The organism is uncultured Roseobacter sp. (assembly GCF_947491795.1).
Lineage (GTDB): Bacteria > Pseudomonadota > Alphaproteobacteria > Rhodobacterales > Rhodobacteraceae > Roseobacter.
This window is the reverse complement of record NZ_CANLKW010000002.1, coordinates 275,590-386,452: the sequence shown is the minus strand read 5'-3', so window position 1 is coordinate 386,452 and position 110,863 is coordinate 275,590. Positions and strand designations below refer to the sequence as shown.

Here is a 110,863-nt window from a genome sequence, read left to right as displayed (position 1 = left end):
CCGAATGGATGGCGTCAGAGGCCGACCGCTCGGCCTGGCATGTGGCGCTGGACGCGCACGAAGAGGTTGTGGGCTTCCAGTGGATCGCCCCGCACGACCAGCTCCCACCCGAGGCGGTGGATATCGCCACCTTTGTGCAGGTCGGGCGCACCGGTCTGGGCATCGGCTCGGCGCTTTTTACCGCGACGGCAGCGGCGGCAAAGCGGCTGGGTTATGTCTGGATCAATGCCACCATCCGCGCCGATAACACCGGCGGGCTGACCTATTACCAGAGCCGCGGTTTCCGCGACTGGGCCTTTGACGCGGACGTTCGGCTGGACAGCGGCCAGGTGGTGGACAAGATCAGCAAACGCTACGACGTCTGAGACGATTAAAGCCCCCGGCCTTTAACCTGAGACATCCAACCGTTCTGCAAATGCGCCGCCTCCGTGGGGGCGGACCGGCGCGGCGCAACAGTGCCTGTTGCGCGGGTGTTTTGATCTGCGCGGTGTATTTCAGGTCAAAGGCCGGGGGCTTTAACTTGTATTAACGCGGCGTGGTCCCACCGTCCGCCGCGCACCGACGTTTTACCGACGTGATACCGATGCCGCACGGACGCCGGAAATCAGCGCGGCGAACGTTTGGCCAGAATGCGCTGCAGGGTGCGTCTGTGCATGTTCAGACGACGCGCCGTTTCGCTCACATTCCGGTCGCACAGTTCGAACACGCGCTGGATATGTTCCCACCGCACACGGTCCGCACTCATCGGGTTTTCCGGGGGTGGGGGCAGGTCGTCGCCCCGCGCCAGCAGGGCATTGACAATGTCCGCTGCATCCGCCGGTTTCGACAGGTAATCCACCGCACCGATCTTGACCGCCGCGACGGCCGTCGCAATGGCGCCATACCCGGTCAGAACGACCACGCGGGCATCGGGGCGTTTGTCCTGCAGCACCTCGACCACGTCGAGCCCGTTGCCATCTTCCAGCCGCAGATCAACCACGGCAAAAGCCGGGGGCCGGGCTGTCGCAATGGCACGTCCCGCCGCAACAGAGCCCGCCGTCTCGACCTCAAAGCCACGCTTTTCCATGGCCTTGGCAAGACGACGCAGAAAGGGCTCGTCATCATCCAGCAGCAGAATGCTGCGGTCCGCCCCGGGTTCAAGATCAATCATGTCTGGCATATGCGGCGCGCTCCCTGATTTTTATTATTGCGCAATTATATGAAGCGCTCCGCACCTCAGGTCAAATGCCACTGCGCAATTATGCAAAAAAATCAGGCGTTTTCGACAAAGCAGGCAACGGTATCTGCCATCTGCTCCGGCGTTGTTTCACGGCGGAAAAACTCCACAAAACCCTGCTCGGGCAGGACCAGATAGCTGAAGGTCGAATGGTCCACCAGATAGTATTCATCGCCGCTGTCGTGGGCTTTGTAATAGGTTCTGTAGGCTTCGCTGGCGGCTTTGATCTGCGCCTCCGAGCCGGTCAGACCGATCATGCGTTCATGCAGGTTAAAGGCAAAATCGCCCACCACCTCCGGCGTATCCCGGGCGGGGTCCACGGTGATAAAAACAGGCGTCGTGCTGATCCCGCGTCCGGCCAGAACATCGACGGCTTCGGCATTGCGCGCAGTGTCCAGCGGGCAGACATCCGGGCAGAAGGTATAGCCGAAATAGATGATCGAAGGTTCGGTAATCACGTCCTTGTCGGTCACCGTCTCGCCCGCCGCATTCACCAGTTCAAACGGTCCGCCGATCGAGCCCGCACCACCCGCAATCTGGCTGGCCCGGCACTGCGCAAACTGGTCCCCGTTCGGTTCAGGCTGTGATACAAACCAGAATACACCGGCGAAAACGGCGATGCCAAGAACAGCAAGCGGGGCAATCAGACGCGGGTTCATCACACTCTCCGAAACGGTTGACGGGTTGATCCTATCAGGGTGCAGTCCTAACGTCCTGCGACACTTGTGCAACTCAAGAAGAGGTGATTTCGATGCCCGCTTCCGACGTCAGACCTCTGAGCGGTCAGTTCCGCGCAAACTGGATCAGACTGCGCACAATGATCCTGCTGCGCTGGTTCGCCATTGCCGGTCAGCTGACCGCAATCACCGTGGCGCAGAATGTCTATGGGCTGCAGCTGAACCTGGGGCTGTGCTACATGGTGATCGGCACCTCGGTGATCGCAAATCTGGTCGCGATGTTCGTCTTTCCGGAAAACAAGCGCCTGACCGAAACCGAGAACATGCTAATGGTGCTCTTTGATCTGTTGCAGCTGAGCATCCTGCTGTTTCTGACGGGCGGTCTGCACAACCCCTTTGCGCTGCTGGTGCTGGGGCCGGTGACGGTATCGGCGGCTGTGCTTGGTTTCCGGTCGACTGTGCTGCTGGGGGCGACGGCCATTTTTGCGGTGTCGCTGCTCTCTGTCTTTCACTTTCCGCTGCGCACGCACCAGGGCTTTATCCTTGAGATTCCAGACGTTTTTGTCTTTGGCAACTGGACGGCGCTGATCATCGCCATTGTCTTTATCAGTGCCTATTCCATGCGGGTCACCTCGGAAATTCATTCGATGTCCGATGCTCTTTCTGCGACGCAGATGGCCCTGTCGCGCGAGCAGAAACTGACGGACCTTGGCGGCGTGGTCGCGGCAGCAGCGCATGAGCTGGGCACGCCACTGGCAACAATCAAACTGGCCAGCGGAGAGCTGCGCGATGAGCTGTCCGACAGGCCGGACCTGCAGGAAGACGCAGCCCTGATCCGCGAACAGGCGGACCGCTGCCGCGATATCCTGCGGGATATGGGCCGTGCAGGCAAAGACGATCTGCATCTGCGCCAGGCACCACTGATGGCGGTACTCGAAGAAGCCGCAGAACCGCACGCGGATCGCGGCAAACGGGTTCATTTTGAGGTGGCCGGCGTCGCCACGGAACAGCCCTCCATTCTGCGCAAGCCCGAGATTATCCACGGTGTGCGGAACCTCATTCAGAATGCTGTGGATTTTGCACATTCCGAGGTCTGGATCGAAGCGCGCTGGACCGATGATCTGATTGCCCTGCGCATCATCGACAATGGCCCCGGGTTCCCTGCCCAGCTGATCGGGCGTATCGGGGATCCGTATATGCGGCAGCGGCGGACAGGATCTGACCGCAAAGTACGGCCGGAATACGAAGGCATGGGGCTGGGTCTTTTTATCGCCAAAACGCTGCTGGAGCGGTCCGGTGCGGAACTGAGCTTTGCCAACGGGCGCGACCCGTCCTCCAGTGCGGCCCGGACCGCCGACAGTATCGGTGCTGTGGTCGAGGTGTCATGGCGCCGGAAACTGATCGACGCGCGCACGGGCGACACCCCGGTGCCGACCGGTCTGAACACCCGGATTTCGGTCTGAAAGAGCCCCGGCGTTAAGACTCTGCGCAGGCTGTGTTAACACGTCGTTAACCACGTTGTTGTTAAGTGAACAGGCGCTGATGCAACAACAGGGTTCGGACACCATGACGGTCTGGGACATTGCGGTGATCGCGAGTGCCGCAATTGTGAGCACTCTGGCCGGGCTTGCCTGGGTTATTTCTCCGCGCGCTCAAACCCTGATGAAACGCCGGAACATGACGCAAAAGCTGTCTGAGGGCGTGTCATTTCTGTTTGACGGCGACCGCCTGCACCACGCGTCAGATGCCGCATTGCAGGTCTATCATCCCGTCCCGGGAGAGGATGACTGGAGCGCCTGGCGTGCGCGTATGGCCGGACGCTTTCCCGATCTGCCGCTGAACCCGGACGATTCCAACAGCGCAAACCTGACCGTCCAGGCCCGCAACCCGGAGGACAAGGCAACGCTCTGTGTATCGCGCAAGGGGCGCTTTACCCAGGTTCAGATGATCGAAAACGGAATGCCTGCCGCCATTCAGTCGCAGCAGCTGCGCGCGCTCAGCCAGGAGCTGGAAAACCTGCGCCGCGCCAGTGACACGACCCCCCACGCAATCTGGCAGATAAACCACGAAGGGCGCGTGACGTGGTACAACGCAGCCTATGAACGGCTGTATTCGCGCCTGCACAACGAAAAACCGCGCGAGGATCAGCCGGTGTTCGAGGTCAGCGCCGTGGGTGCCACGGGAAACCCGCAACGGGTCTCCACGAAATCCTCCCAAAACGGCACGCCGGACTGGTATGACGTCAGCACCGCCCGGGTGGGCGACACCAGCATTTATCATGCCGTAAACATCAACGCTGTCGTCCGCTCCGAGGCGGCCCAGCGCAATTTTGTACAGACCCTGGCGAAAACCTTCGCACAGCTTTCCATCGGGCTGGCGATATTTGACCGGAACGGGCAGCTGGCCCTTTTCAACCCCGCGCTCATTGACCTGACCGGCTTGCCTGCCGATTTTCTCAGCGGTCGCCCGACACTGTTATCATTCTTCGACCGGATGCGCGAAAACCGCCGCATGCCGGAACCCAAGGACTATGGCACCTGGCGTCAGCAGATTGCCGAGGTGATCGCCGCTGCCACGGACGGGCGTTACCAGGAAACCTGGACGCTGGAGACCGGGCAGACCTACCGCGTGCGCGGGCGTCCCCATCCGGACGGTGCCATTGCCTTTCTGATCGAGGATATCAGCGCCGAAGTGTCCCTGACGCGGAACTTTCGTGCCGAGCTGGAACTGGGCCAGTCCCTTATGGACACCTTTGAGGAAGCGCTGGTTGTGTTCTCTTCCACCGGGGTTCTGACGTTCTGCAATGTCGCATATCGTACGCTCTGGGGTCTTGATCCCGACAGCTCATTTGCGGATGTGACCATCGCCGATTCTGTCCGCGAGTGGAAAACACTCACTGAAAGCGGTGCGCGCTGGGCGGCGCTGACCGACTTTGTCCTGGAATTCGGAGACCGCGAATCCTGGGAGATGCCCGTCACGCTGACCTCGGGCGACAGGCTCACCTGCACCGTTTCGCGTATCGCGTCGGGTGCAACGGTGATCCGTTTCATCGCCGCAGAGAAAAAAGCGCCCCGCCGCCGGTTGCCCGCCAAGACGGAAAATTTCTCCACGCCCGACCCTTAACCACTTGCAGCCCGCGCCGGTGAACGCCACCATAAGCGCATGAATCCACGGTCACTGTCAGCTGAACTCCCCACGCCCGAAGCCACCGGCGCGCTGGCCGCAAAGCTGGCCGTTTCGCTTGTGCCAGGCGATGTGCTGCTGCTGGATGGTGACGTCGGTGCCGGCAAAACGCATTTCGCCCGTCACCTGATCCAGGCGATCCTGACACATCCCGAAGACGTGCCCTCGCCCACGTTTACCCTGGTTCAGGAATATGAAACCACGCGCGGCGCGCTGTGGCACAGTGATCTTTATCGCCTGTCCTCGGTCACGGAAATCGAGGAGCTGGGGCTTACCGGGGCTTTTGACACCGCCATTTGTCTGGTCGAATGGCCCGACCGGCTGGGCGATCTCCGGCCCGGCAACGCGCTTGAGCTGAACCTCAAGCCTGGTGCCGCAGAGGAACACAGAAAACTGACGGTCACCTGGACCGATCCGCGCTGGACTGACAGGGTAACACCATGGCTGAGCTGAACCCGCGCGACGCGGCCAAACTGACCTTTCTGGAGAGCTGCGGCTGGAGGGACGCAACCATCCGCCCGCTCGCAGGCGATGCGTCCAACCGGACCTATGACCGCCTGACGGATGCGAGCGGGCACCCGGCGGTATTGATGGATGCACCACCCGACAAGGGAGAAGACGTGCGCACCTTTGTGGCCATCGCAGAGTGGCTCACAGGGGCGGGTCTGAGCGCGCCGGAAATCCTGGCCACAGACGCGGACCATGGCTTTCTGCTGCTCGAGGATCTGGGCGACGATCTCTTTGCCCGCTGCCTGTCGCGTGATCCTGAATTGTCCGGGCGGCTGTACGGCGCCGCAACTGACGTTTTGACCCATCTGCACCGTCAGGACCCGCCGCCGGACCTGGCACCCTATGATGCTGATACCACGCTGCCCCTCGCGGCACTGGCGTTTGACTGGTACCAGACCGGTATCACAGGGTCCTCAGACGAGAGCCAGCGTGAAGCATTCACAGCAACCTTTGACCCCCTTCTGCGGTCCTTTGACGACGATCTGACCGTGCTGATACAGCGCGATTATCACGCGGAAAACCTGCTCTGGCTGCCGGACCGGACCGGTGTCAGACGGGTCGGGTTACTGGATTTTCAGACCGCAATGAGAGGTCATCCGGTCTATGATCTGGTCTCAGTGCTTCAGGACGCGCGCAGGGACGTACCGCGCGCGATTGAGGCAGAGATGAAAGAGCGTTTTCTGGCCGATAACCCCATGAACAGAGACACATTTGAGCGCGCATATGCTGTTTTCGGGTTGCAGCGAAACCTGCGGATACTCGGCGTCTTTGCGCGGCTGTGCATGCGCAACGGCAAGGCGCATTATGTCGGTCTCATGCCGCGGGTCTGGGGGCACATACAGACCTGTCTCAAGCACCCCGATCTGCAGGCGACCGGCAGAATACTGAACAACGCTCTGCCCGAGCCCGACGCCAGGGCCCTTGGAACGCTCAGATCAAAGGTTGCCGCGTGACCCCGTCTGTCATGCTTTTTGCTGCCGGTTTTGGCACGCGCATGCGGCCGCTGACCGATTACATGCCTAAACCCATGATACCGGTGTCCGGCAGATGTCTGATTGACTATGCAATCGACATCGCGACCGGGGTATCGCCGGAAAATATCGTGGCAAACCTGCACTATATGCCCCGGCAGCTGGCCGCTCATCTGACCCCACGCGGCGTGCAGACGATTGTCGAAAAACCCGACATTCTGGACACTGGTGGCGGATTACGGAACGCGCTGCCGCTGCTTGGCTCCGGTCCGGTCATGACACTGAACACCGATGCGGTCTGGACCGGCCCCAATCCGCTGTCGGCCCTGTTGCGCGCCTGGGACCCGCATCAGATGGACGGCCTGCTGATGTGCGTGCCGCCCGCCCGGGCAGTCGGTCGCCTCGGCGCTGGCGATTTTGTCCCGGACAATGCGGGGCGGCTGAGCAGGGGGCCCGGCGACATCTACGGCGGCGCCCAGATCATCAAAACAGAACTGCTTCATGAAATTACGGACAGTGTCTTTTCGCTGAACCGCGTGTGGGACATGATGCTGACGCACGGCCGCCTTTTTGGTATTCACCACACCGGTCAATGGTGTGACGTGGGCCACCCCGAAGGTATTGGCCTTGCAGAAACCATGCTGAGCCGCGCGAATGTTTAGCGCCTCTGATCAGCCGCGGGTCTTTGGTGTGGCCCCCGGGATTGATTTCCCGCGCGCGCTCGTGGACGGGATATGCACCCGTCTGAACGACCAGCCGCCTGACGCCATGGCCCGCGTCACGCTGATCGTGAACACCGCGCGGATGCAACGGCGCATCCGGGAGCTCTTTCACAGAAAACAGGCTCTGTTACTGCCAAAAATCCTGCTTTTGTCTGATCTCGATCTGCTGCAGCCGGGGCTTTGTGTGCCACCGGCTGTCCCTGCACTGCGCCGCCGGCTTGAGCTGAGTTCACTGGTGTCCCGGCTGCTGGACCGCCAGCCGGAACTTGCGCCGCGCGGCTCGCTTTATGCGCTGACGGACAGTCTCGCGGCGCTGATGGACGAAATGCAGGGCGAAGGGGTGCTGCCCGAAAAACTGGCCGAACTGGATGTGACGGACCAGTCAGGGCACTGGCAGCGGGCACAGCAGTTTATCGGCATCGCGCAGACCTATCTGGAAACGATCGGAACCGCCGCCGACAAGGAAGGCCGCCAGCGCGCGCTGATCAGCGGGATTGCGGAAAGGTGGTCAGAGACCCCGCCACAGGGCCCGGTCATCGTCGCGGGGTCGACCGGATCGCGTGGTACAACCGCACTGCTGATGCATGCAGTGGCGCGCCTGCCGCAGGGCGCGCTGATCCTGCCCGGGTTTGATTTTGGCATGTCTTCCCGGGTATGGGCGCAGCTGGAAGATGCGATGCTGTCCGAGGATCATCCGCAGTATCGTTTCTACCGCCTGATGAAAGACCTTGGCCTGAACCGGGAGGGTATCGCCCCCTGGACGGATGCGCTGCCACCGTCGGCCGCGCGCAATGCGCTGGTGTCTTTGTCGTTACGGCCCGCCCCGGTGACGGACGCCTGGCTGAGCGAGGGCCCGGCGCTGGAACATATTGCCGATGCCACACGCGACATCACCCTGGTGCGCGCGCCCACGCCACGGCTCGAGGCGCTGACCATTGCGATGCGGCTGCGCAAAGCAGCAGAGGAGGGGCAGACGGCTGCCCTGATCACGCCCGACAGGATGCTGACCCGCCAGGTTACGGCAGCCCTCGACCGCTGGGATATTCTGCCTGACGATTCCGCAGGCGCGCCCTTGCATCTGTCTCCACCAGGGCGGTTTCTGCGGCACACCGCCCGGCTTTTTCACAGGCGTCCGGACACCGAAACTCTGATCACCCTGTTGCGGCATCCGCTGACGCATTCCGCCGCCGGGCGGAACCGGCACATCCTGAACACGCAGCGTCTGGAGCTGCGGATCCGCGAGCGCGGCCTGGCCTGGCCGGACACAGACGCGTTGCTCATACTGATGCAGAACAGCTTTGAAGACCGTGCACAACAGGACGCCCTCGACACCTGGGTGCGTTGGGTCGGGGACACCCTGACGGGACACAGCGAGGGACATAAAACCCTGAGCCTTTCCGAGCGTACAGAGACACATATTGCCTTGTCAGAGACGATTTCCAGGGGGCCAGAGGGCGCGGACCCGGGTGAGCTCTGGCTCAAAAAAGCGGGGCAACAGGCGCGTGACGTCATGCAGAAACTGCGCCAGAACGCGGGCTTTGGCGGGTCTCTGAATGCCGCAGATTACGCCGATCTGGTCGGCGCGCTGCTGGCCGAGGGCGAAGTGCGGGACCGCGACGCGCCGCATCCCGGGATCATGATCTGGGGCACGCTCGAGGCACGGGTCCACGGTGCTGATCTGGTCATTCTGGCCGGGCTTAATGATGGTACATGGCCCGAGGCCCCGAAACCCGACCCCTGGCTGAACCGCCGCCTGCGCCATGACGCCGGGCTGCTGCTGCCCGAGAGGCGCATCGGTCTGTCCGCGCACGACTATCAGCAGGCAATCGGCGCGCCCGAAGTCTGGCTGACGCGCTCTGTTCGGTCGGATGATGCTGAAACCGTGGCATCCCGCTGGCTGAACCGCCTGGGCAATCTGCTGGAGGGTTTGCGCACCAATGGCGGCCCCGAGGCCCTGCGGGCGATGACAGATCGCGGGGATGAATGGCTGCGGCTGGCACAGAAGTCCGAAGCGGTCACATCCGTACCCCCTGCGCCGCGCCCGTCGCCGCGCCCGCCTGCCGCCGCGCGGCCCGGCCATCTGTCGGTGACAGAGATCAAGCGCCTGATCCGCGATCCATATGCCGTTTATGCGCGGCACGTGTTGCGCCTGCGGCCTCTGGGGCCGCTGGTCCAGACGCCCGATGCACTTTTGCGCGGGATCGTTCTGCACGACATTCTGGAACGCTTTGTGCGCGACAGTCTTGATAATCCTGACCTGATATCAGCCGGGCATCTGACGCGCACAGCCGCCGGTATTCTGGAACCAAACGTCCCCTGGCCCGCCGCACGCAGTCTCTGGCAGGCGCGTATCGAACGGATCGCCGACCGGTTTGTCACAGCCGAGAAAGCGCGTCGGAAAATCGCCTCGCCCGTCGCGATGGAACGTCAGGCGCGTGCCATACTGAAATGGCCTGATATCGGGTTTGAGCTTTCTGCCCGCGCGGACAGGATCGATGAAACCGACGCGGGCGACGTGCTGCTCTATGACTACAAAACCGGCACGCCACCGACCACAAAACAGCAGGCCACCTTTGACAAGCAACTGCTGATCGAAGCCGCGATGATCGAGCAGGGTGCGTTTGAAGCCTTGGGGCCGCGCCCTGTCAGACGGGCGGTTTTCCTTGGGTTAGGCTCTGATCTCAAGGAAGAAGAAGCGCCCCTGGACAAAGAACCGCCCGCCGAGGTTCTGCAAAACCTGCGCCGGCTGATCGAAGCCTACCTGGATCCCGGCCAGGGGTTCTCTTCCCGTCGTATGATGCTGACAGAGACGTTTGCCGGTGACTATGACCTGCTGGCGCGGTTCGGCGAATGGGATGCCACGGACGAAGTCGCGCCGGAGGATCTGACATGATCGCGAGGGATGATGCGACAGAAGCTCAGGTCCGCGCCGCGCGACCCGATGCATCGACCTGGCTGGCCGCAAATGCCGGTTCGGGCAAGACACGTGTGCTCACAGACAGAGTGGCGCGGCTGTTGCTCGAAGGGGTTCAGCCGCAACACATTCTGTGTCTGACCTATACCAAAGCCGCCGCGTCAGAGATGCAGAACAGACTTTTCCGGCGTCTGGGTGAATGGGCCATGCTGGAGGACGACGCGCTGCGGGCCTCGCTCACTGACCTGGGAGCGAAAGGGGTGGTGGATGCAGATCGTCTGCGCGACGCCCGGACACTTTTTGCCCGCGCGATTGAAACCCCGGGCGGGTTGAAAATCCAGACCATCCACTCCTTTTGTGCGTCTCTGTTGCGGCGCTTTCCGCTCGAAGCACAGGTCAGCCCGCAGTTTACCGAGATCGAGGACAGGGCCGCCGAACTGCTGCGCACAGAGATTGTGGATGAAATGGCCGACGGCCCCGATGCGCCTCTGGTGGCTGGCCTGGCGCGGCACTATACGGGCGAGGATTTCGCCGGGCTGACCGGCGCAATGGTGCGGTTCCGCGACCGGCTCCGCCAGCCCTGCACACCGGCAGAGGCCCTGACGCTTTTCGGGGCAGAGCCGGGGCTGTCGCAGCAAGCGATTGAGGATGCCGTCTTTACCGGCGATGAGCAGGACCTGATTGATGCTGTTCTGCCCGTGGCGCGCGCATCGGGATCAACCGATCAGAAACTGGCGGACCGGCTGGCAGCGATCCACCCACTGGACTTCACCGCGCTGCCGCAGCTGGAACAGGTCTTTCTTTATGCATCCGGTGCATCTGCGTTTGCGGCCAAAGTTGCAGGCACATCGCGCCCGGCGCTGACCAAAGGGGCCCGTGAAAAACTCAGCGCTGTTGAGGCAGATATCGACGCCTTTATGGAGCGCGTCGCCGACGCACGGCAGGCACGGCTGGTGCTGATAGCTGCGGAAAAGACGCTGGCCCTGCACCGCTTTGCCGCGCGGTTTCTTGCCCTCTACGAAGAGCAGAAGATGCTGCGCGGCTGGCTGGACTTTGATGATCTGATCCTCAAGGCACGGCAGTTGCTCACCGATCCCGCGGTGGCGGCCTGGGTGCTTTACAGGATTGACGGCGGCATCGATCACATCCTCGTGGACGAGGCGCAGGACACCAGCCCGGCGCAATGGGATGTGATCCGCAAACTGGCAGCGGAGTTTTCCAGCGGGGAGGGCGCGCGCGCGGACACAGCGCGCACCCTGTTTGTGGTGGGAGACAAAAAACAGTCGATCTATTCCTTTCAGGGGGCGGACCCGCGTGAATTTGACCGGATGGAGCGCGAATTCCGGGACAAGCTGGAGGCCGCCGACCATGACTTTCAGAGCCTGACACTGGAATATTCGTTCCGCTCCTCAGATGCGATCCTGCGGCTCGTCGACGGAACCTTTGCGGATGAGGCGGCCGCAGGCTTTGGCACAGATGGCCGGCATCTGGCGTTCAGGAGAGAGTTGCCCGGGCGCGTGGATCTGTGGCCACTGACGGAAACACAAAAGGACGAGGACGACCGCGCATGGTTCGACCCGCTCGACCGGCGCAGCACGACGCACCATTCGGTGCTGCTGGCCGAACAGATCGCGGGCAATATCCGAGACATGATCGCGACCGGCCAGACCATCCCGGCGGATGAATCAACAGGCGGGCAGGCCGCGCGCCGCCCCGTGACACCCGGCGACTTTCTGATCCTCGTCCAGCGGCGGTCTGATCTCTTTTCCGAAATTATCCGGGCGTGCAAAAAGGCGGGTCTGCCGATTGCCGGGGCGGACCGCCTCAAGGTCGGGGCGGAACTGGCCGTGCGGGATCTGGCGGCACTGTTGTCTTTTCTGGCTGTTGCCGAGGACAGTCTGTCGCTGGCGGCAGCCCTGAAATCGCCGCTCTTTGGCTGGACGGAGCAGGACCTTTTCACGCTGGCCCACCGGCGTACGGAAAAGCATCTGTGGCAGGCGCTGCGCGACAAGGAAGACCTCTATCCCGAAACGCTCGCCATATTGCACGACCTGCGGGCGCAGACGGATTTCCTGCGGCCCTATGATCTGATCGAGCGGATTCTGACGCGGCATGGTGGCCGCCGCAAACTGCTCGCACGGCTGGGCTCTGAGGCAGAGGACGGGATCAATGCGCTGCTGTCCCAGGCGCTGGCCTATGAACGCACCAGCATCCCCGGTCTGACAGGTTTTCTGGTGTGGATGCAGACGGACGACCTGGAGATCAAACGCCAGACGGACAATGCCTCTGACCAGATCCGCGTGATGACAGTGCATGGCTCCAAAGGGCTGGAAGCACCGATTGTCATCCTGCCCGACACCGCAAAGCGCGACATTACCATCCGCGATGACATCCTGAACATCGATGGCACGCCGGTCTGGAAATCGGCCAGCGCGGATATGCCGGCAGCCATGGCTGACCGTGTTCAGGAGATGAAGGAGGCGCAGCGCGAAGAGCGCCTGCGTCTGCTGTATGTGGCTCTGACACGGGCGGAAAAGTGGCTGATCGTGGCGGCTGCAGGCGAGTTGTCGAAAAACAACGACAGCTGGTATCAGCTGGTCAGTGCGGCAATGGACGATGCCGGTGCCGGGGACGCGGATTTTCTGGGCCGGACCGTCCGGCGGCTGGCGCATGGGGACTGGGAAGCTTTGCCGGTGATCCGGCCAGAGCGGTCAGTGCCCGGGGAGGTGGCCGTACCCGCGTTCTACGACAGTCCGGCACCGCCGCCCGCTGCAGCACAAAAGGTGATCACGCCCTCTGAGCTGGGCGGGGCCAAGGCGCTGCCCGGGACCGAAGGGCGTGATGAGGACGAAGCCAAAGCATACGGCTCGCTCGTGCATGTCATGCTGGAGCATATGTCCGCAGCCCCGCAATCTGACTGGTCTGCGATCTGCGCCGGACTGGGCGGGCCGGACACACCAACCGGTGATCTGGCGGAAGCTGAAAGTGAGGCAAGACAGGTTCTCACAAACCCGGCGCTGCAGCATCTTTTTGCGCCCGATACCCTGGCAGAGGTTTCGGTGTCCGCGCCATGGGGAGAGGACAGGGTGTTTGGCGTCATTGACCGGTTGATTGTCTCGGACAGTGCCGTTCTGGCCGTTGATTTCAAAACCAACCGCGCCGTGCCCGACCGGCCAGAGGCCTGTCCGGAGGGGATTTTGCGTCAGATGGGTGCCTATGCCCGCGCGCTGGCCTCTGTGTACCCGCACAGGGATATCCAGACGGCGGTTTTGTGGACAAACCGGGCGACGCTCATGCATCTGCCGCACGAAATCGTGACGCAGTCGTTACAAAGCGCGCAATATCTTGACGAGAGCGGGCAGCGTACCTAGGTTCACGCTCCAAGCACTTGCCTGTCAGGAGAGCATCATGGCCACGGTCGCAGTAACAGACGACACATTCGACGCCGAAGTGAAAAATTCCGAAATCCCCGTTGTGGTGGATTTCTGGGCGCCCTGGTGCGGCCCCTGTAAACAGATCGGCCCCTCGCTGGAGGAGCTGTCTGCCGAAATGGACGGCAAGATCAAAATCGTCAAAGTGAACGTTGACGAGAACCCGAATGCCCCGGCCCAGATGGGTGTGCGCGGTATCCCGGCGCTGTTCATTTTCAAGGACGGTCAGGTCGTGTCCAACATGGCGGGCGCAAAACCCAAAGCCGCGCTGCAAAGCTGGATCGAAGACGCGATCTGATCCTTTCAGACACCCAGAATTCAGGGCGTTCCGGTTGGAGCGCCCTTTTTTGTTGGGCGGCGGCCTCCCGATCAGAGCCTTGTACCTGTCCTGCACCCACGCCATATAGTCGGGCAGGTGACGAGAGGAGACCATCATGGCGCGCGAAGAATTCCCCGGCTGGCACGGCACGACGATCATTGGTGTCAAAAAGGACGGTGAGGTCGTGATCGCAGGTGATGGTCAGGTCTCTCTTGGTCAGACGGTGATCAAAGGTTCCGCGCGCAAGGTGCGTCGTCTCAGCCCGGGCGGATACGACGTGGTCTGCGGCTTTGCCGGATCAACGGCGGATGCCTTTACGCTTCTGGAACGGTTAGAAACCAAGCTGGAAGCCACGCCGGGGCAGCTGGCACGCGCCAGTGTCGAGCTGGCCAAGGACTGGCGCACCGATAAATACCTGCAAAAGCTCGAAGCAATGCTCATTGTGTCCGACGGGTCGGATATTTTTGTCATTACCGGCGCTGGTGATGTGCTGGAGCCGGAACATGACGTCACCGCCATCGGGTCGGGCGGCAATTATGCGCTCGCGGCGGCGCGCGGTATGATGGACAGCGACCGGGATGCCGAGGCGGTGGCGCGCGACGCCATGGCCATCGCTGCAGACATCTGCGTCTACACGAACGGCAATCTGACGGTCGAAAAGATCACCAAATGATCGACAAGGATGATCTGCGCGCCTCTGTCGGGGCCGGTATTCTGACCGAAGCCCAGGCGGCATCGCTCAAGGCGCTGGCAGACAGCAGACGCGGAGCCCGCGAAAACCTGGAGCCGGGCGACGAACCCTTTGAGCTTTTTCGCGGGTTCAACGAGATCTTTATCGTGCTGGGCCTGGCCATTCTGACCAGTGGCTGGATCGGGGTTGTGACCTTTTACACAATCGACAGCGGCGATATCCGTAACGCGCTGATACTGTCCGGCCTGGTGGGTGGCGCAATCATCTGGCTGCTGTCAGAGTATTTTATCCGCCGCCGCCGCATGGTTGCACCCGCCATTGCCCTGTCACTGATGTTTGCAGCCAATGCAGGCTATGGGTTTGCCGGGGGTCTGGCCGAAGTATTCATGGTCGCCCAGGGCGACAACAGCAGCCTGGTGGTGCCTTTCGTCCTGGCGACAGGCGCGATGCTGATCTACTGGTTTCGCTTTCGCGTGCCCTTCGCGCTGGCGATCATCGCCGTGATGGCGTTTGCGGTGTCGATCCTGATTGCGGGCACCCGCAACGGCGCACCGGAAGACACGCGTGATCTGTTTTTGCTGTCTGCAGACGGGCCCTTTGCCCTGATTACCCTGGGCATTGGCTGCGTTGTCTTTGCGATTGCGATGATGTTCGACATGTCGGACCCCCACAGGGTGACGCGGCGCGCGGCCAACGGCTTCTGGCTGCATGTGGTCGCAGCACCGGCGCTGGTGAATACCCTGGCGCTGACACTGCTCGATTCTGAAAGCGCCTGGTCCAACTCGATGCTCATCGCGGTCATGGTACTCTTTGCGGTCATCGCCATTGTGATTGACCGGCGGTCCTTTCTGATCGCCGCGATCAGTTACATCGTTGTGTTGTCAGCTACTGTTTTTGACGGTGAGGGTGCGGTGTTCACCGTACTTCTGCTTGGCGCCTTTCTGGTGTTTCTGGGCGCCCGCTGGGAACGCATCCGCGCAGGGCTTTTGCAGATGCTGCCCGGCTTTATTCCAAAACACCGGTTGCCGCCCTCTGTTTAGGGCGACAACCGGCTCCCCGGAATCCGATCAGAACTGCGCAACCGCGAGGGGCACGTTGTACTGTTCGCACCAGATCCAGACTTCGTTGTAATCGTCCGGATTGATCCCGGCAGGCACCTCGTAGGAAGACGCGCCTTTGTTGGATTTCAGCAGACCCATCAGTGTGGATTTGTCATAGCCGTTCTTGCCCAGCGCGATTTTGGGGTCGGGCGCGCCGGCAAAGGTAAAGTCGTCGAGCAGATTGATGACATAGCCGTCACCCTTCTTTGCGATCTCGGCGCGGCCACCAACGGCATAGCTGTTTTTCTTTTTGAACGCGGCAACGCGACCATGGCCACCGGCCAGAACAGGTTGCGCGAGCGTCGCGGCCGCAGCAGCAATTGACAGGTTCAGAAAATGACGGCGGTCCATGGGGTGTTCCTTTCGGGTGTGTGTGATGGCCCCAACATACGTGCGCGGAAAAATAACAACAGTAACCTCACCGCGACGTGACAGGCCGGGATCATTTCGTGTATCAGGTTGCGTTTCCGGCCCTGATCCTTACATCCGTTGTAACAAACAGACTTCAGGACAGGCCTTTGACCGATCTTACCCCCCGCGAAATTGTTTCAGAACTCGACCGATTCATCATTGGTCAGAAGGATGCCAAACGTGCAGTGGCCGTTGCTCTGCGGAATCGCTGGCGTCGCAAACAGCTGAGCGATGACCTGCGGGACGAGGTGTACCCGAAAAACATTCTGATGATCGGCCCCACCGGTGTCGGCAAAACAGAGATCAGCCGCCGTCTGGCAAAACTGGCCCGGGCTCCCTTTCTCAAGGTCGAGGCCACCAAATTCACCGAAGTCGGTTATGTCGGCCGTGATGTGGAACAGATCATCCGCGACCTGGTCGACAGTGCCATCAGCATGGTGCGCGACCACATGCGCGATGACGTCAAAGCGAACGCACATAAGGCGGCAGAGGAGCGCGTGATCGAGGCCATTGCAGGCACCGATGCGCGCGAAAGCACGCGCGAGATGTTTCGCAAAAAGCTCAAAAACGGCGAGCTTGATGACACAGAGATCGAACTGGACCTTGCCGACACCTCAAACCCTTTTGGTGGAATGATGGATATTCCGGGCCAGCCTGCGATGGGCGGCGGGATGATGAACCTGGGCGATATCTTTGGCAAAGCCATGGGCGGACGCACGACGCGCAAGAAAATGACCGTCGCGCAGAGCTATGAGATTCTGATCGGCGAAGAAGCGGACAAGCTGCTGGACGACGAAACCGTCACCCGTGCCGCCATCGAAGCGGTGGAGCAGAACGGTATCGTTTTCCTTGATGAAATCGACAAGGTCTGTGCACGGTCTGACGCGCGCGGTGGCGATGTCAGCCGCGAAGGCGTGCAGCGTGATCTGCTGCCCCTGATCGAAGGCACGACCGTCAGCACCAAACACGGGCCGGTGAAAACAGACCACGTGCTTTTCATTGCGTCAGGCGCTTTCCACATCGCCAAACCCTCTGATCTGCTGCCGGAACTGCAGGGCCGTCTGCCCATCCGGGTCGAGCTGCGCGCCCTGACCGAAGAGGATTTTGTGCGCATCCTGACCGAAACCGACAATGCGCTGACCCTGCAATACACCGCGTTGATGGGCACGGAGCAGGTCAACGTCAGCTTTGAGCCGGACGGGATCGCCGCCCTTGCGAAAATCGCGGCAGATGTGAACCAGTCGGTCGAGAATATCGGCGCGCGGCGCCTTTATACGGTGATGGAGCGGGTGTTCGAAGAGCTGTCCTTTACCGCGCCGGACCGTGGTGGCGAGGACATTGTCGTCAACGCCGCCTTTGTCGACAAAAACCTGGGCGAGCTTACGAAATCCACGGATATCAGCCGCTACGTGCTTTAAGGCTTTTCATCGGCGCGGATGCCTGCAAAACCGGAGCGCATGGGATACCTGCGCTTTCTGATCGACAACCGGCTGTTTCTGCTGGCGGGCTTCCTGCTCTGTTTTACCTCGTCGTTCGGCCAGACATATTTCATTTCGCTCTTTGCCGGAGAGATCAAAACCGCCTTTGACCTGACAGACGGGCAATGGGGCGGCATCTACACCATTGGCACAACGCTTTCTGCCTTTACCATGATCTGGGCAGGCGCGCTGACCGACCGGTTTCGCGTGCGGCAGTTGTCGCTGGGCGTGATGATCCTGCTGGCGCTGGCCTGCGTGGCACTGGCGATGGTGCAGACGGCAGTTGTCCTGATTTTTGTTATCTTTGCCCTGCGCCTGATGGGCCAGGGGATGATGTCGCAACTGGGTGCTGTTGCCATGTCGCGGTGGTTTGTTGCCGCCAGGGGCCGTGCCATATCACTGGCGTCGATGGGGTTTGCGGCGGGCCAGGCCCTGTTGCCGATCCTTTTTGTCGGGCTGATGATCAGCATCGACTGGCGTCATCTGTGGATCATTGCCGCTCTGTGCGTTGTCGCAACCATCCCGGTGATGCAATACCTTTTGCGCCAGGAACGTACGCCGCAGTCCATGGCCGAAGACACGCAAAGCCTCGGCATGGGGGGCCGGCACTGGACACGCGCCGAACTGCTGCGCCATCCGCTCTTTTACATTCTTTTCCCGCTGATCCTCGGGCCATCCGCCTGGGGCACGGCGCTGTTTTTCCAGCAGGTGCACCTGACAGAGGTCAAAGGCTGGAGCCTTGGGTCCTATGTTGCACTGATGCCTTTTTATACGCTGTCATCAATTGCCTTCACCTTTATCACGGGCTGGGCAGTGGACCGGTTTGGTGTGAAATGGATTATGCCGTTTCAGATGGTGCCTTTTGGTTTGTCGTTCCTGATCCTTGCCGCTGCGGACACGATTTTCATGGCTGGCGTGGGGCTGGTGATTTTTGGGATCGGGCAGGGGATGCAGGGCACGGCGACCACCGCCTTCTGGGCTGTGTTTTATGGCACACGTCATCTCGGCGCGATCAAGGCGGCGGCAGCAGCACTGATGGTTTTCGGTTCTGCCATCGGTCCGGGGATAACCGGTCTGCTGATTGACTGGGGCGTGGATTTCCCCGGGCAGATGGTGCCGATTGCGTTTTTCTATTTTGGCGGGGCTGTGCTCGCCGGGCTGGGGATTCTGCGGTATCAGCGCGATCTGCCGCTCAGCGCATCCGCCTGAGATAGACATAGTAGGCGCCGCCACCGCCATGGCTGATATGCGCCTCGCTGACCTGAAGCACCATTGATGCCAGCGGCGCCGACGACAGCCATTGCGGCACCTGATGCCGCAGCACACCGAAACGCACGGGGATGGGGCCGCCGTCATCGCGGTTTTTACCCTTGCCCGTTATGACGAGCACCAGCCTTTTGCCGGACCCGTGGGACGACATGATAAACCGGCTCAGGGCTGAATGGGCCCGGTCCAGCGTCATGCCGTGCAGGTCAATCCGCCCTTCGGGCTTCAGCTTGCCGCGGGCCATGCGCGCAAAAGTCTTCTGATCCATCTGAACCGGCGTTTTGCGGATACGCTCGGGCATGGATGGCACCAGATCATAGCTGACCCGGCGCGCGGACGGTTTGGGGGGATGTCCCGGACGGCCCTGCGGCAGAGAGGTCAGCACGGGCTTTGGATCCGGGTGCGGTGCGGGCGCAAGGGCATCGGGGTCAAAAGTTTCCCGGGTATGCAAACGCTCGGTTCTGTCCGCCACCTTCTGCCAGAGTGCAACCTCGTCAGGGGCCAGTTTCCTGCGACGGCTCACAACCCGTTCTCCGGCGCCATGGCCCAGGCACGCTGGGTCGGCAACAGGACAACCATGCGACCCGGGTCTTTCAACTGGCCCGCCGCACGACCCGCCGCATCCCCGGTGCCAAAGAAGACATCGGCACGCTGCGCACCTTTGATAGCCGATCCGGTATCCTGCGCGATCATCAGACGCCGCAGCGGATCAGCGCCGTCTTTCTCGACCCAGACCGGGGCGCCGAGCGGGACAAAAGCAGGGTCCACCGCAATGGAGCGCATCGGGGTTACAGAGCGGTTCATCGCCCCAAGCGGGCCTTTGTGCGCCGGGACTTTGCTGACTTCGCGGAAAAACACATAGGACGGGTTGTGAAACAGCAGCTCTTTGCCCGCAACCGGGTTGTCCCGCACCCAGTTCCGGATCACCGTCGCGCTGACCTGATGCGGCTGAAAGGTACCGCGCCGCACAAGCTCTGCACCGATGGACCGGTAGGGATGTCCGTTTGCGCCGCCATATCCAACCCGAAGTTTACCACCATCGGGCAGACTGATCCGCCCAGAGCCCTGGATTTGCAGAAAAAACAGCTCGACCGGGTCGTCGACCCAGGCAATTTCAAGGCCGCGCCCCGCCAACTTGCCTGTCTCCAGGAGTTCGCGGCGGGAATACCACTGATCTACGGCACGCGCTTCAGGCGGCATGGCATAGACCGGATAGCGGTAAGCGCCAGACTGTTGCCGGGCACCACGCAGTTCCGGTTCAAAATAGCCGGTAAACAACGGGTCAGCACCATCTGTGATCAGCACCGGGCGGAACAGTAACTCGAAAAACTGCCTGGGGTCTGGCTCACTGGTGGCAAATGCGCAAACGGCCTGCCAGTCGGGGTCTTTCATGTCAGCGCAGGTCGAACGGAAGACATCAAAGGCCGCCGCGTGATCGTCATCCGCCCAGCCATCGAGTTCTGCAAAAGTCAGGACTTCTGTCTGCACCTCAGCAGCCACAGGCACGGCCAGCGCGCAAACGCCCAGCCAGACCCCTGCAGCTGCAGACGTCAGGCGTCTGTGGATACGAGCTGCCAATTCGGATCATCCGCGCCCATCACCCGGGCAAAAGACCATGTATCTTTCTGCCGCTTCACTTCAGAGGTGCTGCCCTCGATGATCTCACCTTCGGCATTGCGCACGGCAGATGTCAGCTCACCGGTAAAGCGGATGGTCAATTCGGCCTCGTTTGTATCCGGGTCCAGGGTGGCATCCACCAGTTTCAGTTCACGCACGCCGATAAAGTTCGCCTCGATGGTCAGACCCTGATCTTCGCGGGCGGCAACACCTTCCACAAAGGAATCGTAGATGTCCTCGGCGATAAAGGGCTGGATCGCATCCAGATCACCGTTTTCGTACCCCATGACGATCATCTCATAGGCACCGCGCGCGCCGCCCAGGAATTCTGTCACGCTGAACGACGGCTCAATACGTTTCATGTCGGCCAGTGCCTGCGCTGCCGGGCTGTCTTCCTCAACGTGGTCTGTGATGTCCAGATCCGGACCGCCCTCGATCACTTCGAAATCGCGCGACGGTTCACTGCGCCCCGAAACAGGGGACTGGGCCGGGGGTTGCTCAAATCCCTCGCGGGTTCCCAGCACGTTTTTCAGCCGTAAGATCAGAAAAACAGCGATGCCGGCAAGAACCAGAAGCTGTATCAGGGGCGAATTCATAGGTACCTCATGCGGGGAACGTGTGGAAACAACTGTGCACAGCCCTTATGTAGGTGCGGGGCACGGTCAAGTCCACCGTCGGCCCCACGAAAGGATGGGTGAAAATGTGGCTGTTTGTAGCCTTTCTGGCAGTACCGCTGATTGAAATCACGCTTTTTATCCAGATCGGGGGCGCGATCGGTCTCGGCTGGACGCTGGTGACTGTGGTCCTGACAGCTGTGCTGGGCACATTTCTGGTCAGAAACCAGGGTCTTCTAGCCATGTCACAGCTGCGGTCGTCATTTTCTGAACTGCAGGATCCCACAGAACCCCTGGTCCACGGTGCAATGATCCTGTTTTCGGGCGCTTTATTGCTGACGCCGGGGTTTTTCACGGACGCTGTCGGTTTTCTGCTGCTTGTTCCGGCTTTCCGGACATCTGTGTTTCACGCGGTGCGCAAGCGGATCAATGTGCAGACATTCCAGACCGGCGCGCATCCGGGACACCACCCTCAGAGTCCGGGCCGGAACCGCCCCGCGGCCGGTGATGTCATTGACGGCGAATATTCTGAGGTGGAACGGGACCCTGAAACCATCCGTAAACCCTCTGGGTGGACCGACCATTGAGGTCAAAGGTCCAAGCTGTTAAGCCAGCGCAGATTTTCTATTCTCTTCAGGAGTAACAAATGGCAGACGAAGAAGCACAAGCACAGCCGAACGGGCAGCAGCAGGTGCAGGCACCGCAGATGCGGGTTCTGGGACAGTTCATCCGTGACCTGTCTTTCGAGAACATCATGGCACAAAAAGGCGCGCCCGCCGATACAACCCCGGACGTTCAGGTCCAGGTCAATCTGGATGGCAAAAAGCGCTCTGCCGAGAACCAGTATGAATCAGTCATCAAGCTGAACATCACCTCTAAGGCGAAAGAGGGCGACGTCACGCTTTTTGTGCTGGAAATCGAATATTCCGGTATTTTCCACATCGAGAACGTGCCGGATGACCAGCTGCATCCTTTCCTGCTGATCGAATGCCCGCGCATGATTTTCCCGTTCCTGCGTCGTGTGGTCAGCGACATCACGCGCGACGGTGGCTTCCCGCCGCTGAACCTGGAAAACATCGATTTCCTGTCGCTTTACCGGAACGAGCTGGCGCGTCGACAGTCCGAAGAAGCGCCAAAGGCAGACGCCTGATCTCAGGCTTTTCCCCACAAAGCGTCGTCGCCCAGTTTCGCCACAAATTCGGCATGGGCGGCGGCCTCGCTCTGTGTCAGACGTGACGGCAAAGGTGTCGGGCGCGGGCGCGGCGACCAGTCCGGCGTGGTATCGCCATCCGCTTTCTGTGCAGAGGTCGACAGTCCGAAATCCGGCTGCCGCCCGCCGATAAGCTCCAGATAGACCTCGGCCAGAATTTCACTGTCCAGCAGCGCGCCGTGCAACGTGCGCGACGAATTGTCGATATTGAACCGGCGGCACAGCGCATCCAGTGAAGCGGGCGAGCCGGGAAACCGTTTGCGTGCTATGGCCAGGGTATCGATGGCCTGCTCCCATGGGATCTGGGGCAGACCCATCCACTTCAGCTCTGCGTTCAGGAATTTAATGTCGAACGCCGCGTTGTGAATGACCAGTTTCGCGTCGCCGATAAAATCCAGAAAAGCCTGACCGACCTCGGCAAACTTTGGTTTGTCGCGCAAAAAGTCATCGCCCAGACCGTGCACCTGAAAGGCTTCTTCGGGCATCGCGCGTTCAGGGTTGATGTACTGGTGATAGGTCCGGCCCGTGGCCATATGACCCTGCAGTTCCACGGCACCGATTTCCACAATCCGATCACCGGATTCCGGATCAAAGCCGGTGGTTTCTGTATCGAGAACGACTTCACGCATCGGCTGCCCGGCCCCTGATCTGTTTCACCACATTCTGCACCTGGGCGCGGGCGTGTTCAACCGTATCCGTTACGATCACAAAATCTGAACGCGCGCATTTTTCATCGTTCGGCATCTGTTTATTGCGGATCTGGTGGAACTGTTCGGCAGTCATTGTTCCCCGGTCCAAAACGCGTTTTTCCTGTATTTTGTGCGGAACAGTGACACATGCGACAGCATCCGCGATGCGCTCACCACCGGTTTCAAACAGCAGCGGGATATCCAGCACGACGATATCTGCCGTGGTGTTTTCCAGAAAGCTTTGTCTGTCCGCAGCGACCAGGGGGTGCACGATCTCTTCGATCTGTTTCAGCACTGTCGGGTCCGCGCTGATGATGTTACGCAGCCTGTCGCGTGAAACTGCGCCCGCCACAACAGCATCGGGAAAGACCGCCGCGACAGGATCAACAGCCGCACCGCCCGCAGCATAGAGCCGGTGCACGGCGGCATCCGCATCCCAGAGCGCGCAGCCTTCATCGGCAAACATCTGCGCGGTTGTGGATTTTCCCATCCCGATTGACCCGGTCAGCGCCAGCACGAAACTCATCCCAGAACGGCCCGGCGTAATGCATCATCGACAACGGGCTCTGCCCCAAACCAGCGCGCAAAACCGGGGGCGCCCTGGTGCAGCAGCATGCCAAGCCCGTCAACCGTGGTGCAGCCCCGCGCGGCGGCCTGTTGCAACAGACCCGTCTGCAATGGTGTGTACACCAGATCGGTTACAACCGCCTGGGCGTTCAGCATGTTCAGGTCCATGTCCAGCGGCGGCTTGCCCGTCATGCCCAGCGACGTGGTGTTCACCAGCAGGGCCGCCGCCGGAAAGCTGTCTGTGATCGTATCCCAGGGCTGAACCGTTATTCTGTCCCCGAATTCTGTCTGTAACTGTTCGGCCCGTGCCTGCGTTCTGTTGCTCAGCGTAATCTTTGGCACGCCGGCCTCCAGCAACGACACAAGGACCGCGCGCGCAGCACCCCCGGCACCCAGAACAACTGCCGGGCCTGATGCGGGTTCCCATTCGGGAGCACCGGCCCGCAGATTGGTCAGAAAACCATAACCATCGGTATTGTCGGCGTGGATACGACCGTCGGGCAGAAAGGTCAGCGTGTTCGCAGCACCGATCAGCCGCGCCCGTTCAGACACCTCATCGGCGATCTGCAATGCCGCCTCTTTGTGCGGGATCGTCACGTTTACTCCGACAAACCCGGCTTTGGGCAGCGCCCGCAACATGGTTTCCAGATCATCCGGCGCAATATCCATGGGCACATAGAAACCGGCCACGTTATTCGCACTCAGCCAGTGGCCATGAAGCTGCGGAGACCGTGAATGCGCAATCGGGCACCCGATCACCCCGGCCAGTGGAATTTTGTTTTGGCTCATCTTTCCAGATCCCCACGCAGTGTCAGCCAGGACAGGAGTTCCAGAAGAGGCAGTCCCAGAACGTTAAAATAGTCGCCCTCGATCCTGGTGAACAGGCGCACGCCTTCTTCCTCGAGTTTGTAGGCTCCAACGGAATGGCGGATGCTGTCCCAGTTGCGCGCGACATATCCGTCGATAAATTCATCCGACGCGTCGCGCATATAAAGCCGGACCTGGCCCACATGCCGCCAGATCGGTTTGCCATCTTCGCAGACCACAGCAGCTGACAGAAGTATGTGCCGCCCGGACCGCATCGCACGTAACTGGGCCACTGCCGCGTCGGGCGTTTGTGGTTTGCTCAGAATCCCTCCCTCGTGATCCAGGACCTGGTCACAGCCCAGCACCAGAGCACCGGGAGACTTTTCGCTGACTTTACGCGCTTTGAGTTCCGCCAGGGTATCCGCCACATCACGCGGCGATGCGTCCTCGGCCTGCAGTGACTGTCGTACCATGTCCTCGTCTACCCGGGCGGGCAGAACGGTATGACGGACACCGGCCTGAGACAGCAGCTGAGCCCTGATTTCCGATCCGGAGGCGAGGATAAGAGGCTGGGACATGTGGATAAGCCTGTGTGCAGTGTTAAGGATTTGTTAAGGGTTGTTTCGCGAAAAAACGCAGCCTGGTTGGCCCCGTTCATAAACCATCATTCGCCACGGATTTACCAGGGATTTGATACAGGTCTGACAAGGATAAATCAGCGCCTGTGCAAAAAAGAGTTTCCACTCAACTATCCACAGGTTTCACCGGATTTTGTCGAAGTCTGTTCCGCACAACATATTGCAATAATTGTGTAATTTCAGAAACACGAATTCTGTGCGTATTTTCGTAATGTTTTTTCCACCTGTTCAGAACACATCGGACAACACCATAATCCACAGAAGATCGTCCCCCTACAAAATCATCATCCTTTTCTCTTTCTTTATTAATTATTAAGAGAGGACCAGACCGGAGAAAGCCATGTCAGACCTTCTTGTTCAGGGTTATCCCTGGATCAAAGCATTTCATATCATGTCTGTCATCGCGTGGATGGCTGGTCTGTTTTATCTGCCCCGTCTGTATGTTTATCACACAGAACAGGTCGGACAAAGCGGTGAGACCCACGAGATGTTCCAGACAATGGAACGCCGACTGCTCAGGGCAATCATGAACCCCGCGATGGTCGCAACATGGGTCTTTGGTCTGTGCCTTGTCTTCACGCCGGGAATCGTCAGCTGGGAAGAGATCTGGCCCTGGACCAAAGCGGCCAGTGTGCTGGGGATGACCTGGTTTCATCACTGGCTGGGTAAACGCCGGAAGGACTTCATGCGCGCAGAAAATGAGCTGACCGGCCGCCAGTACCGCATGATGAACGAAGTACCGACCATTCTGATGGTTGTTATCGTACTCTCTGTGGTCGTGCGGTTCTGACCAGATTGACTCGGGCGCCCGGGCTGATTACACAGCGCTTACCACCCCGTCCGGGGATGGCGCAGACCTCACATTCAGAATAACGGCCGGCTCCCTTTGTTGCGGGACGCTGCCTGCGGGTATCTCATGACATCTGACACCACCGACACACCTGGCCAGGACGGACCTGTTGAAACGCTGAACCTGGCGGACCTGAAGCGCAAGAGCCCCAAGGATCTTCTGGCGATGGCCGAGGACCTGGAGATCGAAAACGCCTCCACCATGCGCAAGGGGGAGATGATGTTTCAGATCCTCCGCGAACGCGCGGATGAGGGCTGGGAGATATCCGGTGACGGTGTGCTGGAAGTGCTGCAGGACGGTTTTGGGTTTCTGCGCTCGCCCGAGGCAAACTATCTGCCGGGCCCCGATGACATCTACGTCTCGCCGGAAATGATCCGCAAATACTCTCTGCGGACCGGTGACACCATTGAGGGCGTGATCAAGGCGCCGGACGACACAGAACGCTATTTCGGTCTGGTGGATGTCACACAGATTAATTTCGAGGACCCGGAGAAAGCCCGTCACAAGGTGGCCTTTGAAAACCTTACGCCGCTCTACCCGGATGAGCGTCTGACGATGGAAACGGATGATCCCACGATCAAGGACCGTTCTTCGCGGATCATCGATCTGGTGGCACCCATCGGCAAGGGCCAGCGGTCTCTGATCGTGGCCCCGCCGCGGACCGGTAAAACAGTTCTGCTGCAGAACATCGCCAATTCAATCGAGCGCAACCATCCGGAGTGCTATCTGATCGTTCTGCTGATTGATGAGCGTCCCGAAGAGGTGACGGACATGCAGCGTTCGGTCAAAGGAGAGGTTGTGTCCTCAACTTTTGACGAACCGGCAACGCGCCACGTGGCCGTCTCTGACATGGTGATCGAAAAAGCCAAACGCCTGGTCGAACACAAGCGGGATGTTGTGATCCTGCTCGATTCCATCACCCGTCTGGGCCGTGCGTTCAACACCGTTGTGCCGTCTTCGGGCAAGGTTCTGACCGGTGGTGTTGATGCCAACGCCCTGCAGCGGCCCAAACGTTTCTTTGGCGCCGCGCGGAATATCGAAGAGGGCGGGTCGCTGACCATTATCGCCACAGCGCTGATCGATACCGGCAGCCGGATGGACGAGGTGATATTTGAAGAATTCAAAGGCACGGGTAACTCTGAGATTGTTCTGGACCGTAAGGTTGCGGACAAACGTGTCTTCCCGGCGATGGACATTCTCAAATCCGGTACCCGGAAAGAGGATCTTCTGGTCGACAAGATCGATCTGCAGAAAACCTTTGTGCTGCGCCGTATCCTCAACCCGATGGGGACGACGGATGCGATCGAGTTCCTGCTGTCGAAACTGAAGCAGACCAAGAGCAATTCAGAGTTTTTCGATTCGATGAATACATAACTTATTGTTTTAAAACAGTGGGTTAGATTGATGGATACGATATTTGCCCAGGCAACAGCGCAGGGTCGTGCGGGTGTTTCTGTCATTCGCATTTCCGGCCCGCATGCCTGGGACATTGCCCGCACAGTAGCCGGTGATTTGCCCGCCGCGCGTCAGAGTGCCCTGCGTCATCTGCGCGACGGCGACGGTGTTCTGCTGGACCAGGCGCTCGTGCTGACCTTTAAAGCGCCGAACAGCTTTACCGGGGAGGACGTTGTCGAGCTGCATGTGCATGGAAGTACTGCAGTTGTTCAGGCCGTTCTGCGCACTCTTTCCGCGTTGGATCAGGCGCGGATTGCAGAGCCCGGTGAGTTTACCCGCCGCGCGCTGGAAAACGGCAGGCTGGATCTGGCGCAGGTCGAGGGACTGGCAGACCTGATTGACGCGGAAACCGAAGCACAGCGCCGGCAGGCCTTGCGGGTTCTCAGCGGTGATCTGGGAGACAGGGTCGAGCAGTGGCGTTCATCGCTTATCCGTGCGGCGTCGCTGCTGGAAGCAACCATCGATTTCGCGGATGAGGAAGTGCCGGTTGATGTGACGCCAGAAGTTCAGGAATTGATCCACTCGGTTCAGGATGATCTGCGGACGGAGATTTCCGGCTCCTTTGTTGCAGAACGGATACGGACAGGCTTTGAGGTGGCAATCGTTGGCCCACCCAATGCAGGGAAGTCCACGCTGCTGAACCGCCTGGCGGGTCGGGATGCCGCCATTACTTCCGAAATCGCAGGGACCACGCGCGATGTGATTGAGGTCAGGATGGACCTTGGAGGGCTGCCAGTAACATTTCTGGACACAGCCGGTCTGCGCGAGAGCGATGACGTTGTCGAGTCCATCGGTGTTCAGCGCGCGATGGAGCGCGCGGAAGCTGCTGATCTGCGGGTTTTTCTGGTGGAAACGGACAGTGATCTGATGATGAGGCCGTCTGAAACGGATATCGTGCTTTCGCCAAAAGCAGATCTGACAGGTGAAACGATGGGTGCGATATCGGGCGCTACCGGCGCAGGTGTCACCGAACTCGTCAGTCAAATTCAGGAAATCCTGACAGAACGCAGCGCAGATGCCGGGCTGGCGACGCATGAACGGCATCGCAGTGCGATGGAGCGGACGTCCCTTGCTTTGGAAACGGTGCGCGGCGTTCTTGCGCAGGGGTCAGAGCGCTATGATATAGCAGCGGAAGAGCTCAGATCGGCGATTCGTGCTTTGGAAGCGCTGATCGGGCGTATTGATGTAGAAAATCTGCTGGATGAGATATTTGCCAGTTTCTGCCTCGGAAAGTAATGGAGTGTTTCACGTGAAACAATTCGATGTTCTTGTCGTTGGTGGTGGACACGCCGGTGCAGAAGCCGCCCATGCTGCGGCACGCGTTGGTGCGGATACAGCGCTTGTCACCATGAGCGAGGCAGGCATTGGTGTGATGTCCTGCAATCCCGCCATCGGAGGTTTGGGAAAAGGGCACCTGGTACGGGAAATCGATGCGCTGGATGGTGTCATGGGGCGCGTTGCGGACAAGGCGGGTATCCAGTTTCGCCTTCTGAACCGCAGAAAAGGGCCGGCTGTTCAGGGTCCGCGCGCGCAATCGGACCGACAGATCTACCAGTCGGAGATGCTCCGGGAAACAAAACAGCAGGAAAACTTGCAGATCGTTGTGGGCGAAGTTGTCGACTTTCTGATGGTCGGAGATCGTGTCTCGGGCGTTATTCTGCAGGATGGATCAGAGGTCCGTGCAACTTCGGTGGTGCTGACCACGGGCACGTTTCTGCGCGGTGTTATCCATATTGGGGATTTATCCCGCTCTGGTGGGCGGATGGGCGACAAAGCATCGGTAAAGCTCGCGGAGAGGATTGATTCATTCGGGTTACCTCTGGGGCGTCTCAAGACTGGCACGCCGCCACGCCTTGATGGCACAACAATCCGCTGGGACTTGCTGGAAGATCAGCCGGGAGATGATGAACCCACGCTTTTCTCCTTCCTTTCAAAGGGGGTATCTGCGCGCCAGGTGTCCTGTGGGATTACCCATACAAACAGCCAGACACATGACATCATTCGCGAAAACCTGGAGCGTTCAGCGATGTATGGCGGCCATATCGATGGGATTGGTCCCCGGTACTGCCCCTCTATCGAAGATAAAATCGTCCGGTTCGCAGATAAGGAATCGCACCAGATTTTCCTCGAACCTGAAGGGCTCACCACGAACACGGTGTATCCCAATGGTATTTCCACGTCTTTACCCGAGGATGTGCAAAACGATTACGTCCGATCGATTTACGGGTTAGAGGATGCCACAATCCTCCAGCCGGGCTACGCAATCGAGTACGACTATGTCGACCCGCGGGCGCTGGACGCCACTCTGGCGCTCAGAAATGTTCCTGGTCTTTATCTTGCCGGACAGATCAACGGGACCACCGGGTATGAAGAGGCGGCGGCTCAGGGGATGGTGGCGGGGCTCAACGCGGCGCAGGCTGCGCGCGAGTTGGATCCCGTCCTCTTTTCACGGTCGGAGAGCTATATCGGTGTCATGGTCGATGACCTGACAACGCGGGGTGTTTCTGAGCCCTATCGCATGTTTACATCCAGAGCGGAGTTCCGGTTGTCCCTGCGGGCCGACAATGCCGACCAGAGGTTGACAACCAAAGGGATAGAGCTGGGATGTGTTGGAGAGGAAAGAAAAGCTGCTTTCCTCGATAAGCTTGATCGTCTGGAGGGCGCGCGTTCCGTTCTGACCGATACGACTTTTACGCCGACGCAGGCGTCTCAGGTGGGCATCCGTGTCAATCAGGATGGGTCAAAGCGTACTGCGATGCAGTTATTGGCGTTTCCAGATGTGGATTATGACGTATTGGTTGGTCTGGATACGAGGTTTGAAGAGGTGGATTCGGAAACGCGTCGCCAGATGGAATGCGAAGCTCTGTACGCGAATTACATCCAGCGTCAGCAAAAAGACATTGATTTGCTGCGAAAAGACGAGGCGCTGCAAATCCCCAAAGGTTTCGATTACAGAGAACTGGAGGGGCTTTCGAACGAGTTGCAATCTAAACTGACCACAGCTCAGCCAGAAACGCTTGCGCAGGCCGGGCGTGTCGATGGGATCACGCCTGCTGCCCTGACGCTGATCCTTGCGCGTCTCCGCCAGAACAAAAAGCGCAAGTCTGCATGAGCGTGATTGGAACGCCACCCTTCGATGTTTCACGTGAAACATCTGATCGGCTGCAAGGCTTTCATGATCTGGTGCTCAAGTGGACGCCGAAGATCAATCTTATATCTAAATCCAGTATTCCTTTCCTTTGGGATCGCCATATATGGGACTCCGCCCAGGTGGTGCCCATGGTTCCTGCCGGGGATACCTGGGTCGATATTGGCAGCGGTGGTGGCTTTCCTGCTGTTGTTGTCGCCATTTTTGCGCGGGAAACGCATCCAGCCCGCCAGGTTCGGATGATCGAAAGTGACCAGCGGAAATCGGCGTTTTTGCGAACGGCCATCCGCGAGCTTGATCTGAATGCCAGCGTTAACGTGGCCCGGATTGAGGCGGTTGAACCACAGCAGGCGGATGTCGTATCGGCCCGTGCCCTTGCAGATTTGTCCCAGTTGCTGGGCTACGCGGAAAGGCATCTGAAACCGCAGGGCACCGCGCTTTTTTTCAAAGGCGAAACCTGGCAAAAAGAGGTCGAGGCCGCACAGGAATCCTGGTCATTTTCGCTGGTATCCCATACAAGTATCTCAAACCCCGCTGCTGCTGTTCTTGAGATAAAGGAAATCAAGCGTGTCTGATCTGTCGCGTCCTCAAGGCCCGAAAATCATTGCAATAGCAAACCAGAAAGGTGGCGTGGGCAAGACAACAACGACGATCAATCTGGCGGCCGCCCTGGCAGAGGCGGGGTCACGTGTTCTGGTGATAGATCTGGATCCGCAGGGCAATGCATCAACCGGTCTCGGCATTGATGTAGAAGACCGCAAATACACAACATATGACCTGTTGCTGGATGATGTACCACTGCATGATGTGGTGATGCCTACGGTGACACCCAACCTCATGATTGTTCCGGCCACGGTTGATCTGAGCTCGGCTGACATAGAGCTGATGTCGAATGAAAAGCGCAGTTTCCTGCTGCACGATTCGCTCCGGCAGACGCAGATGGATGATTTCCGGCTGGATTATATCCTGATTGACTGCCCGCCGTCGCTGAACCTGCTGACGGTGAACGCGATGATTGCGGCACATTCCGTACTGGTGCCTTTGCAAAGCGAGTTCTTCGCGCTCGAAGGTCTGTCGCAGCTTATGCTGACGATCCGGGAAGTGCGCCAGACGGGCAACAAGGATCTGCGGATCGAGGGCATTGTGCTGACCATGTTTGATCAGCGCAACAATCTGTCCGGCGCCGTTGAACAGGATGCCCGCGATAATCTGGGCGATCTGGTGTTCCAGACGCGCATTCCGCGAAACGTGCGGGTCAGCGAAGCGCCATCCTATGCGATGCCGGTTCTGACCTATGATACAACGTCCAAAGGTGCGCAGGCCTATCGCGCGCTGGCACGCGAAGTGCTGAACAAAAACCGGGTACAGGCAGCCTAGAGGGAGCGGGTCATGGCGGGTGGAACCGAACGAAAAAGAGGTCTGGGGCGTGGATTGTCAGCCCTGATGTCCGATGTGGCAGAGACAGAACAGCGCGCGGGCACCGGTCCGTCGTCCGCGGATAAAAAGGTGCCGATTGAGCGGATTACGCCCAATCCTGACCAGCCGCGGAAACGGTTTGCCGAAGGCGATCTGGACGATCTTTCGGCCTCGATCCGCGAAAAAGGCGTGATCCAGCCGCTGATCGTCCGGGCCATGGCTGACGGTCGGTATGAGATTGTTGCAGGCGAACGGCGGTGGCGGGCGGCGCAGATGGCGCAGCTGCATGAGCTGCCGGTGATTGTACGCGAGTTTTCAGATGTTGAGGTCCTTGAGGTCGCCATCATTGAAAACATTCAGCGCGCTGATCTGAATGCGATCGAGGAGGCCGCGGGCTATCGCCGCCTGATGGATCAGTTTGGCCATACGCAGGAAAAGATGGCCGAGGCGCTGGGCAAGAGCCGGAGCCATATCGCCAACCTGCTGCGCCTGCTGAACCTGCCGGAGCCGATCCTGGAGATGGTGCGCACAAACGAGATGAGCGCGGGCCATGCGCGGGCTCTGCTGGGTGCTGATGATCCGCTGAGCCTCGCCCGTCAGGTGATCAAAGGCGGGTTGTCGGTGCGTGCAACCGAAGCGCTGGTCAGGAAAGAGCAGTCCGGGGATGCCAGCGCCGCGCCAAAAGCGCCGCGCCCTGTCCAGGAAAAAGACGCAGACACCAAAGCGCTGGAGGGCGATCTGTCGGCGACGCTGGGCATGAAGGTCGAACTGAACCACAAAGCCGGTGGCGAAACGGGTCAGGTGACGCTGCATTACAAGACGCTGGAACAACTTGATGAGCTGTGCCGGATTCTCAGCGGCAACTAGTCGCTGAGAAGCCTAGAAATGACAGCATTCAGCACCATAAATCCTTGATCTGAAACGATAATCCTATCCTGCGCCATGCGCAACATGCCGATTTCGGTCAGCTCTGCTATTGCAGCCTGGGATAACTCCTGACCCGCCAGCGCCGCATAGCGGGAAAGACTGACGCCTTCCCTGAGCCGCAGCCCCATCAACAATAACTCGCTGGCCTGATCGGACCTGGTCAGAACCTGTCTGGGTTTTTCCGATGTCCCGGGTGCCACGGCATTCAGCCATTTGTCAGGATTTGACCAGCATTCGGTTGCCAGCCGGTCTGGCCCCCGGGTCAGCCTGCCATGCGCGCCGGGACCGATCCCGGCGTAATCGCCATAGCGCCAGTAGACCAGATTGTGCCGCGACTGCGCACCGTCGCGGGCGTGGTTGGACACCTCATAGGCGGGCATACCGTTTTCACCACAGATATCCCGGGTCATGGCATACAGGTCGGCGCTCAGATCATCGTCTGGCAGGCCCTTCAGTTTCCCGGCGTTGTAGCGGTCGCCAAAGGCGGTGCCCTGTTCAATGGTCAGCTGATAGAGAGACAGGTGATCGACAGCCATATCAAGCGCGCGGGTCAGTTCACTGCGCCAGTCTGCCAGGTTCTGACCCTGGCGCGCATAGATCAGATCAAAACTGACCCGTTCAAAGGTGCTGCGCGCAATGTCAAAGGCCTTCATGGCTTCGGACGCGGTGTGAATACGCCCCAGGCGCCGCAGATCATCGTCGTTCAGGGCCTGGATGCCCATCGAAATCCGGTTGACGCCGCCATCGCGGTAGGCTCTGAAACGGGCGGCCTCGACAGAGCCCGGATTTGCTTCCAGCGTGATCTCCAGATCATTGGCAGCGGGCCAGAAACGTCCGATCTCCGCAATAACCTCGGCCACGGTATCAGGGTCCATCAGGCTGGGCGTGCCGCCGCCAAAAAAAACCGAATGCAATACGCGCCCGGATGTTTCTGCTGCCAGCCGCCGGAGTTCAGACAGATAGGCCATGCGCCAGGCCTGCTGATCTATGCGGCGCGAGACATGGCTGTTGAAATCACAGTAGGGGCATTTGGCCTCGCAATAGGGCCAGTGAATATAGAGGCCAAAGCCACCGTTTTCCCAATCCTCAGCCAAAACAACCGGCGATCAGTTTTTGGAAAGCATCGGCGCGGTGGCTGACGCGGTTCTTTTCTGCTGGATCCATTTCGGCAAAAGTGATGTCATAGCCGTCGGGCATGAACATCGGATCATAGCCATGCCCGGTTTGTCCGCGGATGGGCCAGACCAGCGTGCCGTTCACCTTGCCCTCAAAGACCTCATCATGCCCATCGGGCCAGGCGAGTACAAAGGTCGCCCGGAACCGCGCCCGCCGCGGGTGTGGGGCACCGGCCTCTTCCAGCAGGGTGTGAGTTTTAGTCATGGCCATGAGGAAATCACGCCCATCCGGTGTTTCGGCCCAGTCAGCGGTGTAAACACCGGGCTGATTGTTCAGGGCCTCGACTTCGATCCCGGAATCGTCAGCCAGTGCGGGCAGGCCCGTGGCGGCCACGGCGGCGCGCGCTTTGATCCGGGCGTTGCCGATAAAGGTGTTTTCCGTTTCTTCAGGCTCTGCCAGTTTCATTTCGGCGGCACCCACAACGCTCACCCCGTGCGGCCCAAAGAGCTGTTCCATCTCTTCAAGTTTTCCGGCGTTATGCGTCGCAATCAGAATGCGGGTGCCGTCGAATTTGCGGGTCATGCAGTGGCAGCTTTCTGTGCGGCAACCAGTTCGCCCACACCTTTTTCTGCCAGATCCATCAGTGCGTTCATCTGATCACGCGAGAAAACAGAACCTTCGGCACTCATCTGCACTTCGATCAGCTGTTTGCTGCCGGTCATGATGAAATTGCCATCGACGCCGGCCTCTGAATCTTCCGGGTAGTCCAGATCCAGCACGGGCTGGCCCGCGTAGATGCCACAGCTGATGGCGGCAACCGGATCCGTCAGCGGATCACTGATCACGTCACCGGCCTTCATCAGTTTGTTGACGGCCAGTTTCAGCGCGACCCAACCGCCTGTGATCGAGGCGCAGCGCGTCCCGCCATCGGCCTGCAGAACATCACAGTCGATGGTGATCTGACGTTCGCCCAGGGCCACGCGGTCAACACCTGCGCGCAGGGACCGGCCGATCAGCCGCTGGATTTCCACGGTCCGGCCACCCTGTTTGCCCGATGCGGCCTCGCGGCGCATTCGGGTATTCGTGGCGCGGGGCAGCATGCCGTATTCCGCCGTGACCCAGCCCAGGCCTGATCCCTTGATAAAGGGCGGCACCCTGTCTTCGATCGTGGCGGTGCACAGAACATGTGTGTCGCCCATTTTGATCAGGGCGGAGCCTTCCGCATGTTTCGTAAAGCCGGTTTCAATCGAAACGGCGCGCATTTCGTTCAGTTCACGACCAGAGGGGCGCATGGCATATCCTTTTAATGTGCACCTCCCGATACAGGTCCGCATGCCCGGGATGCAACCCCGATTGAATTTCCGCTGCGTTGTGCTTTTATAGCGCTTCAGCCAGGGAAGCCGTGATGAGTGATACGCCGAATATTCTGGGAGAGATGAACGAGCGCTCGCGGGAAGTCTTCCGGCGCGTGGTCGAAGGGTATCTGGAAGATGGCTCGCCCGTCGGTTCGCGCACGCTGACACGGGATTTCAGCGAAAAGGTCAGCGCTGCAACAATCCGCAATGTGATGCAGGATCTGGAATATCTGGGCCTGCTGGACAGCCCCCATGTCAGCGCAGGTCGAATCCCCACGCAGATGGGTCTGCGCATGTTTGTTGATGGTTTGCTGGAAATCGGTGATCCCGATGCGACGGACCGTGAAAAGATTGACGCCACAGCGGCCTCGAATTCAGAGGATGTCAGCGGGCTGCTGGACCGGGTGGGATCGGCCCTGTCGGGTGTGACCCATGGGGCATCGCTGGTGATGACGCCCAAACGCGAGGCGCCGATCAAACACATCGAATTTGTTTCCCTGTCGCCGGACCGGGCGCTTGTCGTTCTGGTTTTCGCCGACGGTCATGTGGAAAACCGGCTTTTTTCCCCACCGCCGGGGCAGACGCCCAGTTCCATGCGCGAGGCTGCGAATTTTCTGAATGCGCTGATCGAGGGCAAAACGCTGAGCGAGCTGCACGGGGTCATGAAGACCGAGATTTCGACCCGCCGTCAGGAAATTGATTCGCTGGCGCAGGAGCTTGTGGAATCCGGGCTGGCCGTCTGGGAGGGCGAGGGCGATCAGATTGAACGTCTGATCGTGCGCGGCAGATCGAATCTGCTCAGCGATGATGGGGAGGGCGAGGATCTGGAGCGCATCCGGAGGCTGTTTGACGACCTGGAACGCAAGCGTGATATCGCCGAGTTCCTCGAACTTGCCGAAGAAGGCGACGGTGTGCGCATTTTTATTGGATCAGAAAACAAACTTTTTTCACTTTCGGGTTCCTCTCTGGTGGTTTCCCCATATATGAACGCTGATCGAAAGATCATTGGCGCGGTTGGTGTCATTGGTCCCACGCGACTGAACTATGGACGTATTGTGCCGATTGTGAATTACACGGCGCAGCTGGTTGGAAAACTGATCTCCGACCGGAGTTAGAGGTAAGATCATGGCAGAGCCCAAAAACGAAGATTTTCTGGATGATATCGACGACGCAGAGGCCGAAGCCTATGCGGAAGAAATGTCAGAGATTGATGAGGAAGCGCTGGAGCTGGAACAGGTCAAGGCCGAGCGTGACGAGTACAAAGACCGTTTCATGCGGGCACTGGCAGATGCAGAAAACTCGCGTAAACGGTCCGACCGGGATCGCCGGGAGGCAGAGAATTACGGCGGGTCCAAACTGTCGCGCGATATTCTGCCCGTCTATGACAACATGAAGCGCGCCATCGAGACAGTGACCGACGAACAGAAAGAGGCGAATGCCGCTCTGATCGAGGGGATCGAACTGACCATGCGCGAGTTGCTGAGTGTCTTTAAGAAGCACGGTATTGAGGTCATTGCCCCGGAAGTCGGGGACCGTTTTGATCCGAAGCTGCACCAGGCGATGTTTGAGGCACCTCTGCCCGGCACCAAAGCGGGGGATATCATTCAGGTCGCGGCAGAAGGTTTCATGCTGCACGACCGCCTGCTGCGCCCGGCACAGGTGGGCGTGTCCTCGACGCCGGCGGGCTGACACCTGCGCCCTGTCTGATCAGGCCGGGGCGGGAGTGTCGGAACACGGGATCTGGATATTTAAAGCCAGAAGAAGGGGCTGTCAGGATCTGGCGGCCTCTTTCAGTTTGTAGAGCAGATCGAGAGCCTGGCGGGGGGTCAGCTCATCGGGGTGGATATCTGCAATCGCCTCGTCGAGCTTTGAGGATTTTTGGGCTGCCGGGGGTGGCGGAGCCGGCGTCGCCGCAAACAGCGGCAGGTCATCGATCAGGGTTTTCTGGGTCGCGCCGCCTTCGCGTTCGCCCTTTTCCAGCGCTTCCAGCACCACGCGGGCGCGGGCGATTACCGCAGGTGGCAGGCCTGCCAGCTGGGCGACCTGTACGCCGTAAGATCTGTCAGCTGCACCTTTGCGCACTTCGTGCAGAAAGATCACTTCGCCTTCCCATTCTTTGACGGCCACTGTTGCATTGTCCACGCCGGGCAGTTTTGCGGCCAGGGCGGTCATTTCGTGGTAATGTGTGGCAAAGAGCGCGCGGCTTTTGTTGACATCGTGCAGGTGTTCCAGCGTGGCCCAGGCGATGGACAGCCCGTCATAGGTTGCAGTGCCGCGCCCGATCTCATCAAGAATGACAAGTGCGCGGTCATCGGCCTGGTTGAGGATCGCGGCGGTTTCTACCATTTCGACCATGAAGGTCGATCGCCCGCGCGCCAGATCATCTGATGCGCCGACGCGGCTGAACAGCTGGCTGATCGTTCCGATATGCGCGCTCCTGGCAGGGACGAAACTGCCCATCTGTGCCAGGATGGCGATAAGCGCGTTCTGGCGCAGAAACGTTGATTTACCAGCCATGTTGGGGCCGGTGAGTAACCAGACGTTTGCCGCGTCCTTGTCCGCCGTCAGGTCACAGTCATTGGCGATGAACGGAGCACCGGATTGCTGGCGCAGCGATGCCTCGACAACCGGATGGCGCCCGCCGGTAATGTCAAAGGCGCGGCTGTCGTCCACTTTGGGCCGGGTCCAGTTTTCTGATGTGGCAAGTTCTGCGAGACCGGCCGAGACGTCGATCTCTGCCAGGGCGGCGGCAGTCAGGGAAACACGCGCCGCGGTTTTGAGGGTTTCGGCACACAGGGCGTCATACAGGCGCTTTTCAATTTCCAGCGCGCGGGACCCGGCGTTGAGGATTCTGGTCTCCATCTCCGACAGGGCGACAGTGGTAAAGCGTACCTGATTTGCGGTGGTCTGCCGGTGGATAAAGGTCTCGGACAGCGGGGGTGACAGCATCTTGTCCGCGTGGGTTGATGGTGTCTCGATAAAGTAGCCCAGCACATTGTTGTGTTTGATTTTCAGGGACGAAATGCCCGTATCAGAGACGAATTCCTTTTGCATCTGCGCGATCACACCGCGGCCTTCGTCGCGCAGGGTGCGGGCTTCGTCCAGCGCGTCGTTGTGGCCCGGTGCGATGAAGCCGCCGTCGCGGGCGAGAAGCGGGGGTTCGGCCACAAGAGCGGCATCCAGCATGTCGATGAGGTCGCTGTGCCCGGTCAGTGTTTCGATGTTTTCGAGCAACAGATCGGGCAGCGGTTCGGTACCAAGCGTTTCCCTCAGCGTTTCGGAACAGGTGAGCCCGTTTCGGATTGCGGCGAGATCACGGGGGCCACCACGGTCAAGTGCGATGCGGGACATGGCCCGGTCCAGATCGGGCACACGGCGCAGATGCTCCCGCACCTTGTGCCGCAATGCGGTCCTTTCCTGCAGAAAGGCGACGGTGTCGAGCCTGCGCAAAATGGTGTCGCGGTCCCGCGACGGGCTCGACAGCCGTTGCTCCAGCAAACGCCCGCCGCCTGCGGTCTGAGTACGGTCAACGACAGACAAAAGCGAACCTGCGCGCCCGCCGGACAGCGCATGGGTCAGCTCCAGGTTTCGGCGTGTGGCCGCATCAATCTGGACGGTGCCGGAAACAGCCTCTTTCTGTGGGGGTCGCAGCAGGGGCAGCTGGCCCTTTTGCGTGATGTCCAGATACTGGATGACTGCGCCCATGGCAGAGACCTCGGCGCGGGTGAAACAGCCAAAGCCGTCGAGTGTCTCGACACCAAAGAGGGTGCAAAGCGATTTTTCGCCCCCCGTGCTGTCAAAGGCGGACCGGGCCAGACCCGTCAGGGCGATCCCGAAATCATCCGCGGTTTCGCGCAGATCATTCTCGGTGGTTTCTGACACGATCAGCTCGGAAGGTGCGAGCCTTGCCAGCTCCGGTCCAAGCCGCAGGGCGGTCAGCGGCATCACATGGAACGACCCGGTAGAGATGTCGACCCAGGCGAGCGCCTGGCTGTCGCGCACTTCTGCAAAGGCGGCCAGATAGTTGTGGCGCCGCGCCTCCAGAAGGCTTTCCTCGGTCAGAGTGCCCGGGGTGACAAGGCGCACGACATCGCGCTTAACCACCGATTTAGAGCCTCTTTTCTTTGCTTCTGCCGGGCTTTCCAGCTGTTCACAGACGGCTACGCGGAAGCCCTTGCGGATCAGTGTCAGCAGGTAGCCTTCGGCAGAATGAACGGGCACACCGCACATGGGGATATCGGCCCCGTCGTGTTTGCCGCGTTTTGTCAGCGCGATATCCAGCGCCTGCGCCGCCGCGACGGCGTCGTCAAAAAACATCTCGTAGAAATCGCCCATCCGGTAAAAGAGCAGGGCGTCCGGATACCCGGATTTGATTTCGAGATACTGCGCCATCATCGGCGTGACGGTCATAGAGCCCCCCGGCGGTTTCCCGCGACCTTACAAACGCTGATGCCCGGGTAAAACCCACAAATCGCATGCGCTTGAGGCGACCCGGCGCGTCGGGTATAGCCTGAGAGCCCCGGAACCACATCAAAGGCAGGAATACATGTCAAAAACCCGCGTCACCGCCGAAGAGGCGCTTGCCTTTCACCTCGAACCCACTCCGGGAAAATTTGAGATTACCGCCACGGTTCCGATGACGACGCAGCGCGATCTGAGCCTTGCCTATTCGCCGGGCGTTGCGGTGCCCTGCGAGGCGATCGCCGCGAACCCGGAAACGGCCTATGACTATACCAACAAGGGCAACCTTGTGGCTGTTATCTCGAATGGTACCGCTGTTCTGGGTCTGGGCAATCTCGGGGCGCTGGGCTCCAAACCGGTGATGGAAGGCAAGGCTGTTCTGTTCAAACGGTTTGCAGACGTGAACAGTATCGACATTGAGCTGGATACCGAAGACACGGACGCCTTTGTCGACGCGGTGCGCCTGATGGGGCCGACCTTTGGCGGGATCAACCTGGAAGACATCAAAGCGCCCGAGTGTTTCATCATTGAGCAGAGGCTCAAGGAAGAGATGGACATTCCGGTGTTCCACGATGACCAGCACGGCACGGCCGTGATCTGTGCTGCGGGTCTGTTGAATGCATTGCAGTTGTCGGGCAAGAAAATCGAGGACGTGCGCATCGTTCTGAACGGGGCGGGGGCTGCGGGGATCGCCTGTCTTGAACTGCTCAAAGCCATGGGCGCGCGGCATCAGAACTGTATCATGTGTGACACGAAAGGTGTGATTTATCAGGGCCGTACCGAGGGGATGAACCAGTGGAAATCTGGTCATGCGGTGGCCACGGATCTGCGCACCCTCGAAGAAGCGATGCAGGGTGCGGATGTGTTCCTGGGCGTTTCGGTCAAAGGCGCTGTTACCCAGGCGATGGTTCAGAGCATGGCGGAAAACCCGGTGATCTTTGCGATGGCCAACCCGGACCCGGAAATCACACCCGAAGAGGCGCATGAAGTTCGCCCGGACGCGATTATCGCCACGGGTCGCAGTGACTATCCCAACCAGGTGAACAACGTTCTGGGCTTTCCGTATCTCTTCCGGGGTGCGCTCGACATTCATGCGCGGGCGATCAACGATGAGATGAAAATCGCCTGTGCCCATGCGCTGGCCAACCTCGCGCGCGAAGATGTGCCGGACGAAGTGGCGCTGGCCTATGGGAAAAACCTGTCCTTTGGACGCGACTACATCATTCCGACGCCTTTTGACCCGCGTCTCATTCACCGCATACCTCCGGCCGTTGCCAAAGCCGGGATGAACACCGGTGCTGCCCGCCGCCCGATCATCGATATGGAAGCCTATGAGCTGTCGCTGAAAACGCGGATGGATCCAACGGCGAGCATTCTGCGGGGGATCAACGCCCGGGCGCGGGCCAATCAGGCGCGTATGATCTTTGCCGAAGGGGACGATCCAAGGGTGCTGCGTGCTGCGGTGATGTACCAACGGTCGGGTCTGGGTAAAGCGCTGGTTGTCGGACGTCATGAAGACGTCAAGGCCAAGCTCGACAAGGCAGGCATGGTGGATGCGGTCCGCGAGATCGAAGTGGTCAATGCGGCCAACACCACCCATCTCGATACCTATAAGGATTTTCTCTATAACAGGCTCAAACGCGGGGGTTTTGATGCCCAGGACATCCACCGTCTGGCCGCCCGCGACCGTCATGTCTTTTCTGCGCTGATGCTTGCACATGGTCACGGCGACGGGCTGGTGACGGGGGCAACGCGGAAATCAGCGCATATTCTGGACCGTATCAACCACGTCTATGACGCGTCCAAATATGACGGTGCTGTGGGGATCACGGCGCTGCTGCACAAAGGGCGGATCATTTTCATTGCCGACACGCTGGTGCATGAATGGCCTGACGAGGAGGACCTGGCGACGATTGCCGAACGTGCCGCCACCGTGGCGCAGAACATGGGGCTGGAGCCGCGCGTCGCCTTTGTCAGCTTTTCCACCTTTGGCTATCCGGTTTCAGAGCGGGCCGAGAAGATGGCCCGTGCGCCTGCGGTTCTGGATGCACGTGGCGTCAGCTTCGAGTACGAGGGCGAGATGACCGTGGACGTGGCGCTGAATGCCAAGGCGCAGTCGGCTTATCCTTTCTCGCGCCTGACCGGCCCTGCGAACATCCTGGTTGTTCCGGCGCGGCATTCGGCCAGCATTTCGGTGAAACTGATGCAGGAAATGGCGGGTGCCACGGTTATCGGGCCCATCCTCGCAGGGATCGACGGATCCATTCAGATCTGTTCCACAGTTTCCACTGCCAATGACATTCTGAATATGGCTGTTCTGGCGGCCTGCAAGGTCGGCTGATGGCGGTTTATAATCTGGGATCCATCAACGCAGACAATGTTTACCGGGTCACGCACCAGCCGGTGGCGGGTGAGACGCTGGCCGCCGAAAGCCTGACGCGCGGTCTGGGCGGCAAGGGGGCCAACATGTCTGTCGCCGCCGCGCGGGCAGCGGCCAGGGTCGTGCATATCGGTGCTGTCGGAACGGATGGCCAGTGGGCCCGCGAGCGGCTGCTCGAATACGGTGTCGATACGCGGTTCATCGCCGTTTCTGACCTGCCGACGGGCCATGCCAACATCTGCGTTGATCCGGAGGGCGAGAACACCATCGTGCTTTTGTCCGGCGCCAATGGCGGGATCACAGATGACATGATCGGTGCGGCCCTCAGCGATGCGGGCACGGGCGATATCTTTGTCACGCAGAACGAAACCAACGGTCAGCGCGAAGCGGTTGCCATGGCCGCGCGTCTGGGTCTGCGCGTGGTCTACGCCGCGGCCCCCTTTGACGCCAAAGCCGTGCGCGCGGTGATCGACAGGGTTGATCTGCTGGTTCTGAATGCGGTCGAGGCTTCGCAACTGGCGCAGGAAACAGGCTCTGAACCGGGGGATTTGCCGTGCAGCGACGTGGTGGTGACCATGGGTGGCGACGGGTGCATCTGGTACAGCAAGGGCCAGGAAGCGCAGCGGTTTCCGGCAATTCCTGTAACGCCGGTCGATACAACAGGCGCGGGGGATACGTTCACCGGCTATCTGATTGCGGGCCTTGATCGCGGGATGCCGATGGCCCAGGCGATCGGGCTGGCCACCAAAGCCGGTGCTCTGATGGTCATGCGCGAAGGGACCGCAGATGTGATCCCCGATCTGAAAGAGATCGAGGATTACACCTTTGGCTGATCAGCTCTGAACAAAGGGCGCGTCGCTGCCCCAGAGCTGCTGGATGCGCTGATCGCGTCCGCAGGCATTCCGGTAGGCCTTGTAGGCAGATGATTTGCGTTTCGGTCCGAACCGGGTGAGCACAATATCATCTGACTTGTAATAGTCCTGGTGGTAGTCCTCGGCTTCATAAAACGGGGCTTCGGCCAGGACAGGTGTGACGATTGTCTGACCCAGAGCTGCCGCCGCCGCCTTTTTGGCCGCTGCCGCATCGCGCTGGGCCTCTGGTGTATCCACAAAAACGGCTGTTCTGTAGCTCTCGCCTCTGTCGCAGAACTGGCCCCCTGCATCTGTCGGATCGACAGAGCGGAAAAACATATCCAGAAGCGAGGCCCGGGAGACAACTGACGGATCATAGGTGATCCGGACCGCTTCATAATGTCCGGTGCCGCCACGGGTGACCTGTTTGTATGTCGGGTTTTCCACAGTACCGCCGGTATATCCGGAGACCGCCTCTTTCACGCCCCGGACCCGCTCAAAGTCAGCCTCGACACACCAGAAACATCCCCCCGCAACGGTCAGGGTTTCGAGATCATCCGCCAGGGCCGTACGTGTCTGAGCAAAAAACCCAAGGGCGATCATCCCGGCAAGTGCATAAGTTTTGACAGAAGAAATGTTCAGCATTTTCGGTCTCCTTTGTGGTTAATGTGCCGGGCCCGGGCCTCACGGGCAATTCACCAGCCCGGGAGGTCACGCGCTGGTGAAGACTGTTTACGATCCGGGCTGATGACGTGCCGTAATTTGGGTTTTACTGAAACAGAATCCTGTGATCATAGAAGGCACTGAAACAATTCGGTGTAACGGAGGCGTTAAAATGCGCATCGCGATGTGGTCAGGGCCGCGCAATCTTTCAACGGCCATGATGTACAGCTTTCTGGCACGGGGCGATTTCACCGTTATGGACGAGCCGTTTTATGCGCCTTATCTGGCGACAACCGGGCGGCAGCATCCCATGGCGGCAGAGATTATCGCAGCACATGAGACGGATCCGGACACTGTGGCGCGGACATGCCTCGCGCCGGTTGCAACGCCGCATGTCTATATGAAACATATGCCGCACCACATGCTGCCGGGTTTTCCGATGGACTGGGCGCGGAACTGTGTGAACGTGCATCTGATCCGCCATCCGGCACGGGTGATCGCCAGCTATGCGGCCAAACACGATGACATCACGCTGGATGACATCGGGTTCGAGCGCCAGATGGAAGTCTTTGACCAGCTGGGCGGTATTGTGATCGATGGCACCGACGTCCGTGCCGATCCGGAGAGGATGCTGACCCGTTTGTGTAATGCGATTGGTCTGCCGTTTCATCCTGCGATGCTGCACTGGCAGGCCGGACCGCGTGCAGCAGATGGTGTCTGGGCCGCGCACTGGTATGGCGCTGTTCACCGCAGCACCGGGTTCGCCGGAGCAGAGGGGCCGCTGCCTGAACTGACCGGAGAGCTGAAAGATCTGTGTGACCAGGCCATGCCGGCCTATGAACAGCTGGCGCAGGCCGGGCAAAAATTATCGCTCTGATCCGAAACTCCAGAGGACCTGTGTGCGTGCATGGAGGCGTACACAATGAAACCGGGAGATGATTAATGATACGCACAGCACTTTTCGCCACAGGCCTTTTTCTGGCCACGACCCCTGCTTTTGCTGCCGGGCACGCGACGCCCGGGGTTGTGGCCTCGGATCAGGATGTCTCGAACGGCGTTGTCAGCGCCGAAAAGATCACAGCCGGTGAAAACGGCTGGATGGTCGTGCACCGTACGGACGCCGACATGAAACCTGGCCCGGTCGTAGGCTATGCGCCGCTGCGTGCAGGCGAAAACCTGGATGTTGCGGCCATTCTGCAGGAGCCGGTCGCGTCTGGTGACATGCTGATGCTGATGGTCCATTCCGAAGCGGGTGGCACAGCCACCGGCGTGTTTGAATACACGCTGGGCGCCAAAGAAGACGGACCGATCAAGCCGGATGGAAAACTGGTGATGCAGGTAATCTCGGCGAAGTAACCGCCGGATCACCAGAGCAGCGAAAAGGCCCGGTGTCCCCTTCCGGGCCTTTTTGTTACTTCAGCCGTTTGTCCCGCGCGGCCAGCAGCTTCAGGCGCAGCGCGTTGAGCTGGATAAACCCGGCCGCGTCTTTCTGGTCATAGGCACCGGCGTCGTCCTCAAAGGTCACATGCGCTTCGGAATACAGGCTGTGATCTGACCAGCGCCCGACCGTGCGCACATGCCCCTTATAAAGCTTGAGACGAACCGTGCCTGTCACATGGGTCTGGCTGGCGTCAATTGCGGCCTGCAGCATTGTCCGTTCAGGCGAGAACCAGAAACCGTTGTAAATCAGTTCGGCATAGCGCGGCATCAGCTCGTCCTTGAGGTGCATGGCCCCCCGGTCGAGCGTGATGGATTCGATGGCCCGGTGTGCTTCCAGCAGCAGCGTGCCGCCAGGGGTTTCGTAGATTCCGCGGGACTTCATGCCGACAAAACGGCCCTCGACCAGGTCAAGCCGGCCACAGCCGTGTTTACCGCCCAGCTCATTAAGTCTGGTGAGGATCGTCGCAGGCGACATCGGCGTGCCGTTGATGCTGACTGCGTCGCCTTTTTCGAACCCGATTTCCACATATTCCGGCGTTTCGGGCGCATCCTCGGGGTGCACGGTACGCTGATAGACGTAATCGGGCGCGTCCACGGCCGGGTCTTCCAGCACTTTGCCCTCAGAGGAGGTGTGCAGCAGATTGGCGTCCACGCTGAACGGCGCTTCGCCGCGCTTGTCTTTGGCAATCGGGATCTGGTTCTTTTCGGCGAAATCGATCAGTTTTGTCCGGCTCGACAGGTCCCACTCGCGCCAGGGCGCAATCACTTTGATATCCGGGTTCAGCGCATAGGCCGCCAGTTCAAACCGCACCTGATCGTTGCCTTTGCCGGTCGCGCCGTGAGCGACAGCATCTGCGCCTGTTTCTGCGGCAATTTCTACCAGCCGTTTGGAAATCAGCGGGCGTGCGATGGAGGTGCCCAGCAGATACAGGCCTTCGTAAACCGCATTGGCGCGGAACATCGGAAAGACAAAGTCGCGCACAAATTCTTCGCGCAGGTCCTCGATATAGATGGCGCTTGCGCCCATCATCTCGGCCTTGGCGCGCGCGGGTTCAAGCTCCTCTCCCTGACCAAGATCGGCGGTAAAGGTGACAACCTCGCAGCCGTATTCGGTCTGCAGCCATTTCAGGATGATCGAGGTATCGAGACCGCCGGAATAGGCGAGCACAACTTTTTTGGGCGCGGACATGAAATCTTCCTTTTCGGTTTAAAACGCGCCCTACCGGTTTTTGAAAGGCTGAGCAAGATATCAAGCCGCCGTTGACGCCTGCGCAGGCGGCGCTTATCGACAGGGAACGCCAGCAGAAAGGCTTTCGATGACACAGACATTCCGCGAACGGGCCGTGGCAGCAAAAGAAGCGATGCGGGATGTTTTTCCCGCGACCCCGCTGATGCGCAACGATCTGCTGAGCGCGAAATACGGTGCGGATATCTGGCTCAAGCGCGAGGATCTCAGCCCGGTCCGCTCCTATAAACTGCGCGGCGCGTTCAATGCCATGCGCAAGGTCATTCCGCAGCAGGAAATGTTTGTCTGCGCCAGCGCCGGCAATCACGCACAGGGCGTCGCCTTTATGTGCCGGCATTTTGCTGTGCGGGGCGTGGTCTTCATGCCAGTCACGACACCGGAACAGAAGGTCATGAAAACCCGGATGTTCGGTGGTGATTTCGTTGAGGTGCGTCTGGTCGGTGACTATTTCGATCAGACCCTGGCGCAGGCCCAGGAATTCTGTGCCGGGGCGGGCGCGCATTTTCTGTCCCCCTTTGACGATGAGGACGTGATCGAGGGTCAGGCCTCGGTCGCTGCGGAAATCCTGGAACAACTGGGCCGCGTGCCGGACCGGATCGTACTGCCGGTTGGCGGGGGCGGTTTGTCTGCCGGAACGCGCAGTTTCTTTGGTTCAGAGACGGAATTCACCTTTGTCGAACCCGCTGGCGCACAAAGCCTGGCGGCAGCAATCGAGGCGGGCGCACCTGTCGATGTCTCGCCCATCAACAGTTTCGTGGACGGGGCCGCTGTTGCAAAAATCGGGGAGCGTACCTTTGACCGGCTCCGCCAAACCAGCCTCGACGATATCGTGCATCTGTCCGAGGACAGGATCTGTGGCACGATTGTCGAGATGCTAAACGTGGAAGGCATCGTTCTGGAACCGGCGGGTGCGCTGGCAGTGGAGGCCTTGAGCGAAATCCGGCCCCTGACAGCGGGTAAAACTGTTGTCTGTGTCGCGTCTGGCGGAAACTTTGATTTCGAGCGTTTGCCGGAGGTCAAGGAAAGGGCCCAGCGGTATGCTGGCCTCAAAAAGTATTTCATCCTGCGCCTGCCCCAGCGGCCCGGCGCGCTCAGGGATTTTTTGCAGACGCTTGGCGCCCACGACAACATCACCCGGTTTGAATATATGAAAAAGTCGGCCCGCAACTTTGGGTCGGTTCTGATCGGTATCGAGACGGATCAGCCGAGGAATTTCGCCGAGATGTTTCAGCGGATCGATGATGCCGGATTTACCTATACCGACATCACAAACGATGAAACGCTGGCGCAGTTTGTGATCTGACGGATGGTCGGGATCGCAGGCAAATCCGTTGTGATTACCGGTGGTGCGGGTGGCATCGGTGCTGCGCTGGCGGCACGCATGTTATCGCTTGGAGCGCGGGTCACCATTGCAGATCTGGATCCGGACAGGGTCGCGGCTGCGGCGGATCAGCTTGGCTGTGATGGCCATGTCTGTGATGTGACCTCCGAACAGCAGATCCGTGCGCTCTGCGAGGTTGCTGCGCGGCGACACGGGGGCCCGGACATTTTTGTCTCTAACGCTGGGTATATGTCGCCCCAGCCCGGTCATGCAGCATCGGCGTCTGATGCCGTCTGGGAACGCAGTTTGGCGGTTCATCTGATGGCGTATGTCTATGCGGCGCGGGCGGTTCTGCCGGGAATGCTGGAGCGCGGGTCGGGGTGTCTGGTCAATATTGCCTCGGCTGCGGGACTGCTGAACCAGATCGGGGATGCCGCATATTCCGCCAGCAAACAGGCAGCCGTCAGTTTTTCGGAATCCCTGGCGATCAGCCATGGCGCAGACGGGCTGACCGTTTGTCTGGTGTGTCCGCAGTATGTCGCCACGCCGATGATCGGGCTGTCGGATGCGGATGCAGATGGCTCCCGCGGTCTGTTGTCAGCAGATGACGTCGCAGCGCTGATCTGCGAGGGCGTACTTGCAGATCGTTTCCTGATATTGCCCCATCCGGAAGTGCGGGACTATGCCATGCGGCGCGCAGAGGACCATGACAGGTGGATTTCCGGGATGCAGAAGCTGCGCACAAAAGCGGAAAAAACCCTCAGGACAGATGGGGCAGGCGGCCTTTACAAGCTGCTTTAACCGCCGGTCTCGGAGCCGAGGTTTTCCAGAAAATCGTTGCGTGAAGCCTGATAGCAGGCGTGCAATGCAGAGACATCAATCTCTGTGCCACTGCCCTGTGCCAGGCCTGATTCACCCTGTTGGCACAGGCTTGAAAACTGCCGGAAACCAAGGCTCAGAGCGCTCCCCTTGAGGAAGTGGAGTTTCTCTCCGAAGTTTGGTGCTTTGTCATCAAGTTCGCTGATTTCGGAATCCACCTCTTCGAGGAAAAGTTCGACAACTTCCTCAAAGTCCTCTGGTCCGACCTCATCGCGCAGCGCGCGTACACGGTTCCAGTCAATCACGTCAGCCTCCGACACAGGTGCGCGCAGGCTGGCAGGACTTTCCTAATCATCGGTTATCAGGCTGATTGTTTCGGGTACAATTTTAACTTTTACCAGCCGTTAACGCAGGACACCTACTCAGAGAGCTGAACACATGTGAACAGAGACTCGAATGCAGGCTTTTGCGCCACACGGTCCACATACTGCGACGTGCAGCGACGAGGCGGAAGAGCGCGTCGTTCTCGTTGTCGACGACAGCAGGCTTCAGCGTAAGATACTGACCAGCCTGCTGAAGCGCTGGGGGTTTCGCGTGATCGAAGCAGCCTCGGGCAACGAGGCGCTGGAACAATGCAAAGAGCATCAGCCGGAACTTGTTATCAGCGACTGGGTCATGCCGGGAATGTCCGGTATTGAATTCTGCAGCAAATTCAGAGAGATGACGCAGGATCACTATGGGTACTTTATCCTTCTGACCTCCAAGAGCGAGAAGAATGAAATTGCCGAGGGTCTGGATTCCGGCGCTGACGATTTCCTGACAAAGCCTGTCGACAGCAACGAGCTGCGCGCGCGCATCACTGCGGGTGAGCGTATCCTTGCGATGCAGGGCGAGCTGACCATGAAGAACCGCGTGATCAGCGAAACACTGGACGAGTTGCAGCGCCTGTACGATTCTCTCGACGGCGATCTGCTCGAAGCGAAAAAACTGCAGGAATCGCTGATCCGGGAGACCAACCGTTCCTTTGATGGCGGTGATCTGTCGTTGTTTCTGCGCTCCAGCGGCCACGTGGGCGGTGATCTGGTCGGCTTTTATCCTGCCGCGCCGGGGCACCTGGGCCTATATGCCATTGATGTGTCCGGGCATGGTATCAGCTCCGCTCTGATGACAGCGCGGCTTGCGGGGTATCTCTCGGGCAGCGCGCCCGACCAGAATGTGGCCCTGGAAAAACTGGAGGATGGCAGTTACCAGTCGCGGCCACCCGCCGAAGCTATCGAGTCGCTCAACGAGCTTGTTCTCGATGAGATGGAAACAGAGCACTATTTTACGCTGATTATTGCGGATATTGAGCTTGCCACCGGCAAGGTTGTGATGGCGCAGGCCGGGCATCCGCATCCGCTTGTCCTGCGCAGTGATGGCAGCATGGATCAGGACGGTACAGGCGGTTTTCCTGTGGGTCTGATGTCCGGGGTTACGTTCACCCAGTTTGAAATTCAGCTCAATCCGGGGGACAGGCTGCTGATCCTCTCGGACGGGGTGACGGAATGCCCTGCTCAGGATGGCAGTATGCTGGGCGAAGACGGGTTGGAAAACATTATCGCAGGTATCGCCGAAACCGGTGGCAATGCCTTTCTCGAAGCGCTTGTCTGGCGTCTGTCTGAATTCGCGGGTCTGGAAGAATTCCCGGACGACGTATCAGGTATCCTGTTCGAATTTACGGGCCAGGATCAGGCGTAGTACCGGCCGACAAACATCCTGTCGCCATCATTTCCAAGCACTTCCAGGGCGTCCTGCGGGGACAGGACCACAGTGACATGATCCGGCTCTGTCGGCTCAGCCACCTGCCGGACAGGCCGGGCGACGTAGATGTGGCAAACCTTTTCCGCCCACATGTCATATTCCGGCATAAACACAAAACGACGAAAGGCACCAACGCGCCGGGGGCCTGCAATCCGCCAGCCGGTTTCTTCCATCACTTCGCGGTGCAACGCGTGAAGAGGGCTTTCACCAGGGTCGATCCCGCCGCCCGGCAGCTGAATATCTGCCACATCCGACAGCTGACAGGTCAGCAGAATTCTGTTTTTGAGCGGCAGAATGGCATAGGCGCCGGGTCGCAGGACATAGCGCTGGTTTGCGTCTGGTGCATGGCCGACCCGTCGCATCATTCTGGCTTACCCTCTTTTCAACCGGTCACGGACCCATATATGGACGCGGGTATGCCAGGCAAATGGCGATAAGGAAACCCCAATGACACATGGACAGCAAATCGCGTGGGACGACACGGTCCTGCCATTTCAACTCGATGCAAGCGACATGCGCGGCCGCGTTGCGCGGCTGGACGGTGCGTTGAACGGTATCCTGAAACAGCATGATTACCCCCCACAGGTCGAAGCACTGGTGGCGGAGATGGCATTGCTTACGGCTCTGATCGGGCAGACGATCAAGCTGCGCTGGAAACTGCAGTTGCAGGTCCAGACCAAGGGTGCTGTGCGCATGATCGCAACAGATTACTACGGTCCGGAGAATGAGGGCGATCCTGCGCGGATCCGTGCCTATGCCAGCTATGATGCAGACCGGCTGACGGACGCACCGGCGTTCGAGCAGGTAGGTGAGGGCTATTTCGCCATCATGATTGATCAGGGCAAGGGCATGACCCCGTACCAGGGTATCACACCGCTGGACGGCAAATCGCTGTCGGACTGTGCAGAAGCCTATTTCGCGCAGTCCGAACAGCTGCCGACGCGGTTTTCGCTGAGTTTTGGCAAATCAACGGAACCTGGTGTCGATGAGCACTGGCGGGCGGGGGGTATCATGCTTCAGCACATGCCCAAAGCATCGCCTTTTGTGGCCAGCGGCGAGGGGTCGGGCACCGTTCTGACAGCCGGTGATCTGGTGCAGAATGAAGAGGCTGAGAACTGGAACCGGGTCAATGTTCTGCTCGATACCGTCGAGGACCTTGAGCTGATCGGCCCGACGCTGCCGCCCAATGACCTGTTGTTACGGCTTTTCCACGAGGAAGCGCCGCGGGTCTATGACGCGCAGACGGTCCGGTTTGGCTGTACCTGCTCTGAGGACCGCGTGCGGCAGAGCCTGTCGATCTATTCTGCGCGGGACATCGAAAAGATGACCACCGATGCGGGACGTGTAACCGCAGACTGCCAGTTTTGCGGTGCGCATTACGACCTTGATCCGGCGTCGGTGGGCTTTGAAGCAGAGCAGACCGGTAATGACACCTGATCCTGAACTGATCCGGGCGGCACTGCGTCGTCCGGGTCGGCCATCTTCTGACTTTGATCTGAACCCGGATACGGTTCTGGCTGAGGACCGCCGTTTGCGCCCTGCAGGGGTTCTGGCTGCCGTAACAGAGACGAAATCAGGTTTTGAGCTGTTGCTCACCAAGCGTTCTTCGGCGCTGAAACATCACCCGGGTCAGATCGCCTTTCCCGGCGGAAAACAGGATGAGGGCGATGCCGATGTGATCGCAGCCGCCCTGCGCGAGGCAGATGAGGAAATCGGGCTTCCGGCAGATGCGGTAGAGGTCCTGGGAACACTGCCGTCTCACGAGACGGTCACCGGGTTTCAGGTCACGCCGGTCATTGGTCTGGTGACCCGTGATTTTGATATCCGTGCCGAGCCAGGCGAGGTAGATGAGGTTTTCTCTGTCCCTCTGGCGCACGTTCTGAATCCACAGAATTTTTATGTCGAGGGACGCCGCTGGCGTGGTCAGCGCAGGCTGTATTACACCGTGCCCTACGGACCCTATTACATCTGGGGCGCGACTGCGCGTATGTTGCGGGCATGGACCGAACAGATGAAATCCTGATCCCGCCCGACACGGACTGGCTGCAGAACACTGATGCGCGCCGGGTGTGCGATGCGGTCAGCGCAGAGGGCGGCTCTGTCTTTTTTGTCGGGGGCTGTGTGCGCGATGCCTTGCTGGGCCTGCCCGGCGCCGATGTGGACCTATCAACGAACGTGTTGCCACAGGATGTTGTCCGGCTTGCCGGGGCGGCGGGTCTCAAAGCCGTTCCGACCGGTATCGACCACGGAACGGTTACGGTTGTGTCCGGCGGCAGAGGTTTTGAAATCACGACCTTTCGCAGGGATGTCCAGACGGACGGGCGCAGGGCTGTCGTCGCCTTTTCTGACGATATCACCGAGGATGCCCGCCGGCGGGATTTCACAATGAACGCGATCTATGCAACTCCGGCAGGTCAGATTGTTGATCCGCTGGGGGGCGTGCAGGATTGTCTGAACCGTCGTGTCAGGTTCATCGAGGACGCCGACCGCCGTATTCGGGAGGACTATCTGCGCATTCTGCGGTTCTTTCGCTTTCACGCCTGGTATGCACCCGCCGACCAGGGCTTTGACCCTGATGCACTGGACGCAATTGCACGCAATACGTCCGGATTAGAGACACTTTCAGGTGAGCGTACCGGCCATGAGATGATGCGCCTGCTGTCGGCGTCTGATCCTGCGCCAGCCGTGGCGGCGATGCGACAGACCGGGTGTCTGTCCCACATTCTGCCGGCAGCCGATGATCGCTTTCTGGGCCCGGTGGTGCATCTCGAAGAGACACTCGGTCTGTCCCCGGACCGGATTTTGCGACTGGCAGCGCTGGGCGGCACGGATGTCGCTGACCGCCTGCGCCTGAGCAAAAAGCAGACAGCGCGCCTGGAGCTGATCGGGACGGCGGCTTTTGGGGGCAAAACTCTGCCGGAACTGGCCTGGCGTCATGATGCGGATATTGCTTTGGCGGCTCTGATCCTGCGGGCGGCCTGTGCGGATCAGCCTGTGGATGCCGCAGAACTATCACGCCTCGAACAGGCGGCGACTGCAGTTTTCCCTGTCACGGCACAGGATCTGATGCCAGGCTTGCAGGGGAAGGCGCTGGGCGAGGCGCTGAAACAGATGGAGGCACGCTGGATTGCTTCTGATTTCACCCTCTCGCGTAAAGATCTGATGACACCGGAATGAAGTCCTCGACAGGTTGCATATTTTTTTGCTACACACGGCTCACAAGATTGGAGGAATACGAAATGTATCGCGGGATCTGGAACAGCTGAGGCTGGCATAACCTTCCCCTTCGGGCCCTGACACCAGCGCCTGAGCATTTCCGATATTCTTCCAGGACTTCCCCCATGTTCCGTTATTTTGAACGACTCGTCGACCCGTATGTCAGCTATACTGAAACGGATCACCCGCCCACAAAACTCTGGCCCTTTCTCTGGGCATATTCCCAGCCGTTTAAACGGGTGTTTTTCTGGGCGGGCGTCATGTCGATCATTGTTGCCGCGATCGAAGTTGCGCTCATTTTCTATATGGGCCGCGTCGTCGATCTTCTGGAAGGCAACCCGTCGCGGGTGTGGGAGATTTACGGCACAGAGCTTGTTCTTGTCGCGCTGGCCATCGTTTTCATTCGCCCGCTGGTGCAGTACCTGGATATCGGTCTGCTGAACAATGCGATCCTGCCGAACTTTGGCACGCTGATCCGGTGGCGCGCACATCGTCAGGTGCTGCGGCAGTCGGTAGGCTGGTTCGAGAACGATTTTGCCGGGCGGATCGCCAACCGGATCATGCAGACACCCCCCGCTGCCGGCGAAGTGGTGTTTCAGGTGTTCGATGCGATTTCCTTTTCTCTGGCCTATCTGCTGGGTGCCGCCATTTTGCTGAGCACATCCGATCCGCGGTTGTTGCTGCCGCTGCTGATCTGGTTTGGGCTATATGGCTGGCTGGTTCACTGGACGGTGAAACGGGTGGGCCCGGCCTCGCAGGAGGCATCCAATGCGCGCTCCGAAGTCACGGGCCGGGTGGTGGATGCCTATACCAATATCCACTCCGTCAAGATGTTTGCGCACCACGAGCAGGAACTGGACTATGCGAAAGAGGCGATCGAGTACTCGCGCGAGACCTTCCAGAAAGAGATGCGGATCTTCACGATCATGGATGGCACGCTGGTGGCGCTCAACGGTCTGCTGATCGTGGGTGTTGTCGGCTGGGCCATCGCGCTCTGGACCCAGGGCGAGGCCAGTGTGGGTGTTGTCGCAGCGGCCACGGCGCTGACGCTGCGGCTGAATGCGATGACCGGCTGGATCATGTGGGCGCTGACGACGTTCTTCCGGCAGCTTGGGGTCGTCGCCGAAGGTATGGAGACCATTGCCCAGCCGGTAACGCTGGTTGATGACGCGAACGCAAAACCGCTGAACCTGACCCGGGGCGAGGTTGTTCTGAAAGATGTCAGCCATCACTACGGGCGCGAAAGCGGTGGCCTGGACAGCATCAGCCTGACCATCCGGCGGGGCGAAAAGGTGGGGCTGGTGGGCCGGTCCGGGGCTGGTAAATCGACCCTCGTAAAGCTGCTTTTGCGGTTTTATGACCCTGAAAGCGGCACCATCATGGTGGATGGACAGGACATCACCAGGGTGACGCAGGACAGTCTGCGGCTGGCCATTGGCATGGTCCAGCAGGACAGTTCGCTGCTGCATCGTTCCGTGCGGGACAATATTCTCTATGGCCGCGCGGATGCGACGGAAGAGGAAGTCTGTGCCGCGGCGCGTCAGGCGCAGGCGCATGAGTTCATCCTCGATCTGACGGACCCCGAGGGGCGCACAGGTTATGACGCCCAGGTGGGCGAACGGGGTGTCAAACTGTCGGGCGGTCAGCGGCAGCGGGTGACACTGGCGCGTGTGATCCTAAAGAACGCGCCGATCCTGCTGCTGGACGAGGCGACAAGTGCGCTTGACAGTGAAGTGGAGGCCGCCATTCAGGATACGCTTTATGGGATGATGGAGGGCAAAACCGTGATCGCGATTGCCCACCGTCTGTCCACGATTGCTGAAATGGATCGCATTCTGGTGCTCGATCAGGGACGTATCGTCGAAGATGGTTCGCATGACGCGCTTTTGGCGCAGGGCGGGCTATATGCAGACTTCTGGGCCCGGCAGTCGGGCGGATTTCTGAGCACCGGGGACGACGCGTGAGAATTGAGAACTGGATCGATGCGTTCCGTCAGGCCGAGGGGCCGCCGCCGCAGACACTGGGCGCTTTCATGCGCTGGTGTCTCAGCGGTTCCTGGCCCGCGCTCTGGCTGGCGGCGTTCTTTTCCGCCGCAGCGGGCGCGATGGAGGCAGGCACCGCACTGATCCTGGGCATGGTGATCGATGCCACGTCCAGCGCAGGGCCGGAGGCGTTTTTTGATGGCGGCAACATCGCACTGATCACCGGTGCTGTTGCGTTTTTTCTGATTGCGCGGCCGTTGCTCTTTGGTCTGTCCGCCTCGACCAATGCGATCATCGTACAGCCCAATGTGAACCCCCTTGTCTTGTCGCGGCTTCACCGCTGGACACTGGGCCAGACCGTTGGGTTCTTTGACGACGATTTCGCAGGGCGTATCGCACAGAAACAGATGCAGGCGGCCCGTGCTGTCACAGATGTCGTCTCCGAGGTGATCAATGTTGTGGCCTTTGCGCTGGCATCGCTGATCGGATCGGTTCTGCTTTTACTGGCCATCGACTGGCGCGTGGCGCTGGGGTTCGGTGTCTGGCTGGTGATCTATTTCGCCATGATCAACTGGTTTTTGCCGCGTGTCCGGAAACGCTCTGCCGGGCGGGCTGGCGCGCGCGCAATGGTTTCTGGTCAGGTGGTGGACACCATCACCAACATCAAAACAGTCAAGCTGTTTGCCCACGCCGATCACGAGGATCGCGCGGCCCTGGGGGCGATGCAGACCTTTCGCACCCGCGCGATCGAGTTCGGATACCTGGCTGCGGGTTTCCGTTTTGCGCTGATGACGCTGGCCGGTCTGTTGCCGGTGCTGTTGCTGGGCGGCACAATCATTCTGTGGCAAGCCGGTCAGGCCACGCAGGGTGATATCGTGGCCGCCGGTGCCGTCGCGATCCGGATTGCACAGATGACCGGCTGGGTCAGTTTCACCCTGATGGCCATCTATTCCAACATCGGCGAGATCGAGGACGGTATCCGCACGCTGACACCGCGCAACCGGGTCGAGGATGCACCCGACGCCCCGGGGCTGGAAGTGAGCGAGGGTGCGATTACCCTGAGCGGTCTGGGTTTTGCATACGGGCGGGACAAAGGCGGCGTGCAGGGCGTGGATCTCCGGATCAGACCCGGGGAAAAACTGGGCATCGTTGGTGCTTCGGGGGCTGGCAAATCCACGCTCGTTGCCCTGCTTTTGCGTCTTTATGATGCCGAGGAAGGCTCCATTGAAATTGACGGGCAGGACGTGACAGCGGTGACCCAGGAAAGCCTGCGTCGCAATATTGGAATGGTGACCCAGGAAACGGCGATGTTTAACCGCTCGGCGCGCGACAATATTCTGTACGGACGTCCGGATGCCTCTGACGAGGAGATCATCGCAGCGGCCAGAAAGGCCGAGGCAGATGATTTCATTGCCGATCTTCAGGATCATGCGGGCCGGACGGGATATAATGCGCATCTGGGTGAGCGGGGCGTGAAACTCTCCGGCGGCCAGCGGCAGCGGATCGCACTGGCGCGCGCCATTCTCAAGGACGCCCCGATCCTGGTTCTGGACGAGGCCACAAGTGCGCTGGACAGCGAGGTCGAGGCCTCTATCCAGACGGCGCTGGAACGCGTCATGGAGGGCAAGACCGTGCTTGCCATCGCGCATCGCCTGTCCACCCTGACAGAGATGGACAGGATCGTGGTCATGGACGACGGCCATATTGTCGAGAACGGAACGCATGATGAATTGCTGGCGCGCGGAAAACTTTACGCGCAGTACTGGAACCGGCAGTCCGGTGGGTTTATCCGGACCGAAGCGGCGGAGTAACCGCCAGATATTCGGGGCAGCACCATGACAGAATTCACAGTGACGCGGTTGGGGCTGCAGGGTGACGGCATTGCCGAAGGGCCCGTCTTTTTGCCGCTGACCCTGCCTGGTGAACTGGTTGAGGCCAGCATTGTGGACGGCCGGGCCGGGGATGTGAAAATCATCCGCCCTTCCGAGCGCCGCGTGGCGGCCCCGTGCCGGCATTTCCGGTCCTGCGGGGGATGTCAGTTGCAGCATGCCGATGATGCCTTTGTCGCGGACTGGAAAGTGGAGATCGTGCACACTGCGCTGTCTGCACATGGAACAGAGACTGAATTTCGTCCGATTGTGACGTCTCCTGCCCGGTCCCGGCGACGTGCGGGGTTTGCGGCGCGGCGCACCAAAAAGGGTGCCATGTGCGGTTTTCATGGCAGGGCATCCGGCACCATCATTGATATTCCGGAGTGTCAGCTTCTTGATCCGGCGGTGCTCAAAGGCCGCCAGATCGCCGAGGCACTGGCGCTTGCAGGGGCCAGCAGAAAGACCGCATTGTCCGTGATGGTCACACGGATGGATAACGGGCTGGATGTGGCTGTTGAAAACGGTAAGCCGCTGGATGGCCCGTTGCGCCAGCAACTGGCTGCCATCTGCGAGGCACAGGGGCTTGTGCGGCTGGCCTGGGCAGATGAGGTGATCGCCATGCGCGCCCCGCCCGAACACCGCCTGGGACGGGCCGTGGTTTCGCCGCCCCCCGGCGCGTTTTTACAGGCGACCGATCACGGTGAACAGGCTCTGACACAAGGCGTTCTGGAGATAACCCAAGGTGCGGGCAGAGTGATCGACCTCTTTGCCGGATGCGGTACCTTTACGCTGCCGCTGTCGGAAACCGCCGAGGTTCACGCGGTCGAGGGCGAGGCATCCATGCTGGCCGCACTGGATGCCGGCTGGCGGCATGCCAGCGGCCTGCGCCCCGTCACAACCGAAACGCGTGACCTTTTCCGCCGTCCGCTGTTGCCGGATGAACTGGCGCGGACAGATGCCGTTGTTCTCGATCCGCCGCGCGCGGGGGCAGAGGCGCAGATCGCCGAGCTTGTTAAGACAAAAGTGCCGAAAATCGCCTATGTATCCTGCAATCCTGTGACCTTTGCCCGGGATGCCGCCACACTTGTTGCGGCGGGCTGGCATCTGGATCATGTGCAGGTTGTTGACCAGTTCCGCTGGTCAGCGCATGTGGAGCTTGTAGCCGGGTTCACGGCAGCACATATGCGGGCAGAAAGCTGAGGAGTGACAGATGGAATTTCGGCAGGCCCTGGATAAATGGCTGAACCAGACATGGGTGACCAACCTTGTCGTTGCGGTCATTTTGCTGAACGCCGTGGTGCTGGGCATGGAAACGTCGTCCGTGCTCATGGCCTCTGCCGGACCGCTCATTCTGTTGCTGGACAAGGCCTGTCTTGCATTTTTCATTGTCGAGATCGTGCTGAAACTGGTCGCGCGCGGGGGGCGGTTCTTTAAAAGCGGCTGGAATGTTTTTGACCTGATCATTGTCGGCGTGGCGCTGCTGCCGGCCTCGCAGGGTCTGTCGGTTCTGCGGGCACTGCGCATATTGCGGGTCCTGCGGGTGATTTCCGTGGCACCCAGTCTGCGCCGCGTGGTCGAGGGGTTCATTACCGCCCTGCCTGGCATGGGCAGCGTGTTTCTGCTGATGGCCATCATTTTCTATATAGGCGCCGTGATGGCGACCAAGCTTTTCGCCGGCAGTTTTCCGCAGTGGTTCGGGTCGCTGCCCCAGAGCGGGTATACTCTCTTTCAGATCATGACGCTGGAAAGCTGGTCGATGGGGATCGTGCGTCCGGTCATGGAGGTCTATCCCTATGCCTGGGCATTCTTTGTGCCCTTTATCATGGTGACAACCTTTGCCGTTGTGAACCTGCTGGTGGGTCTGATCGTGAACTCGATGCAGGATGCCCATCAGGAAGAGGCCGGGGCTGTGACCGATGCCTACCGCGATGAGGTTCTGCAGCGGCTTGCGGCGATCGAGGAAAAACTGGAGCGGAAACCGCCGTCCTGACGGTTTTGTTATATTGATTAACCAGTTTCTCATGGTACCTGTGGGAAAAGAGCAGGGCGTCGCAAAGACGCAGAGAAAACGGGACAGCAGGCAAATGCGCCGAAGAGAGTTATTGTTGGGCACCGCGACGGTTTTGTCGCTGGGGGCCTGCGCCACAGATCCGAAATTCAAACGCTATAACGGGCCCGAGGTCACATTTGTGGTCGTGAACAAAGGCGCGCGGCGGATGCATTTGTTGCACAATGACACGGTGTTGCGCAGCTATAACATACATCTGGGTTTTGCTCCCACCGGACACAAACAGTTCGAAGGTGACGGCAAAACGCCGGAAGGCACCTATCGCATCGACCGGCGCAATCCTAACAGCCAGTTCCACCTGTCGCTGGGTATTTCATATCCCAACGTCAATGATGTGGCCGCAGCCCGCGCGGCGGGGAAATCAGCCGGTGGCGATATCTTTATCCACGGGCAGAAGAACCCGTTCAGACGGGATGATCCCGACTGGACATGGGGGTGCATTGCGGTCACCAATGAAGAGATCGAAGAGATCTATGCCATGGTCGCCGATAATACGCTGGTGGTGCTGACGGCCTGAGCTTCAGAAGGCTGCAGGCTGTGGCGTCAGGGCCGTGCCATCGCGGCCCATGACCAGCGTCCACCAGATTTTGCCGTTGCTTTCCTGAAACCAGGCGAAACCCATGTCGGTGGCTTCGGGCGACAGCAATATGCGCTGGGTGTCCGGTTTCTCCATCCACGCCGCCAGGGTTTCCAGCTCTGATTCGTAGGTTTCGGAAATGGTCTCACCAACCAGAGTGCCCTGATAGCCGACACGCCGGATGCGGTCGATGGGAGAGGACCCGTCAGACCCGAAATGCCACGGGCGGTTCTGGATCGACATATCCCGCGAGTGTGTGGCCGCCGCTGCATTAAGCGCCGCGTCCATCTCAACAACGGGCTGGGCCGATGCGCCGCGCAGCGCGTTGACAGCATCCAGCATTCTGAACTGCAGTTTGGCGGTATCCCGCTCTTTGATTCTGTAGAGCGAGGGCAGCGGCTTGCCATCAGACCCAAGCGTCGGGGCCGTCTGCACGGGTGCACAGGCGGCTGCAACGAGAACAAGCGCAAAAAAAGCAGAAATCAGACGGATCATAATACACTCCAACGGCGTTAACCCCGCACATACCGCGCAATGCGTGGTAATTCAAACGCACATCCGCGCGAGACCGCGTGATGACATCTCTTTGATTTGCGGGTGCGGCTTCCACGCCATAAAGTGCCCGCGACTTATCGTTTTTTTTGTTCTGGAGGCATTTCATGTCCGACAATCGTTTTCTGCGTCCCGGCCGCCGCTCGTTTCTGGCTGGCTCGGCCGCAATGCTGGCAACGCCCGCAATTGCACAGGACCCATCGGCAGTGAACTCGGCGGCCACGACCGTGGGCGAACGGGACCTGACGGAATCCGTGCGGCGGAATATTTCCAGTTTCCGCAGACTCGACTGGCAGCCCTATTTCTCGAACCTGAAAAACGGCGCTGTTCTGGTGGATATTGACAGCCGCGCGCTGCATTTCTGGGGGGAAGAGGGAGATTTCTACAAACTTTACCCCTCGAGCGTTCCACTGACAGAAGATCTGACCCGCCGGGGCCGGACGAAAATTATCCGCAAAGTCGAAGGGCCGGACTGGCGCCCGACGCCGTCAATGCTCGAGCGGAACCCGGAATGGCCGGAATACATCGGCCCCGGACCGGATAACCCTATGGGAACACACGCTCTTTATCTGACGTGGACCTATTACCGTATTCACGGCACCCATGATACGCGCAAAATCGGGCGGCAATCGTCCAACGGCTGCATCGGGCTTTACAACGAGCATATTGCCGAACTGTTCAGCCTGACAAAAGTCGGTACGCAGGTGTTGCTTATTTGACGACATTATGCCGATTTTGGCTGGTTCGTTCCTAAACCGGTTTGCAAACAGCGCTCTATGCTGTTTAGACATAATCACGAGGTAAGTCTTGGGCGCGTGCTCTCAATAATTGGAGCACGCCTTAATGGAGGTTATTGATATGAAAAAACTCGTTCTCGCAGCTGCACTGACAGCCGCCGCGTCGACAGCATACGCAGGTTCGCTTGCAGAGCCCGTCGTTGAAGCACCTGTCGTTGTAGAAGAAGCAGAAGGTTCGTCCTCGGGCGCACTGCTGCCGATCCTGCTCCTGGTTATCGTTGCTGCTGCTCTCGCCTGAGCCAGTTACGTTCCAAACAAAAAGGCGGCACGTCAGTGCCGCCTTTTTTTGTGCCCGATCGTCAGGGGGAGGATCAGTCGATCCAGCCCCTGAGATTGTCGGCAATCACATTCCCCAGTGCGTCAATATGCGCGTCATCGTCGTTGAGGCAGGGAATGTAGGTAAAAGTCTCACCGCCTGCTTCCTCAAAGCTTTCTTTGATCTCTTCGTTGATCTCTTCAAGCGTCTCGATGCAGTCCGCTGAGAAGGCCGGCGCGCAGACAGCGATGTTCTTTTTGCCGCTTTCCGCCAGGCGCGCGACTTCTTCGACCGTATAGGGTTGCAGCCATTCCTCGGGTCCGAATTTCGATTGGAATGTCGTGGTGATTTCTGTGTCCTGCCAGCCCAGACGCTCTTTGAGCAGACGCGTGGTTTTCTGGCACTGGCAGTGGTACGGGTCGCCCTCCATCAGATAGCGGATGGGCACACCGTGATAGGAACAGACCAGGATATCGGGCTTCTTCTCCATCCCGGCGTAGGCCCGTTCGATGGATTGCGCCAGCGCGTCAATATAGTCAGAGCGGTCATAGTATGGCTCGACCGTACGCGTCACGGGCTGCCATTTTTCATAGGTCAGCGCGCGAAAGAATTCGTCGTTTGCAGTGGCCGAAGTGGCACCTGCATAGTGTGGATAAAGCGGGAAAAACAGTATCTTACGGCATCCTGCCGCCGTCATTTCCGCAACCTTTGAGCGGGTCGACGGATTGCCATAGCGCATGCAGAAATCGACCATCACCTCGTCGCCATAGCGGGCATGCATCGCCGCTTTGACCTTGGCTGTCTGTGCTTTGGTGATCGTCATCAGAGGGCTTTCGCCTTCTTCCTCGTTCCAGATCGATTTGTACGCCGCGCCGCTGGAAAACGGGCGTTTGCTGAGGATGATCAGCTGCAGCAGCGGTTGCCAGATCCAGGGGCTGTAATCGATGACCCGGCGGTCGGACAGAAATTCGTTCAGATACCGGCGCATGGACCAGTAATCGTAGTTGTCCGGTGTGCCAAGATTTGCCAGCAGGATGCCGATCCGCGGGCGCGCAACTTCCGGATGGTCGGGCTCTGCGTGGGCCGGGCGCGCCATCGGTGGTTTGGCGGAACTGCTGTCCAGCATGTGATCTTCCTTGCTCATCGGGTACTGCCGCTCAGATAGAGGCTTTTCAGGCAGCGTCAATCGGGCAGTTCCTGTTCGGGGACCTGAAGGGCATCCGCCAGCCGCTGTTTTGCTGATCCGGGTCTTAAGGGTTTTTGCTGGCTGTCATCGGGGGCCCAGCCGGTCAGAAAGACAATCTCAAAGGTTGCCCGGACACGGTCAGCCTCTGTCGGGAAGTTCGCCTGGTAAAGCTGCGCGGTCTGCCGGAAAAGAGCGCGGGGCGGGGTGTGGCGCAAGCGCTGACTGAGGGCGTTCGTTTCGCCCATGGCACGCAGATCATGCATCAGATGCCAGGCGTCGCGGTACTCTGCATTCAAGGTGACACTGTCTGCCACAGGCAGCGCCAGGCCCGCGCGTTGCAGCAAAGCGCCAAGATCGCGGATTTCGCCCATCGGCGCGACGCGTGGCGACAACCCGCCCGACACGGCAATTTCCGCCTCTCCCAGACAGGCGCGCAGTTCTTCCAGTGTGCGTCCGCCCAGCGAAGCAGCTATCAGCAGACCGTCTGACATCAGGGCGCGGCGGCACTGGATCAGCTGACCCACCGGATCATTTGCCCAGTGCAGCGACAGGGCGTGTATCACCAGATCGTACTGACCCGGCTCCAGATCCAGGGTGTCGTCATCCGGCACAATGCGGGCACCGGGCAGCCTGTCAGCCCAGACCTCTGCAAAAGGCGTGACAACCGCAATCCTGGTAAACGTCCTGTTAACCAGACTCAGTCGATCCTGCACTTCGTCCGCTGCCTGGTCCTGCAAAAACAGATCGGCCCGCGCCGCCCGTGCGCGGTGCAGAGCCAGCGCTCTGGTACTGGTCAGTTCGTTCGCTGTCGTCATGAAAAGGAGTAATAGGGTGGCCCAGTCTGGTTTACAAACAGCAGTTTCGCTGGTTTATCCGCCGCGCTGCCTGGCCTGTGGTGGCACGGTGGACGATGATTTTGGCCTGTGCGGGTCCTGCTGGCGCGACACGGCATTTATCGGCGGGTCCATCTGTGACACCTGCGGCACCCCGCTGCCGGGCGAGGAAACAGAAGACACACTGAAATGTGATGACTGTATGCGCACCCCGCGTCCCTGGGCACAGGGGCGTGCTGCGCTGATCTACCGCGATGGTGGCAAGCGTCTGGTTCTGGCGCTGAAACACGGTGACCGGCAGGAGATTGCAAAACCGGCTGCGCGCTGGATGGCCCGCGTGATCGAGGACCTGCCGCAGCAGAACATGATCATCGCGCCGATACCGCTGCACTGGACCCGCCTGCTCAAGCGGCGTTACAACCAGTCTGCCCTTTTGGCACAGGCGCTTGCGCGTCATACAGGCCTGCCGGTTTGCCAGGATCTGCTGGTCCGGCAAAAGCGCACCCAGCCGATGGAAGGCATGACGCGGGAAGTCCGCTTTACCTCTGTCAAAGGGGTCATCAGTGCCCATGCTAAACGGCGGCACCGTCTGATCGGGCGCCCGGTTCTGCTGGTTGATGATGTGATGACTTCAGGCGCAACTTTGTCCGCTGCAACAGACGCCTGTATTGCAGCAGGATCAGGGCCGGTATACGTGGTGGCACTGGCACGGGTGGCGCGGGATACCTAGATACCTGTCCGAGACCTGTCACGGAAGGGACCGGAAATGAAAAATGTAGAGATTTATACGTCACCGCTCTGCGGTTTTTGCCATGCGGCCAAGCGTCTGCTCAGCCAGAAAGGCGTCGCGTTTGCCGAAGTCGACGTGCTGGCAAACCCGGATCGCAAACCGGAGATGATCCAGCGCGCCAACGGTGGTCGCACAGTGCCCCAGATTTTTGTCGGCGATACGCATGTTGGCGGGTGCGACGAACTCTATGCACTGGAGCGTGCGGGCAAGCTTGACGGTCTGCTGGCCGCCTGATGAAAACCGCTCTGCTGCAGCTGAACGTGTCGGATCAGCCGGCGGAGAACCTTGTGGTGACCCGCCGGTATCTGGCCGAAGCTGCGGCAGAGGACGCAGCGTTTGTCCTGACGCCCGAGGTCACCAACTGCGTTTCAAACAGCCGCAGGCACCAGCAATCGGTTCTGCAGCATCAGGACGCGGATTTCACGCTGGCTGCTTTGCGCGAAGATGCAGCGAAATATGGCATCTGGCTGCTCATCGGCTCGCTGGCTTTGAAAACGAATGATACCGACGGACGTTTTGCCAACCGGTCTTTTCTGATCAGTCCCGCTGGTGAAATTGTCGCCTGGTACGACAAAATACATATGTTCGACGTGCAGGTCACGCCCGAGGAGACATACCGCGAATCGGAAGGGTACCGGCCGGGCGCACGGGCCGTGACGGCCAGAACCGCCTTTGGCACCGTTGGCATGACGGTTTGCTATGACGTGCGTTTTCCCGCGTTGCACCGGGTACTCGCAGGCGCCGGTGCTGATATCCTGACGGTGCCTGCTGCCTTTTCGCCGGTGACCGGGGCGGCGCACTGGCATACGCTGCTGCGGGCGCGTGCAATCGAGACCGGGTGTTATGTTCTGGCTCCTGCGCAAACGGGCGAACATGCCAGTGCGGCACATAAAACGCGGCGCACCTATGGCCATTCGCTGGTCGTCACCCCCTGGGGAGAGGTCCAAATGGACGCAGGTGATGCCCCGGGCGTTTACATGACAGACCTCGATATGGGACTAGTGTCAGAGGCACGGGGAAAAGTCCCCAGCCTGACCAACGCAAGGCCATTTGACGGACCCTGATGAACGATGACCGGAACTCACTCGCGATTGCGCTGTTCAGCGAGGTGCTGACAGCCGACCAGATGGTGCGCGCGCGTCTGAGCAAGGTGTTGCCCAAGGGCATGGAGATTTCCCATTTTTCGGTGCTGAACCATCTTGCTGGTAACGTTGGCGAACGCACGCCCGCTCAGCTGGCCGAAACGTTCCATGTGACCCGGGGGGCCATGACGAACACGCTGTCGAAACTGGAATGGGCGGGATACATCCACATCCGGCCCGACTGGGACGATGCGCGCCGCAAGATGGTCGCGATCAGCCCGGCAGGCCGTCAGGCGCGGGATCAGGCCGTGGGATCGATCACGCCGCTGATCAACCAGGTTGTCGAAAAACTGGGTGACGAACGGGTCCGCGAAGCACTGCCTATCCTGCGGGAACTGCGGCGTCAGCTGGGATCCTGAGCCGGTTTCAGACTGGCCGTCACGTAGTTCACGCTCAGGTCTCTGTCTGACAGCCGCCACGTCCAGGCCACCGGGTTGAACACAAACCCCTTGCGGTCCACCGGGTCCAGACCGGCCTGGGTCATCAGATCAAACAGCTCGTCAGGCGTGATGAATTTCGACCACTCATGGGTGCCTTTCGGCAGCCAGCGCATGACGTGTTCGGCCCCGATGATTGCCATCAGATAAGACTTCGGATTTCGGTTCAGGGTCGAACAGATATGCAGCCCGCCGGGTTTCAGCAGACGCTGGCACGCCGTCAGATAATCGATGGGCGAGGCAACATGCTCGACCACTTCCATGTTCAGCACGACGTCAAACTGCTCTCCGTCTTCTGCAAGCGCCTCTGCGGTGGTGTGGCGGTAATCAATGTCCAGACCTGACTGTTCGGCATGAATCTGCGCCACCGGAATGTTACGTTCGGCGGCATCGGCACCCACCACATCGGCGCCCAGACGGGCCATGGGTTCAGACAGCAACCCACCGCCGCAGCCGATGTCCAGAATGCGCAGCCCGGTGAATGGTTTGTCTGCCTTGAGGTCACGGTCGAACTCACCCGCGATCTGTGTGGTGATATAGTCCAGGCGGCACGGGTTGAGCATGTGAAGCGGTTTGAATTTGCCGTTTGCATCCCACCACTCGGCGGCCATCGCCTCGAATTTTGCCACTTCGGCAGGATCTACAGTTGTCTGAAGCGCTTGCATTCCTGTCTCCATATGATCATTTGCGGTTTCGTATTATATAGGCCTGATATGGACAAGTTCCCGGATCAAAAGCGCGCAGTTCAGTATCTGTACCCGCCGATCGACCCTTTCGATCAGCGGATGATGGACGTAGGCCAGGGCCACCGGATCTATGTCGAGCAGTGCGGCAACCCAAACGGCATACCTGTTGTGGTGCTGCACGGCGGTCCTGGTGGCGGATGCAGCCCCGCGATGCGCCGTTATTTTGACCCCGAGATTTACCGCGTCGTTCTGTTTGACCAGCGGGGATGCGGACGCTCACGCCCCCATGCCAGTGTCACAAACAACACCACTTGGCACCTGGTGGATGATATCGAATTCATTCGCCGGGAACTGGAAATTGATCAGTGGATCGTTTTTGGCGGCAGCTGGGGCGCGACCCTGGCGCTGATCTATGCGGAAACACATCCGGACCGGGTGCAGAATCTGGTGCTCAGGGGTGTATTCCTGATGACGCAGCGCGAGCTCGACTGGTTTTATGGCGGCGGTGCCGGGCGTTTCTGGCCCGAGGTCTGGGAACGGTTCACGCGCCTTATTCCCAGAGACGAGCATGGTGATTTCATCGAAGCCTACCGCCGTCGTCTGTTTTCCGGTGATCTGACAATAGAGACACGCTATGCCCGCGCATGGTCTGCCTGGGAAAATGCGCTCGCGTCTATCTATTCATCCGGTTCGACCGGAGAAAGCCCCGGAGAATACGCCCGGGCCTTTGCGCGGCTCGAGAATCACTACTTTTCAAATGCCGGGTTTCTTGAATTTGATGGTCAGATTCTGGCCCAGGTGGGCCGTATCTCGCATATTCCGGGCGTGATCGTGCAGGGACGGTATGACATGATCTGCCCGCCGGACAGCGCATGGGCGCTGTCTGAAGCCTGGGACAACTGCGAGCTGAAACTGGTGCGCAATGCAGGTCATGCTTTGTCTGAACCGGGAATCAGTGCAGAACTGGTCCGCACGATGGACAGGATAGCCGGACGATGACCCACAAAGGCCATATCGACCGACGGGCGCTTTTTGCGTCCGGTGCCGCGGCTGCTTTGCTGGCCGCGACCGGTGTCAGTGCCGCCTCGCTCCCGGAACGGCGGGGTCGGTTCCGCGTGGCTCTGTCCGGGGGGCGGCGGGATGATTCTTTTGACCCGCGCCTGCTGGGCGGACACCGCCAGCCGGATCCTTCGGGTCTGTTTTTGCAGGTCGCGATGGTCGGAACGCTGTTTGAGACACTGACCGAAGTTGCAGCGGATGGCACATTGCGCGGAGAGCTCGCGACAGCCTGGCGCAGCAACCCGGATTTCACGGCCTGGGAATTTGATCTGCGCACGGATGTGGCATTTCACAATGGCGCCGCGTTTTCTGCGAACGACGTTATGCCGTTCAGCGCATATGCAACGCCCGCCGGTGTGCTGGAAACGGTTGCGCGCGTCGTACCTGTCGATCAGCACCTGGTCCGGTTCGAGCTGAACAGTCCGGACCCTGATCTGCCATTCCGGCTGGCTGATCCGGGGCTGTGCGTGCTGCCTGCGGGGCATATGGCCGAAGCAATGGAACAGGGCATCGGCACCGGCCCTTATAAACTGCGAAAATTTGATCCCGGCAGGCACCTGATCGCGGATCGTCTGGACAGGCATCATAAAGACGGTCGCGCGGCCTGGTTTGATACGGTCGAACTGGTCGGTATCGATTCTGACGGAGTTCGTGCAGAGGCCCTGTTTACGCATATGGTTGATGCAGCAGACCTGACCCACGCGGCGGATCTGGCGGATACCGGTGATCTGACGCTGCTGCCGCGCGAGGGGTTTATGTCCTGTGCCGTGGACCGTTGCATTGGCCTGCCTGCACAGATCGGTGCGCAGGGTCCGCTGGACAATCTGCGCGCACCACAGCGCTGGTGGATGGCCTGACGCGATCAGGGGTTGCAGAAGCCGGGGCTGGGGCGTATATCGTCTGCAACAGCGGCGCTTCCGGGTCCAAACCGAAAGCCCACCGAATTTCAAAACGGGCCGCGCGCCCGTTTTTTTGTGCCTGAAAGACTGATGACAAACGATCTGATCGCAAAAGCAGCTATTGACCGCCGCATGGCCGAGATCATCACACCGGTGATTGAGGATATGGGGTTTGAGCTGGTGCGTGTGCGTCTGATGTCGGGCAAAAGCACGACCCTGCAGATCATGGCCGACAAGCCGGATGGCGGTATCGAAGTGGATGACTGTGCCGAGATCAGCCAGGCGATTGGCGCGGTGCTGGATGTCGAAGACCCGATCCTCGACGAATATACGCTTGAAGTCTCCAGCCCCGGTATTGACCGCCCGCTGACCCGTCTCAAAGACTTTGAGATGTTCGAGGGCTACGAGGCCAAGATCGAGACCGGCGAGATGATCGACGGCCGCCGCCGCTTCAAGGGCGAGCTTGCGGGCGTTGAGGAAGACGAGGTTCTGATCAATGTTGCCGAGGGCACAATCGGTCTGAAATTCGACTGGCTGACAGAAGCCAAACTGGTCCTGACCGATGACCTGATCAAAGAGATGCTGCGCCAGCGCAAAGCCGCGGGCGAGATAGACGAAACAAAGTTTGACGAGATTTCCGATGAGGTATCATCGGACGATTCCGCTTAAGGGAGACCTGAGACATGGCCATTACATCTGCCAACCAGCTTGAGCTGCTGCAAACCGCCGAGGCGGTGGCCCGCGAGAAAATGATTGACCCAGGACTGGTGGTCGAGGCGATGGAAGAATCACTCGCCCGTGCAGCCAAGTCCCGTTACGGCGCAGAAATGGACATCCGCGTGTCCATCGATCGCAAGACGGGCAAGGCGACGTTCACCCGCGTGCGCACCGTGGTCGAGGACGAAGAGCTGGAGAACTACCAGGCGGAGTTCACTGTCGAGCAGGCTAAGCAGTACATGGAAAACCCCGAGGTCGGCCAGCAGCTGATCGAAGAGGTCCCTCCGGTCGAGATGGGCCGGATTGCTGCACAATCCGCCAAGCAGGTCATTCTGCAAAAGGTGCGCGAAGCCGAGCGTGACCGCCAGTTCGAGGAATTCAAAGACCGCGCAGGGACGATCATCAACGGTCTGGTCAAGCGCGAGGAATACGGCAACGTTATTGTTGATGTCGGTGCCGGCGAGGCGATCCTGCGCCGCAACGAAAAGATCGGCCGCGAGAGCTATCGCCCGAATGACCGGATCCGCGTCTATATCAAGGATGTGCGCCGCGAACAGCGTGGCCCGCAGATTTTCCTGAGCCGCACGGCGCCGGAATTCATGGCGGAGCTGTTCAAAATGGAAGTGCCGGAGATTTACGACGGCATCATCGAGATCAAGGCCGTGGCCCGGGACCCGGGCAGCCGCGCCAAGATCGCTGTGATTTCATATGACAACTCGATTGACCCGGTGGGTGCCTGTGTTGGTATGCGCGGATCGCGCGTGCAGGCCGTTGTGAACGAACTGCAGGGCGAAAAGATCGACATCATCCCGTGGAACGAAGACCAGCCGACCTTCCTGGTGAACGCGCTGCAACCTGCCGAAGTGTCCAAGGTGGTTCTGGACGAGGAAGCCGGCAAGATCGAGGTCGTCGTCCCCGAAGAGCAGCTGAGCCTTGCGATTGGCCGCCGGGGTCAGAACGTGCGTCTGGCGTCGCAGCTGACGGGTCTCGACATTGACATCATGACCGAAGAGCAGGAAAGCGCGCGCCGTCAGGCCGAGTTCGAGCTGCGCACCAAACTGTTCGTCGACAACCTGGATCTCGACGAATTCTTTGCGCAACTGCTTGTTTCCGAAGGGTTCTCGAACCTGGAAGAAGTTGCATACGTCGAGCTGGACGAACTGCTGGTTATCGACGGTGTGGACGAAGACACCGCCAACGAACTGCAGGCGCGTGCCCGCGACGTCCTGGAAGCGCAGAACAAAGCAGCGCTTGAGAACGCCCGCAGCATGGGTGTCGAGGACAGCCTGGTTGAATTTGAGGGCCTGACACCCCAGATGATTGAAGCGCTGGCCAAGGACGACGTGAAAACGCTTGAAGACTTTGCAACCTGCGCTGACTGGGAACTGGCCGGCGGCTGGACAACGGTCGATGGCGAACGGGTCAAAGACGATGGCGTGCTGGAGCCCTTTGATGTGTCGCTTGAGGAAGCACAACAGCTGATCATGACCGCCCGTGTCCTGCTGGGATGGGTGGACCCTGCGGATCTCGAAGCCAACGCAGAAGAAGCTGACGCCGAAGAAGAAGCGGAGGGATCCGAGGTCTGATCTCAGGCCTCGGGGTCACCTGATGGGTCGCGGTGGCGCTCCAAAAGACCGGTCCGACGGTCCTGATCGCAAGTGCATTGCCACGGGTGAGGTGCAGCCAAAGCACGGGCTGATCCGGTTTGTGGTGGGCCCGGACAACCAGATCGTGCCGGATATCCTGGGCAAACTGCCCGGGCGCGGTATCTGGGTTGCAGCCGATCGTGATGCGCTTGAAACGGCGGCCAGAAAGCGGCTGTTTTCGCGCGGCGCAAAAGCACAGGTCACCGTGCCGGATACGCTGGTCCAGGAAGTTGAGCGGCAGCTGGCGCACCGCGTGGTGGAGCTTATTTCGCTTCAACGCAAAGCCGGTAAGGCCGTGGCCGGATATGAAAAGGTCAAAAGCTGGCTGCAGATGGAAGAGGCCGAGGTGCTGATCCAGGCCAGTGACGGATCGGGACGCGGAAAATCGAAACTGAGTACGCCTCATTTCGGGACGTACATCGGCTGGCTGACAGCTGACGAATTGGGTTTGGCATTCGGACGCCAAACTGTGATACATGGGGCGCTCGCCTCTGGTGGACTCACGCAACGTGTTGTAGAGGAAGCCCAGCGACTAAAAGGCGTGCGCAAAAACGAGGGTGGCAACGGCCGCCCGAAAGGATAGACGAGCTTCATGAGCGATACTGACGGCAAGAAAACATTGGGTCTGCGCGGCGGTGGCGCGCGTCCGGGCAACGTAAAGCAAAGCTTTAGCCACGGACGGACCAAGAACGTCGTGGTTGAGACCAAACGCAAACGCGTTGTGGTGCCCAAAGCGGGTGCCGCGAAAACAGGTGGCGGTGCAACTGCGGCACTGGGCGATCCGTCCAGGCGCCCTGCCGGCATCAGCGATGCGGAAATGGAACGCCGTCTGAAGGCGGTGCAGGCTGCCAAAGCGCGCGAGGTCGAAGAGGCCGCTGCACGCGAAGCAGAAGAAAAAGCACGCGCCGAAGACCGTGAACGCCGCCGGGCCGAGCAGGAAGCCCGCGAGCGCGAAGAGCGTGAACGCGAGGAGAACCTCAAGGCCAAGGCCGAAGAAGACAAGCGTCGTCAGGAAGAGGCCGAAGCCGCCGCGAAAGCAGCAGCCGCACCCGCGCCCGAACCGGTTGTGCAGCGCCCGACCAGCACCAAGGCGCCCGACCCGGCACCGCGCAAGCAGGAACGCGAGCGTGACAATAAACGCGGCAACAAAGGCGGGGACGACAACCGTCGCTCTGGCAAGCTGACCCTGAACCAGGCGCTTTCGGGCGGCGAGGGTGGTCGTCAGCGCTCGATGGCCGCGATGAAGCGCAAGCAGGAACGTGCACGGCAAAAAGCCATGGGCGGTCAGGTCGAGCGTGAAAAGGTTGTGCGTGATGTTCAGGTACCCGAGGCGATTGTCGTTTCCGAACTGGCAAACCGTATGTCCGAAAAAGTTGGTGCGGTCGTCAAAGCGCTGATGAACAACGGTATGATGGTTACGCAGAACCAGACCATCGACCAGGACACGGCGGAACTGATCGTCGAGGAATTCGGCCACAAGGTGGTGCGTGTTTCTGATTCGGATGTTGAGGACGTGATCAAGGAGATCGAGGACGACGACAAAGACCTCAGCGCCCGTCCTCCGGTCATCACGATCATGGGCCACGTGGACCATGGTAAGACCTCGCTTCTGGATGCGATCCGGAATGCCAAGGTTGTTGCGGGCGAAGCGGGCGGGATCACCCAGCACATCGGCGCTTATCAGGTGAAAACCGATGGTGGTCAGCTGCTGAGCTTCCTCGACACGCCGGGCCACGCTGCCTTTACCTCGATGCGGTCCCGCGGTGCGCAGGTGACGGATATCGTTGTTCTGGTGGTTGCCGCGGATGACGCGGTCATGCCGCAGACAATCGAGGCGATCAACCACGCCAAGGCGGCAGAAGTGCCGATGATTGTGGCGATCAACAAGATCGACCGTCCCGCTGCTGATCCGGACAAAGTACGTACCGATCTTCTGCAGCACGAGGTCATCGTTGAAAAGATGTCCGGTGACGTGCAGGACGTTGAGGTTTCGGCCATCACAGGCCAGGGCCTTGATGAGCTGCTCGAGGCGATTGCGCTGCAGGCAGAAATCCTGGAGCTGAAAGCCAATGCAAACCGGGCGGCTGTCGGTGCGGTGATCGAGGCGCAGCTTGACGTGGGTCGCGGACCTGTTGCGACGGTTCTTGTTCAGAACGGTACGCTGCGTCAGGGCGATATCTTTGTTGTGGGTGAGCAGTACGGTAAGGTCCGTGCGCTGATCAACGACAAGGGCGAACGCGTCAAGGAAGCCGGTCCATCGGTTCCTGTCGAGGTTCTGGGTCTGAATGGCACACCGGAAGCGGGTGATGTGCTGAATGTCACCGAGACTGAAGCCCAGGCGCGCGAGATTGCCGAATACCGTGAGCAGGCTGCAAAAGACAAACGCGCCGCTGCCGGTGCCGCAACGACGCTTGAGCAGCTGATGGCGAATGCCAAGGCCGACGAAAACGTGTCTGAGCTGCCGATCCTGGTGAAGGCCGACGTTCAGGGCTCTGCTGAAGCGATCGTTCAGGCGATGGAGAAGATCGGAAACGACGAGGTGCGCGTGCGCGTACTGCACTCCGGCGTCGGTGCGATCACCGAGACGGACGTAGGCCTGGCGGAAGCATCGAATGCGCCGATCATGGGTTTCAACGTCCGTGCCAATGCGTCTGCCCGGAACACGGCGAACCAGAAAAGCGTGGAGATCCGTTATTACTCGGTAATCTACGACCTGGTCGACGATGTGAAGGCGGCGGCTTCTGGTCTCCTGAGTGCTGAAATCCGCGAGAACTTCATCGGTTATGCGACAATCAAGGAAGTGTTCAAGGTCACAGGTGTTGGCAAAGTTGCCGGTTGTCTTGTAACCGAAGGTGTTGCCCGCCGTTCGGCAGGTGTGCGTCTGCTGCGTGACAACGTAGTGATCCACGAAGGTACGCTGAAAACACTGAAACGCTTCAAGGACGAAGTGGCGGAAGTTCAGTCAGGCCAGGAATGCGGTATGGCGTTCGAGAACTATGACGATATCCGCGCCGATGACGTGATCGAGATTTTCGAGCGCGAGGAAGTCACGCGTACGCTGACCTGATAGCAGCCGAAAATGTGGACAAAATAAAAGGGACGGTCAAAACCGTCCCTTTTTCTTTATTGCTGGTGCGCCTTAGTGCAGTTTGTCTGCGGCTCTCGCGACCGGAGTACCGGTATAGATCTCATCGTCCACTTTCACAGCGATGCGGCCATCAGGAAAATCCCTGACGTAAATGCCCTGTACCGATACTGCGCTCCCGATAGTGATGGTGCGAAGCATAATTTTTCTCCCCAGAAAAACTTCCCCTTAAGGTAGAGAAAATTTGTTAACAATCCATGAAGAATTTTAACCATGTTAAGAAAGTGATCGGGACCAGGTGGATTTCCGCCTATCAGAGCCAGTCGCGCAGGATGGGGATCAGTGGAATATCGGCTGCCGGCATAGGATATTGCCGCATTTCGTCAGGCCGTACCCATTTCAGGGTCTGATTTTCCCGGGACACCGGGATGCCTTCCCATTTGCGGCAGGCAAACAGCGGCATCAGCAGATGGAAGTCATCATAACTGTGACTGGCAAAAGTAAGCGGTGCGAGGCACGACGCCCATGTATTGATGCCCAGTTCCTCTTCCAATTCACGGATCAGCGCCGCCTCCGGCGTTTCGCCTTGCTCGACTTTGCCGCCCGGAAACTCCCAGAGACCAGCCATTGATTTCCCCTCGGGACGCTGCGCGATAAGGACCCTGCCTTCGGGATCAATCAGCGCCACGGCCGAAACCAGTACAACTTTCATCTTGTTTCCTTTGGGCAGAAGTCAGGACCGGTAGTCAGCATTGATCGCGATGTACCCATGCGTCAGATCGCAGGTCCAGACTGTGGCCGCACCCTGACCCATGCCGATATCAACCGAAATCCTCAGATCCTGGCCTTTCATATGCGCGGCTGCCTCGGCTTCGTCATAACCGGGGCTGACCCACCCGCTCTCTGCGACGGTCACATCGCCAAAACGGATCGACAGGCGATCCCGGTCAGCAGGGGCACCGGATTTTCCGATGGCCATCACGACGCGCCCCCAGTTCGGGTCCTCACCAGCAATCGCCGTTTTCACCAGCGGAGAATTTGCAACCGACAGAGCGTGGATACGCGCGTCGGTGTCCGTTTCGGCACCTGTGACGGTGATTTCCACGAACTTTGTCGCGCCTTCACCATCCCGTACAACCTGATGCGCCAGATCCAGCATCACCCCGTGCAGCGCATCCGAAAAAGCGCTGTTACCGGTGACATCCGTACCCGATTTGCCGGTCGCTGCCACGAGCAGCGTGTCAGAGGTAGAGGTGTCGCTGTCCACAGTGATGCTGTTGAATGTCACTTCGTTGTGGGCGGATACCAGTTTTTGCAGATCAACCTGCGAAATGACGGCATCTGTAAAGATATAGACCAGCATCGTGGCCATATCAGGCGCGATCATACCTGACCCCTTGGCAATGCCCACGATCCGGACCGGTTGCCCGTCAATGTTGACCGTGGTGCCCGCACCCTTTGCAAATGTGTCCGTGGTCATGATTGCGCGGGCCGCGGCCTCTATACTGTCTGCGCTGACTGTGTCTGCCAGGGTTTCCAGATGCGCCGTGATCCGGTCAAACGGCAGCGGCTCGCCGATCACGCCCGTTGACGAGGTGAAAACGCGCTCTTCCGGCACATTGCAGGCACTGGCCGTGGCCCGGGTAATCGCGCGCACAGCCTCGGTGCCATTGCGCCCGGTGAAAGCATTGGAGTTGCCGGAATTCACAAGAATCGCTGCACCGGGACCAGACGCGCCACCCAGCTTTTCCTGACAGTCCAGCACAGGTGCTGACCGGGTGGCCGACCGGGTAAAGACCCCGGCAATAACAGCGCCGGGATCGAGCAGAGCCAGCATGACATCTGTTCTGCCGGTGTATTTCACACCCGCAGCAACGGTCGAGAACCGGACGCCTTCAATGCGGGGAAGGTCCGGGAAAGAGGCCGGTGCAAGCGGCGAAACAGGCATCTCGGTCGCCATCTGCCTCAGTTCTCCAGCAGATCCTGACGCCGGATCCACGAGCGGTCTATCGTGTCACCCGGACCTGTTGTGACGCTTGCTTCGTCCGTGATTCTATCAACATAGTCGTAGGCAATTTCCTCGCTCAGCTTAGCTTCAATATCTGGACGGGCGTCTTCAAGCGTGGGGATGTTCTTGGAGCGTGTGTCATTCAGACGGATTACATGCCAGCCAAACTGTGTTTCCACCGGGCCAGAGACCTCTTCAACGGCCAGGGCGATGGTTGCGGCCTCGAACTGAGGAACCATCATGCCGGCGCCGAACCAGCCAAGGCTGCCGCCGTTCGGACCAGAGGGGCCCGTGGAGAATTCCCGGGCGGTTTCCGCAAAATCTGCACCATTATTAATCGCTTCAATCACCTTCAGCGCCTCTTCTTCGGTTTCCACCAGGATATGAGAGGCATTGTATTCGGGCTCTGGCTGGATGTTGCCGAATGTTTCGTCATAGCGCGCCGCGATGCGTTCCTCGGTCAGCCGGCTGGAAACTGCATCGTCGACAACCTCGCGTGCAACCAGTGCGCGTTTTTCGTTTTCCAGCTGCATGACGAGCCGTGTTGGCAGCTCCTCCTCGAAGCTCTGGGCCAGAACGGACTGCTGGATCAGCTGCGCCAGCAGGCCATCATAGAGTTGCTCATCGCTGAGTTGATGATACTCGGGTGGCAGCAGCGCGAGAGCCGCGATCACATGCCCCAGGGTGATGTCCTCGTTCCCGACGGTGGCCAGGACTGTGAACGCGTCAGGATCAGGCGCTGTTTCTGTTGTCGTTGTGGTGTCCTGCGCCTGGGCGGGCAGGGCGAGCAATGCCACAAGCGCTGCTGAAGTGATAAACCTGCGATGATAAAACATGTTTTGATCCTATAAACGGGTCACGGTGGGGCGCGACATTGACACGGTTTGGCGTGACCCTTACATCGCCCTATGGGCGCCACAAGAGACCGGCGTTCACATTATCTCTATGGGCTGCGCCGCGGACGAGCAAGCAGATCAGCGCCTGACACTAAAACTTCGGCTGGAGAACGCATGCTGGGTATCGGAACGATAACAAAAAAAATCTTTGGCACGCCGAACGACCGAAAGATTAAAGCAACCCGACCGCTGATCGCGCAGATCAACGACCTGGAGCCGGAGTTCGAAAAGCTCACGGACGAGGGCATCGTTTCCAGGACAGAGGAACTGCGTCAGCGCGCAAAAGATGGCGAAAGCCTGGATGCGCTTTTGCCCGAAGCCTTTGCCAACTGCCGCGAGGCTGCACGGCGTTCGCTGGGGCTGCGGGCGTTTGACACACAGCTTATTGGTGCCGTGTTCCTGCACCGGGGTAACATTGCCGAGCAGAAGACGGGCGAAGGCAAGACACTGACCGCGACGTTTGCGGCCTACCTTAATGCGCTGACGGGCGATGGCGTGCATATCGTTACCGTGAACGAATACCTGGCCAAACGCGATGCGGCCTGGATGGGCAATGTTTTCGGCGCGCTTGGGATGACCACCGGCGTCGCCTATTCCAACATGCCCGAAGACGAAAAACGCGCCGCATATGACAGCGACATTACATATGCGACGAACAACGAGCTTGGTTTTGATTATCTGCGCGACAACATGCGCTCGGAGCTGAACCAGATTTTCCAGAAAAAGCACAACTTTGCGATTGTGGACGAAGTTGACAGCATTCTGATTGATGAGGCACGGACGCCTCTCATCATTTCCGGCCCTTCCCAGGACCGGTCGGACATGTACAAGACAATTGATGCGGTTATCCCGTCTCTGTCTGACGAGCACTTTGAGCTCGACGAAAAGACCCGCAATGTGACCTTTACGGATGAGGGGAACGAGTTCCTTGAGGACCTGCTGCGCAAGAACGAGCTGCTGGAAGAAGAGCAGTCGCTCTATGATCCGGAAAGCACGACTGTGGTGCACCACATCAACCAGGGTCTGCGCGCGCACAAGCTGTTCATGCGGGACAAAGACTATATTGTCCGCGACGGCGAAGTGGTTCTGATTGACGAATTCACCGGCCGTATGATGCCCGGACGCCGTTTGTCGGACGGGCTGCATCAGGCGATCGAGGCGAAAGAGAACGTTTCCATCAAACCCGAAAACGTCACTCTGGCCTCTGTGACCTTCCAGAATTATTTCCGCCTTTATAACAAGCTGGCGGGTATGACCGGCACTGCGCTGACCGAGGCCGAGGAGTTCATGGAGATCTACGGGCTCGGCGTGGTCGAGATTCCGACGAATAAACCCATCGCCCGTGTGGACGAGGATGATCAGGTCTACAGCACCGCGCGCGAGAAATACGAGGCGATGATCGAACAGATCAAGATAAGCCACGCCAAGGGCCAGCCGGTTCTGGTCGGCACCACGTCCATCGAAAAATCCGAGATGCTCAGCAACATGCTGACCCAGGCCGGGATCGAGCATAATGTTCTGAACGCGCGCCAGCACGAGCAGGAAGCGCAGATCGTGGCCGACGCTGGGAAACTGGCTGCTGTGACGATCGCGACCAACATGGCCGGCCGCGGTACGGACATTCAGCTGGGCGGTAATGTGGACCTGCAGGTCATGGAGGCTGTGACCGCAGATCCCGAGGCGGATCCCGAAGCACTCCGCGTCAGGATCGAAGCCTCGCATGCCGATGAAAAGAAAAAAGTGCTGGAGGCCGGTGGGCTTTATGTTCTGGCCTCTGAACGCCACGAGAGCCGCCGCATCGACAACCAGCTGCGCGGCCGGTCGGGCCGCCAGGGTGACCCGGGCCGTTCGTCGTTCTATCTGAGCCTCGAAGATGACCTGATGCGAATCTTTGGGTCAGAGCGTCTGGAAAAAGTTCTCAAAACGCTCGGCCTGAAAGAAGGCGAGGCGATTGTTCATCCCTGGGTCAACAAGTCTCTGGAACGCGCGCAGGCCAAGGTCGAAGGCCGCAACTTTGATATCCGCAAGCAGCTTCTCAAATTCGACGACGTGATGAACGAGCAGCGTAAAGTCGTGTTTGGACAGCGCCGCGAGATTATGGAGGCAGCGGATCTTTCAGAGATCACGACGGATATGCGCCATCAGGTCATTGATGATCTGATTGATACCTATCTGCCGCCCAATACATATGCGGATCAGTGGGATTCCGATGGTCTCAACCTGGCGGTCGGAGAGCAGCTGAACATTGACGTACCCGTGACAGACTGGACCGAAGAAGAGGGCGCAGATGACGATGTGATCCGCGAACGGCTGGTCGAGGCCTCAGACGCCTATATGGCGGAAAAGGCGTCGCAGTTCGGCCCCGAGAACATGCGCAACATTGAAAAGCAGCTCCTGCTCCAGGCGATTGATGCAAAATGGCGCGAACATCTGCTGACGCTGGAGCATCTGCGATCGGTTGTTGGTTTCAGGGGCTATGCGCAGCGCGACCCACTGAACGAATACAAGAATGAATCATTCCAGCTCTTTGAAAGCATGCTCGACAGTCTCCGGGAAGAAGTGACGCAGAAGCTTTCTCAGATCCGTCCGCTGTCCGAGGAAGAACAACAGCAGATGGTTGAACAGATCCGCGCGCAGCAGGCCGCTGCAACGGCTGCAGCTGCCGCTGCGGGTGCCGTGGCAGACGAAGCAGTGGCCGATCCCGGAAATGCGGCAGAGGGGTTTGTGGAAAATGACCCTTCTACCTGGGGCAATCCTGGCAGAAATGAGGCATGCCCCTGCGGATCTGGTAAGAAATTCAAGCACTGTCATGGTCGTCTGACCTGACAGGCCTGCCTTATTTTTGACAAAATGAAAGCCAATACACGTCATACGTGAGCCCCGTTTACGATTTATTAACCTTTATTAAGAAGTGAAGAAGGATCGTAAAATGTCTCATCGGACTGAGATCATGACAGCAGCGGGCACACTGGCCTGCGCGTTGGGTATCGGTTTCGTTATGCAAAGCGGCGATGCCGCTCAGCAGCGATACGGGGATCAGGTGCAGGTCGCACACAGTGGTATTGTCAGTGTGGGGCAACCCGCGGATCTCAGAAAAGATCAGGTACCGGAAAGTTCGGTGCTGGATGTGCACGATATCACGCTTACGTCTGCCGGTATTCCGCAGGCAGAAGCAGCGGTCGCTGCCGATCCTGAGCCTCCGGCTACGAAAACTGACACCGCCCAGTATACGATCCGATCCGCGTGCCCCACATCAGCCCGTGCCGAGACCCAGCCCGGTGCCATGGTGATGTTGCACCTGAAAGCTGCGTGCCTTGCCGGTCAGACCGTCACGATTACCCATCAGAATATCGTTTTTGACGAAATAATCGGTGCAGAAGGCACACTTTCCATCGCGGTGCCCGCACTGACCAGCGATGCTGTGTTTTCCTTCTCTTTTGAAAACGGCAAGAGCATTGAAGCTGCTGGTTCCGTTCCGACCGTCGGCCTGTATGACCGGGTGCTTGTCCAGGGCGTCGGTGACACGGGGGTGCAGATCCACGCGCGTGAATATGGTGCAGACTATGGTGACGCTGGCCATGTCTGGCAGGGCTCCCCCCGCCACGTATCTGCGCTGACAGACGGAAACGGCGGTTTTGTGACTGTGCTGGGCGACGCCCGGAACAAAGATCGCCTGATGACAGAGGTCTATACATATCCGGCCGAGACCTCGCGCGCTGTGGATGCGGTTGCACTCAGCATCGAGACCGAGGTCACCCTGTCCAACTGTGGCACCCATGTGGATGCCACGGCGGTACGCGTTTCCCGCGGCGGATTGCCAGTGGTGCGTGATCTGAGCATTGATGTGCCGTCCTGTGATGCGGTCGGTGACTTTCTGGTGTTGAAAAACCCGCTCGGAGACCTGAAACTCGCCAGCAACTGATCTGCGGCGAGGCGCTGTCTCTATGAAAATCCTGCATGCAGCGTTCAGCGCTGCATTTTTTCTGTCGGCGCTCTGCGGTCCGGTACAGGCCGGGGACGTAACGCTGATGTCGCGCGATGGGCAAGTGCAGGTTTCCGGCACACTGCTGGGCTTTGACGGCGAATTCTACCGGCTTGAGACCATCTACGGTGAGCTGACAGTCGATGGTTCCGGTGTCACCTGCGAAGGCCCGGCCTGCCCCAGCCTCGACGACTACGTGGCAGAAATCCGCATTTCGGGTGCGGCTTCGATGGGCGCTGTGATGATGCCAGCGCTGATCGACAGTTTCGCGCAGCGCAACGGATACACGGTTGCGCGTCTCAAACAGGATGCATCTCACGAAGACTACACTCTGACCGATGACCAGACCGGCAAAACGGTTGCCCGCTTTTTCTTTCGCCTGACGAACACGGATGAAGGCTTTGCGGACCTTCTGGCCAATGAGGCCGATATAGTCATGGCCCTGCGCGAAATACGCCGGGATGAACAGCAAAGGGCGGTGGAGGCCGGAATGGGTGACATTACCGGCCCGCGCCGCGCAAGGGTCATTGCGCTGGATGGATTGGTTCCGGTTGTCTCGCCCCAGAACCCGGTGCGGTCTGTCTCGGTGGAAAACCTGGCGCTGGCCTATGCCGGGCGGCTGACAAACTGGGCTGAACTTGGCGGTCCGGACGCGCCGGTCACGCTTTATGCGCCGGGGGCGGATACGGGGCTCGCGCAGGCCTTCGAAGACCGGGTTATGCGCCCGTCAGGCCTTGAAACCACCGCTGATGTGCGCCGCTATCTCTATGGCACGGACGTGGCACAGGCAGTGGCCGCAGATCCGTTTGCACTGGGGTTCGCAAGCTATGCTGAGACAGACCGGGCGCAGGTGTTGTCGTTGCGCGGTGACTGTGGCCGCAATCTCGTGGCGGCGCGTCAGACGATCAAGACAGAGGATTACCCGCTTACCGCACCGATGTTTCTCTATGTCCCGGCACGCAGGCTGCCCAGAACAGGCCGTGAATTCATTTCCTATGCGACGTCTTCAGCGGCGCAGCTGGTGATCAGACGGTCCGGATTTGTCGACCAGACGCCGGAACTGGTGGCCCTGGATGCCCAGGGGGACCGGCTGGCCAATGCGATAGAGGCCGCCGGGACAGAGATTACACTGGAAGATCTGAAGAGAATGATTTCTGTGCTGGGGCCGCGCAAACGCCTGACGACATCCTTCAGGTTCGAAGCAGGTTCGGCACGTCTGGATGCCCAGTCGCGCTCCAACGTCATCCGTCTGGCTGAAACGCTGGAACGCGGACGCTACGATTCAGCAGAGCTGACATTTGTGGGATTCAGTGACGGCGATGGGCCGGCCCTCGCAAATCAGTCCATCGCGTTGCGGCGGGCAGAGGCCGTGCGCCGTGCGGTGCTGGACGCGGCCGAGGCTTTTGACCCGGATCGCGCAATTCTGAAAACCGACGCTTTTGGCGAGGCGATGCCAGTTGCCTGTGACAGCAGCGCCTGGGGCAGGCTGACCAACCGCCGTGTCGAGGTGTGGTTGAAGTAACGCGGTCCGGTTGGCGCTTCTGGCGAAACGGTTTTGACAAAAAAGCCGGGCAGTCTGCACCGCCCGGCTTTCCGGTCTGATATGACTTTTGGACAGGTTCAGCCCTTCATGGAATCCCAGAAACTTTTGACGGACGAAAAGAATGAGGAAGATTCCGGATTGTTGTTCTCTGACAGGTCATCGAACTCCTGCAGGATTTCCTTTTGCCGGGATGTCAGATTGACCGGTGTCTCCACCGCGAGCTCGATAAACATGTCACCGGTTCCTGCGCCGCGCAGCGCTGGCATACCTTTGGACCGCAGCCGCATCTGGCGACCGGACTGGCTGCCAGCGGGGATCTGAACACGGCCGCGACCGCCATCAATGGTTGGTACTTCGATCGATCCACCCAGAGCGGCCTTGGCCATCGAGACAGGCACGCGGCAATAGAGGTTTGTGCCTTCGCGCTGGAAGAGTTCGTGCTCTGCCACATCAATAAAGATGTAGAGATCGCCCGCCGGGCCACCGCGCATCCCTGCCTCGCCTTCGCCGCCAAGACGAATGCGTGTTCCGGTTTCGACACCGGCGGGAATATTCACATTCAGCGCGCGCTCTTTTTCGATCCGACCGGCACCCTGACAGGATTTACAGGGATTTTTGATGATCTGACCCAGGCCAGAGCAGGTCGGACAGGTGCGTTCGACAGTAAAGAAGCCCTGTTGCGCGCGCACTTTACCCATTCCCGAACAGGTCGGGCAGGATGCGGGCTCGGAGCCCCCTTCGGAGCCCGAACCGCTGCAACTGGTGCAGCTTACAGAAGTGGGTACGTTGATTGTTTTCTGGCTGCCGGCAAAGGCCTCTTCCAGATCGATGCGCATGTTGTAGCGCAGGTCAGAGCCGCGTGAAGCGCGCCGCCCACCGCCGCCGCCGCCACCGCGCTGGCCGCCCATGAAATCGCCAAACAAATCATCAAAAACATCGGAAAAGGCCGAAGAAAAGTCGCCCTGGCCGCCACCAAATCCGCCGCCGGGGCGGCCACCGCCGCCCATGCCGCCTTCGAATGCAGCATGTCCGTAACGGTCATAGGCCGCCTTTTTTTCGGCGTCCTTCAGAACCTCATAGGCCTCGTTGGCTTCTTTAAACTGGGCCTCGGCTTCCGGATTGTCGGCATTCCGGTCCGGGTGCAGCTCTTTGGCTTTGCGGCGATACCCTTTTTTGATTTCGTCCGCAGAGGCACCCTTGGACAGCCCGAGCACGTCGTAATAGTCACGTTTTGCCATGGTTGTGTCCCCTTTCCGGAACGTGAGAGGCCGACCCCGTGGGTCGGCCTGTGCAGGGGTTCCGGATCACGCGCCGCTTACGCGCGCTTGTCGTCGTCAAGGTCCTCGAACTCGGCATCGACGATATCGTCGTCGCCACCGTGCGGCTCATCTGCGGCTTCAGGCGAATCTTCGCCCTCTTCCTGAGCTGCTTTGTAGATGGCCTCGCCAAGTTTCATAGCCGCCTCGGTCACGTTCTGGATGCCGGACTTGATCTTGTCGGCATTATCCGTTTCCAGCTCGTCCTTGAGTGCTGCAATCGCAAGCTCAATGGCTTCAACCGTGGTCGGGTCAACCTTGTCGGCATGCTCTTCAACCGACTTTTCAGTCGAGTGAATGAGGCTCTCCGCCTGGTTTTTCGCTTCGATCAGTTCGCGGCGTTCCTTATCGGCTTCCGCGTTCTCTTCGGCGTCCTTGACCATTTTCTCGATGTCGTCATCCGACAGACCACCAGAGGCCTGGATCGTGATCTTCTGCTCTTTGCCGGTGCCTTTGTCCATCGCGCCAACGGACACGATACCGTTTGCGTCGATGTCAAAGGTGACTTCGATCTGGGGCATACCGCGCGGTGCGGGCGGGATGTTTTCCAGGTTGAAGGCACCGAGGATTTTGTTGTCGGACGCCATTTCACGCTCACCCTGGAAGACCCGGATGGTCACGGCATTCTGGTTGTCCTCGGCTGTCGAGAAGATCTGGCTCTTTTTGGTCGGGATCGTTGTGTTGCGGTCGATCAGACGGGTGAACACGCCACCCAGCGTTTCGATGCCAAGCGACAGCGGTGTGACGTCGAGCAGAACCACGTCTTTGACGTCGCCTTGCAGAACACCGGCCTGAATGGCGGCACCCATGGCGACAACCTCGTCCGGGTTCACACCCTTGTGCGGCTCCTTGCCAAAGAATTTGGTCACTTCCTCGACCACTTTGGGCATCCGCGTCATGCCGCCGACCAGAACAACCTCGTCGATGTCAGACGGGGATAGGCCCGCGTCTTTCAGTGCAGCCTGGCATGGCTTCATCGAGGCCTTGATCAGGTCACCCACCAGGCTTTCCAGCTTGGAGCGGGTCAGTTTCATGACCATGTGCAGCGGCTGACCGTTGGCGCCCATCGAAATGAACGGCTGGTTGATCTCTGTCTGGCTGGAGCTGCTGAGTTCGATCTTGGCTTTTTCAGCGGCTTCTTTCAGACGCTGCAGGGCCATCTTGTCCTGTGTCAGGTCAACCTGGTGCTCCTTTTTGAACTCACCGGCGAGGTAGTTGACGATGCGCATGTCAAAGTCTTCACCACCCAGGAAAGTATCACCGTTGGTGGATTTCACTTCAAACAGACCGTCGTCAATTTCCAGGATGGTCACGTCGAACGTACCGCCGCCAAGGTCATAGACCGCGATTGTCTGTGTGTTTTCTTTGTCGAGGCCATAAGCCAGCGCCGCAGCTGTCGGTTCGTTGATGATCCGCAGCACTTCGAGACCGGCGATTTTGCCTGCGTCTTTGGTGGCCTGACGCTGTGCGTCGTTAAAATACGCGGGGACAGTGATAACCGCCTGCGTCACGTCTTCGCCGAGATAGCTCTCGGCGGTTTCTTTCATTTTGCCCAGGATGAACGCAGAAATCTGCGAGGGGGAGTATTTCTCGCCCTTTGCCTCAACCCATGCATCGCCGTTACCGCCGTCGATAACAGAAAAGGGGAGGTTCTTTTTGTCCTTGGCAAGATCGGCGTCGTCATTACGACGGCCAACGAGGCGCTTGACGCCGAAAATTGTATTGTCGGGGTTTGTGACCGCCTGGCGTTTCGCCGGCTGGCCTACAAGACGCTCTTCATCGGTGAAGGCGACGATCGAAGGTGTCGTGCGGGCACCCTCGGCATTTTCGATAACACGTGGCTGCGAGCCGTCCATAATGGCAATGCAGCTGTTTGTTGTTCCAAGGTCGATACCGATCACTTTGGCCATTTTCTGATCCCTCTTTAAACTAAAGGCGATGACACGGAACGCGGGCCCGTTCCGGCGCCCTGATCCCGATCTGTTTACACATGAAGCGGGTCGCCTCATGCGGTTCGCAGGGTATATAAGGAGGGGTCAGCGGCCCTGCAACCTTTCAGGGCACGGCCTGAGGGGAATCGGGAAGAAATTTTACTGATCAGCGCCAGGAGGGCCGGGATTGATGCAAATGAGCATCGCAGGGTTCGAAATTTATAAAGGTTTCCTTAACCGGAAGGCCTGCCAGACGGTGCTGACGGCGCTGCGTGGTGTGGTCCGGCAGGCGCCTCTGTTTGTGCCCGTAACGCCACGCGGGCAACAGATGTCCGTGCGCATGACGGCGGCGGGTGATTTCGGCTGGATCACCGACCGTCGGGGGTACCGCTACAGTGCGACCCATCCGGAAGGTGGGGCATGGCCCCCGATACCCGACCCTGTGCTGAAGATCTGGAATGAGGTCTCCGGTGTGACCCGCCAGCCCGAGTGCTGCCTGATCAATTATTATGGCGAGGGCGCCCGCATGGGCCTGCATCAGGACAAGGACGAAGCCGGGTTTGACTGGCCCGTTGTCTCGGTCTCGCTCGGCGATGACGGGCTGTTCCGCATGGGCGGCACAGAACGGGGTGGCAAAACGCAGTCGGTCTGGCTGGAAAGCGGCGATGTGGTGGTGATGGGGGGTGCTGCGCGTCTCGCGTATCACGGTGTGGATCGTATCCGCTTTGGTTCGTCGTCGCTGCTGGAAAACGGTGGCCGGCTGAACCTGACGCTGCGCGTCGTGACATAGTGCGGAACTTGCGGGCCGTTCACTAAGTTATGCAAATGGCTGACGTCGACTTGTGCTGTGGCATCCGGCGCGTACAAAAGAAGGCCAGGCAGGGGAAGTAAGTTCGAAATGAAGCTCAGCGCAAAGCCGCGCAGTATCACGCGTACCGGAGATGATACGGCTGCCCATTCTCTGATGGTTTATGTCTGGAGGATGAGTGAATGGCACCAGCCCGCGGTGTGTCTGCTGGCTGTTCTCGTGGCTGTCCTGAACCTGATCCCACTGGAGCTGCAGCGCCGCATCGTGAACGAAGTTGTTGAGACCCGGGATGTGTCCCGCCTGGTAACCTTTGGTGCGGCATATGCCGGTATTATACTGCTGCACCAGGCTGTAAAATACGCGCTGTGGATGTATCAGTCATGGCTGACAGAGAGTGCGACGCTGTACACCCGCCGGCACTTACTGACACTCTATGAAAAAGACAAAACAGACTCCGGGGATGGTTCCGGACGAGCGGTCTCCATTGTTGGCGCAGAGGTAGAAAAACTGGGTGGCTTCGTGGGCGAAGGTCTCTCCGGTGCCTGTGCGAATGCCGCAATGCTCATCGGTGTTGCCGCTTATATGTTCGTTGTAGAACCGAAAATCGCAATCTTTGCTCTCGCATTTCTTATCCCGCAGGTGCTTCTCACCCCGTTTCTTCAGAAGCGGCTGAACATTCTCATCGAAGAACGGGTCAGGATGCTGCGCGATCTGGGTGATACGATATCCGGGAAAGGCTCGGAAATAGAGGACACCGGCAAGGGCATTCTGGATGACATCTTTGGCAACCGCATGCGTTACTTTGTATTGAAATTCCTTCTGAAATCTTTGCTCAATCTGCTAAATGCGCTGGGACCGATCACCGTCCTGCTATTCGGCGGCTATCTTGTCATGCAGGGCGAGGTTCAGCTGGGTGTGATCGTGGCGTTTCTGTCCGGCTTTGACCGGATTTCATCGCCTTTGCGGGAACTTATCGGCTTTTATCGCGTCGCAGCCCAGGCCAACGTGCAACACGGAATGATCGCGAAATGGATGTCTGCCAGAACCGGCAGCCCCGGGTCAGCGACGCGCGCTCCAGCTGATTGATGCGTGACGCCGGGTGTAAAACTCGCCCATCAGGCCAATCATGACCAGTATGAGGCCGACGATCACGGCATATTCCCAGTTCGTATAACGCGGGACATAATTGAGAAAAATATAACCCCGCGCCTGATCGATGCAGTGAAACAGTGGGTTCCAGTCGAACATGGCCAGCATGTATCCGGGCATGACATTGGCCACGAACATCTTGCCCGAGGCGATCATATTGGCGCGCTGATAGATGGTGTTGAAGATGGTGACAAACTGCGGCATCCAGGGCTTGAGCGCGAGCAGTACCAGACCGATGGCGACACCGGTAAACCAGGCCAGCATGAACATGGCAAAGGCCGCAAACGGGTCTTCGATGCTGATGGGTGTCCAGGCCACATGATAGACAAACAGGATCACAGCCATCGACAGGACCTGGATGTAAAGCGATCCCAGTGCGGCGGATGCAATTGCGATGATTGTGTTCATCGGCGCGTGCTGCATCATCGGGCTCGCCGGGCCCTCTGAGGCCACGACCGCTCCCATCGCCTTGGTATGGGTCATGAACAAAAAGACACCGGACATAATATAAAGCAGGAAATCGCCGCGAACGGCCATGCCCTTCATCCCGAGAATGGAAAACATCGCGTAGAAGGCGACGACAAAGATCACAGCCTGCAGCAGGTTGATCCCTATGGCCAGAAACGCGTTAGTATGTGTTTTCCGCACTGACCGCACAACGGAATGATAGATCAGCGCAAGGATCGTAAATGCGGACGCAAAAGCGCCCTGGCGTTTGTCTGATGCCTGAAACATGTCTGCCGGGCCTCGTGTTGTTGGGCAGTTCTTCACGGATTTCTTGCTGTTCCGTCTGGCTGGCAGCATAAGGGGCATTATCGTTTTGATCAACAAAAGCCGGTTCGGGAACAAAGTGTATGGATTACAGCCTGTTAGCATCAGAAATGCGCAGATTGGCGCTGGTGGGTGGCGCCCGCATCATGGAGATCTACGAAGCGGACGACTTTGACGTGAAGGTCAAATCTGATGCCAGCCCCGTCACAGAGGCAGACGAGGCCGCCGATGCCATTATCTCTGCCGGGCTGAGGGCGTCTTTCCCTGATGTGCTGCTGGTCACCGAAGAACAGGCGGAAACCCACAGCAAAACCGGTAACACCTTTCTGATCGTTGACCCGCTGGATGGGACCAAAGAATTCATCAACCGGCGTGGTGATTTCACGGTGAACATCGCGCTGGTGGAACAGGGCGTGCCCACACGTGGTGTGGTTTATGCGCCCGCAAAGGGGCGTATGTTCTACACCGATCACACCGGCCGGGCGGTCGAGGAGACAGGCGCGCTGGCACTTGATCAGGTGGGCGATCTGACGCCGATATCAGTCTCTGAACCGGATAACGCGGCGCTGATGGTCGTTGCTTCGAAATCGCACCGGGATCAGGCAACAGACGATTACATCGGCAAATACAGTGTGCGGGATATGACCAGCGCGGGCAGCTCGCTCAAGTTTTGTCTGGTTGCGACGGGTGAGGCCGATCTTTACCCGCGCCTTGGCCGGACGATGGAATGGGACACCGCTGCGGGAGATGCCGTTCTGCGCGGTGCGGGCGGATCAGTTGTCCGTTTCGATGACCACACGCCGCTGACTTATGGCAAGGAAGGGTATGCCAACCCGTTCTTTATCGCCGCAGCGCCCGGTGTTGCGCTCAGGAAAGCCTGATGTCTGTCCTGATCGTCATCCCCGCACGCTATGCGTCCTCACGGTATCCCGGCAAACCACTGGCTGTCCTGCGCGGGGCCTCCGGCGAGGGGCGCAGCCTGATCGAACGCAGCTGGCTGGCGGCCACCTCCGTATCCGGTGTCGACCGGGTTGTGGTAGCAACCGATGATGACCGTATCCGAACGGCCTGCGAAAAATTCGGCGCCGACGTCGTCATGACATCAGAGAAATGTGAAAATGGCACCGAGCGATGCGCCGAAGCGCATGAAAAGCTGGGCGGTGGCTATGAGATCGTCGTCAACCTGCAGGGCGATGCCCCGCTGACGCCGCACTGGTTCGTCGAGGATCTGATCGCAGGGCTGCGTGCCGCACCGGATGCGGAAATCGCCACACCGGTTCTGCGCTGTGATGGTGCGACCCTGCGTGGATTTCTGGAGGACCGTCAGGCAGGGCGGGTCGGCGGCACAACTGCCGTCTTCGGGCAGGACAAACAGGCGCTCTATTTTTCCAAGGAAGTGATTCCCTATACGGGCCGAAACTGGACCGGCACCGAAACGGACACGCCGGTTTTCCATCATGTGGGCGTCTATGCCTACCGTCCGGACGCGCTGGCGGCCTATCCCACGTGGACCAGCGGACCGCTGGAAAAGCTCGAAGGGCTGGAACAGCTGCGATTCATGGAAAACGGGCGCCATGTGCTCTGTGTTGAAGTATCCGCGCGGGACCGTCAGTTCTGGGAGCTCAACAACCCTGAAGACGTGCCCAGACTGGAAAAAATGATGCAGGATATGGGCGTGGACTGACCCATTCAGGGGCATATTGTTCAAAACCGGCGGGAGATTGCCATAATTATGCCCAGGCCGGCGTTATAGTGCTCAGGAAAGACAATACTGCATTTGCCGGGGTGACTGTTCTCAGAGTGTCATATCTGTTCGTTAATGATGAACTGAATCAACCACAGTCGAAAGACGGGCAAACTGTGATATAGTGTCACCACATGTTGTGAGGAATAGAGTAATGAAACGTAAGGTAACGAAAGCGATCTTTCCGGTTGCAGGACTGGGAACGCGTTTTTTGCCCGCGACCAAATCCGTCCCCAAGGAGATCATGACCCTGGTGGACCGGCCCCTGATCCAATATGCGATCGACGAGGCGCGTGCGGCAGGAATCAAGGAATTCATCTTTGTGACGTCCCGGGGCAAAGGTGCGCTGGAGGACTATTTTGACCACGCGCCCCAGCTCGAGGAAGAACTGCGCCGCAAAGGGAAAAACCAGCTTCTTGAGACGCTGGAATCCACCAACATGGAAAGCGGTGCAATTGCTTATATCCGCCAGCACAAGGCGCTTGGCCTTGGTCACGCTGTATGGTGCGCGCGCCGTCTGATCGCGGACGAGCCCTTTGCGGTAATTCTGCCCGATGATGTGATCGCCGCGGACAAACCCTGTCTGCAGCAAATGGTCGAGGCCTACGCCGAAACCGGTGGCAACATGGTTGCCGCAATGGAAGTTGCGCCCGAGAAAACCTCGTCCTACGGCATGCTTGATGTGTCCGAGGATATGGGCGCCATGGTGCGTGTGCAGGGCATGGTCGAAAAACCGCCCGCGGGTCAGGCTCCCTCAAACCTTGCTGTGATCGGCCGGTATATTCTGTCGCCATCCGTTCTGACCAACCTGCAAAAGATCAAGTCGGGTGCCGGTGGTGAAATCCAGCTGACGGACGCAATTGCCCGCGAGATCGAAAATGAAAATGGCGTCTACGGATACCGTTTTGCGGGTCAGCGTTTTGACTGCGGCTCAAAATCCGGGTTCCTTCAGGCAACAGTCGCTTTTGGTCTTGCCCGCGAAGAGCTGCATGATGATCTGTCGGCTTACCTGCATGACATCGTGACGATGGGCAAAGCGGCAGAATAAGGCGACGACATTCATGACCAACGTTCTGGTGACGGGCGGCGCGGGCTATATCGGCTCGCACGCCTGCAAGGCTCTGAAAACGGCGGGCTTTACGCCGGTTACCTTTGATAACCTCGTGACCGGATGGCAGGATGCTGTCCGGTTTGGTCCGTTCGAGCAGGGCGATCTGCTGGATCCCGCGCGTCTGGAAGAAGTGTTTGCAAAGTGGCAGCCCGAGGCTGTTATGCATTTTGCCGCGCTGAGCCAGGTTGGCGAGAGCATGAAAGAACCTGGGCTCTACTGGCGCAACAACGTTCAGGGCTCCCTCAATCTGATTGAGGCTGCGACCAGCGCAGGGTGCCGCAACTTTGTATTTTCCTCGACCTGCGCGACCTATGGCGATCAGGATAACGTGGTTCTGGACGAGAACAGCGCTCAGCATCCGATCAATGCCTATGGTGCATCCAAACGCGCAATCGAGGATATTCTGCGTGATTATGAGGTGGCTTTTGGCCTCAGTCATGTGATCTTCAGATATTTCAACGTCGCCGGTGCGGACCCTGAGGGCGAGGTGGGAGAGTTCCACCAGCCAGAGACGCATCTGATCCCGCTGTTGCTGGACGCCATTGATGGCAAGCGCGACGCGCTGACGATTTTTGGGACAGACTATGATACACCGGACGGCACATGCATCCGCGACTATGTGCATGTTTGCGATCTGGTGGATGCCCATGTTCTGGGGCTGAAATGGCTGCAGGACGGCAAGGGGTCACGCGTGTTCAACCTGGGCACGGGCAGTGGTTTCTCGGTGCGCGAGGTGATGGACCACAGCCGCAGCGTCACCAACAGACCGGTGCCGTTCAAAGAGGGCGACCGTCGTCCGGGTGATTGCACCCGGCTGGTGTCAGGCTCAACCCGGGCAGAGAGCGAGTTGGGCTGGACGCCGTCGCGCTCCACACTGGACACGATGATTACAGACGCCTGGCGCTGGCATCAAAGCGGGCACTATGAAAAGTAACCTTTGCAGAGGCCCCATGCGGTCCTGATCAGAGGGGTATAGGGTGTCAGGCCGGTCGGTTCCGGCCCGATGTATACCTGGCCTGTTGCGCAATAAGCGGCAGTGGCGGGTATTTGGCTTCTGACAGGCCTACGGCGCACACAAGAACAGACAGAACAGATTCCTCCGGGTGATGAGCCTGTCTGCGCGGCGCGCAACTCAATGCTCAGATTGCCCTGATTCTCGAAGCACCACCGTGGGCCGGGTGTGGATCATTCCCTGTTTAAGGGCAGCGATGACGATGATGGTGCACTGGTCCGGTTGGCGGCACCGCCCTTTCCTGCATTGTGGAGCCTGGCCGTGCGCGGTTGTCTGTCTTGTCTTCCGGGTATCTCAGCGTGTATTCGCGCCCATCAATGCCGGCCGCTTTTCAGGAACCAACGCCGCACCCCGAACCGGCACGCGATGTTTCAGCAGCGGCACTGGTTTTCGCAGGATGTCTGACACGCAGAAATCGCGCCGGATAGCCCTGCCGCACATGCGCCAGACTGTCTGAGTCTTGATTTCCAAGCGTGCAAGCCGTCAGGCAGCCTGATCAGCCTCGTTTGACGTCAGAATTGTAAAGAGCGTTGCCGGGTTCGGATTGGCACGCAGCTTTGCACAGATCCCAGGATTACGCAGTGTGCGCGAGACCAGGGCGAGTGCCTTGAGATGTTCCACACCTGCGTCTTCGGGCGCCAGCAGGCCAAAGGCGATGTCCACAGGCTGCCGGTCGACGGAATTGAAGTCGATGGGCTTGTCCAGAAGGACGAAAACACCCACCACAGAGTCGATCCGGGATGTGCGGGCGTGCGGCAGCGCCACACCATACCCAACACCTGTTGGGCCAAGTGCCTCACGCGCCAGAAGCGCGTCCAGAATCTCTGCGGATGGCAGGCCATAAGCCTGCTCGGCAAGATCACCGAGATCCTGCATCAGACGCTTTTTACTGGAGGCCGAGGTTAAAACTTTCACGGCCTCCGGTTTAAGGAGGGTCTCAAAATCCATAAAGCTCGCACATGCTATGCCCGGGTTTCCCGCGCGGGTTTATCCTACTGAGGGTCGATCCATCCGATGTTGCCGTCCTCGCGGCGGTATACGACGTTCAATCCCTTTTTGCTCTCATTGCGGAAAACAAGGACAGGAGCACCTGCAATCTCCATCTGCATCACGGCTTCTCCGACAGAGAGAGATGGGATTTTGGTTTCCATCTCGGCCACGATCATGGGCTGCAGTGTCTCCGGCTCATTTTCTTCCGAGTCGGTTTCTGAAGCGAGGATATATGAGGAGCCACCGTAAATTTCAACCGGTTCTGACCGATCTTTATGATGATCTTTCAACCTGCGCTTGTAGCGGCGGAGTTGTTTTTCCATTTTTTCGCAACAGGCGTCAAAGGCGGCGTAGATTTCTGTCTGATGCGCCTTTGCCTGCGCCGTCAGACCGGTAGACAGATGCACTGTCGCTTCACAGACGTATTCATGCGCTGATCTGGAAAACACCACGACGGCTTCTGTCGGACGCTCTGCATATTTCTTTACGGACACGCCAAGTTCTTCTTTGACGTGGGTTTGCAGGGCCTCACCAATGTCGATTTGTTTTCCGCTGATCTGATATCGCATATTTTCTCCTTCGTGTAACGAACTCCGCCAGCATCCGGTACAGACATACCGGAACGAACTTTAACGGATATTCAGAAAATAGCCTGTGGCCAGGTTGTTGTCCTTTACTCCCTGCTGCGCGGGGCGATGATCCAAAAGACAGAGCCGGATACATGACATGTCCCCATTGAGCCCGAAAAGGCGGCAAGGAGTCAAATAAAACACCACTGATTTTACTGAAAAAATGGTTAACGCAGCTCAGTACGCGTTAAGAAATACGAAAGTTGTCACCCAGGTAAACACGTCTGACGTTTTCGTTCTGAACCACATCATCCGGGGTGCCCGACATCAGCACCTGGCCTTCGTGCAGGATATATGCGCGGTCAACAATCTCCAGCGTTTCCCGGACGTTGTGATCTGTGATCAGCACGCCGATCCCGCGTTTTTTCAGGTCTGCAACCAGATGCCGGATATCGCCCACAGAGATCGGATCGACCCCGGCAAAGGGTTCGTCCAGCAGCAGGTAACGCGGGTTAGCGGCCAGCGATCTGGCGATTTCGACGCGCCGCCGCTCCCCTCCCGACAGTGCCAGCGCCGGCGCGCGCCGCAGGTGCTCGATAGAGAACTCGCTGAGCAGTTCTTCGAGCCGCTCACGTCGTTTGTGTCTGTCTTTTTCAGCAATATCCAGAATCGCAGAGATATTGTCCTGAACAGAAAGACCGCGGAAAATGCTCATCTCCTGCGGCAGGTATCCGATACCCATCTGCGCCCGCCGGTACATCGGCAGTCTCGTGACGTCCTGACCATCGATGGTGACGGACCCGCCTTCGGGTGTCACCAGGCCGGCAATCGCGTAAAAAGTCGTTGTCTTGCCCGAACCGTTGGGGCCCAGCAGGGCCGCCACTTCGCCGCGTTCCAGATACATGGAAAAGTCGCGGATGACGGTTTTGCGGCGGTAGGATTTGCGCAGATGCTCGACCCGCAGGCCTGCGGATCCTTCTGCCACGGTGAGCTCCGGCCGGGTCATCAGTTTTCGCCGGTTTGCAGAACAGTTCTGATGTTCCCGGTCATGCGGGCGGTTCCCTCATCGAGCTGGACTGTCATCTTGTCCGCGGACAAAACAGCAGCACCCTGAACCAGCAGCACATCGCCTGTCATGACAATCGAACCGTTGTCGATGTCATAATTCGCAACCTGTGATTCTGCCGCATCCTCACCCGATACCAGAGTCACACCGCCGGTCGCCTCGAGCCGCTCAATGCCTTGTGTTTCTTCTTTGTAGACCACCAGAACACGTGGCGCGGACAGGCGCATTTCACCCTGCGAAATCACAACATTATCGGTGAAAACGGCTGATCCTGTTTCCTGATCAACGGCCAGATTGTCCGCGGTGACCTCAACAGGCAGGTCTTTGGATTGCTGCAGAGATCCAAAAGCAACCTGCGCACCCTGGGCGCTGAGCGATGTTGCAGAAACCAGAACGGTCAGGGAAATGGCAATCAGTCTTGAAACATTCACGGGGTTAATCTTTCACCTCTTTGGGCTGATATAGCAGTTTAACACCATTTGTGAAAACCATTTGGGCGTTGTTGTCCGGACCAGTGGCGCGCAGGTGCATTGCGCCCGCCACCAGATCGCCGCCGGGGGTGACCGCAGACACGGTTTCGGGTGATCTGACGTCCAGTTCGGTGACCCGTGCTGTCAGCAACTGGCTGCGCACCTGATATCCTTGCGATGTGGTCAGAACAACATTTCCGGTCAGCTCCGCCACGTCTTCGGACAGCTGCACAGAGGCACTGTTGGATTTTACGGTGACACCGGTGCCGTTGATCATATCGATCCGGACAAAGACATCCTCGGCCCGCGTCTCGCCCACCAGCGCCTGCGGGCTAGTGACCGTCTCTGCAATAAACGCGATCTGGTCACCGTCAGCTGTCGTTCCGGAATAATAGGGCCCGCTGACCTGCTGGTTGGCCAGTCTGGTCTGCACATCCTCATCCGCAAAGGGAATTGAACTGGTCGGGTTTACGGATCGCGACAGCAAAAACAGAGTGGACAGAATACCAAGCGCCATCAGTGGCAGGGCAACTTTCAGCCAGGCAACCCACTGTGAATACCGGTCCCCCTGCATCCCGCGTCACCCGAGCCCGACGCGCAGGCAGTCGTGAATGTGAATGAGACCGGCGACAGTATCGGGCGCGTCCGGGTGCACAACGAGCAGGCAGGTGATCTGGCGCGCGTTCATCACGCTGACGGCTTTTTCTGCAAGATCATTCGGGGCGATGGTGACCGGCGAGGGGGTCATGATATCGCGCGCACAGGCATCGGCCAGTTTGTCCAGGTGGCGGCCAATGTCGCCGTTGGTGATGATGCCTGTCAGTTTGCCGGCCTCGCTGGTCACAGCCACGACGCCAAAGCCTTTTTGCCCGATTACGGCGAGTGCCGCGGCAACGGGGACATCTTCGGACACCAGCGGCAGCGCATCGCCTGTGTGCATCAGGTCTTCCACGCGGCTGAGCTGGGCGCCCAGTTTACCGCCAGGGTGAAAGTCACGGAAATTTTCAGGGGTGAATTCGCGGTGCTCCATCAGCGCGATTGCCAGTGCGTCGCCAAGCGCCAGCGTCATCGTTGTGGAATTCGAGGGAACGACGCCGGTGCCGCAGGCCTCTCCCAGCGAGGGCAGAAGGAGGCAGACATCACACTGGCGCCCCAGGCTGCTCTGTTCGTTCCTGGTGATCCCCAGCAATGGGATGTCATAGCGCCGTGAATACGCCACGAGGTTGGCCAGCTCTGGCGCTTCTCCGGAATTGGAAATCGCCAGCACCACGTCAGCCGGGGTAATCATACCCAGATCGCCATGACTGGCTTCTGCCGGATGCACAAACTGTGCGGGCGTGCCGGTACTGGCCAGAGTTGCTGCAATCTTGCGCGAGATGTGACCGGATTTACCGATGCCGGTGACAATGACCCGTCCTTTGCTGTTGAGCAAAAGGTCAACCGCATCCCGGAACCGGCCATCCAGAGCGTCAGCCAGCTGAATAAGCGCGTCAGCCTCGGCGCGTATCACCCGGCGCGCGGTATCAATAAAGGGCGTTTTCATGAATGGGCAAAAATATCCGTATCCGGCCATCCGGCCAGATCCAGCCGGGCGCGCATCGGCAGAAAATCAAAACAGGCCTGCGCCATCTCCATTCTGCCCTCGCGTTCGAGCATGATGTTCAGCGCTTCCCGCAGCTGGTGCAGATACAACACGTCCGATGCCGCATACTCCACCTGGGCATCCGTCAGTGTGTCGGCACCCCAGTCGCTGGACTGCTGCTGTTTTGAGATATCGACAGACAGCAACTCCTGTAAAAGCTTTGCCAGGCCATGACGGTCGGTAAAGGTCCGCACAAGACGGCTGGCGATTTTGGTGCAATAGACCGGTGCAGCCGTTGCACCGAACGCATGGAGCATGGCCGCGATGTCGAAGCGGCCGAAATGGAAAAGCTTCAGAACGGCGGGATCTTCCAGCAAACGGCACAGGTTCGGTGCCTCTGTCTGGCCTATGCTGATCTGCACCAGATGTGCCTTACCATCGCCCCCGGACAGCTGCACGACACAGAGCCTGTCGCGGTGCGGGTTCAGCCCCATGGTTTCGCAGTCGATGGCGACAACCGGTCCAAGGTCCAGGTCATCCGGCAGGTCATTTTTGTATACTGAGTGTGTCATGGCATCCCTATAGCTAACCTTATGTAAGTGCGAAAGGCTGCGGTTTCACCGCCCTGCGCCAAGTTCTGACAGCGAGGGCCGCGAAATCCGCGTCAGCAGTTGCGTCACCAGTCGCCTGCACTCGTGCCCTTTCCAGCCCTCCGGGCACAGAGCCGGTGGCAGCTCGGGATGGCGCAGCAGCAGGCGCCGCCAGGTGTGGACAAGCAGGCAACGCAGAACAGCACGTTCAAGCGGTGGCATGTCCAGGGCGGGGTCAGCCGCCGTAGATATCGTCTCTAACTGTGTGTACAGAGCCTGATATTCCCTGATCAGACGCTCTGGCAAAATGGCGTTCTTCGCCCAGTCCGGCACAGTGTCCCCGGTGAGGATCAGGGTACCAACGGGCGCTTTCGCTGTCGCGCTCCCGGCGTATACACGCGGCGACAGCTGCACAAAACCTGCCACACGCAGGTGATCGCGCGCCTCGGTTCCGTCGGTGATAATAACCTGCCAGTCTTCGGTGAAGTCTGCCGGTTTTGCATAGATGCGCCCGCTGGCGGCGATAGTTTCTTTGCGGCCGTATGCTGTCAGGCTGTGACGGCTGATGCGTCCGGACTTGGCAGAAGTGATCCAGCCGTCCTTGCGCAGACGGTGCAGCGCGACACGTGTTGCCTCCGGGCGGACGCCCATGGCGGTCATGATGTCGGACAGAACGGGCCCGTCAACGGATGCGCCCTCGTCGCGCGCCAGGTCTCCGAAAACAGAAACCAGCAGCGACCAGACCCGTTGCCCACCAAGCTCTGCCAGCGCAGAGATCCAAAGGCTCAGGTCCTCAGAAGGCATTCATAGTAAGCAGCTCATACTCAGCCACGATTGCCGCCTCCTGATTGGTCAGAGTGACATGCCAGCGGACCTCGCCATACTCGGTGTTGCGCGGCGTTTTGGCCCTGACGGTCAGACGCACGGAAATGGCATCGCCAGGCACAACCGGGGCCTTAAAGCGCAGATTGTCCAGGCCGGTGTTGGCAAGCACCGGGCCCGGGTCTGGCTGTACAAACATCCCGGCGGCGAAACTCAGCAGCAGATAACCGTGAGCCACCCGCCCCGGAAAAAAGGGATTGGCGGCCGCGGCCTCCTCATCCATGTGGGCATAGAAGGTGTCACCGGTGAAATGCGCAAAGGTTTCGATGTCTTCCACGGTCACAGTGCGCGGGCCTGCATTCAGGGTCTCGCCAATGGCCAGGTCCCCAAAGGGTCGGGTGAACGGATGCGCTTCTTTTGTTATCTCCTGCGCGCCGGGCGTCCACCTGCCTGTGATGCCGGTCAGAATGTCAGGGCTGCCCTGAAGGGCGGTGCGCTGCATATAGTGCAATACACCGCGGACACCGCCCAACTCCTCACCGCCGCCCGCGCGTCCCGGGCCGCCGTGGATCATATGCGGCAGGGGTGCGCCATGGCCCGTCGACTCGGCCATAGAAGTGCGGTTGTTGAAATAAAGGCGACCGTGAAAGGCAGCAGCCCCCAGCGCAATATCCCGCGCAACCTCTGTGTCGCCGGTGATTACCGATGCCACCAGTGAACCCCGGCCCCTGTTCAGCAGCCGGATCGCATGATCCGTATCCGTGTATCCCATCACCGTGGCCACCGGACCAAATGCTTCGGTGTCATGCACATGCCGGGCCGCGTCGGGGTCAGAGCAGTGAAACAGCATTGGCGGCAGAAACGCGCCGTTCTGTACCGTTTCCCCGATAATGGTAAAGGCTTCAGGGTCGCCCGTGACACGTTCCGCTTCGCTGGCAATGCATGCTGCTTTTTCCAGTACATCGCGTTTCTGGGCGGCAGAGACCAGCGCGCCCATCCGTACGTCATCCAGACGGGGATCGCCGATGGTGGTTTTTTGCAGTCTTTCGGACAGGGCGCTGATCACAGCATCCTCAAGAGCCCTGGGGACGAGGATCCGCCGGACTGCCGTGCATTTCTGCCCGGCCTTCACGGTCATCTCACGGCTCACTTCTTTGACAAAGAGGTCAAATTCAGGCGTGCCCGGTATCGCATCATGTCCCATAACCGACGCATTCAGGCTGTCCTGTTCGGCCATGAACCGGGTGGACTGCGCCATAAGATGCGGGTTGGCGCGCAGTTTCAGCGCGGTATCCGCCGAGCCGGTAAAGCTGACCACATCCTGGCAGTCCAGGTGATCGAGCATATTGCCCAGACCGCCCGTGACCAGCTGCAGCGCGCCGTCGGGCAGCAGTCCGCTCTGCAGGATCAGACGGACACAGGCCTCTGTCACATAGCAGGTCGCTGTCGCCGGTTTCACGATCGAAGGCACCCCCGCGAGCAGGGCAGGCGCAAGTTTTTCCAGCATGCCCCAGACCGGGAAGTTAAAGGCGTTGATCTGTACGGCGACACCCCTGAGCGGTACTGCGATATGCTGCCCCATGAACTGCCCGGAGCGGCTGAGCTGTTCTGTGGCGCCGTCGATATAGACATGACCGTCGGGCATTTCGCGCCGGGCTTTGGAGGCAAAGACCAGCATGGTCCCGATGCCGCCGTCGATGTCGATCAGGTGATCTTTTTGTGTAGCCCCGGTGTCAAAGCTCAGGTCATAGAGGATCTGCCGGTGCTCCCTGAGAAACAGAGCCAGCGCTTTGACCATGCGCGCGCGGTCGTGAAAGGTCATCGTCCTGAGGGCAGGACCACCGGACGCACGTGCCCAGTCCAGCATAGCGTCCGTGTCCAGCGCGTCATTTCCGGCGGTGCAGATCGGCATGCCGGTGATGGCACTGGCGATGGTCCGCGCGCCTGCGCCCGGTGCGATCCATTGCCCAGCGGCAAAGCTGTGAACCTCGGTCAGCGCGCTGTCTTTGGGCATGATGCCTCCCTAATGCGTGTCGTATTCCACGGTGATGCTGTCGCCCAGGGGATAACACTGGCAGGTCAGCACCATACCCTGTTCTACCTCATAGTCTTCGAGCGCATGATTGCTGAGCATTTCGTATTCCCCTTCCAGAACCCGCGCCTTGCAGGTAGAGCAGACGCCCGCCTTGCAGGCAAACGGAGCATCCAGCGCATTGTACAGTGCGGCCTCCAGAACGGACTGATCTTTGGGCATGGTGAAAGACCGGGTGACCCCCTCGACGGTGATACGGGCCTGGGTGCCGGGCTGGTCAGCGGTGCGGGCGGCCAGCTCCTGTCGTGCCAGCCGGCCCTGCTGGCTTTCCGAAAAGAGCTCCATTCTGATCTGATCAGGCGCTAACCCGTGCAGTTTCAGACTGTCGGCAATGGCCAGCATCATCGGCTCCGGCCCGCAGATAAAGGCGGTGTCCACGCCTGATACGTCGATCCAGTGCTCAAAAAGGGCTGTGCATTTGTCCTGATCCACGCGCCCGGTGAAAAGCTCTATGTCTTGCCCGGATTCCAGAATGTGGATAATCGTCAGCCGCCCCATAAAACGGTTTTTCAGGTCCTCCAGCTCCTCGCGGAACATGATCGTGTTCACGGCCCGGTTGGCATAGACCAGCGTAAAGGTTGAATGAGGCTCGCGGACCAATACGGTTTTCAGGATCGACAACACTGGCGTGATGCCCGAGCCACCGGCAAAACCAAGATAGTTTTTCGCCTTTTCCGGCTCTAACGCGGTGAAAAACGCGCCCTGTGGCGGCATCGCCTCCAGTGTGTCACCGACCCTGAGAGCGGTATTGGCAAAGGTGGAAAAGGCGCCGTCCTCAACCCGTTTGATGCCCACCTGCAGAACGCCGTCATCCAGGCCCGAACAGACCGAGTAGTTGCGCCGCAGTTCTGTGCCGTCGAAATCGCGGCGAAACGTCAGGTACTGGCCCTGCGTGAACCGGAAAGCGTCGGGCGCATCAGGCTGCAGTGTCAGCACAACGGCGTCACGGATGGTGTGATGGATGTTGGTCACTGTCAGTGTATGAAATCTGGCCATGTCAGATGCACTTGAAATAATCAAAGGGTTCAAGACAGTCGCAGCAGCGCCACTGGGCCTTGCAGGGGGTAGAACCATACTGGCTGATCCGTTCCACGTTGCCGGATTTGCACTGCGGGCAGTGCGCGGGGCCTCCTGCAGGCTGGGGCGGGGCAATGCCATAGGATTCGAGCCGTTCGCGACCCCGTGCGGTCAGCCAGTCGGTCGTCCAGGCCGGGGACAGCTGTGTTTTCAGACGCAGTTTTTCGATCCCCTGATCGCGCAGTGCCGTTTCGATATCAAGGTTGATGATCCGCGTCGCCGGGCAGCCGGAGTAGGTCGGTGTTACGGTGACCTCCAGCGTGTCGTCCTGCCACGAGACGTCGCGGATGATCCCCAGATCGACCAGACTGATGACCGGAATTTCCGGGTCGGGCACAGCGTCGAGCCATGCCCATACAGTCTCTGTCAAAGGCTTTTCGACTACCATGTGGCATCCGGATAGGCACGTTGCAGCCACTGCATCTGAGCCAGCATGTGACCCAGATGTTCTGAATGCCGGGTGCCGGTTTTCCCGCCCTTGTGTGCGAAATCGCTGTCGGGCCGGACAAGCGTTGCCTCGGCCAGGACCTTGCCGACCTGCTCATCAAAACCTGATCGCAGCTTTGCCGGGTCGGGCGCTGTGCCCTGCCGGGCCAGGGCCGCATCGACGGCATCGCCTGCGAACATCTCGCCCACAAAGGGCCACAGGCGGTCGAGCGCTGCCTGCATCCGCGCATGGCTTTCTTCGGTCCCGTCGCCCAGACCGATGACCGTGTCGGTGGCGCGGTCCAGGTGGTAGCTCACTTCCTTGAGTGATTTTTCAGCGATGGCGCTGATCCGTGCATCGGAACTTTCTGTCAGCCCGGTCAGATACAGCCGGTGCCAGCTGTCAAAAAGAAACTGGCGCATCATGGTCTGCCCGAAATCGCCGTTCGGCTGCTCGACCAGAAAAAGGTTGCGGAAATCCCAGACGTCGCGCCGGAATGCCAAAGCGTCCGCGTCGCGGCCCCTGCCCTCAACCTCACCTGCGAGGTTCAGCCAGAGCGTCGTCTGGCCAATCAGGTCAAGTGCGGTATTGGCCAGCGCGATGTCTTCTTCGAGTACGGGCGCTGTCCCACACCATTCGGACACCCGGTGGCCCAGTACCAGCGTGTTGTCGCCCATGCGGCACAGGAATTCAAAGAGCGGATCGCTCACATCGCCCCCGCATCATCGGGAATGTCGTAAAAGGTCGGGTGGCGGTAGATCTTGTCGTTTGAGGGCTCATAAAGTGGCCCCTTCTCATCCGGAGAGGAGGCCGCAATGGCGCTGGCCTCGACCACCCAGATGCTGACGCCCTCGTTCCGGCGGGTGTATACATCGCGGGCGTTCTTGATTGCGCCTTCGGCGTCTGCGGCATGCAGGGAGCCGACGTGGCGGTGGCTCAGACCATGCTGACCACGGATGAACACTTCCCAGAGGGGCCATTCATTTTGCATCTGTCTACTCCGCCGCCAGTTTGCGGGCTTTTTTCTTTTCGGCGTGTGCCATCAGCCCGTCACGGACCCAGGCGCCGTCATCCCAGGCTTTGTTGCGTGCTTCCAGCCGTTCCTTTGAGCAGGGGCCGTTGCCATTCAGCACGTCAAAAAATTCCTCCCAGTCCGGCTCGGAAAAGTCGTAATGCCCGCGCTCTTCGTTCCATTTCAGATGCGCGTCCGGAACAGTAAGGCCCAGGTATTCGGCCTGTGGAACGGTCTGGTCGACGAATTTCTGACGCAGCTCGTCATTGGTGTTCATCTTGATTTTCCACGCCATGTTCTGCGCGGAATGCACGGAGTTTTCGTCCGACGGCCCGAACATCATGAGGGACGGATACCAGAAGCGGTTGAGGGCATCCTGCGCCATTTTTCGCTGGGCCTCTGTGCCGCTGGCCATCTTCATCATGATGTCAAAGCCCTGACGCTGGTGAAAGGATTCCTCCTTGCAGATGCGGACCATGGCGCGGGCATAGGGCCCGTATGACGTGCGCTGTAATGGCACCTGGTTCATGATCGCGGCGCCATCGACCAGCCAGCCGACGGCCCCCATATCCGCCCATGTCAGGGTCGGATAATTGAAGATAGACGAGTACTTCATTTTGCCCGAAAGCAGATCGCGCGTCAGGTCATCGCGGCTGACGCCCAGGGTTTCGGCCGCGCAATAGAGGTACAGCCCGTGGCCTGCCTCGTCCTGCACTTTGGCCAGCAGGATCGCCTTGCGTTCCAGTGTCGGCGCGCGGGTGATCCAATTGCCTTCGGGCAGTTGTCCCACGATCTCGGAATGGGCGTGCTGACCGATCTGGCGGATCAGTGTTTTGCGATAGCCCTCGGGCATCCAGTCGCGTGGTTCAATCTTGCCGCCTGCATCAATCCGTTCCTGAAAGGCACGTTCCTGCGGGTCCATCTCGTCCAGGGATTTCACTGTTTTGCCAGTGGATTTGATCATCTGTGCATACATCGTTCAGGCCCTTTCCAGAATAAGCGCGACACCCTGACCAACGCCCACGCACATGGTGCACAGTGCATAGCGCCCGCCGGTGCGTTTCAGCTGGTAGGCGGCGGTCATTACCAGGCGCGCGCCGGACATGCCCAGCGGATGCCCGAGCGCAATTGCACCACCGTTAGGGTTCACGTGAGGCGCATCATCCGCCACCCCCAGCGCCCGCAGTGTGGCAAGCCCCTGGGCGGCAAAGGCCTCGTTCAGCTCTATCACATCCATCTGATCGATGCTCAGGCCTGCGCGCTCCAGTACTTTGCGGCAGGCGGGCACCGGTCCAATGCCCATGACGCGCGGTTCCACACCGGCGGCTGACATGGCGACGATACGCGCCATCGGCGTCAGACCGTTCTTTTCGGCTGCCGCCTCTGATGCGATCAGCATAGCCGCCGCGCCATCGTTTACGCCCGAGGCATTGCCTGCGGTGACAGTGAGATCCGGGCCGTTTATCCCGCGCAGCCCTGCCAGTTTGTCCGGGGTTGTGCCGGGCCGGGGATGTTCGTCTTCGCGGATTTCCAGCGGATCGCCTTTGCGCCGGGGGATGATCACGGGCACGATCTCCTCGGCGAAATGACCGGCCTTTTGAGCGGCTTCCCAGCGCGCCTGGCTGCGCGCGGCAAAGGCATCCTGATCCTCGCGCCCCACATTGTACTCAGCGGCCACGTTGTCAGCGGTCTGCGGCATGGAATCGATGCCAAAACCGGATTTCATCTTTGGGTTCACGAACCGCCAGCCAATCGTCGTATCGTACACCGCATTGGCGCGGCTGAAGGCCGTGTCCGCCTTGGGCATGACAAAGGGCGCGCGGCTCATGCTTTCGACACCGCCGGCGATGGCCATATCCATATCACCGGCACGAATGGCACGGGAGACAGCGCCAACCGCATCCATGCCGGAGGCACAGAGGCGGTTGAGTGTCATCCCCGGCACATCGACGGGCAGGCCGGCAAGAAGTGCTGCCATACGCGCGACGTTGCGGTTGTCCTCGCCCGCCTGATTTGCGCAGCCGTACACAACGTCGTCCAGTGCCGCCCAGTCCACATCCGGGTTGCGCGCGATCAGTGCTGCAATCGGGGCTGCCGCCAGATCGTCGGCGCGCACCTGGGACAGGCTGTCGCCGTAGCGACCGATGGGGGTGCGCTGCGCGTCACAGATGAATGCCTGCATTAAGTCCTCCGTTTCGTCCGGACTCTACGGCAGCGCGCGATTCGACGCAATATTTACGTTACTGTTTTTGGGAAGTTTACTTGGATACGTAACGCTTTTGTGGGAGCTGCACAGTCAGGATGCGCAGGAGTCCACCAGTGCCCGAACAGTTTCGCCCGTTTCTCCCAGTGCCGCGTCCGCACTGTCGCTTCGCGTATCGCAGGTTTTTCCGGCCTTCTTGTCCCCGGCCTGCCGGGCAATATTCTGAATATCGTTCACGGCTTTCTGAACACCCCGGCAGATACTGCCAAGCTGGGCGACACGGTCGGCACTGTTGGCGCAGAAAAGCTCGCTTTTGCGGGCGGCGTCGAACATGGAAACCAGGTTCTGCAATTGCATATCTGCCAGCGCCGAGAAAAAGCGGATATCGTCAAACACCAGGCGGCTTTCATCCTGATCGGTTTGCTGCAGCACCTGAAATGTCGTGCCAACGACCCGGCTGCCACCATTTTCCAGAGGCACATGCTGAAGGCATGTATCCCAGTGCATCACGCCCGACGGCAGCGTCAGGCTTTCGTAAAAGCGCATATCTGTATCGGCATCCGCACAGTCTGCATACAGTTGCCCGGTGCATTCAGCTTCGTCGCCGGGCAGAAATTCTCCGAGAGCAGCGCCGCGAATATGCGCCGCATCCAGACCGGATGCATCCTGGTGCGCTGCGTTGATGCAAACCATGCGAAACGGGGCACCCCGCGAGGCACGTTCTGCAGCAAACATCGGCACATGAAATTGGTTGAAAAAAGCCGCCAGCTGGTTTGCGGATTGGGTGTTTAACATTATTCCTCACAAAAAACAGGTCCTCTCAGGGTGCCTGATTTCCGTTAGCAGAGCCTTAACTATTCATTTTGGATTTTAACGAGGAAAGCCCACGGGCTTTGTGTTGAAAGACAGAAAAACAACTTTTTAGCAACGGGTTAGTACGCAATTCGGGGCATCGTTATACATCTGAGAACAGTCTGTGCACAGCCGGTGCCCCGGCGTTTGAGGTTAATCGGGCAAATCGACCCATGCCGAATTGCGCGAGGATGACCGCACGCAGGCGTCGACAAATTGCATCCCTTTCAGCCCGTCCAGTATGCCGGGATAAGTCACCTCTGCCGCAGGTTCCCGGCCCTCGCGTTTCGCCGCAATCGCCTCAGCGGCCTCGGAATAGATATTTGCGAACCCTTCCAGATAGCCTTCGGGATGTCCGGGCGGGACGCGGCTCATCCGGGCCGCTGCGTCACCGGCACCAGCGCCGTTCCGGGTGATAAGGCGTTTCGGCTCTCCCAGCGGGGTGAACCAGAGCTGGTTGGGGTTTTCCTGTGACCATTCCAGGCCACCCTTTTCGCCGTAGACTCTCAGGCGCAGCGCGTTTTCGTTGCCCGGCGCGACCTGGCTGCACCACAGCATCCCGCGCGCGCCGCCCCGGAAACGCAGCATCACATGTCCGTTGTCATCCAGCTGGCGTCCGGACACAAAGGCCTGCAGATCGGCGGCCAGGCTTTCAACGGTCAGACCGGTCACGAAACAGGCCAGATTATGCGCATGCGTGCCAATGTCGCCGGTTGATCCTCCGGCACCGGAGCGTTCGGGATCCGTACGCCAGGCGGCCTGTTTGAAATCCTGTTCCTCGCTCAGCCAGTCCTGCGGGTATTCCACCTGCACCACGCGTATTGCGCCGATATCGCCTGCGCTGATCATCTCGCGCGCCTGGCGCACCATGGGGTAGCCCGTGTAGTTGTGGGTCAGCACAAAGAGGGCATCCGAGCTCTCCACCGCTTTCACGAATTTGCGCGCGTCCGCCATTGTCGAGGTCAGCGGTTTGTCGCAGATCACGTGGATGCCGCGTTTCAGGAACTCGCGCGCGGCGGCAAAATGCACGTGATTGGGGGTGACGATGGCCACCGCCTCGATCCCGTTTTTCAGGCGCGCTTCACGGATCGCCATCTGTTTGTAGTCGTCGTAAATCCGGTCCTCTGGCAGTCCGATTGCCTGCCCGGAAGCGCGTGACTTTTCCGGCGTCGAGGACAGCGCACCTGCCACCAGCTCATAGCGGTCGTCGATGCGGGATGCGATGCGGTGGACGGCTCCGATAAAGGCGTCGTTGCCGCCCCCTACCATGCCCAGTCGAATACGGCTCATATCTTATATCCCCAGCATTTTGCGGTTTGCGGCCTCGTCCGTGCCACCATCAGCAAAGTCGTCAAAGGCCCGTTCGGTGACGCGGATGATGTGGTCAGAGACAAACTGCGCGCCTTCACGTGCGCCGTCCTCGGGGTGTTTGAGGCAGCATTCCCATTCAACCACAGCCCAGCCGTCAAAGTCATTGGCGGCCATTTTGGAAAAGACGGCGGCGAAATCCACCTGGCCGTCGCCCAGGCTGCGGAAACGACCGGCGCGATCGACCCAGGACTGATAGCCGCCGTAAACACCCTGACGCCCGGTCGGATTGAACTCGGCATCCTTGACGTGGAACATCCGGATCCGGTCTTTGTAGATGTCGATGTTGTCGAGATAATCGAGACACTGCAGAACATAGTGCGACGGATCATAAAGCATGTTGCAGCGCGCATGGTTGTCCACACGTTCCAGGAACATCTCAAAGGTCACGCCGTCGTGCAGGTCCTCGCCCGGGTGGATTTCATAGCAGACGTCAACGCCGCAGTCCTCAGCATGATCGAGGATGGGCCGCCAGCGTTTCGCCAGCTCGTCAAAGGCGGTTTCAACCAGGCCCGCCGGGCGCTGCGGCCACGGATACATATAGGGCCAGGCCAGCGCGCCGGAGAATGTCGCGTGCGCACCGATGCCCATATTGGCCGACGCCGACAGCGCCTTTTTCACCTGATCCACGGCCCATTCCTGGCGCGCCTGGGGATTGCCATGCACGGTCGGATCGGCAAAGCCGTCAAAGCCCGCGTCATAGGCCGGGTGTACCGCGACCAGCTGGCCCTGCAGGTGGGTCGACAGTTCGGTGACCTCGACGCCGTTCGCCGCAGCCTGGCCCTTGAAGTCATCGCAATATGTCTTGCTCTCTGCCGCCTGCGCCACATCGAACAGACGCCCGTCCCAGCTGGGCACCTGCACACCCTTGTAGCCGCAGTCTGCGGCCCATCTGGTGATCGCGTCCCACGAATTGAACGGCGCGTCGTCGCCCGCAAACTGCGCCAGAAACAGCGCTGGTCCCTTGATGGTTTTCATGTGTTTTCCTCCTTGTCGCGCACCCGGTCAGGGCGGCAGATTTTCCCTGAGATAAATATCGATGCGGATGCGTTCCTGTGCCGGGTTGATCGGCGTGTCGTCAATGACAGCGCGCATGATGCGCACAGCGCTGCGGACAAGGTGGCCCGCGTCCTGGCTGATGACGGCATCAAAGAGACCGTTACCGAGGGCCGCGCGCGACAGGGGTGTCAGCTCATGCGCGATGATCACCGGTGTCCGGTCCAGCCCGGCGGTCTGCAGGTGGCGGATCAGACCGGCGTTGCCTGCCGCAGATGAGTAGATGCCGACCACTTTATCCGTATGTGCCAGCGTATCCGGCAACAGCCGTTCGATAAGGTCCGGATCGTCCCGCCCCTCAAGCGACGCCAGTACGTTCAGGTGTGGAAAGTCGCGGGCCATAACCTCGTCAAATCCGAGCCGCCGTTCCAGATGGTCCCGCGCCAGCATCGAGCCGGTCAGCACCAGCACGTTGCCCGCCACCGGTGCCAGAAAGCGCCCCATCAGCTGCGCGGCGGTACGCCCGGCGGCAATGTTGTCGATCCCGACGTAGGTGTTCCGCTCTGAGCTGGGGATGTCCGACACAAGCGAAACCACGGAAACGCCGTGCGCCCGCAGGGTAGAGATACTGTCGCGCACAGACGGGGTTTCCGGGCCAAAGACAGCGACGCCGTCGGTCTGTGTGACGTCCACGGCGCTGATCGCCTCGGCCAGGGCCATCGGGTCAAACGCCGGCACTGTGATATGCGAAATCCGGGTGCGTTCGCGCAGCATGCCACCGGCCAGATCGCGGATATGGTCCTCGATCAGAGAGAGGAATTCGTTGTTGGTGGCGGGCAGGATAAACAGAAAACGATAGACCCGCCCGCGCGCAAGGTTGGCTGCCGCCGTATCGCGCACATATCCCAGATCGGCGATGGCGCGGTTGACCTTTTCAACGGTGATTTTCCGCACGCCGGGGCGTTCGTTGAGCACCCGGTCGACGGTCGCAAGACTGACCCGGGCCACACGCGCAATGTCGTTGACCGTAGGCTTCAGCGGATTGTTCTCGCGACCGGCTTTCATGCTGCCCGTGCTATCCTTGTGTTGCGGTGACCAGCCCTTCAAAGAGCCGGGCAACAGCTTCGGCGCCCGGGTCGTTGTGCCCGATCAGGTTTTCCTCGGGCACGTAGGAGGCGCGCCCGGCCTTGGCCCGTCCGATTGAGGCTGTTGCGTCTGCGCCTGTGCGTGCGGCCTGTGCCGCTGCGGGGAAGCCAGCCGACAGGGCATTCAGCGCTGGCTCAAGCGCGTCAATCATCGTGCGGTCGCCCGCGCGCGCACCGCCTACTTCGCTGATCCGTTCCAGACCTTTGAGCAGTGCCTCATGCGTCGGGTGACCATTGGCACAGGCATCTCCGGCGGCCCCGAAGAATATCGCGAGGATCACACCGGACGATCCCCCCATGGTCTGGCTCAGCTCGTTGCCGACAGCACGGAAAAGCTGTGTGAGATCGGCAAGCGGCATCCGGTCCAGCGCCGTTTTCAGCGAGCGGGAGGCGGTGGCGAGAGTGCTGCCGGTGTCGCCGTCACCTGATTTCGCATCCAGCAGGTTCAGATCGCTTTCGGCTGCGATGAGCAGATCACAACAGGTCTCGATGATGCCGCGCACCCGCGGATTGTCCGACGGGATCGGTTTGATCGGGCTCAGCCCATCCGGCAGCGGCCTGACCGCCACCTGACCCAGGGGGTGCATCCCCGGCCAGGCAGCCAGGGGTACGGCCCGCGCCAGGCCTGCGCGGCCTGCGTCATCCAGCGGCAGGATCGACACGGAAAACCCATGCATGTCCAGAGAGGTCATCATCGGCGCAGGGCCGATAATGGCCTCGATGCCGCGCGCTTTGGAGGAGGTGGCCAGTGCATGGGTCAGGACCGCCATTTCAAGTGGTGTTGTGCTGCCCAGGTTGTTCAGAAGGGCGACATGCGCAGAGCCATCCAGCCGCGCGCTGAGCTTGTCCAGCACCATGTCCATCGCTGTGACGGCAGTGTCGAAGGTCACCTGTTGCACGCCGGCCTCGCCGTGAATGCCCAGACCCAGCTCGGCCATGCCTTTGGCGATGCGGTCTTCTTTTTCCGAGCCGGGTACGGTGCAGGTATCCAGCGACATGCCGATAGAGGCCATCTCGGCCGTGGCCTTTTCAGCGGCGGCTGTGACGGTTTCCAGATCCGCGCCGTCCTCTGCCAGCGCACCTGCAATCTTGTGCACAAAAAGTGTCCCGGCAACGCCGCGTGCCTGGGGCAGGTCGGGCAGGGCGATGTCATCATCAACGATCACCATCGACACCCTGAGCCCGAAGGCGCGGGCCCGTTCGGCGGCAAGCCCGAAGTTCAGCCTGTCACCGGTGTAGTTTTTCACAATGAG

At 59.5% G+C, this 110,863-nt stretch carries 109 protein-coding genes (2 of these 109 running past the window's edge); 60 read left to right on the top strand and 49 right to left on the bottom strand.

Translation table 11 applies throughout. The features are described from left to right. Positions 1-365, top strand: partial view of a GNAT family N-acetyltransferase gene (locus tag Q1A34_RS08665; RefSeq protein WP_300033076.1) — the 3' portion only. It extends 121 nt beyond the left edge of the window; only the last 365 of its 486 coding nucleotides appear in the window; its start codon lies beyond the left edge, outside the window; its stop codon occupies positions 363-365. A gap of 239 nt (positions 366-604) precedes the next feature. Here Q1A34_RS08665 and Q1A34_RS08660 read toward each other — a convergent pair whose 3' ends face one another. Both Q1A34_RS08660 and Q1A34_RS08655 read right to left on the bottom strand, forming a co-directional pair. After that, complete coding sequence (locus Q1A34_RS08660; RefSeq protein ID WP_300033074.1) at positions 605-1,159, bottom strand: ActR/PrrA/RegA family redox response regulator transcription factor; 555 nt, start codon at positions 1,157-1,159, stop codon at positions 605-607. A gap of 92 nt (positions 1,160-1,251) precedes the next feature. After that, positions 1,252-1,875, bottom strand: coding sequence for an SCO family protein (locus Q1A34_RS08655; protein ID WP_300033073.1), 624 nt, complete (start codon positions 1,873-1,875; stop codon positions 1,252-1,254). A 92-nt stretch (positions 1,876-1,967) separates the two neighbouring features. Here Q1A34_RS08655 and regB point away from each other — a divergent pair, with 92 nt between their 5' ends. The 10 genes from regB (at position 1,968) to Q1A34_RS08605 (ending at position 15,674) form a co-directional block, all read left to right on the top strand. Continuing rightward, positions 1,968-3,356, top strand: coding sequence for a sensor histidine kinase RegB (regB, locus tag Q1A34_RS08650; protein WP_300033072.1), 1,389 nt, complete (start codon positions 1,968-1,970; stop codon positions 3,354-3,356). Positions 3,357-3,459: 103 nt separating this feature from the next. Further along, on the top strand, positions 3,460-5,016 hold the full coding sequence (locus Q1A34_RS08645) for a PAS-domain containing protein (protein WP_300033070.1): 1,557 nt from the start codon (positions 3,460-3,462) through the stop codon (positions 5,014-5,016). A gap of 39 nt (positions 5,017-5,055) precedes the next feature. Continuing rightward, positions 5,056-5,529: a tRNA (adenosine(37)-N6)-threonylcarbamoyltransferase complex ATPase subunit type 1 TsaE gene (gene tsaE / locus Q1A34_RS08640; RefSeq protein WP_300033069.1), complete on the top strand. Its 474-nt coding sequence runs from the start codon at positions 5,056-5,058 to the stop codon at positions 5,527-5,529. Further along, positions 5,517-6,539, top strand: a complete 1,023-nt coding sequence (locus tag Q1A34_RS08635; RefSeq protein WP_300033067.1) for a phosphotransferase — start codon at positions 5,517-5,519, stop codon at positions 6,537-6,539. The genes tsaE and Q1A34_RS08635 overlap by 13 nt, the downstream gene beginning before the upstream one ends. Positions 6,540-6,550: 11 nt before the next feature. Next, positions 6,551-7,219: a nucleotidyltransferase family protein gene (locus Q1A34_RS08630; RefSeq protein ID WP_300034095.1), complete on the top strand. Its 669-nt coding sequence runs from the start codon at positions 6,551-6,553 to the stop codon at positions 7,217-7,219. Continuing rightward, entirely contained in the window at positions 7,212-10,172 is a 2,961-nt protein-coding gene (gene addB / locus Q1A34_RS08625; RefSeq protein WP_300033066.1) for a double-strand break repair protein AddB, read from the top strand. Before Q1A34_RS08630 ends, addB begins: the two co-directional genes overlap by 8 nt. Next, on the top strand, positions 10,169-13,564 hold the full coding sequence (addA, locus tag Q1A34_RS08620; RefSeq protein WP_300033064.1) for a double-strand break repair helicase AddA: 3,396 nt from the start codon (positions 10,169-10,171) through the stop codon (positions 13,562-13,564). Before addB ends, addA begins: the two co-directional genes overlap by 4 nt. Before the next feature lie 37 nt (positions 13,565-13,601). Then, the gene (gene trxA, locus Q1A34_RS08615) at positions 13,602-13,922 is read left to right on the top strand and encodes a thioredoxin (protein ID WP_300033063.1); all 321 of its coding nucleotides are present in this window, start codon (positions 13,602-13,604) and stop codon (positions 13,920-13,922) included. A gap of 136 nt (positions 13,923-14,058) precedes the next feature. Next, the gene (gene hslV / locus Q1A34_RS08610) at positions 14,059-14,616 is read left to right on the top strand and encodes an ATP-dependent protease subunit HslV (RefSeq protein WP_300033061.1); all 558 of its coding nucleotides are present in this window, start codon (positions 14,059-14,061) and stop codon (positions 14,614-14,616) included. Continuing rightward, complete coding sequence (locus tag Q1A34_RS08605) at positions 14,613-15,674, top strand: hypothetical protein (RefSeq protein ID WP_300033060.1); 1,062 nt, start codon at positions 14,613-14,615, stop codon at positions 15,672-15,674. The genes hslV and Q1A34_RS08605 overlap by 4 nt, the downstream gene beginning before the upstream one ends. A 27-nt stretch (positions 15,675-15,701) precedes the next feature. Here the strand turns inward: Q1A34_RS08605 and Q1A34_RS08600 are convergent, their stop codons facing one another. After that, positions 15,702-16,085: a DM13 domain-containing protein gene (locus Q1A34_RS08600; RefSeq protein WP_300033059.1), complete on the bottom strand. Its 384-nt coding sequence runs from the start codon at positions 16,083-16,085 to the stop codon at positions 15,702-15,704. Between the two features lie 167 nt (positions 16,086-16,252). On the opposite strand from Q1A34_RS08600, the gene hslU reads away from it, so the two are divergent. After that, positions 16,253-17,563, top strand: coding sequence for an ATP-dependent protease ATPase subunit HslU (gene hslU, locus Q1A34_RS08595; protein ID WP_300033057.1), 1,311 nt, complete (start codon positions 16,253-16,255; stop codon positions 17,561-17,563). Positions 17,564-17,602: 39 nt separating this feature from the next. Further along, positions 17,603-18,832, top strand: a complete 1,230-nt coding sequence (locus Q1A34_RS08590; RefSeq protein ID WP_300033055.1) for an MFS transporter — start codon at positions 17,603-17,605, stop codon at positions 18,830-18,832. Here Q1A34_RS08590 and Q1A34_RS08585 read toward each other — a convergent pair. Genes Q1A34_RS08585 through Q1A34_RS08575 form a run of 3 tightly spaced genes read right to left on the bottom strand, consistent with a single transcriptional unit; the run spans position 18,816 to position 21,102 of the window. Continuing rightward, on the bottom strand, positions 18,816-19,412 hold the full coding sequence (locus Q1A34_RS08585) for a Smr/MutS family protein (protein WP_300033054.1): 597 nt from the start codon (positions 19,410-19,412) through the stop codon (positions 18,816-18,818). The two genes, Q1A34_RS08590 and Q1A34_RS08585, sit on opposite strands and share 17 nt — an antisense overlap. After that, on the bottom strand, positions 19,409-20,401 hold the full coding sequence (locus Q1A34_RS08580) for an MltA domain-containing protein (protein WP_300034093.1): 993 nt from the start codon (positions 20,399-20,401) through the stop codon (positions 19,409-19,411). Before Q1A34_RS08580 ends, Q1A34_RS08585 begins: the two co-directional genes overlap by 4 nt. 38 nt (positions 20,402-20,439) lie before the next feature. Beyond that, positions 20,440-21,102: a Tim44/TimA family putative adaptor protein gene (locus Q1A34_RS08575; RefSeq protein WP_300033052.1), complete on the bottom strand. Its 663-nt coding sequence runs from the start codon at positions 21,100-21,102 to the stop codon at positions 20,440-20,442. Positions 21,103-21,206: 104 nt separating this feature from the next. Between Q1A34_RS08575 and Q1A34_RS08570 the strand changes: the two genes are divergently transcribed. Together Q1A34_RS08570 and secB are read left to right on the top strand one after the other, a co-directional pair. Beyond that, a complete protein-coding gene (locus Q1A34_RS08570) occupies positions 21,207-21,707 on the top strand; it encodes an FxsA family protein (RefSeq protein WP_300033051.1) in 501 nt (166 codons plus the stop codon). Between the two features lie 59 nt (positions 21,708-21,766). Next, on the top strand, positions 21,767-22,270 hold the full coding sequence (secB, locus tag Q1A34_RS08565; protein WP_300033049.1) for a protein-export chaperone SecB: 504 nt from the start codon (positions 21,767-21,769) through the stop codon (positions 22,268-22,270). Positions 22,271-22,272: 2 nt separating this feature from the next. On the opposite strand, the gene dnaQ is transcribed toward secB, so the two are convergent. Genes dnaQ through Q1A34_RS08545 form a run of 4 tightly spaced genes read right to left on the bottom strand, consistent with a single transcriptional unit; the run spans position 22,273 to position 24,971 of the window. Beyond that, entirely contained in the window at positions 22,273-22,959 is a 687-nt protein-coding gene (gene dnaQ / locus Q1A34_RS08560) for a DNA polymerase III subunit epsilon (RefSeq protein ID WP_300033047.1), read from the bottom strand. Next, positions 22,952-23,545 carry a dephospho-CoA kinase gene (coaE, locus tag Q1A34_RS08555; protein ID WP_300033045.1) on the bottom strand — a complete coding sequence of 198 codons (594 nt, stop codon included), beginning with the start codon at positions 23,543-23,545 and terminating at the stop codon, positions 22,952-22,954. The genes dnaQ and coaE overlap by 8 nt, the downstream gene beginning before the upstream one ends. Beyond that, positions 23,542-24,375: a shikimate dehydrogenase gene (locus Q1A34_RS08550; RefSeq protein ID WP_300033043.1), complete on the bottom strand. Its 834-nt coding sequence runs from the start codon at positions 24,373-24,375 to the stop codon at positions 23,542-23,544. The genes coaE and Q1A34_RS08550 overlap by 4 nt, the downstream gene beginning before the upstream one ends. Continuing rightward, complete coding sequence (locus tag Q1A34_RS08545; protein WP_300033041.1) at positions 24,372-24,971, bottom strand: nucleoside triphosphate pyrophosphatase; 600 nt, start codon at positions 24,969-24,971, stop codon at positions 24,372-24,374. Before Q1A34_RS08545 ends, Q1A34_RS08550 begins: the two co-directional genes overlap by 4 nt. A gap of 400 nt (positions 24,972-25,371) precedes the next feature. Here Q1A34_RS08545 and hemJ point away from each other — a divergent pair, with 400 nt between their 5' ends. The 7 genes from hemJ to Q1A34_RS08510 all read left to right on the top strand — a co-directional run bounded on the left by hemJ (position 25,372) and on the right by Q1A34_RS08510 (position 32,767). Next, entirely contained in the window at positions 25,372-25,821 is a 450-nt protein-coding gene (gene hemJ / locus Q1A34_RS08540) for a protoporphyrinogen oxidase HemJ (RefSeq protein WP_300033039.1), read from the top strand. Between the two features lie 126 nt (positions 25,822-25,947). Next, complete coding sequence (rho, locus tag Q1A34_RS08535) at positions 25,948-27,255, top strand: transcription termination factor Rho (protein ID WP_300033037.1); 1,308 nt, start codon at positions 25,948-25,950, stop codon at positions 27,253-27,255. A gap of 30 nt (positions 27,256-27,285) precedes the next feature. Next, positions 27,286-28,572 (top strand): tRNA uridine-5-carboxymethylaminomethyl(34) synthesis GTPase MnmE, encoded by a 1,287-nt coding sequence (mnmE, locus tag Q1A34_RS08530; RefSeq protein WP_300033036.1) that lies wholly within the window; start codon positions 27,286-27,288, stop codon positions 28,570-28,572. Between the two features lie 4 nt (positions 28,573-28,576). Next, positions 28,577-30,448 (top strand): tRNA uridine-5-carboxymethylaminomethyl(34) synthesis enzyme MnmG, encoded by a 1,872-nt coding sequence (gene mnmG / locus Q1A34_RS08525; RefSeq protein WP_300033035.1) that lies wholly within the window; start codon positions 28,577-28,579, stop codon positions 30,446-30,448. Next, positions 30,445-31,059, top strand: a complete 615-nt coding sequence (gene rsmG / locus Q1A34_RS08520) for a 16S rRNA (guanine(527)-N(7))-methyltransferase RsmG (RefSeq protein ID WP_300033033.1) — start codon at positions 30,445-30,447, stop codon at positions 31,057-31,059. The genes mnmG and rsmG overlap by 4 nt, the downstream gene beginning before the upstream one ends. Beyond that, a complete protein-coding gene (locus Q1A34_RS08515) occupies positions 31,052-31,861 on the top strand; it encodes an AAA family ATPase (protein WP_300033032.1) in 810 nt (269 codons plus the stop codon). Before rsmG ends, Q1A34_RS08515 begins: the two co-directional genes overlap by 8 nt. Before the next feature lie 12 nt (positions 31,862-31,873). Then, positions 31,874-32,767 carry a ParB/RepB/Spo0J family partition protein gene (locus tag Q1A34_RS08510; protein ID WP_300033031.1) on the top strand — a complete coding sequence of 298 codons (894 nt, stop codon included), beginning with the start codon at positions 31,874-31,876 and terminating at the stop codon, positions 32,765-32,767. On the opposite strand, the gene hemW is transcribed toward Q1A34_RS08510, so the two are convergent. From hemW to rph, 3 genes are read right to left on the bottom strand one after another with little or no spacing between them, the layout of a single operon-like run. After that, positions 32,764-33,921: a radical SAM family heme chaperone HemW gene (gene hemW / locus Q1A34_RS08505; protein WP_300033030.1), complete on the bottom strand. Its 1,158-nt coding sequence runs from the start codon at positions 33,919-33,921 to the stop codon at positions 32,764-32,766. The two genes, Q1A34_RS08510 and hemW, sit on opposite strands and share 4 nt — an antisense overlap. Next, complete coding sequence (gene rdgB / locus Q1A34_RS08500) at positions 33,914-34,525, bottom strand: RdgB/HAM1 family non-canonical purine NTP pyrophosphatase (protein ID WP_300033029.1); 612 nt, start codon at positions 34,523-34,525, stop codon at positions 33,914-33,916. Before rdgB ends, hemW begins: the two co-directional genes overlap by 8 nt. Continuing rightward, the gene (rph, locus tag Q1A34_RS08495; RefSeq protein WP_300033028.1) at positions 34,522-35,235 is read right to left on the bottom strand and encodes a ribonuclease PH; all 714 of its coding nucleotides are present in this window, start codon (positions 35,233-35,235) and stop codon (positions 34,522-34,524) included. The genes rdgB and rph overlap by 4 nt, the downstream gene beginning before the upstream one ends. Positions 35,236-35,348: 113 nt before the next feature. Here rph and hrcA point away from each other — a divergent pair, with 113 nt between their 5' ends. Together hrcA and Q1A34_RS08485 are read left to right on the top strand one after the other, a co-directional pair. Continuing rightward, positions 35,349-36,413, top strand: a complete 1,065-nt coding sequence (gene hrcA / locus Q1A34_RS08490) for a heat-inducible transcriptional repressor HrcA (RefSeq protein WP_300033026.1) — start codon at positions 35,349-35,351, stop codon at positions 36,411-36,413. Positions 36,414-36,423: 10 nt separating this feature from the next. Continuing rightward, entirely contained in the window at positions 36,424-36,987 is a 564-nt protein-coding gene (locus tag Q1A34_RS08485; RefSeq protein WP_300033024.1) for a nucleotide exchange factor GrpE, read from the top strand. 81 nt (positions 36,988-37,068) lie between these two features. Here the strand turns inward: Q1A34_RS08485 and mutS are convergent, their stop codons facing one another. Further along, positions 37,069-39,708 (bottom strand): DNA mismatch repair protein MutS, encoded by a 2,640-nt coding sequence (mutS, locus tag Q1A34_RS08480; protein WP_300033022.1) that lies wholly within the window; start codon positions 39,706-39,708, stop codon positions 37,069-37,071. Between the two features lie 136 nt (positions 39,709-39,844). Between mutS and Q1A34_RS08475 the strand changes: the two genes are divergently transcribed. Together Q1A34_RS08475 and Q1A34_RS08470 are read left to right on the top strand one after the other, a co-directional pair. After that, positions 39,845-42,100, top strand: a complete 2,256-nt coding sequence (locus Q1A34_RS08475; RefSeq protein WP_300033020.1) for an NADP-dependent malic enzyme — start codon at positions 39,845-39,847, stop codon at positions 42,098-42,100. Beyond that, positions 42,100-42,972, top strand: a complete 873-nt coding sequence (locus Q1A34_RS08470) for a ribokinase (RefSeq protein WP_300033019.1) — start codon at positions 42,100-42,102, stop codon at positions 42,970-42,972. Before Q1A34_RS08475 ends, Q1A34_RS08470 begins: the two co-directional genes overlap by 1 nt. Here the strand turns inward: Q1A34_RS08470 and msrA are convergent, their stop codons facing one another. After that, entirely contained in the window at positions 42,973-43,635 is a 663-nt protein-coding gene (msrA, locus tag Q1A34_RS08465; protein WP_300033016.1) for a peptide-methionine (S)-S-oxide reductase MsrA, read from the bottom strand. Positions 43,636-43,825: 190 nt separating this feature from the next. Here msrA and Q1A34_RS08460 point away from each other — a divergent pair, with 190 nt between their 5' ends. Then, on the top strand, positions 43,826-44,530 hold the full coding sequence (locus tag Q1A34_RS08460) for an HAD family hydrolase (RefSeq protein WP_300033013.1): 705 nt from the start codon (positions 43,826-43,828) through the stop codon (positions 44,528-44,530). 65 nt (positions 44,531-44,595) lie between these two features. Beyond that, positions 44,596-45,009: a hypothetical protein gene (locus tag Q1A34_RS08455; RefSeq protein ID WP_300033011.1), complete on the top strand. Its 414-nt coding sequence runs from the start codon at positions 44,596-44,598 to the stop codon at positions 45,007-45,009. A gap of 55 nt (positions 45,010-45,064) precedes the next feature. Here Q1A34_RS08455 and Q1A34_RS08450 read toward each other — a convergent pair whose 3' ends face one another. After that, entirely contained in the window at positions 45,065-46,282 is a 1,218-nt protein-coding gene (locus tag Q1A34_RS08450) for an argininosuccinate synthase (protein WP_300033008.1), read from the bottom strand. A 127-nt stretch (positions 46,283-46,409) separates the two neighbouring features. On the opposite strand from Q1A34_RS08450, the gene ilvA reads away from it, so the two are divergent. Further along, positions 46,410-47,642 carry a threonine ammonia-lyase IlvA gene (gene ilvA, locus Q1A34_RS08445; protein WP_300033006.1) on the top strand — a complete coding sequence of 411 codons (1,233 nt, stop codon included), beginning with the start codon at positions 46,410-46,412 and terminating at the stop codon, positions 47,640-47,642. 3 nt (positions 47,643-47,645) lie between these two features. Continuing rightward, a complete protein-coding gene (locus tag Q1A34_RS08440; RefSeq protein WP_300033003.1) occupies positions 47,646-48,461 on the top strand; it encodes an SDR family oxidoreductase in 816 nt (271 codons plus the stop codon). On the opposite strand, the gene Q1A34_RS08435 is transcribed toward Q1A34_RS08440, so the two are convergent. After that, positions 48,458-48,784: an Hpt domain-containing protein gene (locus Q1A34_RS08435; protein ID WP_300033001.1), complete on the bottom strand. Its 327-nt coding sequence runs from the start codon at positions 48,782-48,784 to the stop codon at positions 48,458-48,460. The genes Q1A34_RS08440 and Q1A34_RS08435 overlap by 4 nt on opposite strands. A 151-nt stretch (positions 48,785-48,935) precedes the next feature. Between Q1A34_RS08435 and Q1A34_RS08430 the strand changes: the two genes are divergently transcribed. Next, entirely contained in the window at positions 48,936-50,216 is a 1,281-nt protein-coding gene (locus tag Q1A34_RS08430) for a SpoIIE family protein phosphatase (protein WP_300033000.1), read from the top strand. Here the strand turns inward: Q1A34_RS08430 and Q1A34_RS08425 are convergent. Next, entirely contained in the window at positions 50,207-50,644 is a 438-nt protein-coding gene (locus Q1A34_RS08425; RefSeq protein ID WP_300032997.1) for an NUDIX hydrolase, read from the bottom strand. The genes Q1A34_RS08430 and Q1A34_RS08425 overlap by 10 nt on opposite strands. An 82-nt stretch (positions 50,645-50,726) precedes the next feature. Between Q1A34_RS08425 and Q1A34_RS08420 the strand changes: the two genes are divergently transcribed. The 8 genes from Q1A34_RS08420 (at position 50,727) to Q1A34_RS08385 (ending at position 59,933) form a co-directional block, all read left to right on the top strand. Beyond that, entirely contained in the window at positions 50,727-51,716 is a 990-nt protein-coding gene (locus tag Q1A34_RS08420) for an Hsp33 family molecular chaperone HslO (protein ID WP_300032994.1), read from the top strand. Then, positions 51,706-52,302, top strand: a complete 597-nt coding sequence (locus tag Q1A34_RS08415; RefSeq protein WP_300032992.1) for a CoA pyrophosphatase — start codon at positions 51,706-51,708, stop codon at positions 52,300-52,302. Before Q1A34_RS08420 ends, Q1A34_RS08415 begins: the two co-directional genes overlap by 11 nt. After that, the gene (locus Q1A34_RS08410) at positions 52,278-53,456 is read left to right on the top strand and encodes a CCA tRNA nucleotidyltransferase (protein ID WP_300032990.1); all 1,179 of its coding nucleotides are present in this window, start codon (positions 52,278-52,280) and stop codon (positions 53,454-53,456) included. Before Q1A34_RS08415 ends, Q1A34_RS08410 begins: the two co-directional genes overlap by 25 nt. 164 nt (positions 53,457-53,620) lie before the next feature. Next, positions 53,621-55,459, top strand: a complete 1,839-nt coding sequence (locus Q1A34_RS08405; RefSeq protein ID WP_300032987.1) for an ABC transporter ATP-binding protein — start codon at positions 53,621-53,623, stop codon at positions 55,457-55,459. Continuing rightward, positions 55,456-57,288 carry an ABC transporter ATP-binding protein gene (locus Q1A34_RS08400; protein WP_300032985.1) on the top strand — a complete coding sequence of 611 codons (1,833 nt, stop codon included), beginning with the start codon at positions 55,456-55,458 and terminating at the stop codon, positions 57,286-57,288. Before Q1A34_RS08405 ends, Q1A34_RS08400 begins: the two co-directional genes overlap by 4 nt. 24 nt (positions 57,289-57,312) lie before the next feature. Then, positions 57,313-58,548: a class I SAM-dependent RNA methyltransferase gene (locus Q1A34_RS08395; protein WP_300032982.1), complete on the top strand. Its 1,236-nt coding sequence runs from the start codon at positions 57,313-57,315 to the stop codon at positions 58,546-58,548. A 10-nt stretch (positions 58,549-58,558) separates the two neighbouring features. After that, on the top strand, positions 58,559-59,338 hold the full coding sequence (locus Q1A34_RS08390; RefSeq protein ID WP_300032979.1) for an ion transporter: 780 nt from the start codon (positions 58,559-58,561) through the stop codon (positions 59,336-59,338). A 94-nt stretch (positions 59,339-59,432) separates the two neighbouring features. Further along, positions 59,433-59,933: a L,D-transpeptidase family protein gene (locus Q1A34_RS08385; protein WP_300032976.1), complete on the top strand. Its 501-nt coding sequence runs from the start codon at positions 59,433-59,435 to the stop codon at positions 59,931-59,933. A 3-nt stretch (positions 59,934-59,936) separates the two neighbouring features. On the opposite strand, the gene Q1A34_RS08380 is transcribed toward Q1A34_RS08385, so the two are convergent. Next, a complete protein-coding gene (locus tag Q1A34_RS08380; protein WP_300032974.1) occupies positions 59,937-60,488 on the bottom strand; it encodes a CAP domain-containing protein in 552 nt (183 codons plus the stop codon). 164 nt (positions 60,489-60,652) lie between these two features. Between Q1A34_RS08380 and Q1A34_RS08375 the strand changes: the two genes are divergently transcribed. Together Q1A34_RS08375 and Q1A34_RS08370 are read left to right on the top strand one after the other, a co-directional pair. Beyond that, positions 60,653-61,264, top strand: coding sequence for a L,D-transpeptidase (locus tag Q1A34_RS08375; protein WP_300032971.1), 612 nt, complete (start codon positions 60,653-60,655; stop codon positions 61,262-61,264). 139 nt (positions 61,265-61,403) lie between these two features. Then, positions 61,404-61,580, top strand: a complete 177-nt coding sequence (locus Q1A34_RS08370; RefSeq protein ID WP_300032969.1) for a hypothetical protein — start codon at positions 61,404-61,406, stop codon at positions 61,578-61,580. A 73-nt stretch (positions 61,581-61,653) separates the two neighbouring features. Here the strand turns inward: Q1A34_RS08370 and hemH are convergent, their stop codons facing one another. After that, positions 61,654-62,694 carry a ferrochelatase gene (gene hemH, locus Q1A34_RS08365; RefSeq protein ID WP_300034091.1) on the bottom strand — a complete coding sequence of 347 codons (1,041 nt, stop codon included), beginning with the start codon at positions 62,692-62,694 and terminating at the stop codon, positions 61,654-61,656. An 86-nt stretch (positions 62,695-62,780) separates the two neighbouring features. Further along, a complete protein-coding gene (locus Q1A34_RS08360; RefSeq protein WP_300032967.1) occupies positions 62,781-63,599 on the bottom strand; it encodes a methyltransferase domain-containing protein in 819 nt (272 codons plus the stop codon). Positions 63,600-63,615: 16 nt separating this feature from the next. Here Q1A34_RS08360 and Q1A34_RS08355 point away from each other — a divergent pair, with 16 nt between their 5' ends. The 4 genes from Q1A34_RS08355 to Q1A34_RS08340 are packed head-to-tail and all read left to right on the top strand — an operon-like array spanning position 63,616 to position 65,908. After that, on the top strand, positions 63,616-64,347 hold the full coding sequence (locus Q1A34_RS08355) for a ComF family protein (protein ID WP_300032964.1): 732 nt from the start codon (positions 63,616-63,618) through the stop codon (positions 64,345-64,347). Positions 64,348-64,383: 36 nt separating this feature from the next. Then, positions 64,384-64,641: a glutaredoxin 3 gene (gene grxC / locus Q1A34_RS08350; protein WP_300032962.1), complete on the top strand. Its 258-nt coding sequence runs from the start codon at positions 64,384-64,386 to the stop codon at positions 64,639-64,641. Next, positions 64,641-65,471: a carbon-nitrogen hydrolase family protein gene (locus tag Q1A34_RS08345; RefSeq protein WP_300032959.1), complete on the top strand. Its 831-nt coding sequence runs from the start codon at positions 64,641-64,643 to the stop codon at positions 65,469-65,471. The genes grxC and Q1A34_RS08345 overlap by 1 nt, the downstream gene beginning before the upstream one ends. After that, entirely contained in the window at positions 65,471-65,908 is a 438-nt protein-coding gene (locus Q1A34_RS08340; protein ID WP_300032957.1) for a MarR family winged helix-turn-helix transcriptional regulator, read from the top strand. The genes Q1A34_RS08345 and Q1A34_RS08340 overlap by 1 nt, the downstream gene beginning before the upstream one ends. Here the strand turns inward: Q1A34_RS08340 and ubiG are convergent. Next, complete coding sequence (gene ubiG, locus Q1A34_RS08335; RefSeq protein WP_300032954.1) at positions 65,893-66,651, bottom strand: bifunctional 2-polyprenyl-6-hydroxyphenol methylase/3-demethylubiquinol 3-O-methyltransferase UbiG; 759 nt, start codon at positions 66,649-66,651, stop codon at positions 65,893-65,895. The genes Q1A34_RS08340 and ubiG overlap by 16 nt on opposite strands. Before the next feature lie 48 nt (positions 66,652-66,699). Between ubiG and pip the strand changes: the two genes are divergently transcribed. The 6 genes from pip to infB all read left to right on the top strand — a co-directional run bounded on the left by pip (position 66,700) and on the right by infB (position 74,060). Then, complete coding sequence (pip, locus tag Q1A34_RS08330; protein WP_300032951.1) at positions 66,700-67,671, top strand: prolyl aminopeptidase; 972 nt, start codon at positions 66,700-66,702, stop codon at positions 67,669-67,671. Continuing rightward, positions 67,668-68,588: an ABC transporter substrate-binding protein gene (locus Q1A34_RS08325; RefSeq protein ID WP_300032948.1), complete on the top strand. Its 921-nt coding sequence runs from the start codon at positions 67,668-67,670 to the stop codon at positions 68,586-68,588. Before pip ends, Q1A34_RS08325 begins: the two co-directional genes overlap by 4 nt. A gap of 132 nt (positions 68,589-68,720) precedes the next feature. Continuing rightward, the gene (gene rimP, locus Q1A34_RS08320; protein WP_300032945.1) at positions 68,721-69,299 is read left to right on the top strand and encodes a ribosome maturation factor RimP; all 579 of its coding nucleotides are present in this window, start codon (positions 68,721-68,723) and stop codon (positions 69,297-69,299) included. Positions 69,300-69,313: 14 nt separating this feature from the next. Beyond that, entirely contained in the window at positions 69,314-70,933 is a 1,620-nt protein-coding gene (gene nusA / locus Q1A34_RS08315) for a transcription termination factor NusA (RefSeq protein ID WP_300032943.1), read from the top strand. Between the two features lie 22 nt (positions 70,934-70,955). Beyond that, positions 70,956-71,576, top strand: a complete 621-nt coding sequence (locus Q1A34_RS08310) for an RNA-binding protein (protein WP_300032941.1) — start codon at positions 70,956-70,958, stop codon at positions 71,574-71,576. Positions 71,577-71,585: 9 nt separating this feature from the next. Then, the gene (gene infB / locus Q1A34_RS08305; protein ID WP_300032940.1) at positions 71,586-74,060 is read left to right on the top strand and encodes a translation initiation factor IF-2; all 2,475 of its coding nucleotides are present in this window, start codon (positions 71,586-71,588) and stop codon (positions 74,058-74,060) included. Between the two features lie 72 nt (positions 74,061-74,132). Here the strand turns inward: infB and Q1A34_RS08300 are convergent, their stop codons facing one another. From Q1A34_RS08300 to Q1A34_RS08285, 4 genes are all read right to left on the bottom strand, one after another. Then, entirely contained in the window at positions 74,133-74,279 is a 147-nt protein-coding gene (locus tag Q1A34_RS08300; protein WP_300032937.1) for a hypothetical protein, read from the bottom strand. Between the two features lie 112 nt (positions 74,280-74,391). Then, positions 74,392-74,790, bottom strand: coding sequence for a (deoxy)nucleoside triphosphate pyrophosphohydrolase (locus Q1A34_RS08295; RefSeq protein ID WP_300032934.1), 399 nt, complete (start codon positions 74,788-74,790; stop codon positions 74,392-74,394). Between the two features lie 21 nt (positions 74,791-74,811). Further along, positions 74,812-76,038 (bottom strand): bifunctional glutamate N-acetyltransferase/amino-acid acetyltransferase ArgJ, encoded by a 1,227-nt coding sequence (gene argJ, locus Q1A34_RS08290; protein ID WP_300032931.1) that lies wholly within the window; start codon positions 76,036-76,038, stop codon positions 74,812-74,814. Positions 76,039-76,043: 5 nt separating this feature from the next. Next, entirely contained in the window at positions 76,044-76,922 is an 879-nt protein-coding gene (locus Q1A34_RS08285) for a peptidylprolyl isomerase (RefSeq protein ID WP_300032929.1), read from the bottom strand. A gap of 174 nt (positions 76,923-77,096) precedes the next feature. On the opposite strand from Q1A34_RS08285, the gene secA reads away from it, so the two are divergent. The 3 genes from secA to Q1A34_RS08270 all read left to right on the top strand — a co-directional run bounded on the left by secA (position 77,097) and on the right by Q1A34_RS08270 (position 82,486). Next, positions 77,097-79,808 (top strand): preprotein translocase subunit SecA, encoded by a 2,712-nt coding sequence (gene secA / locus Q1A34_RS08280; RefSeq protein WP_300032927.1) that lies wholly within the window; start codon positions 77,097-77,099, stop codon positions 79,806-79,808. Between the two features lie 103 nt (positions 79,809-79,911). Beyond that, positions 79,912-80,904, top strand: a complete 993-nt coding sequence (locus Q1A34_RS08275) for a hypothetical protein (RefSeq protein ID WP_300032924.1) — start codon at positions 79,912-79,914, stop codon at positions 80,902-80,904. Positions 80,905-80,926: 22 nt separating this feature from the next. Continuing rightward, the gene (locus Q1A34_RS08270) at positions 80,927-82,486 is read left to right on the top strand and encodes a phosphate ABC transporter substrate-binding/OmpA family protein (protein ID WP_300032921.1); all 1,560 of its coding nucleotides are present in this window, start codon (positions 80,927-80,929) and stop codon (positions 82,484-82,486) included. A 98-nt stretch (positions 82,487-82,584) separates the two neighbouring features. Here Q1A34_RS08270 and dnaJ read toward each other — a convergent pair whose 3' ends face one another. Together dnaJ and dnaK are read right to left on the bottom strand one after the other, a co-directional pair. After that, positions 82,585-83,745 (bottom strand): molecular chaperone DnaJ, encoded by a 1,161-nt coding sequence (gene dnaJ / locus Q1A34_RS08265; RefSeq protein ID WP_300032918.1) that lies wholly within the window; start codon positions 83,743-83,745, stop codon positions 82,585-82,587. A 77-nt stretch (positions 83,746-83,822) separates the two neighbouring features. Continuing rightward, positions 83,823-85,733, bottom strand: coding sequence for a molecular chaperone DnaK (gene dnaK / locus Q1A34_RS08260; protein ID WP_300032915.1), 1,911 nt, complete (start codon positions 85,731-85,733; stop codon positions 83,823-83,825). A gap of 211 nt (positions 85,734-85,944) precedes the next feature. Here dnaK and Q1A34_RS08255 point away from each other — a divergent pair, with 211 nt between their 5' ends. Next, a complete protein-coding gene (locus tag Q1A34_RS08255) occupies positions 85,945-86,544 on the top strand; it encodes an alpha-ketoglutarate-dependent dioxygenase AlkB (protein WP_300032912.1) in 600 nt (199 codons plus the stop codon). Positions 86,545-86,652: 108 nt separating this feature from the next. Continuing rightward, positions 86,653-87,648 carry an ABC transporter ATP-binding protein gene (locus Q1A34_RS08250; RefSeq protein WP_300032910.1) on the top strand — a complete coding sequence of 332 codons (996 nt, stop codon included), beginning with the start codon at positions 86,653-86,655 and terminating at the stop codon, positions 87,646-87,648. Here the strand turns inward: Q1A34_RS08250 and Q1A34_RS08245 are convergent. Continuing rightward, on the bottom strand, positions 87,622-88,446 hold the full coding sequence (locus Q1A34_RS08245) for an ABC transporter permease (RefSeq protein WP_300032908.1): 825 nt from the start codon (positions 88,444-88,446) through the stop codon (positions 87,622-87,624). The two genes, Q1A34_RS08250 and Q1A34_RS08245, sit on opposite strands and share 27 nt — an antisense overlap. Before the next feature lie 119 nt (positions 88,447-88,565). Between Q1A34_RS08245 and cysQ the strand changes: the two genes are divergently transcribed. From cysQ to galE, 4 genes are all read left to right on the top strand, one after another. Beyond that, positions 88,566-89,363: a 3'(2'),5'-bisphosphate nucleotidase CysQ gene (gene cysQ, locus Q1A34_RS08240; RefSeq protein WP_300032906.1), complete on the top strand. Its 798-nt coding sequence runs from the start codon at positions 88,566-88,568 to the stop codon at positions 89,361-89,363. Next, the gene (locus tag Q1A34_RS08235) at positions 89,363-90,166 is read left to right on the top strand and encodes a manno-octulosonate cytidylyltransferase (RefSeq protein ID WP_300032904.1); all 804 of its coding nucleotides are present in this window, start codon (positions 89,363-89,365) and stop codon (positions 90,164-90,166) included. Before cysQ ends, Q1A34_RS08235 begins: the two co-directional genes overlap by 1 nt. 214 nt (positions 90,167-90,380) lie before the next feature. Further along, the gene (gene galU, locus Q1A34_RS08230; RefSeq protein WP_300032902.1) at positions 90,381-91,274 is read left to right on the top strand and encodes a UTP--glucose-1-phosphate uridylyltransferase GalU; all 894 of its coding nucleotides are present in this window, start codon (positions 90,381-90,383) and stop codon (positions 91,272-91,274) included. A 13-nt stretch (positions 91,275-91,287) separates the two neighbouring features. After that, a complete protein-coding gene (gene galE, locus Q1A34_RS08225) occupies positions 91,288-92,271 on the top strand; it encodes a UDP-glucose 4-epimerase GalE (RefSeq protein ID WP_300032900.1) in 984 nt (327 codons plus the stop codon). 561 nt (positions 92,272-92,832) lie between these two features. Here the strand turns inward: galE and Q1A34_RS08220 are convergent. The 20 genes from Q1A34_RS08220 to Q1A34_RS08125 all read right to left on the bottom strand — a co-directional run. Continuing rightward, positions 92,833-93,297 carry a PTS sugar transporter subunit IIA gene (locus Q1A34_RS08220; RefSeq protein WP_300032898.1) on the bottom strand — a complete coding sequence of 155 codons (465 nt, stop codon included), beginning with the start codon at positions 93,295-93,297 and terminating at the stop codon, positions 92,833-92,835. 44 nt (positions 93,298-93,341) lie between these two features. After that, positions 93,342-93,908, bottom strand: coding sequence for a ribosome-associated translation inhibitor RaiA (gene raiA, locus Q1A34_RS08215; protein WP_300032896.1), 567 nt, complete (start codon positions 93,906-93,908; stop codon positions 93,342-93,344). 247 nt (positions 93,909-94,155) lie between these two features. Continuing rightward, positions 94,156-94,914, bottom strand: coding sequence for an LPS export ABC transporter ATP-binding protein (gene lptB / locus Q1A34_RS08210; RefSeq protein ID WP_300032894.1), 759 nt, complete (start codon positions 94,912-94,914; stop codon positions 94,156-94,158). Beyond that, positions 94,914-95,405, bottom strand: coding sequence for an LptA/OstA family protein (locus Q1A34_RS08205; RefSeq protein WP_300032892.1), 492 nt, complete (start codon positions 95,403-95,405; stop codon positions 94,914-94,916). The genes lptB and Q1A34_RS08205 overlap by 1 nt, the downstream gene beginning before the upstream one ends. 4 nt (positions 95,406-95,409) lie before the next feature. Beyond that, entirely contained in the window at positions 95,410-96,018 is a 609-nt protein-coding gene (locus Q1A34_RS08200; protein ID WP_300032890.1) for a hypothetical protein, read from the bottom strand. A gap of 6 nt (positions 96,019-96,024) precedes the next feature. Then, positions 96,025-96,987 (bottom strand): KpsF/GutQ family sugar-phosphate isomerase, encoded by a 963-nt coding sequence (locus tag Q1A34_RS08195; RefSeq protein WP_300032888.1) that lies wholly within the window; start codon positions 96,985-96,987, stop codon positions 96,025-96,027. Continuing rightward, on the bottom strand, positions 96,984-97,598 hold the full coding sequence (locus Q1A34_RS08190) for a ribonuclease D (protein ID WP_300032886.1): 615 nt from the start codon (positions 97,596-97,598) through the stop codon (positions 96,984-96,986). Before Q1A34_RS08190 ends, Q1A34_RS08195 begins: the two co-directional genes overlap by 4 nt. Positions 97,599-97,643: 45 nt before the next feature. After that, the gene (locus Q1A34_RS08185; RefSeq protein ID WP_300032884.1) at positions 97,644-98,420 is read right to left on the bottom strand and encodes a PaaX family transcriptional regulator C-terminal domain-containing protein; all 777 of its coding nucleotides are present in this window, start codon (positions 98,418-98,420) and stop codon (positions 97,644-97,646) included. Then, the gene (paaZ, locus tag Q1A34_RS08180) at positions 98,410-100,452 is read right to left on the bottom strand and encodes a phenylacetic acid degradation bifunctional protein PaaZ (RefSeq protein ID WP_300032882.1); all 2,043 of its coding nucleotides are present in this window, start codon (positions 100,450-100,452) and stop codon (positions 98,410-98,412) included. The genes Q1A34_RS08185 and paaZ overlap by 11 nt, the downstream gene beginning before the upstream one ends. Before the next feature lie 9 nt (positions 100,453-100,461). Beyond that, positions 100,462-101,526 carry a 2Fe-2S iron-sulfur cluster-binding protein gene (locus Q1A34_RS08175; protein ID WP_300032880.1) on the bottom strand — a complete coding sequence of 355 codons (1,065 nt, stop codon included), beginning with the start codon at positions 101,524-101,526 and terminating at the stop codon, positions 100,462-100,464. A gap of 1 nt (position 101,527) precedes the next feature. Next, positions 101,528-101,995 (bottom strand): 1,2-phenylacetyl-CoA epoxidase subunit PaaD, encoded by a 468-nt coding sequence (gene paaD / locus Q1A34_RS08170; RefSeq protein ID WP_300032878.1) that lies wholly within the window; start codon positions 101,993-101,995, stop codon positions 101,528-101,530. After that, positions 101,989-102,711, bottom strand: coding sequence for a 1,2-phenylacetyl-CoA epoxidase subunit PaaC (paaC, locus tag Q1A34_RS08165; protein ID WP_300034089.1), 723 nt, complete (start codon positions 102,709-102,711; stop codon positions 101,989-101,991). The genes paaD and paaC overlap by 7 nt, the downstream gene beginning before the upstream one ends. A gap of 29 nt (positions 102,712-102,740) precedes the next feature. Then, positions 102,741-103,025: a 1,2-phenylacetyl-CoA epoxidase subunit PaaB gene (gene paaB / locus Q1A34_RS08160; RefSeq protein ID WP_300032876.1), complete on the bottom strand. Its 285-nt coding sequence runs from the start codon at positions 103,023-103,025 to the stop codon at positions 102,741-102,743. Between the two features lie 4 nt (positions 103,026-103,029). Further along, entirely contained in the window at positions 103,030-104,022 is a 993-nt protein-coding gene (paaA, locus tag Q1A34_RS08155; RefSeq protein WP_300032874.1) for a 1,2-phenylacetyl-CoA epoxidase subunit PaaA, read from the bottom strand. 3 nt (positions 104,023-104,025) lie between these two features. Beyond that, positions 104,026-105,228 (bottom strand): 3-oxoadipyl-CoA thiolase, encoded by a 1,203-nt coding sequence (gene pcaF / locus Q1A34_RS08150; RefSeq protein WP_300032872.1) that lies wholly within the window; start codon positions 105,226-105,228, stop codon positions 104,026-104,028. Between the two features lie 114 nt (positions 105,229-105,342). Continuing rightward, the gene (locus Q1A34_RS08145) at positions 105,343-105,942 is read right to left on the bottom strand and encodes a hypothetical protein (protein ID WP_300032870.1); all 600 of its coding nucleotides are present in this window, start codon (positions 105,940-105,942) and stop codon (positions 105,343-105,345) included. Between the two features lie 312 nt (positions 105,943-106,254). Next, a complete protein-coding gene (locus Q1A34_RS08140) occupies positions 106,255-107,391 on the bottom strand; it encodes a Gfo/Idh/MocA family oxidoreductase (protein ID WP_300032869.1) in 1,137 nt (378 codons plus the stop codon). Positions 107,392-107,394: 3 nt separating this feature from the next. Further along, entirely contained in the window at positions 107,395-108,447 is a 1,053-nt protein-coding gene (locus tag Q1A34_RS08135) for a sugar phosphate isomerase/epimerase (protein WP_300032867.1), read from the bottom strand. Positions 108,448-108,474: 27 nt separating this feature from the next. Beyond that, entirely contained in the window at positions 108,475-109,530 is a 1,056-nt protein-coding gene (locus Q1A34_RS08130) for a LacI family DNA-binding transcriptional regulator (RefSeq protein ID WP_300032865.1), read from the bottom strand. A gap of 10 nt (positions 109,531-109,540) precedes the next feature. Then, positions 109,541-110,863, bottom strand: partial view of a dihydroxyacetone kinase subunit DhaK gene (locus tag Q1A34_RS08125; protein ID WP_300032863.1) — the 3' portion only. Its footprint extends 309 nt past the window's final position; the window shows 1,323 of its 1,632 coding nt (coding positions 310-1,632); its start codon lies off the right edge, out of view; the stop codon is at positions 109,541-109,543.

What these genes read in the sequence shown, in the direction of transcription:
- Q1A34_RS08660 (WP_300033074.1), bottom strand. Translation starts at nt 1,159, where the DNA reads ATGCCAGACATGATTGATCTTGAACCCGGGGCGGACCGCAGCATTCTG.
- Q1A34_RS08655 (WP_300033073.1), bottom strand. Translation starts at nt 1,875, where the DNA reads ATGAACCCGCGTCTGATTGCCCCGCTTGCTGTTCTTGGCATCGCCGTT.
- regB (WP_300033072.1), top strand. Translation starts at nt 1,968, where the DNA reads ATGCCCGCTTCCGACGTCAGACCTCTGAGCGGTCAGTTCCGCGCAAAC.
- Q1A34_RS08645 (WP_300033070.1), top strand. Translation starts at nt 3,460, where the DNA reads ATGACGGTCTGGGACATTGCGGTGATCGCGAGTGCCGCAATTGTGAGC.
- tsaE (WP_300033069.1), top strand. Translation starts at nt 5,056, where the DNA reads ATGAATCCACGGTCACTGTCAGCTGAACTCCCCACGCCCGAAGCCACC.
- Q1A34_RS08635 (WP_300033067.1), top strand. Translation starts at nt 5,517, where the DNA reads ATGGCTGAGCTGAACCCGCGCGACGCGGCCAAACTGACCTTTCTGGAG.
- Q1A34_RS08630 (WP_300034095.1), top strand. Translation starts at nt 6,551, where the DNA reads ATGCTTTTTGCTGCCGGTTTTGGCACGCGCATGCGGCCGCTGACCGAT.
- addB (WP_300033066.1), top strand. Translation starts at nt 7,212, where the DNA reads ATGTTTAGCGCCTCTGATCAGCCGCGGGTCTTTGGTGTGGCCCCCGGG.
- addA (WP_300033064.1), top strand. Translation starts at nt 10,169, where the DNA reads ATGATCGCGAGGGATGATGCGACAGAAGCTCAGGTCCGCGCCGCGCGA.
- trxA (WP_300033063.1), top strand. Translation starts at nt 13,602, where the DNA reads ATGGCCACGGTCGCAGTAACAGACGACACATTCGACGCCGAAGTGAAA.
- hslV (WP_300033061.1), top strand. Translation starts at nt 14,059, where the DNA reads ATGGCGCGCGAAGAATTCCCCGGCTGGCACGGCACGACGATCATTGGT.
- Q1A34_RS08605 (WP_300033060.1), top strand. Translation starts at nt 14,613, where the DNA reads ATGATCGACAAGGATGATCTGCGCGCCTCTGTCGGGGCCGGTATTCTG.
- Q1A34_RS08600 (WP_300033059.1), bottom strand. Translation starts at nt 16,085, where the DNA reads ATGGACCGCCGTCATTTTCTGAACCTGTCAATTGCTGCTGCGGCCGCG.
- Q1A34_RS08590 (WP_300033055.1), top strand. Translation starts at nt 17,603, where the DNA reads ATGGGATACCTGCGCTTTCTGATCGACAACCGGCTGTTTCTGCTGGCG.
- Q1A34_RS08575 (WP_300033052.1), bottom strand. Translation starts at nt 21,102, where the DNA reads ATGAATTCGCCCCTGATACAGCTTCTGGTTCTTGCCGGCATCGCTGTT.
- Q1A34_RS08570 (WP_300033051.1), top strand. Translation starts at nt 21,207, where the DNA reads ATGTGGCTGTTTGTAGCCTTTCTGGCAGTACCGCTGATTGAAATCACG.
- secB (WP_300033049.1), top strand. Translation starts at nt 21,767, where the DNA reads ATGGCAGACGAAGAAGCACAAGCACAGCCGAACGGGCAGCAGCAGGTG.
- dnaQ (WP_300033047.1), bottom strand. Translation starts at nt 22,959, where the DNA reads ATGCGTGAAGTCGTTCTCGATACAGAAACCACCGGCTTTGATCCGGAA.
- coaE (WP_300033045.1), bottom strand. Translation starts at nt 23,545, where the DNA reads ATGAGTTTCGTGCTGGCGCTGACCGGGTCAATCGGGATGGGAAAATCC.
- Q1A34_RS08550 (WP_300033043.1), bottom strand. Translation starts at nt 24,375, where the DNA reads ATGAGCCAAAACAAAATTCCACTGGCCGGGGTGATCGGGTGCCCGATT.
- Q1A34_RS08545 (WP_300033041.1), bottom strand. Translation starts at nt 24,971, where the DNA reads ATGTCCCAGCCTCTTATCCTCGCCTCCGGATCGGAAATCAGGGCTCAG.
- hemJ (WP_300033039.1), top strand. Translation starts at nt 25,372, where the DNA reads ATGTCAGACCTTCTTGTTCAGGGTTATCCCTGGATCAAAGCATTTCAT.
- rho (WP_300033037.1), top strand. Translation starts at nt 25,948, where the DNA reads ATGACATCTGACACCACCGACACACCTGGCCAGGACGGACCTGTTGAA.
- mnmE (WP_300033036.1), top strand. Translation starts at nt 27,286, where the DNA reads ATGGATACGATATTTGCCCAGGCAACAGCGCAGGGTCGTGCGGGTGTT.
- rsmG (WP_300033033.1), top strand. Translation starts at nt 30,445, where the DNA reads ATGAGCGTGATTGGAACGCCACCCTTCGATGTTTCACGTGAAACATCT.
- Q1A34_RS08510 (WP_300033031.1), top strand. Translation starts at nt 31,874, where the DNA reads ATGGCGGGTGGAACCGAACGAAAAAGAGGTCTGGGGCGTGGATTGTCA.
- rdgB (WP_300033029.1), bottom strand. Translation starts at nt 34,525, where the DNA reads ATGACCCGCAAATTCGACGGCACCCGCATTCTGATTGCGACGCATAAC.
- rph (WP_300033028.1), bottom strand. Translation starts at nt 35,235, where the DNA reads ATGCGCCCCTCTGGTCGTGAACTGAACGAAATGCGCGCCGTTTCGATT.
- hrcA (WP_300033026.1), top strand. Translation starts at nt 35,349, where the DNA reads ATGAGTGATACGCCGAATATTCTGGGAGAGATGAACGAGCGCTCGCGG.
- Q1A34_RS08485 (WP_300033024.1), top strand. Translation starts at nt 36,424, where the DNA reads ATGGCAGAGCCCAAAAACGAAGATTTTCTGGATGATATCGACGACGCA.
- mutS (WP_300033022.1), bottom strand. Translation starts at nt 39,708, where the DNA reads ATGACCGTCACGCCGATGATGGCGCAGTATCTCGAAATCAAATCCGGG.
- Q1A34_RS08475 (WP_300033020.1), top strand. Translation starts at nt 39,845, where the DNA reads ATGTCAAAAACCCGCGTCACCGCCGAAGAGGCGCTTGCCTTTCACCTC.
- Q1A34_RS08470 (WP_300033019.1), top strand. Translation starts at nt 42,100, where the DNA reads ATGGCGGTTTATAATCTGGGATCCATCAACGCAGACAATGTTTACCGG.
- msrA (WP_300033016.1), bottom strand. Translation starts at nt 43,635, where the DNA reads ATGCTGAACATTTCTTCTGTCAAAACTTATGCACTTGCCGGGATGATC.
- Q1A34_RS08460 (WP_300033013.1), top strand. Translation starts at nt 43,826, where the DNA reads ATGCGCATCGCGATGTGGTCAGGGCCGCGCAATCTTTCAACGGCCATG.
- Q1A34_RS08455 (WP_300033011.1), top strand. Translation starts at nt 44,596, where the DNA reads ATGATACGCACAGCACTTTTCGCCACAGGCCTTTTTCTGGCCACGACC.
- Q1A34_RS08450 (WP_300033008.1), bottom strand. Translation starts at nt 46,282, where the DNA reads ATGTCCGCGCCCAAAAAAGTTGTGCTCGCCTATTCCGGCGGTCTCGAT.
- ilvA (WP_300033006.1), top strand. Translation starts at nt 46,410, where the DNA reads ATGACACAGACATTCCGCGAACGGGCCGTGGCAGCAAAAGAAGCGATG.
- Q1A34_RS08440 (WP_300033003.1), top strand. Translation starts at nt 47,646, where the DNA reads ATGGTCGGGATCGCAGGCAAATCCGTTGTGATTACCGGTGGTGCGGGT.
- Q1A34_RS08430 (WP_300033000.1), top strand. Translation starts at nt 48,936, where the DNA reads ATGCAGGCTTTTGCGCCACACGGTCCACATACTGCGACGTGCAGCGAC.
- Q1A34_RS08425 (WP_300032997.1), bottom strand. Translation starts at nt 50,644, where the DNA reads ATGATGCGACGGGTCGGCCATGCACCAGACGCAAACCAGCGCTATGTC.
- Q1A34_RS08420 (WP_300032994.1), top strand. Translation starts at nt 50,727, where the DNA reads ATGACACATGGACAGCAAATCGCGTGGGACGACACGGTCCTGCCATTT.
- Q1A34_RS08415 (WP_300032992.1), top strand. Translation starts at nt 51,706, where the DNA reads ATGACACCTGATCCTGAACTGATCCGGGCGGCACTGCGTCGTCCGGGT.
- Q1A34_RS08410 (WP_300032990.1), top strand. Translation starts at nt 52,278, where the DNA reads ATGGACCGAACAGATGAAATCCTGATCCCGCCCGACACGGACTGGCTG.
- Q1A34_RS08405 (WP_300032987.1), top strand. Translation starts at nt 53,621, where the DNA reads ATGTTCCGTTATTTTGAACGACTCGTCGACCCGTATGTCAGCTATACT.
- Q1A34_RS08395 (WP_300032982.1), top strand. Translation starts at nt 57,313, where the DNA reads ATGACAGAATTCACAGTGACGCGGTTGGGGCTGCAGGGTGACGGCATT.
- Q1A34_RS08390 (WP_300032979.1), top strand. Translation starts at nt 58,559, where the DNA reads ATGGAATTTCGGCAGGCCCTGGATAAATGGCTGAACCAGACATGGGTG.
- Q1A34_RS08385 (WP_300032976.1), top strand. Translation starts at nt 59,433, where the DNA reads ATGCGCCGAAGAGAGTTATTGTTGGGCACCGCGACGGTTTTGTCGCTG.
- Q1A34_RS08380 (WP_300032974.1), bottom strand. Translation starts at nt 60,488, where the DNA reads ATGATCCGTCTGATTTCTGCTTTTTTTGCGCTTGTTCTCGTTGCAGCC.
- Q1A34_RS08375 (WP_300032971.1), top strand. Translation starts at nt 60,653, where the DNA reads ATGTCCGACAATCGTTTTCTGCGTCCCGGCCGCCGCTCGTTTCTGGCT.
- Q1A34_RS08370 (WP_300032969.1), top strand. Translation starts at nt 61,404, where the DNA reads ATGAAAAAACTCGTTCTCGCAGCTGCACTGACAGCCGCCGCGTCGACA.
- hemH (WP_300034091.1), bottom strand. Translation starts at nt 62,694, where the DNA reads ATGGCGCGCCCGGCCCACGCAGAGCCCGACCATCCGGAAGTTGCGCGC.
- Q1A34_RS08360 (WP_300032967.1), bottom strand. Translation starts at nt 63,599, where the DNA reads ATGACGACAGCGAACGAACTGACCAGTACCAGAGCGCTGGCTCTGCAC.
- grxC (WP_300032962.1), top strand. Translation starts at nt 64,384, where the DNA reads ATGAAAAATGTAGAGATTTATACGTCACCGCTCTGCGGTTTTTGCCAT.
- Q1A34_RS08345 (WP_300032959.1), top strand. Translation starts at nt 64,641, where the DNA reads ATGAAAACCGCTCTGCTGCAGCTGAACGTGTCGGATCAGCCGGCGGAG.
- Q1A34_RS08340 (WP_300032957.1), top strand. Translation starts at nt 65,471, where the DNA reads ATGAACGATGACCGGAACTCACTCGCGATTGCGCTGTTCAGCGAGGTG.
- ubiG (WP_300032954.1), bottom strand. Translation starts at nt 66,651, where the DNA reads ATGCAAGCGCTTCAGACAACTGTAGATCCTGCCGAAGTGGCAAAATTC.
- pip (WP_300032951.1), top strand. Translation starts at nt 66,700, where the DNA reads ATGGACAAGTTCCCGGATCAAAAGCGCGCAGTTCAGTATCTGTACCCG.
- Q1A34_RS08325 (WP_300032948.1), top strand. Translation starts at nt 67,668, where the DNA reads ATGACCCACAAAGGCCATATCGACCGACGGGCGCTTTTTGCGTCCGGT.
- rimP (WP_300032945.1), top strand. Translation starts at nt 68,721, where the DNA reads ATGACAAACGATCTGATCGCAAAAGCAGCTATTGACCGCCGCATGGCC.
- nusA (WP_300032943.1), top strand. Translation starts at nt 69,314, where the DNA reads ATGGCCATTACATCTGCCAACCAGCTTGAGCTGCTGCAAACCGCCGAG.
- Q1A34_RS08310 (WP_300032941.1), top strand. Translation starts at nt 70,956, where the DNA reads ATGGGTCGCGGTGGCGCTCCAAAAGACCGGTCCGACGGTCCTGATCGC.
- infB (WP_300032940.1), top strand. Translation starts at nt 71,586, where the DNA reads ATGAGCGATACTGACGGCAAGAAAACATTGGGTCTGCGCGGCGGTGGC.
- Q1A34_RS08300 (WP_300032937.1), bottom strand. Translation starts at nt 74,279, where the DNA reads ATGCTTCGCACCATCACTATCGGGAGCGCAGTATCGGTACAGGGCATT.
- Q1A34_RS08295 (WP_300032934.1), bottom strand. Translation starts at nt 74,790, where the DNA reads ATGAAAGTTGTACTGGTTTCGGCCGTGGCGCTGATTGATCCCGAAGGC.
- argJ (WP_300032931.1), bottom strand. Translation starts at nt 76,038, where the DNA reads ATGGCGACCGAGATGCCTGTTTCGCCGCTTGCACCGGCCTCTTTCCCG.
- Q1A34_RS08285 (WP_300032929.1), bottom strand. Translation starts at nt 76,922, where the DNA reads ATGTTTTATCATCGCAGGTTTATCACTTCAGCAGCGCTTGTGGCATTG.
- secA (WP_300032927.1), top strand. Translation starts at nt 77,097, where the DNA reads ATGCTGGGTATCGGAACGATAACAAAAAAAATCTTTGGCACGCCGAAC.
- Q1A34_RS08275 (WP_300032924.1), top strand. Translation starts at nt 79,912, where the DNA reads ATGTCTCATCGGACTGAGATCATGACAGCAGCGGGCACACTGGCCTGC.
- Q1A34_RS08270 (WP_300032921.1), top strand. Translation starts at nt 80,927, where the DNA reads ATGAAAATCCTGCATGCAGCGTTCAGCGCTGCATTTTTTCTGTCGGCG.
- dnaJ (WP_300032918.1), bottom strand. Translation starts at nt 83,745, where the DNA reads ATGGCAAAACGTGACTATTACGACGTGCTCGGGCTGTCCAAGGGTGCC.
- dnaK (WP_300032915.1), bottom strand. Translation starts at nt 85,733, where the DNA reads ATGGCCAAAGTGATCGGTATCGACCTTGGAACAACAAACAGCTGCATT.
- Q1A34_RS08255 (WP_300032912.1), top strand. Translation starts at nt 85,945, where the DNA reads ATGCAAATGAGCATCGCAGGGTTCGAAATTTATAAAGGTTTCCTTAAC.
- Q1A34_RS08250 (WP_300032910.1), top strand. Translation starts at nt 86,653, where the DNA reads ATGAAGCTCAGCGCAAAGCCGCGCAGTATCACGCGTACCGGAGATGAT.
- Q1A34_RS08245 (WP_300032908.1), bottom strand. Translation starts at nt 88,446, where the DNA reads ATGTTTCAGGCATCAGACAAACGCCAGGGCGCTTTTGCGTCCGCATTT.
- cysQ (WP_300032906.1), top strand. Translation starts at nt 88,566, where the DNA reads ATGGATTACAGCCTGTTAGCATCAGAAATGCGCAGATTGGCGCTGGTG.
- Q1A34_RS08235 (WP_300032904.1), top strand. Translation starts at nt 89,363, where the DNA reads ATGTCTGTCCTGATCGTCATCCCCGCACGCTATGCGTCCTCACGGTAT.
- galU (WP_300032902.1), top strand. Translation starts at nt 90,381, where the DNA reads ATGAAACGTAAGGTAACGAAAGCGATCTTTCCGGTTGCAGGACTGGGA.
- galE (WP_300032900.1), top strand. Translation starts at nt 91,288, where the DNA reads ATGACCAACGTTCTGGTGACGGGCGGCGCGGGCTATATCGGCTCGCAC.
- Q1A34_RS08220 (WP_300032898.1), bottom strand. Translation starts at nt 93,297, where the DNA reads ATGGATTTTGAGACCCTCCTTAAACCGGAGGCCGTGAAAGTTTTAACC.
- raiA (WP_300032896.1), bottom strand. Translation starts at nt 93,908, where the DNA reads ATGCGATATCAGATCAGCGGAAAACAAATCGACATTGGTGAGGCCCTG.
- lptB (WP_300032894.1), bottom strand. Translation starts at nt 94,914, where the DNA reads ATGACCCGGCCGGAGCTCACCGTGGCAGAAGGATCCGCAGGCCTGCGG.
- Q1A34_RS08200 (WP_300032890.1), bottom strand. Translation starts at nt 96,018, where the DNA reads ATGCAGGGGGACCGGTATTCACAGTGGGTTGCCTGGCTGAAAGTTGCC.
- Q1A34_RS08195 (WP_300032888.1), bottom strand. Translation starts at nt 96,987, where the DNA reads ATGAAAACGCCCTTTATTGATACCGCGCGCCGGGTGATACGCGCCGAG.
- Q1A34_RS08190 (WP_300032886.1), bottom strand. Translation starts at nt 97,598, where the DNA reads ATGACACACTCAGTATACAAAAATGACCTGCCGGATGACCTGGACCTT.
- Q1A34_RS08185 (WP_300032884.1), bottom strand. Translation starts at nt 98,420, where the DNA reads ATGCCTTCTGAGGACCTGAGCCTTTGGATCTCTGCGCTGGCAGAGCTT.
- paaZ (WP_300032882.1), bottom strand. Translation starts at nt 100,452, where the DNA reads ATGCCCAAAGACAGCGCGCTGACCGAGGTTCACAGCTTTGCCGCTGGG.
- Q1A34_RS08175 (WP_300032880.1), bottom strand. Translation starts at nt 101,526, where the DNA reads ATGGCCAGATTTCATACACTGACAGTGACCAACATCCATCACACCATC.
- paaD (WP_300032878.1), bottom strand. Translation starts at nt 101,995, where the DNA reads ATGGTAGTCGAAAAGCCTTTGACAGAGACTGTATGGGCATGGCTCGAC.
- paaC (WP_300034089.1), bottom strand. Translation starts at nt 102,711, where the DNA reads ATGGGCGACAACACGCTGGTACTGGGCCACCGGGTGTCCGAATGGTGT.
- paaB (WP_300032876.1), bottom strand. Translation starts at nt 103,025, where the DNA reads ATGCAAAATGAATGGCCCCTCTGGGAAGTGTTCATCCGTGGTCAGCAT.
- paaA (WP_300032874.1), bottom strand. Translation starts at nt 104,022, where the DNA reads ATGTATGCACAGATGATCAAATCCACTGGCAAAACAGTGAAATCCCTG.
- pcaF (WP_300032872.1), bottom strand. Translation starts at nt 105,228, where the DNA reads ATGCAGGCATTCATCTGTGACGCGCAGCGCACCCCCATCGGTCGCTAC.
- Q1A34_RS08145 (WP_300032870.1), bottom strand. Translation starts at nt 105,942, where the DNA reads ATGGTTTGCATCAACGCAGCGCACCAGGATGCATCCGGTCTGGATGCG.
- Q1A34_RS08140 (WP_300032869.1), bottom strand. Translation starts at nt 107,391, where the DNA reads ATGAGCCGTATTCGACTGGGCATGGTAGGGGGCGGCAACGACGCCTTT.
- Q1A34_RS08135 (WP_300032867.1), bottom strand. Translation starts at nt 108,447, where the DNA reads ATGAAAACCATCAAGGGACCAGCGCTGTTTCTGGCGCAGTTTGCGGGC.
- Q1A34_RS08130 (WP_300032865.1), bottom strand. Translation starts at nt 109,530, where the DNA reads ATGAAAGCCGGTCGCGAGAACAATCCGCTGAAGCCTACGGTCAACGAC.